This window comes from Streptomyces sp. NPDC055013, assembly GCF_053608645.1.
In genome coordinates this window covers 38316-142569 of record NZ_JBSGVW010000026.1, presented here as the reverse complement: position 1 = coordinate 142569, position 104254 = coordinate 38316, and the positions used below count along the sequence as shown (strand labels likewise).

The 104254-nt window shown below is 71.5% G+C and carries 85 protein-coding genes and 3 pseudogenes; 26 read left to right on the top strand and 62 right to left on the bottom strand.

Features of this window, described 5'->3' with window-relative positions:
- Positions 1–39: 39 nt before the first annotated feature.
- Together ACWGDB_RS28300 and ACWGDB_RS28295 are read right to left on the bottom strand one after the other, a co-directional pair.
- Positions 40–1092: a lactonase family protein gene (locus ACWGDB_RS28300; protein WP_453825003.1), complete on the bottom strand. Its 1053-nt coding sequence runs from the start codon at positions 1090–1092 to the stop codon at positions 40–42.
- Positions 1093–1512: 420 nt separating this feature from the next.
- Positions 1513–3003, bottom strand: coding sequence for an FUSC family protein (locus tag ACWGDB_RS28295; RefSeq protein ID WP_453825002.1), 1491 nt, complete (start codon positions 3001–3003; stop codon positions 1513–1515).
- A gap of 245 nt (positions 3004–3248) precedes the next feature.
- On the opposite strand from ACWGDB_RS28295, the gene ACWGDB_RS28290 reads away from it, so the two are divergent.
- From ACWGDB_RS28290 to ACWGDB_RS28275, 4 genes are all read left to right on the top strand, one after another.
- Entirely contained in the window at positions 3249–3728 is a 480-nt protein-coding gene (locus ACWGDB_RS28290) for an Lrp/AsnC family transcriptional regulator (RefSeq protein ID WP_328429426.1), read from the top strand.
- A 19-nt stretch (positions 3729–3747) separates the two neighbouring features.
- Positions 3748–4434, top strand: a complete 687-nt coding sequence (locus tag ACWGDB_RS28285) for an HAD family hydrolase (RefSeq protein WP_453825001.1) — start codon at positions 3748–3750, stop codon at positions 4432–4434.
- 170 nt (positions 4435–4604) lie between these two features.
- Positions 4605–7436, top strand: a complete 2832-nt coding sequence (locus tag ACWGDB_RS28280; RefSeq protein WP_453825000.1) for a beta-L-arabinofuranosidase domain-containing protein — start codon at positions 4605–4607, stop codon at positions 7434–7436.
- A gap of 71 nt (positions 7437–7507) precedes the next feature.
- Entirely contained in the window at positions 7508–7960 is a 453-nt protein-coding gene (locus ACWGDB_RS28275; RefSeq protein ID WP_453824999.1) for an SRPBCC family protein, read from the top strand.
- A 28-nt stretch (positions 7961–7988) separates the two neighbouring features.
- On the opposite strand, the gene ACWGDB_RS28270 is transcribed toward ACWGDB_RS28275, so the two are convergent.
- Positions 7989–8780: a LysR substrate-binding domain-containing protein gene (locus tag ACWGDB_RS28270; protein WP_453824998.1), complete on the bottom strand. Its 792-nt coding sequence runs from the start codon at positions 8778–8780 to the stop codon at positions 7989–7991.
- Positions 8781–8838: 58 nt separating this feature from the next.
- Here ACWGDB_RS28270 and ACWGDB_RS28265 point away from each other — a divergent pair, with 58 nt between their 5' ends.
- Positions 8839–9231 carry a DUF5997 family protein gene (locus ACWGDB_RS28265; protein ID WP_453824997.1) on the top strand — a complete coding sequence of 131 codons (393 nt, stop codon included), beginning with the start codon at positions 8839–8841 and terminating at the stop codon, positions 9229–9231.
- A gap of 114 nt (positions 9232–9345) precedes the next feature.
- Here the strand turns inward: ACWGDB_RS28265 and ACWGDB_RS28260 are convergent, their stop codons facing one another.
- Positions 9346–10299: a Dyp-type peroxidase gene (locus ACWGDB_RS28260; RefSeq protein WP_453824996.1), complete on the bottom strand. Its 954-nt coding sequence runs from the start codon at positions 10297–10299 to the stop codon at positions 9346–9348.
- Positions 10300–10467: 168 nt separating this feature from the next.
- Here ACWGDB_RS28260 and ACWGDB_RS28255 point away from each other — a divergent pair, with 168 nt between their 5' ends.
- Positions 10468–12633 (top strand): TerD family protein, encoded by a 2166-nt coding sequence (locus tag ACWGDB_RS28255; protein WP_453825007.1) that lies wholly within the window; start codon positions 10468–10470, stop codon positions 12631–12633.
- Positions 12634–12751: 118 nt separating this feature from the next.
- Here ACWGDB_RS28255 and paaE read toward each other — a convergent pair whose 3' ends face one another.
- The 25 genes from paaE to ACWGDB_RS28130 form a co-directional block, all read right to left on the bottom strand.
- Positions 12752–13867 carry a 1,2-phenylacetyl-CoA epoxidase subunit PaaE gene (gene paaE, locus ACWGDB_RS28250; protein ID WP_453824995.1) on the bottom strand — a complete coding sequence of 372 codons (1116 nt, stop codon included), beginning with the start codon at positions 13865–13867 and terminating at the stop codon, positions 12752–12754.
- On the bottom strand, positions 13868–14380 hold the full coding sequence (gene paaD, locus ACWGDB_RS28245) for a 1,2-phenylacetyl-CoA epoxidase subunit PaaD (protein WP_453824994.1): 513 nt from the start codon (positions 14378–14380) through the stop codon (positions 13868–13870).
- Positions 14374–15201 (bottom strand): 1,2-phenylacetyl-CoA epoxidase subunit PaaC, encoded by an 828-nt coding sequence (gene paaC / locus ACWGDB_RS28240; RefSeq protein WP_453824993.1) that lies wholly within the window; start codon positions 15199–15201, stop codon positions 14374–14376. The genes paaD and paaC overlap by 7 nt, the downstream gene beginning before the upstream one ends.
- A gap of 10 nt (positions 15202–15211) precedes the next feature.
- A complete protein-coding gene (paaB, locus tag ACWGDB_RS28235) occupies positions 15212–15505 on the bottom strand; it encodes a 1,2-phenylacetyl-CoA epoxidase subunit PaaB (RefSeq protein ID WP_328429416.1) in 294 nt (97 codons plus the stop codon).
- Entirely contained in the window at positions 15502–16479 is a 978-nt protein-coding gene (gene paaA / locus ACWGDB_RS28230) for a 1,2-phenylacetyl-CoA epoxidase subunit PaaA (RefSeq protein WP_453824992.1), read from the bottom strand. Before paaA ends, paaB begins: the two co-directional genes overlap by 4 nt.
- Before the next feature lie 144 nt (positions 16480–16623).
- Positions 16624–17508, bottom strand: a complete 885-nt coding sequence (locus ACWGDB_RS28225; protein WP_453824991.1) for a peptidoglycan-binding protein — start codon at positions 17506–17508, stop codon at positions 16624–16626.
- Positions 17508–19055, bottom strand: a complete 1548-nt coding sequence (locus ACWGDB_RS28220; protein WP_453824990.1) for a DUF6519 domain-containing protein — start codon at positions 19053–19055, stop codon at positions 17508–17510. Before ACWGDB_RS28220 ends, ACWGDB_RS28225 begins: the two co-directional genes overlap by 1 nt.
- A gap of 78 nt (positions 19056–19133) precedes the next feature.
- The gene (locus ACWGDB_RS28215; RefSeq protein ID WP_453824989.1) at positions 19134–21320 is read right to left on the bottom strand and encodes a hypothetical protein; all 2187 of its coding nucleotides are present in this window, start codon (positions 21318–21320) and stop codon (positions 19134–19136) included.
- Positions 21320–25165, bottom strand: coding sequence for a putative baseplate assembly protein (locus ACWGDB_RS28210; RefSeq protein ID WP_453824988.1), 3846 nt, complete (start codon positions 25163–25165; stop codon positions 21320–21322). Before ACWGDB_RS28210 ends, ACWGDB_RS28215 begins: the two co-directional genes overlap by 1 nt.
- Complete coding sequence (locus ACWGDB_RS28205; RefSeq protein ID WP_453824987.1) at positions 25162–28272, bottom strand: putative baseplate assembly protein; 3111 nt, start codon at positions 28270–28272, stop codon at positions 25162–25164. The genes ACWGDB_RS28210 and ACWGDB_RS28205 overlap by 4 nt, the downstream gene beginning before the upstream one ends.
- Positions 28269–28664 (bottom strand): GPW/gp25 family protein, encoded by a 396-nt coding sequence (locus tag ACWGDB_RS28200; RefSeq protein WP_383629918.1) that lies wholly within the window; start codon positions 28662–28664, stop codon positions 28269–28271. Before ACWGDB_RS28200 ends, ACWGDB_RS28205 begins: the two co-directional genes overlap by 4 nt.
- On the bottom strand, positions 28661–28996 hold the full coding sequence (locus tag ACWGDB_RS28195; protein WP_453824986.1) for a hypothetical protein: 336 nt from the start codon (positions 28994–28996) through the stop codon (positions 28661–28663). The genes ACWGDB_RS28200 and ACWGDB_RS28195 overlap by 4 nt, the downstream gene beginning before the upstream one ends.
- 50 nt (positions 28997–29046) lie before the next feature.
- Positions 29047–29583: a phage baseplate assembly protein V gene (locus ACWGDB_RS28190; protein WP_328429409.1), complete on the bottom strand. Its 537-nt coding sequence runs from the start codon at positions 29581–29583 to the stop codon at positions 29047–29049.
- Between the two features lie 74 nt (positions 29584–29657).
- The gene (locus ACWGDB_RS28185; RefSeq protein WP_453824985.1) at positions 29658–30797 is read right to left on the bottom strand and encodes a hypothetical protein; all 1140 of its coding nucleotides are present in this window, start codon (positions 30795–30797) and stop codon (positions 29658–29660) included.
- The gene (locus ACWGDB_RS28180; protein WP_369269476.1) at positions 30790–31173 is read right to left on the bottom strand and encodes a hypothetical protein; all 384 of its coding nucleotides are present in this window, start codon (positions 31171–31173) and stop codon (positions 30790–30792) included. The genes ACWGDB_RS28185 and ACWGDB_RS28180 overlap by 8 nt, the downstream gene beginning before the upstream one ends.
- A gap of 11 nt (positions 31174–31184) precedes the next feature.
- The gene (locus ACWGDB_RS28175; RefSeq protein WP_453824984.1) at positions 31185–31913 is read right to left on the bottom strand and encodes a hypothetical protein; all 729 of its coding nucleotides are present in this window, start codon (positions 31911–31913) and stop codon (positions 31185–31187) included.
- Positions 31910–32650, bottom strand: a complete 741-nt coding sequence (locus ACWGDB_RS28170; RefSeq protein ID WP_453824983.1) for a hypothetical protein — start codon at positions 32648–32650, stop codon at positions 31910–31912. Before ACWGDB_RS28170 ends, ACWGDB_RS28175 begins: the two co-directional genes overlap by 4 nt.
- A gap of 3 nt (positions 32651–32653) precedes the next feature.
- A complete protein-coding gene (locus ACWGDB_RS28165; protein WP_453824982.1) occupies positions 32654–39430 on the bottom strand; it encodes an eCIS core domain-containing protein in 6777 nt (2258 codons plus the stop codon).
- Positions 39427–39729, bottom strand: a complete 303-nt coding sequence (locus ACWGDB_RS28160; RefSeq protein WP_453824981.1) for a hypothetical protein — start codon at positions 39727–39729, stop codon at positions 39427–39429. The genes ACWGDB_RS28165 and ACWGDB_RS28160 overlap by 4 nt, the downstream gene beginning before the upstream one ends.
- A complete protein-coding gene (locus ACWGDB_RS28155; RefSeq protein WP_453824980.1) occupies positions 39720–41744 on the bottom strand; it encodes an ATP-binding protein in 2025 nt (674 codons plus the stop codon). The genes ACWGDB_RS28160 and ACWGDB_RS28155 overlap by 10 nt, the downstream gene beginning before the upstream one ends.
- 32 nt (positions 41745–41776) lie before the next feature.
- On the bottom strand, positions 41777–42625 hold the full coding sequence (locus ACWGDB_RS28150; protein WP_453824979.1) for a Pvc16 family protein: 849 nt from the start codon (positions 42623–42625) through the stop codon (positions 41777–41779).
- A 33-nt stretch (positions 42626–42658) separates the two neighbouring features.
- Positions 42659–43408: a hypothetical protein gene (locus ACWGDB_RS28145; RefSeq protein ID WP_453824978.1), complete on the bottom strand. Its 750-nt coding sequence runs from the start codon at positions 43406–43408 to the stop codon at positions 42659–42661.
- Positions 43401–44138 (bottom strand): T4 family baseplate hub assembly chaperone, encoded by a 738-nt coding sequence (locus ACWGDB_RS28140; RefSeq protein ID WP_453824977.1) that lies wholly within the window; start codon positions 44136–44138, stop codon positions 43401–43403. Before ACWGDB_RS28140 ends, ACWGDB_RS28145 begins: the two co-directional genes overlap by 8 nt.
- A gap of 27 nt (positions 44139–44165) precedes the next feature.
- Complete coding sequence (locus tag ACWGDB_RS28135; RefSeq protein WP_004003113.1) at positions 44166–44690, bottom strand: phage tail protein; 525 nt, start codon at positions 44688–44690, stop codon at positions 44166–44168.
- A 33-nt stretch (positions 44691–44723) separates the two neighbouring features.
- Positions 44724–46589, bottom strand: coding sequence for a phage tail sheath subtilisin-like domain-containing protein (locus tag ACWGDB_RS28130; protein ID WP_453824976.1), 1866 nt, complete (start codon positions 46587–46589; stop codon positions 44724–44726).
- 652 nt (positions 46590–47241) lie between these two features.
- On the opposite strand from ACWGDB_RS28130, the pseudogene ACWGDB_RS28125 reads away from it, so the two are divergent.
- The 4 genes and pseudogenes from ACWGDB_RS28125 (at position 47242) to ACWGDB_RS28110 (ending at position 52399) form a co-directional block, all read left to right on the top strand.
- Positions 47242–48149: pseudogene (locus tag ACWGDB_RS28125) on the top strand (5-dehydro-4-deoxyglucarate dehydratase).
- Positions 48146–49405 carry a glucarate dehydratase family protein gene (locus tag ACWGDB_RS28120; protein WP_453824975.1) on the top strand — a complete coding sequence of 420 codons (1260 nt, stop codon included), beginning with the start codon at positions 48146–48148 and terminating at the stop codon, positions 49403–49405. The pseudogene ACWGDB_RS28125 and the gene ACWGDB_RS28120 overlap by 4 nt, the downstream one beginning before the upstream one ends.
- 70 nt (positions 49406–49475) lie before the next feature.
- Positions 49476–50534 carry an NAD-dependent epimerase/dehydratase family protein gene (locus tag ACWGDB_RS28115; protein ID WP_453824974.1) on the top strand — a complete coding sequence of 353 codons (1059 nt, stop codon included), beginning with the start codon at positions 49476–49478 and terminating at the stop codon, positions 50532–50534.
- 410 nt (positions 50535–50944) lie between these two features.
- Positions 50945–52399, top strand: coding sequence for an NlpC/P60 family protein (locus ACWGDB_RS28110; protein WP_453824973.1), 1455 nt, complete (start codon positions 50945–50947; stop codon positions 52397–52399).
- 18 nt (positions 52400–52417) lie between these two features.
- Here ACWGDB_RS28110 and ACWGDB_RS28105 read toward each other — a convergent pair.
- A pseudogene (locus ACWGDB_RS28105) lies at positions 52418–52591 on the bottom strand (LacI family DNA-binding transcriptional regulator); the annotation flags it as partial.
- On the opposite strand from ACWGDB_RS28105, the pseudogene ACWGDB_RS28100 reads away from it, so the two are divergent.
- Positions 52586–53202: pseudogene (locus tag ACWGDB_RS28100) on the top strand (sugar phosphate isomerase/epimerase family protein); the annotation flags it as partial. The pseudogenes ACWGDB_RS28105 and ACWGDB_RS28100 sit on opposite strands and share 6 nt — an antisense overlap.
- Positions 53203–53272: 70 nt before the next feature.
- Here the strand turns inward: ACWGDB_RS28100 and tgmB are convergent.
- From tgmB to ACWGDB_RS28065, 7 genes are all read right to left on the bottom strand, one after another.
- The gene (tgmB, locus tag ACWGDB_RS28095; RefSeq protein WP_453824972.1) at positions 53273–54229 is read right to left on the bottom strand and encodes an ATP-grasp ribosomal peptide maturase; all 957 of its coding nucleotides are present in this window, start codon (positions 54227–54229) and stop codon (positions 53273–53275) included.
- Positions 54230–54242: 13 nt separating this feature from the next.
- Positions 54243–54434, bottom strand: a complete 192-nt coding sequence (tgmA, locus tag ACWGDB_RS28090) for a putative ATP-grasp-modified RiPP (RefSeq protein ID WP_328883330.1) — start codon at positions 54432–54434, stop codon at positions 54243–54245.
- Positions 54435–54569: 135 nt separating this feature from the next.
- Positions 54570–54998: a hypothetical protein gene (locus tag ACWGDB_RS28085; protein WP_453824971.1), complete on the bottom strand. Its 429-nt coding sequence runs from the start codon at positions 54996–54998 to the stop codon at positions 54570–54572.
- Positions 54999–55094: 96 nt separating this feature from the next.
- Positions 55095–56288 carry an esterase-like activity of phytase family protein gene (locus ACWGDB_RS28080; RefSeq protein WP_453824970.1) on the bottom strand — a complete coding sequence of 398 codons (1194 nt, stop codon included), beginning with the start codon at positions 56286–56288 and terminating at the stop codon, positions 55095–55097.
- Positions 56289–56346: 58 nt separating this feature from the next.
- Positions 56347–57825 carry an MFS transporter gene (locus ACWGDB_RS28075; RefSeq protein ID WP_453825006.1) on the bottom strand — a complete coding sequence of 493 codons (1479 nt, stop codon included), beginning with the start codon at positions 57823–57825 and terminating at the stop codon, positions 56347–56349.
- 681 nt (positions 57826–58506) lie between these two features.
- Positions 58507–59904: an FAD-binding oxidoreductase gene (locus ACWGDB_RS28070; RefSeq protein WP_453824969.1), complete on the bottom strand. Its 1398-nt coding sequence runs from the start codon at positions 59902–59904 to the stop codon at positions 58507–58509.
- 208 nt (positions 59905–60112) lie between these two features.
- Positions 60113–60838: an ankyrin repeat domain-containing protein gene (locus tag ACWGDB_RS28065; protein WP_453824968.1), complete on the bottom strand. Its 726-nt coding sequence runs from the start codon at positions 60836–60838 to the stop codon at positions 60113–60115.
- Positions 60839–61233: 395 nt separating this feature from the next.
- Here ACWGDB_RS28065 and ACWGDB_RS28060 point away from each other — a divergent pair, with 395 nt between their 5' ends.
- From ACWGDB_RS28060 to ACWGDB_RS28050, 3 genes are read left to right on the top strand one after another with little or no spacing between them, the layout of a single operon-like run.
- Complete coding sequence (locus ACWGDB_RS28060) at positions 61234–62262, top strand: FecCD family ABC transporter permease (RefSeq protein WP_453825005.1); 1029 nt, start codon at positions 61234–61236, stop codon at positions 62260–62262.
- Positions 62263–62264: 2 nt separating this feature from the next.
- A complete protein-coding gene (locus ACWGDB_RS28055; protein WP_453824967.1) occupies positions 62265–63050 on the top strand; it encodes an ABC transporter ATP-binding protein in 786 nt (261 codons plus the stop codon).
- 6 nt (positions 63051–63056) lie between these two features.
- On the top strand, positions 63057–64055 hold the full coding sequence (locus tag ACWGDB_RS28050; protein WP_453824966.1) for an ABC transporter substrate-binding protein: 999 nt from the start codon (positions 63057–63059) through the stop codon (positions 64053–64055).
- Here ACWGDB_RS28050 and ACWGDB_RS28045 read toward each other — a convergent pair.
- From ACWGDB_RS28045 to ACWGDB_RS27975, 15 genes are all read right to left on the bottom strand, one after another.
- Positions 64025–64996: an L-tyrosine/L-tryptophan isonitrile synthase family protein gene (locus tag ACWGDB_RS28045; protein ID WP_453824965.1), complete on the bottom strand. Its 972-nt coding sequence runs from the start codon at positions 64994–64996 to the stop codon at positions 64025–64027. The two genes, ACWGDB_RS28050 and ACWGDB_RS28045, sit on opposite strands and share 31 nt — an antisense overlap.
- A 95-nt stretch (positions 64997–65091) precedes the next feature.
- Positions 65092–66354 (bottom strand): cytochrome P450 family protein, encoded by a 1263-nt coding sequence (locus tag ACWGDB_RS28040; RefSeq protein WP_453824964.1) that lies wholly within the window; start codon positions 66352–66354, stop codon positions 65092–65094.
- Positions 66355–66366: 12 nt separating this feature from the next.
- Positions 66367–68193 carry an asparagine synthase (glutamine-hydrolyzing) gene (gene asnB, locus ACWGDB_RS28035; RefSeq protein WP_453824963.1) on the bottom strand — a complete coding sequence of 609 codons (1827 nt, stop codon included), beginning with the start codon at positions 68191–68193 and terminating at the stop codon, positions 66367–66369.
- A gap of 13 nt (positions 68194–68206) precedes the next feature.
- Complete coding sequence (locus tag ACWGDB_RS28030; RefSeq protein ID WP_453824962.1) at positions 68207–69559, bottom strand: MFS transporter; 1353 nt, start codon at positions 69557–69559, stop codon at positions 68207–68209.
- A gap of 112 nt (positions 69560–69671) precedes the next feature.
- A complete protein-coding gene (locus ACWGDB_RS28025) occupies positions 69672–69896 on the bottom strand; it encodes a hypothetical protein (RefSeq protein WP_453824961.1) in 225 nt (74 codons plus the stop codon).
- Positions 69897–69925: 29 nt separating this feature from the next.
- A complete protein-coding gene (locus ACWGDB_RS28020; protein WP_453824960.1) occupies positions 69926–70786 on the bottom strand; it encodes an ABC transporter ATP-binding protein in 861 nt (286 codons plus the stop codon).
- Complete coding sequence (locus ACWGDB_RS28015) at positions 70783–71850, bottom strand: FecCD family ABC transporter permease (RefSeq protein ID WP_453824959.1); 1068 nt, start codon at positions 71848–71850, stop codon at positions 70783–70785. The genes ACWGDB_RS28020 and ACWGDB_RS28015 overlap by 4 nt, the downstream gene beginning before the upstream one ends.
- Before the next feature lie 2 nt (positions 71851–71852).
- Positions 71853–72917 carry an ABC transporter substrate-binding protein gene (locus tag ACWGDB_RS28010; protein WP_453824958.1) on the bottom strand — a complete coding sequence of 355 codons (1065 nt, stop codon included), beginning with the start codon at positions 72915–72917 and terminating at the stop codon, positions 71853–71855.
- Positions 72918–73029: 112 nt separating this feature from the next.
- On the bottom strand, positions 73030–73686 hold the full coding sequence (locus ACWGDB_RS28005) for a sigma-70 family RNA polymerase sigma factor (protein ID WP_453824957.1): 657 nt from the start codon (positions 73684–73686) through the stop codon (positions 73030–73032).
- 192 nt (positions 73687–73878) lie between these two features.
- Complete coding sequence (locus ACWGDB_RS28000; RefSeq protein WP_453824956.1) at positions 73879–74607, bottom strand: hypothetical protein; 729 nt, start codon at positions 74605–74607, stop codon at positions 73879–73881.
- 184 nt (positions 74608–74791) lie between these two features.
- Positions 74792–75370 (bottom strand): copper chaperone PCu(A)C, encoded by a 579-nt coding sequence (locus tag ACWGDB_RS27995; protein ID WP_453824955.1) that lies wholly within the window; start codon positions 75368–75370, stop codon positions 74792–74794.
- Complete coding sequence (locus ACWGDB_RS27990; RefSeq protein WP_453824954.1) at positions 75367–77718, bottom strand: heavy metal translocating P-type ATPase; 2352 nt, start codon at positions 77716–77718, stop codon at positions 75367–75369. The genes ACWGDB_RS27995 and ACWGDB_RS27990 overlap by 4 nt, the downstream gene beginning before the upstream one ends.
- Entirely contained in the window at positions 77718–77933 is a 216-nt protein-coding gene (locus ACWGDB_RS27985) for a hypothetical protein (protein ID WP_453824953.1), read from the bottom strand. Before ACWGDB_RS27985 ends, ACWGDB_RS27990 begins: the two co-directional genes overlap by 1 nt.
- Before the next feature lie 106 nt (positions 77934–78039).
- Positions 78040–78777 carry a DUF1775 domain-containing protein gene (locus ACWGDB_RS27980; RefSeq protein ID WP_453824952.1) on the bottom strand — a complete coding sequence of 246 codons (738 nt, stop codon included), beginning with the start codon at positions 78775–78777 and terminating at the stop codon, positions 78040–78042.
- A 55-nt stretch (positions 78778–78832) separates the two neighbouring features.
- On the bottom strand, positions 78833–79432 hold the full coding sequence (locus ACWGDB_RS27975) for a DUF998 domain-containing protein (protein ID WP_453824951.1): 600 nt from the start codon (positions 79430–79432) through the stop codon (positions 78833–78835).
- A 214-nt stretch (positions 79433–79646) separates the two neighbouring features.
- Between ACWGDB_RS27975 and ACWGDB_RS27970 the strand changes: the two genes are divergently transcribed.
- Positions 79647–80135, top strand: coding sequence for a hypothetical protein (locus tag ACWGDB_RS27970; protein WP_453824950.1), 489 nt, complete (start codon positions 79647–79649; stop codon positions 80133–80135).
- On the opposite strand, the gene ACWGDB_RS27965 is transcribed toward ACWGDB_RS27970, so the two are convergent.
- Positions 80104–80514 carry a hypothetical protein gene (locus ACWGDB_RS27965; protein WP_453824949.1) on the bottom strand — a complete coding sequence of 137 codons (411 nt, stop codon included), beginning with the start codon at positions 80512–80514 and terminating at the stop codon, positions 80104–80106. The two genes, ACWGDB_RS27970 and ACWGDB_RS27965, sit on opposite strands and share 32 nt — an antisense overlap.
- A 245-nt stretch (positions 80515–80759) precedes the next feature.
- Between ACWGDB_RS27965 and ACWGDB_RS27960 the strand changes: the two genes are divergently transcribed.
- Entirely contained in the window at positions 80760–80915 is a 156-nt protein-coding gene (locus ACWGDB_RS27960) for a hypothetical protein (RefSeq protein WP_453824948.1), read from the top strand.
- Between the two features lie 12 nt (positions 80916–80927).
- On the opposite strand, the gene ACWGDB_RS27955 is transcribed toward ACWGDB_RS27960, so the two are convergent.
- Complete coding sequence (locus ACWGDB_RS27955; protein ID WP_453824947.1) at positions 80928–82148, bottom strand: PP2C family protein-serine/threonine phosphatase; 1221 nt, start codon at positions 82146–82148, stop codon at positions 80928–80930.
- Positions 82149–82495: 347 nt separating this feature from the next.
- On the opposite strand from ACWGDB_RS27955, the gene ACWGDB_RS27950 reads away from it, so the two are divergent.
- Together ACWGDB_RS27950 and ACWGDB_RS27945 are read left to right on the top strand one after the other, a co-directional pair.
- Positions 82496–83059 carry a hypothetical protein gene (locus ACWGDB_RS27950; RefSeq protein WP_453824946.1) on the top strand — a complete coding sequence of 188 codons (564 nt, stop codon included), beginning with the start codon at positions 82496–82498 and terminating at the stop codon, positions 83057–83059.
- A gap of 104 nt (positions 83060–83163) precedes the next feature.
- On the top strand, positions 83164–84351 hold the full coding sequence (locus ACWGDB_RS27945) for a cytochrome P450 (RefSeq protein ID WP_453824945.1): 1188 nt from the start codon (positions 83164–83166) through the stop codon (positions 84349–84351).
- 71 nt (positions 84352–84422) lie between these two features.
- Here ACWGDB_RS27945 and ACWGDB_RS27940 read toward each other — a convergent pair whose 3' ends face one another.
- The 3 genes from ACWGDB_RS27940 to ACWGDB_RS27930 form a co-directional block, all read right to left on the bottom strand.
- Positions 84423–85916 carry a DEAD/DEAH box helicase gene (locus tag ACWGDB_RS27940; protein WP_453824944.1) on the bottom strand — a complete coding sequence of 498 codons (1494 nt, stop codon included), beginning with the start codon at positions 85914–85916 and terminating at the stop codon, positions 84423–84425.
- 177 nt (positions 85917–86093) lie between these two features.
- A complete protein-coding gene (locus tag ACWGDB_RS27935; protein ID WP_020125862.1) occupies positions 86094–86297 on the bottom strand; it encodes a cold-shock protein in 204 nt (67 codons plus the stop codon).
- A 202-nt stretch (positions 86298–86499) separates the two neighbouring features.
- On the bottom strand, positions 86500–86922 hold the full coding sequence (locus ACWGDB_RS27930) for a secondary thiamine-phosphate synthase enzyme YjbQ (protein ID WP_453824943.1): 423 nt from the start codon (positions 86920–86922) through the stop codon (positions 86500–86502).
- A gap of 153 nt (positions 86923–87075) precedes the next feature.
- Here ACWGDB_RS27930 and ACWGDB_RS27925 point away from each other — a divergent pair, with 153 nt between their 5' ends.
- From ACWGDB_RS27925 to ACWGDB_RS27905, 5 genes are all read left to right on the top strand, one after another.
- A complete protein-coding gene (locus ACWGDB_RS27925) occupies positions 87076–87159 on the top strand; it encodes a putative leader peptide (protein WP_349817350.1) in 84 nt (27 codons plus the stop codon).
- A gap of 150 nt (positions 87160–87309) precedes the next feature.
- A complete protein-coding gene (locus ACWGDB_RS27920) occupies positions 87310–88200 on the top strand; it encodes an ABC transporter permease (protein WP_453824942.1) in 891 nt (296 codons plus the stop codon).
- Positions 88173–88967 (top strand): ABC transporter ATP-binding protein, encoded by a 795-nt coding sequence (locus ACWGDB_RS27915; RefSeq protein WP_453824941.1) that lies wholly within the window; start codon positions 88173–88175, stop codon positions 88965–88967. The genes ACWGDB_RS27920 and ACWGDB_RS27915 overlap by 28 nt, the downstream gene beginning before the upstream one ends.
- Before the next feature lie 34 nt (positions 88968–89001).
- Positions 89002–90024, top strand: coding sequence for an ABC transporter substrate-binding protein (locus ACWGDB_RS27910; RefSeq protein WP_453824940.1), 1023 nt, complete (start codon positions 89002–89004; stop codon positions 90022–90024).
- 93 nt (positions 90025–90117) lie between these two features.
- Positions 90118–91203, top strand: coding sequence for an NAD(P)-binding domain-containing protein (locus ACWGDB_RS27905; RefSeq protein ID WP_453824939.1), 1086 nt, complete (start codon positions 90118–90120; stop codon positions 91201–91203).
- A gap of 639 nt (positions 91204–91842) precedes the next feature.
- Here ACWGDB_RS27905 and mltG read toward each other — a convergent pair.
- Both mltG and ACWGDB_RS27895 read right to left on the bottom strand, forming a co-directional pair.
- Positions 91843–92703 carry an endolytic transglycosylase MltG gene (gene mltG, locus ACWGDB_RS27900; RefSeq protein WP_453824938.1) on the bottom strand — a complete coding sequence of 287 codons (861 nt, stop codon included), beginning with the start codon at positions 92701–92703 and terminating at the stop codon, positions 91843–91845.
- Positions 92704–92746: 43 nt separating this feature from the next.
- Positions 92747–94558: an ABC transporter ATP-binding protein gene (locus tag ACWGDB_RS27895; protein WP_453824937.1), complete on the bottom strand. Its 1812-nt coding sequence runs from the start codon at positions 94556–94558 to the stop codon at positions 92747–92749.
- Between the two features lie 93 nt (positions 94559–94651).
- Between ACWGDB_RS27895 and ACWGDB_RS27890 the strand changes: the two genes are divergently transcribed.
- Positions 94652–95101, top strand: coding sequence for a MarR family winged helix-turn-helix transcriptional regulator (locus ACWGDB_RS27890; RefSeq protein WP_453824936.1), 450 nt, complete (start codon positions 94652–94654; stop codon positions 95099–95101).
- 140 nt (positions 95102–95241) lie between these two features.
- Here ACWGDB_RS27890 and ACWGDB_RS27885 read toward each other — a convergent pair whose 3' ends face one another.
- From ACWGDB_RS27885 to ACWGDB_RS27875, 3 genes are all read right to left on the bottom strand, one after another.
- Positions 95242–96684, bottom strand: a complete 1443-nt coding sequence (locus ACWGDB_RS27885) for a cation:dicarboxylate symporter family transporter (RefSeq protein ID WP_453824935.1) — start codon at positions 96682–96684, stop codon at positions 95242–95244.
- Positions 96685–96882: 198 nt separating this feature from the next.
- Complete coding sequence (locus ACWGDB_RS27880) at positions 96883–98559, bottom strand: peptide-N4-asparagine amidase (RefSeq protein ID WP_453824934.1); 1677 nt, start codon at positions 98557–98559, stop codon at positions 96883–96885.
- A 51-nt stretch (positions 98560–98610) separates the two neighbouring features.
- Positions 98611–99360 (bottom strand): hypothetical protein, encoded by a 750-nt coding sequence (locus ACWGDB_RS27875; protein ID WP_453824933.1) that lies wholly within the window; start codon positions 99358–99360, stop codon positions 98611–98613.
- A gap of 733 nt (positions 99361–100093) precedes the next feature.
- Between ACWGDB_RS27875 and ACWGDB_RS27870 the strand changes: the two genes are divergently transcribed.
- Entirely contained in the window at positions 100094–101944 is a 1851-nt protein-coding gene (locus tag ACWGDB_RS27870; protein ID WP_453824932.1) for an ABC transporter transmembrane domain-containing protein, read from the top strand.
- Positions 101941–103734, top strand: coding sequence for an ABC transporter ATP-binding protein (locus ACWGDB_RS27865; RefSeq protein ID WP_453824931.1), 1794 nt, complete (start codon positions 101941–101943; stop codon positions 103732–103734). The genes ACWGDB_RS27870 and ACWGDB_RS27865 overlap by 4 nt, the downstream gene beginning before the upstream one ends.
- Positions 103735–104254 lie beyond the last annotated feature (520 nt).

Here is a 104254-nt window from a genome sequence, read left to right as displayed (position 1 = left end):
GGCCCGCTCCACGTCCGGAGCGGGCCCTTCGGCGTGCGGTCACACCGTGCCGGCGTCCGGGCCGATGACCACGCAGGACGCCGCGGGCACCTCGATCGAGCCCTCGTAGCGCGGGAGCCCGCTGTCGGGGTCCAGGGCGAACCAGGTGACGTCTCCGGAGCGCTCGTTCGCGACGTACAGGAACCCGTCCGCCTCGGTGAGCGCGCGCGGCCAGTGGCCGGCGCAGATCACCGTTCCGACGAGCCGAAGTTCCTCGCCCTCGACGGCGAACGTCGACAGCACGTCCTCGCCTCGGGTCGCGGTCCATACGAAGCGGCCGTCGGGCGAGGCGACGATGCCGGACGGATAGGCGTCACCGGCCGGGCCGCCCGGCAGTACCGGTGTCTCCGTCAGCGGCTTGAGCGTGCCGTCGTCGGCGTCCCAGTGGCAGACGGTGACGGTGGGGGTGAGTTCGTTGACGACGTACGCGTACGGGCCGTGCGGGTGGAACGCCAGGTGGCGAGGGCCCGAGCCCGGCCGCAGGGCGATCTCCCGGTGCACGTCGAGTGTGCCGCCGGCCAGCGTGCACACCCGCACCGAGTCGGTGCCGAGGTCCACACTGACGGCCCAGCGGCCACTCGGGTCGGGCTGCACATGATGGGCGTGCGGGCCCTGCTGGCGTGGCGTCTGCGGGCCCGATCCGGTGTGCTGGAGGACGGCGGACGGGGCGCCCGCGAGGCTGCCGTCGGCGCGCACGGGCACGGCGGTGACGCTGCCGGAGCCGTAGTTGGCGGTCAGCACGTGGTCGGCGAAGAGGCTGAGGTGGGTGGGCCCGCCGGCGCCGACCGGGACCGGCGATCCGATGAGCTCCGGCTTGTCCCCGGTCACGCGGTACGCGGCCACCGCGCCCTCGGCCGTCTCGCTGACCGCGTAGAGCGTGTCGCCGCCCGGCGACAGGGCCAGGTACGCGGGGTCGGGCACGTCGTCCGCGCCTCCCAGGACGGTCAGTGCGCCGCTGCCCGCGGCCACGGACGCCGTCACGATCCCGGGGCCGCCTGCCGCCGTGAACGACCCGATGTAGGCCCGCCGTGCCCGCCTGCCACCATCTGCCACCGAAGTCCCCTTCCGGTCGGGTGCCGTCCGGGCTGACGGTAGCAGCGGATCATCATCGGTCTAGACCAAGAGCCGTTCAAAACGTCGGCGCGTACGGTCCTCACTCGCCCCCGGCCCGGGCCCTGGCCTCGGGGTGATGCGGACGGGCGGGCTGCCGCTGCACCGACTCCTGGCTCCGGTGGCGGACGGGCGTGGCGCTGCCCCGACGGCAACCCCGTGGGCACACCCCGGAGACTCACCCGCGGGCCGCTCCCGCACGGCTCGCGGGCTCCTTGCGCCCGATGGCGCGGGGGTACCCGGAGGATCGCGTGATCCACCCTCCGGATGGCCGATAAAGCGACTTGGCGGTTCGGGCGGACCGGGAGCGGCCCGGGTGGCCGGCGTGCGGATCGCGGAGGGTATCCCGCGCGCCCCTCGTTCTCACGCTCCGACGAGTCGGGACCCGGACGGGGTGCGCAGGGGCTGGGACAGTTCGGACAGGGCGCGTTCCAGGCCGTGCAGATGGGTCAGTGCGGCATCCGACTCCGTCGGGCGCTTCTGGGGGGCGTCGACATCGGCACCGCCGGTCAGCGCCTCGACCGCGGCCTCGACGCGCCAGCACGCCGCGGCCAGGCGGGCGTCGTGCGAGGCCTCGGGGTCGGCGGCGACGGCGGCCAGGCCGCGGATCTCCCGGGCGCAGTCGTCGAGCAGGGCCAGGACGTGGCGCGCGCGCCGCTTGCGGGCCGTCATCGGGTTCAGCGGATGCACCAGCGGGGCGAGTGCCAGACGCACCCGGCCGAGCAGCTGCTCCAGCTCGGCGAGCCGCGAGGCCGGGTCGGCGGTCTCGTCCCCGCCCAGGCGTGCGGCGGCCGCGGCGGTGGCGGCGTGGACGCAGCGCAGGGCGCGCTGGATCCAGGCGTCGTTGACGGCATGCGTGGTCACGGGCAGGACGAACAGCACGGCCAGCGCGGCGCCGAGCGCCCCGACGCCGGTCTCGGCGACCCGCAGCGCCAGCAGGGCGGGATCAAGGACGCCCAGCACGCCGTAGAGGAGCTCGGCGAGCACCGTGACGCAGAGCATCATCCAGGTGTAGGAGACGGCGGCCGTGTAGAAGATGCCGAAGACGCAGACGGCGAGGAGCGCGGCCGTCGGGATCGTCTCGCCGGCCACCGGGACGGCGACGAGCAGGCCGAGGCCGATGCCGATCACCGTGCCCAGGACCCGGCGGAAGCCGCGGACCAGGGTCTCGCCGCGCGAGGTGGTGTTGACGAAGATCCACCAGGTGGCGCCGACGGCCCAGTACCAGCGGTGCCCGGACACCAGCTGGCCCACGACGAGCGCGAAGCCCGCACCTGCCGTGGCCTGGATCGCCTGCCGTGTGGTCACGCGGGCCAGTCCGGTGCCGCCCGGCGGTGCCGGTACCGACGCCGGGGGCAGACGGCGTTCGTAGCACCACAGCCCGAAGCGCACCGCTGACGCGGTGAGCAGGGACAGCAGTACGGCGGCGTAGAGCTCGGGCAGCCGGTCCGGGGTGGCCTGCAGGAACTGCGCCACGAAGAAGGTCATGAACGCGAACACACCGAGGCTGTGCCCCCGCGGCCCCCAGCGGCGCGCGTACACGCCCGCGCCGACGATGGCGAGGAAGGTGAGATCGCGGGCGACCGGCTGGTCGTGCAGTTCGGCCGCCGCCGCGAGGACGGGCAGGCCGACGATCGGCAGCAGAGCGGTGGTGACCGCCTGTCCCCGGACCGTGGCGTCGGTGACGGTGAACAGCGCGAGCAGCGCGGCGAGCCCACCGGTGACGGCACCGACGAGGGAGTGTCCGGCCAGTCCGCAGACGCCGACCGCGAGCCCGATGCCGAGCACGGCCCGCACGGCGAAGCGCAGCCGCGCCCGCCCCGGGTCCGGGGCCACGAACACCCTCTTCAGCACTACGTCCCGCCCCTTTGCTCCGGCATGAAAAAGGCGCCGCGGGATCCGCAGCGCCATCGACGGGCTCATTGCAGCATCAAGGAGCACCCTGGCTCAAGCGGCGCCTAGAATGCTGAGCCATTGGCACAGGTACAACGGTCCCCGTACGTCCACCGGCGAGCCAACGGACCATGACGGCCCAGGACGGCCCACGGCGGTCCATGGCGGACGCTGATGCGGACACGGGGCGAAGGAGGCCGGACGGCATGGCCGTGGACGAGCTCGACACCCGCATCCTGCGGCTGCTGCTGGAGCAGCCCCGCACCAGCGTGCGCGAGTACGCCCGCATCCTCGGCGTCGCGCGGGGCACGCTGCAGGCACGCCTCGACCGGCTGGAGCGGGACGGCGTGATCACCGGCACGGGGCCGGCCCTCTCGGCCGCCGCGCTCGGGCATCCGGTGCTGGCGTTCGTGCACATCGAGGTCACCCAGGGCCACCTGGACGACGTGGGCGACGAGCTCGCCGCCGTGCCGGAGATCGTCGAGGCGTTCTCGATCACGGGTGGGGGCGATCTCCTGACCCGGGTGGTGGCCCGCGACAACGCCCACCTGGAGGACGTGATCCAGAAGCTGATCAGCCTGCCCGGTGTGGTCCGCACCCGCAGCGAGGTGGCCCTGCGCGAGCGTGTCCCGCATCGGTTGCTGCCCCTGGTGGAGTCGATCGGGCGGGCGGCGGCCCGCAAATGACCTTTGACATCCTGGGGCCATGAGCGGTCTCGGCAGCACTTCGGTCATCTTCGATCTCGACGGAACACTCGTGGACAGCGAGCCCAACTATTACGAGGCGGGGCGCCAAGTCCTCGCCGAGCACGGCGTTCCCGACTTCACATGGTCGGATCACGAGCGGTACGTCGGCATCAGCACGCTGGAGACGGTCACGCTCTGGAAGCGGGAGTACGGCCTTCGGGCGTCCGTGGACGAACTGCTCGCCGCCAAGAACCGCCGCTACCTGGAGCTCGCCCGCGCCTCCACGCGCGCCTACTCCGAGATGCGCAAGTTCGTGGAGCTCCTGGCCACCGAGGGCGTCCGGCTGGCCGTCGCCTCGGGCTCGTCCCTGACCGCCATCGAGGCGATCCTGTCCGGCACGGGCCTGGACGCCCACCTGCACACCGTCGTCTCCGCCGACGAGGTCGAGCACGGCAAGCCCGCCCCCGACGTCTTCCTCGAAGCGGCCCGCCGGCTCGGCGCCGCACCGGCCGACTGCGTGGTCGTCGAGGACGCGGCCCCGGGCGCCGCCGCCGCACACGCGGCCGGCATGCGCTGCATCGCGGTCCCGTACGTGGCCGGCCAGGCGGACGCCCCGGAGTTCGCGGCGGCAGGTCTGCTGCTGCGGGGCGGACAGGAGGAGTTCACGGCGCGTACGGCGTACGACTGGCTGCGCCGGACGAGGTAGGGCCCGGCCGGTCGACGAGCCGAACGGCCGGAACTGCGACCGGAATTAAAACACTCCGGACCCGTTGACCCTCGCCCGCCTCCTACCTATCGTCTGGTCGATCATTCGTACGCCGTTCGCAATACCGAACATCAACACGCGTCGTCGCCACCCCTCGTGGAGGAGCACACATGGCCCCGCCCCTCTCCAGACGATCCCTTCTCCAGGCCGCCGCCCTCGCCGCGGCGGTTCCCGCGATCAGTCACTCGGCAACCGGCCGGGCCTCGGCCGCCACGGCCGCCGTTCAGGAGGCGCAGTCAGTGGCCGTCACACCTGCCACCTGGACCGTCCAGCCCTTCGCCCTCGACGACGTGGCCCTCGGGCACGGACTCTTCGCCGACAAGCGGCAGTTGATGCTGGACCACGCGCGCGGCTACGACGTGAACCGGCTGCTGCAGGTCTTCCGTGCCAACGCCGGACTCTCCACCGGCGGCGCGGTGGCGCCCGGGGGCTGGGAGGGGCTCGACGGCGAGGCGAACGGCAATCTGCGCGGGCACTACACCGGGCACTTCCTGACCATGCTGTCGCAGGCCTATGCCGGCACCGGCGAGCAGGTGTTCGTCGAGAAGATCCGCACCATGGTCGGGGCGCTGACCGACGTGCGCGCGGCACTGCGCAAGGACCCGGCGGTGCTGAGCGTGAGCGGGAGGTTCGGCACGGCCGCCGAGCACGTCCGCGGCTCCTACCAGTACGTCGATCTGCCCGCCGCCGTCCTCGGGGGTGCCTCCGCGATCACCCTGTCGGCCTGGGTGAAGCCCACCCACGACGCAAACTGGACGCGGGTCTTCGACTTCGGGAACGACAACACCCGTTACCTGTATCTGGCCGCCCGCAACGCCGCCGGTGTGCCGCGGTTCGCCATCACGACCAACGGGCCGGGCGGCGAACAGGGCATCGACGGCACCGCCGCGCTGCCCCTCAACCAGTGGAGCCACCTCGCGGTCACGATCGCGGGCGGCACCGGGACGCTGCACGTCAACGGCACCGCCGTGGCCAGCAACTCGGCGATGTCCCTCACCCCGGCCGCCCTTGGCTCCCTCACCAACAACTGGCTCGGCCGCTCCAACTTCGCCACCGACCCGGTCTTCGCGGGTGCCTACGACGAGTTCAACGTCTGGTCGCGCGCCCTCACCGCGGCGGAGATCACGCAGTTGCAGAGCAGCCGGGCCGCCGACGCCACCGCCGGACGCGGCAACCTGGCGTCCTACTCCTTCGACGAGACCTCCGGCGGGACTTTCGCCGATGCCTCCGGTCGCGGCCTCACCGCCACCCTGCGCCGCACCTGGGGCGGGCCCAGCCACCCCGGGTTCCTGGCGGCGTACCCGGAGACGCAGTTCATCGACCTGGAGTCGAGGACCAGCAGCGACTACACCAAGGTGTGGGCGCCGTACTACACCGCGCACAAGATCCTCAGGGGTGTGCTGGACGCCTACCTCACCACGGACGACGCCCGGGCCCTCGATCTCGCGTCCGGCATGTGCGACTGGATGTACTCCCGGCTGTCCGAGCTGCCCGAGGCCACCCTGCAGCGTATGTGGGGGCTGTTCTCCAGCGGCGAGTTCGGCGGCATCGTGGAAGCGATCTGCGACCTGCACGCCATCACCGGCAAGGCCGAACACCTCGCGCTGGCCCAGTTGTTCGACCTCGACCGACTCATCGACAACTCCGCCGCGAACACCGACATCCTCGACGGGCTGCACGCCAACCAGCACATACCGATCTTCACCGGGTACCTGCGGCTGTACGACGCCACCGGCGAGGTCCGCTATCTCGACGCCGCTCGCAACTTCTGGGGCATGGTCGTCCCCCACCGGATGTACGGCATCGGCGGCACCAGTACCGCGGAGTTCTGGAAGGCGCGTGACGTGATCGCGGGCACGATCAGCGACACGACCGCCGAGACGTGCTGTGCGTACAACATGCTGAAGCTGAGCCGGACGCTGTTCTTCCACGAGCAGCGGCCGACGTACATGGACTACTACGAGCGGGCGCTCTACAACCAGGTCCTCGGCTCCAAGCAGGACAAGGCGGACGCCGAGAAGCCGCTGGTCACGTACTTCATCGGGCTGACGCCGGGCCATGTGCGGGACTACACACCCAAGCAGGGCACGACCTGCTGCGAGGGCACCGGGATGGAGAGCGCCACCAAGTACCAGGACTCGGTGTATTTCAAGGCCGCTGACAGCAGCACGCTGTACGTCAACCTCTACAGTCCGTCCCGACTGACGTGGGCGGAAAAAGGCGTGACGGTCACGCAGGCGACCACGTTCCCGCGGGAGCAGGGCACCACCCTCACCATCGGCGGCGGCGGCGCGGCCTTCGCGCTGCGGCTGAGGGTGCCGTCGTGGGCGACCGCGGGCTTCCGGGTGACGGTCAACGGCAGTGGGGTGAGCGGCACTCCGACGCCGGGGAGCTACTTCACCGTGTCGCGGACGTGGCGCAGCGGCGACACCGTGCGGATCTCCATACCCTTCCGGCTGAGGGCGGAGAAGGCGATCGACGACCCTGCGCTGCAGACGCTGTTCTACGGCCCCGTCAATCTCGTCGGCCGCAATTCCTCCACGAGCCATCTGCAGTTGGGCCTGTACCGCAACGCCGGGCTGTCGGGCGACCTGCTGCCGTCGCTCACTCCAGTGTCCGGCAAGCCGCTCCACCACACCCTCGCCGGAACCGAGTTCGCCCCCTTCTTCGAGGGCACCGAGGACCCGACCCACGCCTACTTCCGGCGCTCGGAACCCCGGGTGATCTTCGGCAACTCCGACTCCGGCGTCGCCAACCCCGCGAAGTCCGACGGCACCACGCTGCTGGACGAGATCTGGGCCGGGGCTCCCTTCGGCAACAAGGGGGCGCTGGTCTCGCGCGTGCGGTCCACCGTGAACGCCTGGGTCACCGCCGGTCTGCTGAGCCAGGCCGACGGGCGGACGGTCGTCCGTACGGCGGAGCAGGCGACGTACGCTCCCTGACCCGGCGATCCGACCCCCGCGCAGCATCCCCGCGCCGAGCGCTCGACTCCCGGCGCGGGGATGCTGGAGCCATGACGATCGACGTGTCGGCGGAGCGGGTGATCCCCTTCCCTCCCGAGCAGGTTGCCGCCTATGCCATGGACTGGCGCCACGACCGCGACTGGACGCAGGGCATCCGCAGGGCGGAGCTGATCCGCGAGGCCGACGAGGGCGGCTTCGGGGTCGGCGCCGAGGTCAGGCGGACGGCGCACTTCCTGGGTCGGCACATCGGCTACGTGCTGCGCGTGGCGTCGTACGACTTCCCGCGACTGCTCGACATGGTGGCCGTGGCCGGCCCGGTGCCGATGCAGATCACCTACGCATTCGACCCGCACGCGGACGGCACCCTCGCGCGCATCCGCGTCCGGGGCGGCCCCGGCGGCGTCTACCGGCCGGCGGCCCCGATCATGGCCCGCCATGTCCGCCACAACATCGGCAAGGACCTGCGCGACCTGGAACGCAGGCTCACGGAACGCACCGGGTAGTCCGGCAGCCGGGCTCTTCGGCGGTCCGCTACGACCTGCGGCGAGGCTTGCCCCGCCGGGCGCCCTTGGCGCCCTTGGCGCCGCCGGAGCCGGAGCCCGAACCGGAGCGGGCGCTCCGGCCCCCGGCTCCGGACTGCCGCCGGGGGGCGCCGGCGGCTTCGGGGCGCTTGCGCTTCGGCTGTTCCGTCGCGGCCGAGGCTTGGGACGTCGTACGGCCCCGGGTGCTGTTGACCGTACGGCCGCGGACGACGCCGATGAAGTCCTCGACCAGGTCGGTGGTCGCGTCCTCCGGCCAGGACAGCGCGACGCTCGACTGGGGGGCGTCGACCAGCGTCCGGTAGGTGAGGTCCTTGCGGTGGTGGAGCCGGGCCAGCGACTGGGGCACGGCGAGCAGGCCGACGCCCGCCGCGACCAGCTCGACGGCGTCCGCGGTGGTGGCGGGGCGCTCGAGTGCGGGCCGGCCCGGCGGTCGCTCCCAGTCGAGGACGTCGTCGAGGGGGTGGAAGACGACCTCGTCGGCCAGGTCCTCGGCGGTCACCTCGTCGACCGCCGAGACGACGTGGTCCTTGGGGACGACTACGACCGTGGTCTCGGTGTAGAGAGGGATCGCGCTGAGGACCGTGCGGTCGACCGGCAGCCGTACGAAACCGGCGTCGGCGCCGCCGTCCCGGAGCACGTCGGGGGCCTCGGCGGCGGTCACCGAGTGGAGGGTGAGGGGTACGTCGGGGAAGCGCTCGTTCCAGGTCCGCACCCACTTGGCGGGGGTCACGCCCGGGACGTAGGCGAGCCGGAACGACGGGGGTACTTCCGAGCCTGTCACCAGGCCAGGTTACCGGCCGTGGTCGGCGGCGGTTCACCCAGTCGATACCCTGGGGACCATGACGTCGCACCAAAGCACCCAGACCATGAAGCCCGCGACCGCGGCCAAGAAGCTGGGTGTGTACCTCGAAGCCACCCCCGCCGAGTTCCGGGAGGGTGTGGTCACGCGCGCCGAGCTGAACCAGCTCCAGACGGAGCCGCCCGCGTGGCTGCAGGAGCTGCGGGCGAACGGGCCGCATCCCCGTCCGGTCGTCGCGCAGAAGCTGGGCGTCTCCATCGCGGGGCTGGCCCGCGGCGGCGTCACGGAGGCCCTCACCACCGAGCAGATCGAGGCCGTGAAGCAGGAGCAGCCCGAGTGGCTGGTCAAGGAGCGCGCGACTCAGGCCGAGGTCCGCAAGGAGACGGCCCGCCTCAAGCAGCGGGACGCGGAGCGGGCGGCGGAGCAGTCCTGACCTCTCCGGCACTGGTACCTCCCTGCGGCTGACGCCATCGCCGTCGCCGTCGCCGTCGCCGGGTGAGGCGAGCCGCACCGCGCACGCGTGCGGCCCGCTTCCGACCGGTCAGGGTCAGCCCGCTGCCGGCCGTTCCGGCAGTGACTCCAGGAACGTGGCCGACGGGACGAAGAAGAGGGTTCCGGTGACCGCCTCCGAGTAGTCGAGGATCGGGTCGGGGCCGGATTCCGGGCCGCCGAGATACATCTTCCGCAGCATGGTCTCCGGTATCTCGGGGGTACGCGCGTAGGCGACGAAGTACGTGCCGAACTCTCCGTGCCCCGGCCTGCCGAACGGCATCGCGCCCCGCAGTATCTCCAGCTCCGCCCCGTCCGGGCCGGTGATCGTGTTCACGTCCTTGTGGGAGCCGGGCATGTCGAGTTCGATGTTGGTCAGCTTGGAGCGGCCTATCACCTTCTCCTGGGCCTCGACCGCGAGGGCTTCCCAGGCGTCGACGTCGTGCACGTACTTCTGCACCATCGCGTAGCTCCCGCCGCGGAACGCGGGGTCCTCGTCTCCGACGACCGCCGCATCGGCCGCCGCCTGGCCGACCGGGTTCTCGGTACCGTCGACGAAGCCGAGGAGGTTGCGCGAGTCGAAGTAGGCGAAGGCCTGGACCTCGTCCTGGACGGTGACCGCGCCGCGCAGCCGCTTCATGATCTCGGCGGCCAGGGCGAAGCACACATCGGTGCGGGCGGCCCGGATGTGGAAGAGCAGGTCACCGGGGGTCGACACGGCGCGATGCCGCGTCCCCTCCAACTCCCTGAACGGATGCAGCTCCTGCGGACGCGGGTCCCCGAACAGCCGGTCCCACGCCACGGATCCCACTCCGGTGGCGCAGCACAGGCCGCTGTCGGGACTCGGGAACCCGACGGCCCGTATGAGCCCCGCGAGACCGGTGAGCAGATCGTGCACGGCGGGTTCGCCGCCCGGCTCGATCGTCACCACCAGGAAGACGGCGACGGGCGCCGGCGGACTGAGTACCGGTTGTGGCTGTGCATCGACCGACCGCATCGACGACGACGGCATGTTTCCCCTCTCTCACCCTCAAACCCCGCCAACTAACGATGCCCGGCCGAACCGGGAACGATACCCGCCAAATTTCCGCACTCCTGGCGCGTAGGAGGGGTGTGGATGCCCGCCTCGGAGACGAAAACCCGAGTGCGCCCGCTCGCCCCGCTCTGGGACGATCCCGGGATGGTCCACCGTCTCGAACCCCTGGTCATCCGGCACGTCCACCGTCTCCCTTCCCCCGCGGGCCCCGCCGGGGAAGGCGCCGTCGCGGCACGGCAGTTCGACGCAGCGCTCATGTCCGTGGGCTTCAAGCTGTCGGCGGAGCTGCTGGCGCGCTTGTCGGGGCTGTCCGAGGGCGCGGTCGTCGACACGGCCGTGCGGACACTGGGCACGGTCCGCGAGATGGTCGGCGACCATGTGCGGCACAACGTGTACTTCGTCGATTTCCCGGCCAACGTGCCGGACACGTACGACTTCTGGATGCGCTGCGTCGCCGAGGCGCTGGCCGACGACGACGCACGCGCAAGCGTTCTGGAGCAGCTGAGCGAGGGCCTCGTCAACCTCCTCACCCTGCCGTCGTACGGCCGTTACCAGCACACCTACACGGAGATGCTCGGCCACCACGAGGAACTGATCGCCGCGGCGGGCGACCGCATGACGGTGCTGCATCTCGGCGCCGACACGGACGCCGAAGTCGCCTCCCTGTACCTGGCGTTGGCGGGAAGCAGCACGCCGCTGGGCGAGGAGGACCTGGGCGATCTGCGGGTCCTCGCGGGGCACTGCGTGGACGCGCCGCAGCCCGGGACGATTCCCGTGCGGGAGAACCGTGCCGTCGTGAACGAGGCCCGGTTGAAGGCCGGTGCGGAGCTGCTGCTGGACACGGTCACCGATGTGCTGCGGCTGGCCTGCGCCCTGTCGGACGGCGACGTGACGCTGCAGGCGCCGACCACGTTTCGGGCGCTGTCCCGTCCGGTGCGCCGCGCGCTGCTCGCCGGCCTGGACACGGTTGTCGCCGCGTCCCCCGCCAAGCTGGCCGATGTGCATGCGCACCGCGAGGCGTGGAAGCGGCTCGGCGAGCGGCTGCACCCGCACGAGTACCCGCGGTGGCCGCACGCCGCCGACGTGTTCGCGGTCGCCCGGCGCGAGAAGGAGGCCCGCTCCTTCGACAGCCGGGTCGAGGAGCTGCTCGGCATGAACGACATCACGGGCGCGGCGCAGCTGCTGAAGTCCGCGCCGGGCAAGCTGTTCCGCTCCCTGGACCGGCTGCTGCGGCTGGCCCTGGACCAGGACGAGCGCCTCGCGGTGGCGTCCGCCGCCGAGGAGGTCGTGGGCGAGGTGTCCGGCCGGGTGGTGCTGTCGGTGCGTGAGCACCTCGCCAACCGCGCGCAGGACACCGGTGAGCGCCGGGTGTTCGTGAACCGGCTCGGCCGCGCCTGGGTGACCGAGGACGACCGTCCCCCCGTGCTGCCGCCCGAGCGTGAGCGCCTGATCGCCGTACTGGACGCCGAGATACGGCGTCGGCTGCCGGCTCCGGGCCATCTGCTGATCGACCCGGACGTGCTGGATGTGGCGCTGCCGCTCAGCGGCCGGGCGAGCGCGGCCGGGCTCGGCGTGCTGCCCCGGGGCTCGCTGTCTCCGGTGGACGGCGAGCTGCTGCGCTTCTTCGTGTACTGGAAGGAGGCCGACCGGCGCACCGACTACGACCTGTCGGCGTTGATGCTGGACGCCGAATTCGCGACGGTCTGCTGGCTGGCGTACACCAACCTCAAGGACCTGGAGGGCGAGCACTCCGGTGACATCACCGAAGCACCCGACGGCGCCTCGGAGTTCATCAATCTCCGTCTGGGTGCCGTGCGCGGCGACTTCATCGTGCCGCAGGTGAACATCTTCGCCGGGGAGGGCTTCGAGGAGGTCGAGGAGTCGTTCTTCGGGTTCATGCTGCGTGAGGGCGAGCAGCAGGGCCGCCCGTTCGAGCCGCGTACCGTGCGGATGAAGTCGGAGCTGCGCGGACCGGGCCGGGTCGCGCTGCCGCTGGCGTTCCTACGGGGGCCCGACGGGCGGTGGCGTGCCAAGTGGCTGCACCTGTACCTGAAGGGGACGCCTGCCGCCAACCGGGTCGAGGAGAACCGGGTGTCGGTCGCGACGCTGCTGCGCGGCATCGTGGAGCGCGAGCAGCTGACGGTGCGCTACCTGACGGGCCTGATGGACGCCACGACCACGACCCTGTGGGACGGCGCGAAGGTCCCCGACGGTCCGGTCACGTACATCGGTCTTCAGCGCCCCGACGGTCTGCACCCGGACTCCCGGATCCTGACGCCCGAAAATCTGCGCGACCTGATACCCACCTGACTGTTAGAGTCGGCCGTGGCGAGGCCATGAAGGGACTTCCTTCTCAACTCCTTCTTGAATTAGTCCTCTCGCTTTCCTCGCCACTCAACTCTTCCTGTCGGCTCGGCTCTTGCAGCCGTCAGCTGTCGTAGTCCACGGTCAGTGTCTCGGAGACCGGGTACGACTGGCAGGTCAGGACGTAGCCGGCGTCCACCTCGGCCGTCTCCAGCGCGAAGTTGCGGCGCATGTCCGCCTTACCGTCGGTGACGAGCGCACGGCAGGTGCCGCAGACGCCGCCCTTGCAGGCGAACGGCAGGTCGGGGCGGGTCCGTTGGGCGCCGTCGAGGATGGACCGCTCCCTCGACAGGGCGGCGCTGGTCGACCGGCCGTCGAGGGTGATCGTGACCTGGCTGACGGGCCCTTGCGGGCCGCTCTCCTCGTGGACCGCCTCCCGTACGGGCTCGTCGTCGGCGTAGAACAGCTCCTGATGCACCCGCTCGACCGGCACCCCGAGGCCCGCGAGGACCCCCTGCGCGTCCCGGACCATGCCGTGCGGGCCGCACAGCCACCAGTGATCGGCGGTTTGCACGTCGACCAGCGCGTCGACGAGGGTCGAGAGCCGTTCGGCGTCGATGCGTCCCGACAGCACCTCGGCCTCGCGCGGCTCCCGGGACAGCACATGGGCCAGCTGGAACCGGGCCGGATAGAGGTCCTTCAGGTCCGCGAGCTCGTCGGCGAACATCACCGTGTCGGTACGGCGGTTGCCGTAGAGGAGGGTGACCGTCGAGCGGGAATCCGCGGCCAGGACGGACTCCGCGATGGACATCATGGGCGTGATGCCGGAGCCCGCCGCGATCAGCACGTGATGGCCGTGCGTGGTGAGGTCGGGGGTGAAGGCGCCGGTGGGGGCCATCACCTCGACGGTGTCGCCGGGGCGGACGTCGTTGACGAGCCAGGACGAGAACAGGCCGCCGGGCACGACCCGGACGCCGATGCGCGGGATCGACCCGACCGGCGAGCAGATCGAGTAGGACCGCCGCTCGTCCCGCCCCTCGATCGCACGCCGCAGCGTCAGTGACTGCCCGGGCTCGAACGCGAACTCCTCGGCGAGCTCCGCCGGGATGTCGAACCCGACGGCGACCGCGTCCGCGCACAGGGGCGTCACGGCGGCGACGCGCAGGGCGTGGAAGGCCGGACGGCGGCGAATGCGCGGGCGTGCCGACGCAGCCGTCGATTCTTCCCTGAGGCCTTCCATTCAGATCTCCTTGACGTACTCGAACGGCTCGCGGCAGGCGCGGCAGCGCCACAGCGCCTTGCAGGACGTGGCGGCGAAGCGGGAGGTCTCCTCGGTGTTCGCCGAGCCGCAGCGCGGGCAGGTCACCGCGTGCCGGGTGGGTGACAGCACGAGCGCGACCGGACCTGCGCCGCGCGGGGCGGGGCCGGGCGGCGCGATGCCGTGTTCGGTGAGCTTGCGGCGGCCGGAGGGGGTGATCCAGTCGCTGGTCCAGGGCGGGTCGAGGACCGTGCGGATCTCCACGCGCTCGTACCCCGCCCCGTGCAGGCGCGCCGCGACGTCCGCCCGCATCTCGGCCATCGCCGGACACCCCGAATAGGTCGGGGTCAGGCTCGCGACCACCGTGCCGTCCTCGGTCAGCTCTACGTCCCGCAGGACGCCCAGGTCGGCCAGCGTGAGCATGGGCAGCTCGGGGTCGGGCACCTGGTCGGCGATGTGCCGGGCGCGCCGGGCGTCGAGCAGGGTCGTCACCATGTCGCCTCCGGGTGGGCACGGGCCACGCCCTGCAACTCGGCGAGCAGCGGGGCGAGATGCTCGGTGTGCTCGCCGTCGCGGCCGGATCCGGGCAGCGGCCGGTACACCGGCATGGGCAGTCCGGCGGCCTGGGTGACCTGGCGCAGGACGGTCACGACCTCGTCGCGGACGTCGTACGCCGTGAACAACTCGCCGAGGTAGGGGGCCACTTGCTCCTGGGCCCGGCGCATCCGGCGGTGCGACTCCTCCGTGCCGTCCCCGAGGCGCACCGCCCACTCCGCGGCGTACTGCCGGTGGTAGGCGAGCTCCTTGACGCCCTTCGTGGCGATCGCCGCCAGGACGGGGTCCGGGTGCGACGCCAGCCGCTCGAAGTGAGCGAGGCGCCAGCTGGAGAACATCAGCAGCCGGACGATCGAGAACGCGAAGTCGCCGTTGGGCAGTTCGGCCAGGCGTACGTTGTAAAAGTCGCCCGCGTCGCGGAAGTAGGCGTAGGCGTCCTCGTCGCGGCCGGTGCCGTCGGCCTGGCCGGCGCGGGAGTAGAGCAGGCGGGCCTGGCCGAGGAGGTCGAGGCCGATGTTGGCCAGCGCCACCTCCTCCTCCAGCTCGGGGGCGCGGGTGACCCACTCGCCCAGCCGTTGGGCCGCGATCAGGGCGTCGTCGGCCAACGCGACGCAGACGGCGGCGAGTTCACCGACGTCGACGCCCTCGGGCACGGTGGTGTCCACGCCGTGCAGCGGGTCCTCGAAGCCGGTGCCGTAGGCCCAGCGGGTGTCGTCGTCGTGTCCCTCGGCGAGGGTCATGTAGACGTGGTCGTCGCTCATGCCCTCTCCTTCAGATGTGCGGGACGTCGTCGGGGATGTCGTAGAACGTCGGGTGGCGGTAGACCTTGTCGGCGCTGGGCTCGAAGAACGGGTCCTTCTCGTCGCGGGTCGACGCGGTGATGTGCTCGGACCGGACCACCCAGATGCTGACGCCCTCGTTGCGTCGCGTGTACAGGTCGCGCGCGTGGGTGAGCGCCATCCGGTCGTCGGCGGCGTGCAGCGAACCCACGTGGACGTGGTTCAGCCCTCGCTTGCCGCGCACGAACACCTCGTACAGCGGCCAGCCCTGCTTGTCGGCGCTCATGCCACCGCTCCCTTTTCCGCACGGGCGGCCTGCTTGGCCGCGTGGACGGTGGCCGCCTCGCGGACCCAGGCGCCCTCGTCGTGGGCGCTTCTGCGCCGCTCCATACGCTGGTCGTTGCACGGCCCGTCGCCTTTGATGACCCGCATCAGCTCGTCCCAGTCGGGGGTGCCGAAGTCGTGGTGCCCGCGCTCGGCGTTCCAGCGCAGCTCCGGGTCCGGCAGGGTCACGCCGAGCTTCTCGGCCTGCGGGACGGTCATGTCGACGAAGCGCCGGCGCAGCTCGTCGTTGCTGTGCCGCTTGATCTTCCAGGCCATCGACTGCGCGGAGTTGGGCGAGGCGTCGTCGGGCGGGCCGAACATCATCAGTGACGGCCACCACCAGCGGTTCACGGCGTCCTGCACCATCTCGCGCTGGGCGTCGGTGCCGCGCATCATCGTCATCAGCAGCTCGTAGCCCTGCCGCTGGTGGAAGGACTCCTCCTTGCAGATCCGCACCATCGCGCGCGCATACGGCCCGTACGAGCTCCGGCACAGCGGCACCTGGTTGCAGATCGCCGCGCCGTCCACGAACCAGCCGATCACGCCGACGTCGGCGAAGCTCATGGTCGGGTAGTTGAAGATCGACGAGTACTTCTGGCGGCCCTCGATGAGCCGGTCGGTCAGGTCCGCGCGGTCGGCGCCCAGGGTCTCCGCCGCCGAGTACAGGTACAGCCCGTGCCCGGCCTCGTCCTGCACCTTGGCGAAGAGGATCGCCTTGCGGCGCAGCGACGGGGCGCGCGTGATCCACTCGCCCTCGGGCTGCATGCCGATGATCTCCGAGTGGGCGTGCTGCGCGATCTGCCGGATCAGCGTCTTCCGGTAGCCGTCCGGCATCCAGTCACGCGGCTCGATCCGCTGGTCGCGCGAGATCGTCGCGTCGAAGTGCTCCTGGAGCGGCTCTTCGGGGGGCGCCTCGGCGGAGTGTGAAGTCGTCATCGATTCCCGCTTCCCAACCGACCATTCGTTCGGTATCCAGTGTGACCTGTTTCCGCCGGGGGAGCAAGACCCTTCCGGCGCGCGAAAACGGCCCAGGACACCCCCGCGGGGTACCTGGGCCGTATCAGTGCCGGTCGCGGACCGTCACACGTTGGGCACCTTCAGCTTGTCCCAGCTGACCTTGCCGGGAATGCCGTCCGCGTCCTTGCCCTTGAAGCCGAGCTTCTGCTGCCAGGCGGCGTAGGAGCGGCGGTCGGCCTCGGTCCACTCGGGGCTCGGGCCCTCCTCGTAGCGGCCGCATCCCTCGGCGACCAGACGGCGGCCCATGGCCGTGATGATCGGGGACTTCCGGCCGACGTGGAAGAAGCCGCTGCCCGGGAAGGGCTCGAGCTTCGGCTTGGGCGCCGGCTTCGGGTCCGGGTCGGGCTTGGGGCCGCCGCCCTTCAGCCGCTCCGCGATGCGCTTGCGCATGCCGTCCATCGTGAAGCCGCGCGGGTCGGTCTTGCCGGGCTGCCACTCCTTGTGCCCGATGACCGAGCGTTCGCTCCAGCCGTGGTGCCGGCAGATCGCGGCCGAGACCTTCTCGATGGCCTCCTTCTGTGCCTCGGGCCAGGGATCCTTGCCGTCGCCGAGGTTGATGCACTCGAAGCCGTAGAAGTGCGCGTTGCCGTCGGTGTCGGCCTCGTTGTCGTGCGGCAGCTTCGACTCGTTGATCACGGCGCGCAGGACGTCGCTGTCGCCGAGACCGGCGTGGTTGGCGCGGCCGTTGCCGACGAGGTGGATCTCGCCCTTCTTGTCGATGACGCCGTGGCAGAGCGGGCCGGGCAGGCCGGAGTAGCCGTTGTAGCAGATGTTGACCGACGCCTCGGTGCCCTTGGTGACGGTGTGGTGGATCATCACGCCGTTCACCGGGCCCCAGGGGCCCTTGCTGTTGCGGTTATGGGTGCGCCAGCTGCGGACCTCGTGGACCTTGAGGCCCTCCGCCCGCAGTATCTCCACCATCTTGGACGCGCTCAGGGGCTTGGCCATTACTCGTCTCCTTCCGCCGCGGCCTCGGCTTCCGCCGTGGTCTGCGACCTCCCGCCCGAGGGGTCTTCCGCCCGCTGTTCCTCGCGGCGCGCCTGCTCCTCCGCGGCGAGCGTCGCCGCGTCGGCGGCCGGGATGCTGCCGGCCAGCGGGTTGAAGGCCAGGCGCAGATCGACGGTGCCGCCCTCGCCCTTGACCAGGGCCAGCGGCGCGAAGCCGCGGACGACGCCGGAAGGACCCCGGAGCAGCGGGCGCCGGGCGGCGTCCGTGGGCCATTCGACGCCGCCGGTGGCGGTGCGGGCGGGGATGATCCAGTGGTCACCGGTGCGGTAGCCGGCACCCTTGGCGAAGTACACCTCGACGCCGTCCTCCAACGGCAGCCACTCCCCCTCCGACACGGGGACCGCACCGCCCTTCAGGGCGGTCGTACGGCCCTTGCGCCTCGGCCCCCCGTGGTGGTCCCAGCGGCGCAGGAACGGGTTCAGGTGGGGAAGCCGTCCGACCGCCGGGTCGGGCTCGGCGGACAGCCGGACCCGGCGGCCCGGCAGGTCCAGCTCCTCGACCCGCAGCAGGGGCAGCGGTTCGAGGCGGGAGGCATACGCCGTGTCCGTGAGCTCCACGTGGTCGCCGACGTCGAGGTCCAGCTTGTCGTCGTGGCCCAGGGACGCCAACTGCACCCAGGTGCCGTCGAGTTCGTCGACGGGGAACACCACCGAGCCGTTCTCGCGCGACCACTTGAACGTGGCGTCCTTCGCCTCGCCGCCCGCGTGCACCTCGACGCGGTACAGCTGGTTCTCCTGGCCGCGGTAGCGGGCGTCCGGCTTGACCAGGCAGGGGTCCTCGTCGGCGTGGTCGAGCCGCTCACTGCGGGCGGCGAGGCGTGCGGTGGGTGCGGCCTGCTTCTGCGCCCACCTGTCGAAGGCGGCCCGTACGACCTCCTTGGACGGGTCGGTCTCCTCGATGTCCAGCGCGGCCAGCGACAGCGGCAGCACCTGCCAGACGACCTTCACGCGGGCCGCGGTGTCCGGCATCGCCGCGCCGAGGGCGACCTCGCGCAGGGCGGGGTCCTCGGCGGCGGAGACGGTGCGCTCCCAGACCTGCAGATAGACCAGGAACGGCGTCTGGGCCGGCGAGGGCAGCCGGTCGCCGGGCTTCTCCGGGTCGCGGAAGCCGTCGGGCTGGTCCCAGTAGGTCCAGTAGGCGGGCGGGGCGGCGGTGTCCTGCTCCTCGGCGTCGTCGTCCTGGACCGGCACGCCAGGCGCCGGGCGGGTCGCGTCCAGCAGGATGCCGTCGACGTAGTAGCGGCCGCCGTGGATATGGAGCGTGTCGATGTCGTGCTTGCCGCCCACGTAGTCGATCTTGAAGCCCGCGGCGTCGCGCGGCCCGCCGTGCCGGCCGATCAGGTCGGCGGCGAGGGTGCGGGCCTGGTGGAGCTGGATCGCGGTCTGCTCGTTGATGTCGGCGTCGAGCTGGACGCGGCCCTGCTGGGCGACGACCGCCGAGTAACGCCGCTCCGGGCGGAACGTGAGGCGGGAGAGGTCAGCGTGCATGAAGGGGGTCCCCCTGGTTCAGGAAAGTGCGGGTAGGGCTTGCGGCGGCGGCGCGCACGTCATGGTTCATGTCTCGCCTCACGTCACGAAGAAGATCCCGGCGTCCGTGCCCGCCGGGGTGTACTCCGCGAGCCGTGCCCTGAGGCCGTCCTCGCGCTGCGGCCGGTACAGGTCGTGGAAGGCGCCCATCTCGGCGCCGTCGTCCGAGCCACGCCGGATCTCCTGCGCGCACCGGTCGGCGAGCAGCCCGTACCAGGGCGTCCCGTAGCGCTCGGAGGTGAACAACGGCCGCACGCGCCCGGCCTGTTCGGGCCCGGCGAGGTCGGGCTGGCAGCGGTAGCGCCGCGGGGTGCGCGACCCGGTCGGCACGTACGAGTACCGCAGGCAGCCGATGCCGCGCCGGGCCACGTGGAGCCGGCCCGTGAAGATCGAGTTCTCGGCGATCTGCACGGCGTGCGTGAAGATCTCACCGATCACGGTGGTGCGGTGCAGGTGCAGCACCGCGTGGGCATGGCGGCAGTCCGGCGCGGAGAGGGCCTCGCGGCCGGGGCCGGTGGCGTCGAGGATGCTGTCGCGCAGGTGGATGTCGAGGGGTTCCTCGCTCACCTCGTCGCCGATGACCTCGATGGTGCCGAGGATGCTGTGCTCGATCTGGAGGCACGCGGTGGTGCGCTCCAGCACGATGCTGGGATCCTCCGGCGAGTGCGGATCGCACTCCGGCTCCAGCGACCAGCCCGGTACGAGCGTGCAGTGCCGTACGACGACCGCGCCCATGGGGCCGGTGACATTGATGCCGCGTCCGGCGATCAGCAGGCCGTCGAGGACGATGCGCGGACGCTCGTGCGGGGCGCATTCCTCGGACACCGCACGGATGTTGAGGGCGTCCGGGCGGTTGCTGTACCAGTCGAGGAGGCGTATCACCGGCCTGGTGCCCTCGGCCGCGCGGACCTCCAGGCGGTCGCCCGGGTCGAGGTCGAAGTCCAGCTGCTCCTGGTAGGCGCCGCTGTGCGTGATCTCGATGACACCGGCGGGGCCGGTCCGGTCCGCGCGCCGGTCGTGCTGCCAGGCCCGGTAGGCGTCCATGATCTGGCGGTACGGCTGCCCGGGGCCGACCCGGTAGACCTCGGCGTCGGGACGCGGCTCGCGGTCCGGGCGGTCGTACTCGCCGCCGCCCATGTCCGCGCCGAACGCGTGGTGGTAGTCCACCCATACGCCCTGCCGGGGCGCCGACCGCGACCCGAAGGCGATCCGCCCGAGCTCCGGGTCGACGGCGACCTGGCCCCGCTTGGGCCGGTAGCGCCAGTCGGACAGGTCGGCGACCACGATGTCGGACGGCGGTACCGGCTGGTCCTCGCCGTCGCGCCGGATGACGAGGCTCTTGCCGGGGCCGTAGTGGTCGGCGAGCCGGTCGTGGAACTGACGTCGGGTGATGAACGCCGGGACGTTGTCGACGGTCGCGATGTGCGTGGGCGACGGCTCCGGGAAGGGCTTGGTGACCAGCGGGGTGTCGTTGCCCAGGATCGAGAAGGTGTACAGGTTGCGGGCGCGGTCGATGCAGTACGCCGGGGACTGCGTCAGCGCGTGCGCCTTCAGCCGCCAGACGAAGAGGGCGACCCCGGCCGGAGTCCAACCCCCTTGCCGGTGGCGTGAGTCGGCGCGACGGACGTCGACCGTGCGCGCCGTCGCGCCGAAGGGGCCGCCTGCGAGATCGAGGGCCGAGTTGTCGCGCAGGTCGACGAGACGCCCGCGCTCGCCGCGGTGGACGCCCGTGTCGCCGTGGAGCTTCACGGGCTGCGTGTGGGAGACCTGCCGGGACAGCTCGACGGCGCGGGCGGGCCAGCCCGTGACGCGCTCGGAGAGTTCCTCCAGGAGGTGGAGGGTGCCCTTGCGGCGGCGGTTGGCCACCGTCGCGGCCACGTCGGCGCGCGGGGCGACGGCCTCGGCGAGAGCGGCGCGGCCACCGTCGTGCAGGCCGGTCGTGAGGACCCGTTCATAGCCGGGCAGGGTGCGATAGCCGACCAGGTCGCCGAGGTACGGCAGCACCCAGGGCGCCGCCGTCTCCACGAACAGGTCCTCGTAGCCCTGCTCGACGCCGTCGCGCACCCGGTCGAGCTGCTCGGCGATCACCGCCAGCAGCGCGCGCAGCGGCTCGCCCTCCTCGGCGTCGCGCAACAGGTGCCAGCGGGGCAGCAGGGCGGCGAGCCCGTCCGGCTCCCTGGACGTGGTCGCCGGGGTCGCCGTATCGAACTGGACGTCCGGGGACATCACTTGACCTCCGTCAGAATCAGGGTGTCCGCGGCCTTCGGCGACAGCAGCGCGAGCTGGGCCGGGCGGATACCGCGGAAGACGAACACCGAACGGCCCTTCGCCAGGCGCCGGGTGTCGGTGATGTCGGGGTTGAGGCGCAGGAGTTCGGCGAGCGGGACGGCGTACTGGGCGCAGATCTCCGACAGTGTCTCGCCGTTCTCGGCGCGGACGCTGTGGATCTTCTCGTCGTACGTCGCCGGGTACGCCGGGACCGATGCCTTGGGCGGTCCGGGCTCGGTGAGGATCCCGGAGAGTTCCTCGGGGGTGGCGGACGCGGGGACGCCGGTGAAGACGTCCACGTCCACGTAGTCGACGCCGGGCACCGAGTGGGCCGTGGCCAGGACGTCCGAGAGGCGGGCCGGTCGGCCCAACTCCCGTCCCTGATAGCCGAGTCGGCCGAGCAGTGCCTGGCGCAGGCGCGGCTCGACGACCTGCCAGGCGTGGTCCGGGGCCACCTTCACCTTGGCGGCGAGCAGCAGCAGGACCAGCTCGCGCGCGTCCACCCGGACCGGGAGGTTGCTGTCCCCGTACTCGGTCAGCGCGCCGCGCAGGGCCCTGAGCGTGTCCGAGTCGCCGTCGATCGGTACGTCGTCCGTGCCGGCGACCGTCACGTGCAGCACGCGCCGCCGCCCGTCGAAGAGTTCACGCGCCGACGCCCGGCCGATGCCGGCGCGGGAGCGGGCGAAGTCCTCGTAGTCGGACGCGGAGACCAGGCGGTCCAGCGCCGAGACGGCGAGCGGGACGGTACGGCGGGTCAGGCCGGGGCCGTCCGCGTCCGCGCCACCCTTAGCCGGACGCGGGTTGGTCACCTGGGTGACGCCGAGCGGCCGGGTGAGGGGCTGGCTGATGCGGTCGGCGGCGACGTTGGCGGCCTTGCCGGTGCCGAAGCGGTAGCGGGCCCGGATGTTCTCGTGCCCGGACGGCAGCCGGGCGCCGTTGACTCCGTCGCCGAAGGTCACCGTCGTACGGCCGTCGGCGGTGGAGCCGGTGATGTACACCCGCTCGCCCGGGCCGCGTCCCGCGAGGCTGTCGACCTCGTGCCACAGGACGCCGTCGACCCGGACCTCGAGCACCGGGGTGGCGCCGAGGGGATTGTCGTCGGCGAGCCAGGTCAGCGGGGACTGCCAGAGCGCGAACGTCTGGTTCACACGGTCGGAGTCACCGCTGCCGATGGCCTCCTCGCGGCTCTCGCCGTGGGTGGCCGCGACGACGTTGCCGAGGATCTTCACGGTCTCGCGGCGGTAGCGGTGAGCGAGGTCGGCGGTCAGGGTCAGCCGGGTGTGGACGTGGTCGCCGGGCAGTCGGGGATCGACCGCCGGGTCCGCGGAGGCGACGGTGACCACCTCGGTGGCCTGCACGCCCGCCGTGCCCGGGATGTCGCTGCGCTCGCCGCTCACGACGAGCGTACGTCCGGCCCTCAACCCGTCGTGCAGCTGGGCGAGTTCGATCTCGTTGCCGTGGACGTCCTCGCCCAGCGGTTCGTCCGCGAGGCGGAGCGGCTCGCCGCTCGCGTGCACGGTGGTGTCGCGGATGTGGGAGAGCAGGACGTCGAACTCGTCCAGCCACGGTTCGGCGAGCGTGAGCTCGGTGCCGCGGCCGGTGATGCCGTAGTTGGTGTACGCCGCCGTACGCGCCGCGACGACCTGGGTGGTGACGAACGCGAGCTCGGAGTCGCCGGGTACGCCGTCCTGGACGCCCTTGGCGGGGCGCTGGATCGCGACCCAGCTGCCGACCGTGATGCCGGTGTGGACCGTGTCCAGTTGGAGGACGCGGCGGTTGAGGGGCTCGGGCTTGCTGGCGATGACGACCTCGACGTTGGGCTCGGTGGTGCCCACCGTGTACTTCAGGCTGACCTCGTACTCGCCGTGGGTGAACTGCTCGTCGGTGTTCGGCCGCAGGGCGATCTGCTCCGACGTGCCGTTGTGGACGCCGACGTGGACCAGGCCCTCGTCGTCCGGGCGGGACACGAAGAGGGTGCGCTCGGGCAGGCCCGAGTGGAGAAGGGCCGTGACGCCGGGCTCCTGGGAGTCGGCGGGACGGCGGTTCAGCCAGGTGAGGTCGCGGTCCTGGCCGGAGCGCACGGACAGCTCGACCTGGCCGGTGCCGAGCGGGAACCTGACCGGCTGGACGACCGGCAGGTTCTCGGCGCGCTGGTCGGAGCTGCTGCCCTCGACATACTGGAACTCCGCCCGCACCGGTGTCCGGCCCGCCGTGTCGTACACGACCCGCATGCTCGCCAGCACGGCGCCCGTGAGCGGCCAGTCCGCGGTGCGGATGACCCGGCCGCGGTCGTCCTGGACGGGCTTGAGCGGGGCCGTGGCGCCGAAGGGGGCGGCCGTGACGCGCATGGCGAGCAGTTCGCGCAGGAGCTGCGGGGTGCCGGGGGCGGCGGCCGTCCGCCAGGCCGGGTAGAGGGTGCCGAGTCCGGGGTTCAGGACGGAGAGCAGGCGTGCGGTGTCGGTGCCGGGACGCTGGGTGCCGGTGCCGCCGCCCTGGGGGGCGGGGGTCGCTGCGCGCAGGGCGGGCAGGACGGCGCCCAGGGTGCGCAGGGCGGCCGCGCGCGGATCCGCCCCGCTCCTCACGGTCTGCGTCCGCTCACCCTCGGCGGGCCGGGCGGGCGCCAACTCCATGGCCCGCTCGGCCAGTTCCGCGAGCACCGCCTCCAGTTGCTCGAACCAGGCCGCCACGTCCTCGTAGGGCTCGGCCAGCACCTGCGCCTCACCCAGCCGTGCGACGGATTCGGCGAGGCGGGCCGCGAGCCGCTCGGGGGTCCTGATGCCGTCCAGGTCGTCCCGCAGAGGTGCGAGGACCTGGTCCTCGAAGTCCTCGATCAGCCGGCTGACCGGCCGCGGGTTGGGGACCTCGGGCGTCGGCGGCTCGTCGCCCGGCTCGCCCGGCGCCTGCGGGGCGGCGGTCCAGCGCCGTACCTCGTCGACGAGTTCCTTCAGGGTCGGCGGGGCCGACTTCGGCAGGGAGATCGCCGTGATCTCGTCCTCCCGGTCGACACGCGCCTTGGCGACCGGCAGCAACTTGCGCTCACCGCCCGCCTGTTCGCCGAACACGAAGAGCAACTGGTCACCGGTCTGCAGAGAGTTCGCCGTGCCCTCGACGAACAGCTCCGAGCGGCGCTCCAGGTCCTCGGGCGTGACGAGGGAGGGACGCCGGCGGCGCACCTTCAGCTCGTTCCAGTCCCAGCGGGCCGTCAGGTCCCGGCTCGTCTCGAAGGTGAGGGACTGCTCGTCGGCCGAGGCCGGCACGCTGTGGCTGCGGGCGCCGCGCGGGATCAGCACGGGCAGGGCCTCGGCGCGCGGGTCGCGTTCCAGGGTGTACGCCAGGTGCGTGGCGGCCGCGACGCCGGGACGCGGGCGGTGACCGACGAGGCGGCCGAGCAGGACGAGGGAGCGGTGCTCGTTGGCCGTGCGGATGTAGGCCTCGTCCGCGATGCGCTCGGAGTGGAACGTGAGCAGGTCGCCGAGTACGGCGGTGGCGTCGAGCAGGCCGATCGCCGGGTCGTCCGGGGTGCGCACGGTCAGGCCTCCCCCAGCCTCCGGCCGGGGGGACCCCCATTTCGCTCCGCTCAGGGCCGGGTACGCCGGTGAGGCGAGGCGGTCGAGCAGGGCGGCCAGGAAGGAGCCGTACTCGCCGACGCGGTAGTCGAGTGCGGTGCGGCCGGGCGGGTTGTGCACGGGGGCCGGGGCGAGGCGCTCGTCGTGGCCGCCGCGACAGGTTCCGCCGCAGGTGCACTCGTCGGTCGTCGTGCCGCGGCCGGTGATCGGGCCTTGGGTCATGGAGCCGTCGGTCATCGGGCACCTCCCAGGGAAATCGCCAGCCGGCCGTTCTCCGGCCGGTCCGGGTCGTTGTCGCAGGTGGCGATCTCCAGCGGGCCGAGCCGCAGCACGCCGTCCTCCTTCTCTCCTCGGTCCGGCTCGAACAGCCGTTGCAGCCGGGTGACCTGGACGCTCTCCACGCCGGGCACGGCCGCCGCGACGGCGACCAGGCGGCTGAGCCGCACCGGTTCGCCGAAGGTCAGCGCGTCCGGGTGGAAGAAGCCACGCACACCGCGGCCGAGCACGCGGTACAGCTCGGCCAGGATCTGCCCGTGCTGATGTCCCGGCTTCGCGCACACGGTCAGCTCGATGTCCAGCGGGACCGGACGCGCGGCACCGACGACGACGTCGTGGCCGATGCGCCGGTACGGCTCCAGGGCCTGGGCGACCGACGCGAGCAGCTCGGCCGACGGGGCGCCGGTGCCGTACGCGTCCACGGCGACATGCGCCTCCTGGACGCTGCCGGTCCAGCGCAGCTCCGCCGCGGCGCGCTGTACGCCGGGCAGGGCGGTGGCGAGGGCCGCGTAGTCCTCGGCGGTGACCGCGCGCAGCCGGGTGCGGCGCAGGTCGAGGGGGGCCAACTGGCGTACCTGCTCGACGGGTTCGGGTTCCGTGCCGCCGACGGCCGGCAGCGGGTTGCGCACCACGGCGGCGGGCGGCGGCTCGCAGTCGGCCTGGACGACGAGGTGGTTGATGGCCTCCGCGCCGACGTTGCCGGCCTTGCCGCCGCCGAGACGGTAGTGCAGGGCGAGCCGGGATCCGGGCGTCGGCCTCGCGCCGTGCCGTCCGTCGCCGAACCGCAGACCGAGGCGGCCGTCGTCCTCCAGCTCACCGACGAAGTGCCGGTCGCGGGGGCCACTGGCCAGCAGGTCGCGGCGCGGCTGCCACACGGTGTCCTCGTCGTCGCCCTGGTGGACGCGTACGGCGGGCAGGGCGTGCCGCGGATCCTGTGCGAGCGCGTCGGTCGCGGAGCCGCGCAGCACCGTCTCGTCGGGGTGCAGTCCGGTCGCGTAGGCGGGGCCCCAAGTGTGCGCGATCTCCCAGGCGATGTGCCCGTCGAGCACGGTGCCGGCGCGGGCACGTGCCGTGAGGACCTCGACCCGGCGCACCTTGGTGTCGAGCAACTGGTCGCTGCGGTGCAGGAGTTCACGCAGCGCACGGACGGGATGGCGGTGGAGTTCGATGTGCTCCAGGATCCTCAGGCCGAAGATCGCCGTGAGTTCGTCGATCTCCCGCTCGGAGAGTCCGTCCCGGTCACGGGCGCTGCGCCACAGCTCGACGAGGCGCTGCCGGACCCGTCCCGGGATCGCCGCGATCCGCTCGGCCTGGCCGGCCGCGACGGTGGCCGGTTCGGGGAACGGCACCGTCTGCGCGACGGGCGCGCGACCGAGGACGGGACGGAAGCGGGGCTGGATCCCCGGGTGGACGGACTGGGCGAGCAGGCTGCGCAGGGCTGTCGCCTGCGCGTACGCCGTGCCGGGCACGACGCGTTCGTGGCGCTGGCCGGCGCGTTCCAGGCCGAGTCCGGCGCGGTTGGTGGCCGGCTCGCCGACGACCTCGAAGAGCTCGCGGATGTCGTCGGGGGTGAGGGCGTCACCGGATTCCGTGCGGTCCGTGAGGGAGTTGATGAGCCGGGCGGGGGCGTTGCCCTCTTCACGGTCGTGGCACCCGAAGGCGCGCCGGTCGCAGGAGGCGACCTCGGCCGGGACCTGCGGGACGGTGAACGTCTCGGGGAGCCCCTGCAGCGTACGACCGTGGTCCACCAGGACGACGTTGCCGCGCGCGAGGGTCACGTCGTCGACGGGCAGACAGTCGCGGCCGCCACGGGTGGTGAGGCGGAGCGGGAAACGCAGGGCGTCCGCGGCGGCCCAGGTCACCTCCAGCACCGGCTGGTCCTCGATGCGGTCCACGGCCGGGGTGACGGACGTCAGCCGGACGGCGTGGCGATGGCTGGGGTCCGCGTCACCGGGGGTGCCGGTGCGCGGGCCCTTGACCTCTTCCAGGACGAGTACGTCGCCGGGCCTGAGGTCGAGTCGCCGTTCCCGGCAGGTTTCCGGGTCCACCCACGCGTCGCGCAGGGTCGCGGAGGTGGCGCCCTTGGACAGCGTGCACACCTCGCCGCCCCAGCTCCACAGGCGGATCGCGTTGTGGGCGACGCGCAGCTCCAGCGGGTCGGCGGTGACGACCGGTTCGAAGACCTCCACCGAGCCGCGCTCGTCGAGGTCGCCGAGGTCGGTCTCGTCGATGACCGTGCCCGGCTCGGGCCGGTCGTGCGGGTCGAGGGTGCGGACGTCGACGGAGGCGAAACGGTAGGTGCCCGGCGCGAGGGTGTGATCCCGGGCGGTCTCCACGGCGACGTACGCGCGCGCCGCGCACCCGTCGTGCATCGCGTAGTCGATCAGCCGCACGTGCCGCCGTACGGAGACGCGGCGGCGCGCGGTGTCGAGGTAGGCCTCGGTGGCGACTGCGTCCTGCTGGTAGCTGATCTGGTCGCCGGTGTACGCGAGCAGTTCGACGAGGGTCACGCCCAGGTCGGCGGGGTTGCGCTCGACCCAGTCGGGTGTGGTGAGCGCGAGCCGGTCCAGGAGCAGCTTGCGGATAGTGTCGTAGTCGCGGGCCGTGTAGTCGACGACGGGAGCGGAGGGGAAGCCCGAGGCGGGCTGCTCCTCCTCCTTGCAGTCGAAGGGAGTCGGGCAGTCCGGCCGGAAGGCGAAGGTCGCGCTGTGGTAGCGCTGGTCGAAGCCGCGGTACGGCTCTGTGCCGGGCCGTCCGTACGGGTCGGTCTCGACGAGGGAGAGCCGGTAGCGGGAGGTGTCGCCGGCCCGGTCCAGGGTGACGTAGAGGCGGTCGTCGAGCTCGGGGTCCTCCTCGCGCTCCACGCTGACGTCCACGGCGGTGATGCCGGTGATGCGGCGGCCGCCGTCGACGCGGACGTTCTCGGGGCCGAGGCCGTGCGGGGCCTTGCCGAGGAAGGTGACGGTGAGCAGCAGGCCGTCGTCGCCGACCTCGACGGCGTCGATGCCGCCCAGCTGGGCGGCGCGGACCTTGGACCGGCGGGAGGTGGTCGTGGTCGTCCCGGTCATGCCGTGGCCCTCCCTTCGAAGACGTCGTCGCGTCGGGCGCCGTCGGCGCGTATCACGTACGACAGGTACACGCGGACGACGTTGTCCTCACTGACCACGTCGAGGGCCTCCACGTCGATGAGGTCGCCGAGCCAGCGCTGGAGCGAGGCCTGGACGGAGAGTTCGAGAGTGCTGATGAGTTCCGGGCTGGTCGGGGCGAAGACCAGGTCGAGGAGCCCGCAGCCGAAGTCGGGACGCATGACGCGCTCGCCGGGGCTGGTGAACAGCAGTTGCTCGATGAGGTCGTGCACGTGCTCGCCGCGGGTGGCGTGCGCGGTACGGCCCCGGCGGTCGGCGCGGAAGGGGAAGGCGATGTCGGAACGGGGCCTCGTTCCCCGGCTGGTGGGGCTCATCGGACATTGACCTTTCGCTGCGCGACCTGGACGACGGGCGGTCCCTGCGGCACGAAGGCCGCCGAGAAGCACTGGGCCGCGGAGGTGTCGAGCAGCACGGGCGCACCGTCGACGGTGATCCCGGAGCCGTCGGCTGTCCAGCGGACCGTCACGCACGGCGAGGGCACGCGGTGCACGGTGTGCGGACAGCCGGTCACCACGTAGCTGTGCGCGGCGGTGGCAGCGGCGGCGCCCGCGAGGCGCACGCCGCCGGAGGATGTGGTGGCGGGCGCGACGCGGCCGCCGTGCGGACAGCCGATCACGGCACCGGCGTCGAGCAGAGTCCCGGGCATGGTTCGTGGTCCCCCGTATTCCTTCGTCGCTTTCATCGTTCTCGTCGCTGTCATCGCTTCGAGAGCACGGTCAACTGGCCTTCGTTGATGGTCACTTCGTTGCCGCGCAGCAGGATCTCGGCGCCCGCGCCGGTCGAGATGACCACGGCCTCCTTGGTGATGCGGATGTAGGCGCCGCCTTGGGCCTGGAGCAGAATCCCCTGCTCGGCGCCGGGCGTGTCATTCATGACGAGCTTGTGTGCCTGCGGCGTCTGCACGACCACGGGCTTGTTGGGCGAGCCGGCCTGGAGCTCGCGGCGCGCGTCGGGCGGGAGCTCGTCCGCGGCCCCGTACCAGCACCCGGTCCACACGGGGAAGCTGGGATCCCCCTGCTCGAACTCCACCCACACGCCCGCCCCGGGCGGCGGCACCACGAACTGTCCCGACTGGGGCCCGGTGAACGGCAGACAGGGCAGCGCCCACGTCGACGGCTCGTCACCGAGGACGTCCGGGACCTCGACGGTGATACGGCCGATGCGCAGCGGGTCGTCGTTGCTGACGACCCGGCCGCGGAACTTGCCGAGGTAGCGATTGCTGGGTGCCGCCATGGTGGAGGTGCTCCTGGTCGATGGGACTGGGGTGTACGGGCGTGCGGGTGTGTGGCTGTGTGCGTGTCCACCGCTTACGGCCGGACGTAGTCGCTGCGGGCTTCGAGTCCCTCTCTGGAGACGGTGAAGTTCTGCTGGTACGAGCCCGGACGCAGGTTGTGGGTGACGGACTTGACGTAGTAGTCGCCGTCGTACGCTCGTCCTGCGCCGCGTACACCGACGAGCTGGCGGGGCTGGAGGATGTAGCCGTGCCGGTTGACGTCGAGCGAGCCGGAGCCGGAGACGACGTCGGCGGACACGGCGGCGCGGGCGAGGAGTTCGGCCTCGGCCTGCTCGCGCTGCTGCTTGGCGGTGCCGGCGAGCGTCCTGCGCTTCAGGGCAGGGGTGGGCCGCTTGCCCAAGGGCGGGCGCAGCGGGCTGATCGACGGTTGCGGCAGCAGGGCGGACTGCCGGGTCTCGGGGTTCTGCCAGCGGGCCTGCGGCTCTTCCCGGGCCGTCCCGTCGTACGCGAACGTCATCTGGTCGACGGTCGAGTTGGCGTCCATGTTGACGTTGAGGGCGTGCTGACGGATGCCGAGGCGGACTTCCGGCCCCCAACGGGCGGATGACTGCCCGGGGTTGGGACCGGGCTCCAGGTAGAAGGTGTACCCGTTCGCGCGGGCGAGCTCGGTGACGTACTGGAGGTCGGTGCCGGTCTGGTAGTGCACGCGGAGATCCTGGTGCGGGGGTTGGGCGACCTTCTCGGTGTAGACGTCGGGCCGGATGCCGTAGTCGGAGTAGCGGCGCAGGATGTTGAGCACGCGCTCGGACGGCGGGAGATTGGGATAGCGGGCGGTGCGCTCCTCGAGATCCATGAGCAGCGTCAGGTCCTCGCCGGTGACGGTGAGGGTGGAGTGGCCGGGCTGGTTGCTGGCGCCGACCTCGTGGCGGACGACGAGGCCGTCGAAGAGGACGTCCGGGGTGCCCTTGACGCTGACGGTGACGATGATCCGGGTCTTGGGGTCGAAGAACCCCTCGGGCAGCAGCCGTCGGCTGATGATCCCGTTCTTGGTGAGGTCGAAGGCGATCTGAAAACCGCTGCGCTCCCCCGCCGTGGCGGTGATCTGCGCGGACAGCAGGGCCTCGGTCACCTCGGCCGGGACGGGCCGGGCGAGCTTCGGCCCCATGAGGAGCGTGATGTGAACGGGGCCCTGCCCCACGGGCAGATCAAACACGCCGGTCTCCCCTGCCGCCGGGGAACCCGCCGGCCAGCGGGATGTCGATGACGCGCCCGGCCTCGTCGGTCAACTCGCGTGGATCCAGTACGGGATTGGCGTCGGCGATCTGCCACCACTGGCCGACGTCGCCGAAGTAGCGCTGCGCGAGCAGGTCGGGACGCTCGCCGGCGCCGACGGTGTGGGGCTGGGTGAGGTCGCCGTCGGGGGTCGGGTCGAGCGGGGGCAGCAAGCGGCGCTTGGTGTACCGGACTTCGCTGCCGTCGGGACGGCGGTGGATGCCGATCTCGGCGTCGTGGTAGCGGCTGGTACGTGGATAGGGATGTGCGCCCGGAATGGCGTCCAGGGCGTTCTCGTACGGCTCGATCTCAGCCATGGTTGTCCTCCTCAGCCCCTTCCGAACGCGATGTTGGTTCCGGCTCCGGTGCCGAATACGCCTCCGGCACCGCCCCCGCCTCCGCCGAGCCCGAGCGAGCCGAGGCTGCCGCCGCGCGCGGCTGCGGCGAGCCGCTCCTTCTGCGCGAGGTGGGCCATGTACAGGTCGGCGCCCCGATGACCGGCAGGCAGGTCACTGACCGTGAGGATCTTCATCCCGATGCTGAGGGAGGCGCGGATCGGGTTGAGGTTCACGTCAAAAGCGGACTCGTTGACGGACAACTCGGTGAGCCGCACGGGCATCACCCGCTTGCTCCCCCAGGTGAACAGCGTGAGCGGCATCTCGATCGGGCTGATCTCGATGGCACCCTTCTGGGACAGCTTCATCGCTGCGCGCAGCTGGGCCGTGGTCGGTTGCACCAGCATTTCGAGCGTGGCGAGCTGCGGGTGGATGCCGTCGGGCGCCGCGATCTCGAACTGGTCGGTGGCGTCGATCTCCGCGGTGAACTTCCAGGTCTCCTGGGCTGGGCCCTTCAGCCTGAGCGCTTCGTTTCGGTCACCACTCCCGGTGCCACCACTCCCGCTGTCGCCGCTGTCGCCGGCGGACTGGGGGGAGACGCTGCGCTCCAGGGTGTCCGGGTTGAACTGCAGGACGATGATCCGCTGGGGGGTGCCGGTGTCGGGGTTGACCACGACTATTCCGGAGCGGATGGGTTTGGGGATGTCGGCGTAGCGGGTCACAGGCGTTCCTCCAGACGTTCGCGCAGCTCCGTGTAGTCGTGCTGCGGGAACAAGTCGGGAAAGCGACGCAGCATGGCCTTGGCGCTCTCGGCGACGTGATACAGGTCGTCGTTCAGCAAGGACAGATCAGTGAAGAGGTACTGCCATCCATGCGTGCCTTTGGTGACTGCGAGCGCTTCGAGATAGCCGAGATAGTCCAGGTCCATCCGCTGGGCACCCAGGCGTGCGTCCCACACCCAGATCTCCAACGGTGCGGTGTTCTGCTGCAGCCGGACCAGCCCGAAGAGCCCGGTACCGGAGCGGGGGTGGCCGTCGATCTGCCGGAACTGCGCGAGGAGTTCCCGCTCGTCCGGTGGCGAGCCCTCCCAGGCCAGCGGCGGTGCGGGTTCGAAGATCGCGCGATAGAACTGCGGAATCCTGAATTCTCCCGTGAGTTCCTTCGCTGCCTCATTGCCACGCCAGTGGCAGGCGACCCTGCGGAAGCGAGGAGCCTGCTCGGCGATCGCGGGGTCGACTATGACGTGCTCCAGTTCCGGGAGCAGGGCCGCCGCCTCCATGGCTTCCCCCGCAAGTTGCTCAGCTGATGCGCCGTTCGGCCCCTCGGCCTCGCTCTCCACTGCCAACTCCTGGTGCGCCACTCCGATCTCCGGGCAGTCGCCGAGTTCTTCCAGAGCTGCCAGGAGCAACTGTTCGTAGCGGGTCGGGGATTCGATGGTCCGTCCCTCGGAGGGCGTCATGACTCATACCTCTTCTTCCAGGGTGATGCGACCCTCTTTGATGCCGTTGAAGATGTTCGCCAGACGGCGTTCCTTGCCGGGGAGCCGCCCGCCCCTCTTCTTGTTCTTCTCGTGCCTCACGACGGCCCGTGCGATGTCCAGCCGACTGTGGAACGGACGCGCCTTGACCAGGACGTCGACGAATTCGTCCGTCTCGCGGAGCATGCGCCGGATCTTGTCGGGAGAGGCGCTGTTGAGGTGGAGCCTACGTTCCTTCGACGGCGGATCCGGGTCCTTGCTGAAGGGCTGCGTCCGCGGACTCTCGTCCTTCTCCCAAGTCCGCTTTTTCCGGTTCTCCCAATAGGTGCCCCACGCCGATTCAATGAAGTTCGGGAAGCCCTGAGGCACGGGCGGACCGTGATAGGCGACTCGCGATCGGTACCAGATCATCTGTTCCTGGCCCGTATGGACGAGATGGAGCGCGTCCTTGGCGTACTGCTCGACTCCGTGCAGGAAGGGGATGTTCACGCCCGGACCGCTGGCAGGTACGAGGTTCTTGCCCCTGGCCGGCCCGCCGATGGCGTCGGGCAGCAAGTGCATCTTCACCCAGTAGTCGCTGGAGTCGTCGTTCAGGTCGTTGTCCTGGATGTACTGCCAGCCAACGGGCTGGTCGTCCGGTGCGGCGTTGGCCGGTGTGCCCTTGCTCCTCTTGTTCAAGTACTCGGCGGTGAAGGGATCAGCAGGACTGGACGCGTTCGGGAAGGGCGGGATCTGCGGATCCGGCAGAGGTACCGGATGGGGTCGCAGCCTCAGGTGACCGGCCAGGACGTCCAGTTCCTTGCGCAGCGCGGCGTACGTCGGCTGCCACTTGCTGCGCAGCCTCGCCTGTTCCTCCCGCATCACCTTGGCCGGCAACTTGTCCTGGAGTGCCTCCGCTCGCTGGTAGCTGGCTTCAGCCGCCCTGATCGCGGACTGCTGCGCCGCCCGGTCCGCGGAGTCCTGGACCTTGGCGAGCTCCCGCTCCCACTCGCCAAGGAAACCGGGCACCCCGATGGGCGTGCTGTGCACGTGCAGGTCCGCCCGTGGCCCCTTGCCGTGAAACATCAGGGTGTGGACGTCGTCGGTGTCGTCCCGGAACCGTGCCTTGGGCAACGTGAGATCGCGCATCGACCGCTCGTCGCGGCGCTCCCTGTCGTTGCTCTCCCGCCTGCGGGAACGGTCGTCGCGCAGGCGGTCCCGACGACGGCGCCACAGGTTCCGCAGGCGGCGCATGCGGTCGTTCAGTCTGCCGCCGAGCCTGCGACGAGCCTTGCCGTACAGCTTGCGTCCCGCCCGACGCGCCCTGTTCATTGCCGACTTGACGGTCTGGCGAGCACGCCGGACCCTGCCGGGGCGACGCTCATGGGTTCGCCGGGAAATTTCGTCGTCCCCGCGCTTGTCGTCACGCCTGTCGTCGTCCCGGCGGCGCCCGTCCTTGCGGAGGTCCATCGGGTCACGGTCATCCGTCCGGTCCGCACCACGACGGCGCCGGTCAGGTCTCAGCGTGTCACGGGCCGGTCCCCTGCGCTGGGAGCGTGTTGTCCGCTCGCGCTTGTCGTCGTCGCGTGCGCTGCGCTCCGCGTCCCGTGCGCGCTTCCTGGCCGCGTTCACCTCACGGCCCTCCTCGCGACGTTCATCGTCGTCGCGGCGCTTCTTGGGCCTGGTGGTGTGTGAGGGGCGCGGCTTCTTCTCCGGAGAGGAGCGCTTGCCGGGGCGGGGCCTGGACTGAGGGCGGGACGCCTTGTCCGTCGAGGGCTTGCGCGGGACCGGGCGGCCGACCGGCCCGTCCTTGTCCTCGTCGTCCTTCGGCTTGTCGTCCTTTGGTTTGTTCGGGGCGGCCGGCTGGCCCGGGGCGTCCGCCTGCGCCGGCTTGTCCTTCTTCGTGCGGATCTTCTTCAGCATGTCGCCGAGCCGGTCCGCGACCTTGCCCATGAACCGGCCTACGCCCTCGATCAGGAACGTGTAGACCAGCTCCAGCAGCGCCACGACACCCGCCGCGACCGCCTTCGCGAACGGCAGCGCGCCGTTGCCGCTCTTGACGGACTTGAGGAAGTCCATGAAGAGGCCGAACGCGGCGAGGATCTCGCTCAGGGCGCCCCACGCCGTTTGGATGGCGTCGATGATCGCCATGACCCAGCCGGCGCCGGGGATGAGCTTGGCGACGACCTTCTCGACGACCATCACTCCGATGATGACGGGGAGTTGGGGCAGCGCCTCGTCCCACGCCATCTGGGCCATCTGGTCCACCGTGACGCCGCCGTCGAGCAGCGCCTGGAAGTCCTCCATCGGGATGCCGATGATCTCCTGGACCTTCTGGTTGAACCAGGCTCTGACCGCGGTCTTGATCTCGTTGAAGAGGTGTTCCTTGGCACCGGTCTCGGCGGCGGCGCCCGCCTTGCTGATCCAGTCGCCCGGGTCGGAGACGATGTCGTTGAAGATGGCCGCCCATTCGCCGAGAGCCGCGACGGCGGCGGCGCCGAACTCCAGCGCGCCGACGGTGACGGACTCGGCGACGTCGACGGCCGCCAGCAGCCCGGTCTCCAGCATGTCCAGGCCGGCGAGCAACGCCCCGCACAGCCCGTCGAGCAGCTTCCCGGCGACCTCCTTGAGGGCGTCGGCGAACTCGTTGACCTTCTGTACGGCCCAGTCACGCGCACCGTCGATGGTCCGGCGCCACTTGTCGCGCATCGCCGGGTAGTCGGCGAGGAGTTCGTCGCCGAGGGCGATCAAGGCGTCGGCGAAGGTGTTGATCTGATCGATGACCCAGTTGCGGGCGTCGTCGATGAGCTTGAAGACCTGCTGCTTGAACTTGTCGATGAGGTCGGTGACGATCTGCCGGGCCTTCTCGAAGATGCCCTTGATCGCGTTCTTGAGCCCCTCGAAGAACTCCTTCAGCTTCTCGATGGCCTCTTCGAGCCAGTTGTCGGCGTCGTCCTTGCCCTCGTTCTGCTTCTTCTCCGCGTCCTGCTCGGCGTTGGTCTGTTCCGTCTCGATCTTCTTGTTGTCGTCCTCGGTGCGCTTGTCGACGTCCTTGTCTGTGTCCTCTTCCTTCTTCGTGATGTCCTTGCGGACCTGGTCGTACTTCTTGCCCTTCTTGCCGTCGATCTCCGAGACCTTGTCGTCCTGCTCCTTGCGCCACTGGTCGCGGGAGTCGGAGATGTCGGAGCGGCCCTTGTCGCGGGCGTCGGCCTGCTTCTTGCCGCTGGCGTCGACCTCGCGCTTGAGGTCCTCGTCGTACTGCTTGCGGTCGTCGGTGGACTTCTTGTCCTTGGCCTGGCGTTCCTGGCCCATCTGCTGCCGGCCCTGGGCGAAGCCTGCCTGGATCTGGGGTCCGCGGTCGTGTTCGGCCACGGCGGAGGCGGACTCGATGGGCACGCCGCCGGACACCGAGCGCGGGCCGCCCGCCTTCGCGCCGCCCTTCCCGCCGGCGACCTTGCCGGTCAGGGTCTCCTTGGGAACGTCCGGGTAGAGCTGGTCCTCGCCCATCGGCAGCCCGGCGTCGGTGCGGCCCGACCGGTGCAGCTCGTTCTTCCGCTCGTCGAGCTTCTGGCCCTGTTCGTCCGTGCGCTGCGGATCGGAGTCGTTCTCCAGAGGCAGCCGCGGGGCGTCGCCCACGCGGGTGTTCTGGAGGCCCTCGTCCTTGGTCGGAAGCCCGAGGATGGAGTCGATCAGATCGTCGAGCGGCAGGATCTCCTTGAGCAGCTTGCCGAACAGTTGGGCGCCGATGGTGAGGGCGATGTCCCACCAGCTCGGCTCCGGCACGTTCGCCCCAGGCACCTCGCCTTCCGGCTTCTGGTCGCCGGTGATCTCGGGCGTCTTGCCCGCCGCGGCCTCCGTGCGGGCGACCTTCGCGTTGGTGTAGATGCCGGGGGTCGCGGGGGTCGGACCGCCGGGGACGGTGCGCGGTGAACCGGACGGCCGTTGCGTGGTCGGCGGCGCCTTGCGCAGCGCGGTGCGCTCCTTGTCGACGGAACGGCCGACGGCGGAGTCGACGCCCTTGAGGGTCTCCAGGGCCTGATGCGGCTTGAGGGACCCGGCGGTGGCCAGGCCCGACTCGGGTGTGGCGTTGGAGACGTCCGGGGCCGGGGCCTCCTTCTTCGCCTTCGCACCACCGGCGGGTGCGGTACGGCCGCCGGCACCACGGCCACCGGACCGAACGGGTGCGGGTGCGGAAGCCGTACTGCCGCGGCTCCCGCCGCTCTTGCGGGCGGTCTTTGCGGCTTGTCGCGCCGCCTGCCGCTTGCTCCCTGCGGGCTTGGGGCGCGAGCCCGTCGAGCCTCCCGTGGCCCCGCCGGATCCCCGTGCTTCGGTGGTCTTCGGGGCGTTGGTCCTCGCCTGCGGTCCCGCGGCCATGGGGGAAGGACCGTTGCCCGGAGCCAGTTTCGGCGCGGCGACGGGTCCCGGCGTGGAGACCTTGTCGGGGCCGGTGACAGGGCCGGGGGACGTGGCGTTGCCGTTGCCTTCGGTCACATCCTCGTTGCCGGGACCGGGCGTGTTCGGTGCGGGCTCCGTACCGCCCTTTCCTTCATCTGCGCCGCTCCCGGTTGGGCCCGGGCCGCTCTCGGCCTGTCCCGCTCCCTTGCCCGCCTTCTGCTGCGTACCGTTCCCGGAGCCTGAGTCGGCTCGCGTCCCGCTCCTGTCCGATGCGCCCCCCGCCGTAGAAGCCCCTCCTCCTTCGCCGCCGCTCCCCCCATCGGACGCACCCTGGGCGTTACCCGACGGCGTACCGGCCGTCTGAGCGCGAGCGTCCTCACCCGCCTTGTCCAGTTGCCCGGGGTCAGCTGTCTCCCCGGTCCGTGGAGCCGTTTCGCCTCCGGCTTCATCAGCGCCGCGCGCCGCCTCATCGCGGCGTCGGGCCTCGGCGTCCTCGCGTTGGTCCTCGTCGCCCTTCTTGTCCCACTCCCGTCCGGACAGATCCGTCGCGGGCGTTCCTGCGGACTCACGGCCCGGCAAACCCGTGACGCCGCTCCCGCCGTCCTCCCCGGGGCCGAGGTCCTGCTCGGCCGTCGCGGTACTCAGCAGATCCTGAAGCGCCTGGTCCTCGGAGTCGTCGCCGTCTTTACGCGCCTCCGTGTCCAGCGAGGCACCGGATTCGGTCGCCGCCCCGGCCGTGTCCGGGATCGGTTCGACACCGGACGTCTTCGGGCCGACGAGTGGCTGCGCGCCCTTCCTCCTCCGCCTCTCGAAGGGAGCCAGGTTCTTCGGGTCGTCCGACGGCGCGGCACGATCGATGTCGGCATCAGGGGCGCTGCGACGCCCCTCCTCACCGGATTCCGGTTCCTCGGTCGAGGCATCGTCCGCGGGCTCCGGTTCCAGACCCAGCGGTTCGTCGTCGGCGCCTTCCTCGTTCTCCGGGTCTCCGATGCGGCGGGTCGGCTGGGCCTCCCCGCCGGTCCTGGCCTTCTCGCCCGGCTCCGCCCCACTCCGATCGACGGACGACGTCTTGACGGCCTGTCCACCGGCAACCTCGGCCTGCCGTTCCTCCTGCTCCCCACCCTGCTTCTCCGGCTCCGGCGCGGCCTCCTCCCGAGCCCCGTCCGTTTCCTCCTGCGCCTGTTCCTCGTCGCGCTGGTCCTGCTGCTTCTGCTCCTTCTGGTTGTCCGCCGCGTCCTCGCGTTCGTCGTCGGCGTCCTTCTGCGCGCCCTGGCCGGCGGTGTTCCGCTCCTCCTGGCGATCCTGGGAACGTTCCTGCTGCCGCCCGGCCGACTGCTCCCGGTCCCCGGCAGCGCCTTGCTCGTCGGCCTCCGCGCCGTCCGCGTCCTGGTCCTGCCGGTCGCCGGACGCTTCGTCGTCCTCGTTCCGCCGACCGCCGGGAACCGGCCGGCCGTCGTCCTCCTGGCGGTCGTGCCCCGCCCCGGGAGTGTCCGCGCGCCGGTCTTCCTCCTGCCGCTCCTCGGCCGAAGCCCGTTCGCGCTCCTCCTCGGCCTCCGCAACGGCATCGGGCAAGGCCAACGGGGCCGCGGCGGCATCCGACGGCAGTGGTCCGGCCTGCTCCGTCTCCTCAACAGCCTCCACCAGCCGGTCGATCACCGGCGTGGGCAGCCGCAGCTCCAGCCGGTCGAGCACGATGTCCTGCACCTGGGGCGCCATCCGCGCCAACTGCAGCCGGACCCGCCCGGACCGGTCCTCAGGGTCACCGCGCAGGGAGCGCAGCAGAGTGTTGGCCATGCGGTCGACGACAGTCGCCGGATCCAGTTGCTCCATACGGCGCTGGTCGGCGTCGACCGTTGCGTACCTCAGCCAACCGGGCGTGGCCTGCCCCTGCTCGACGTCCATCTGCTCGGCAGCCGTCGGCTCCGGCTGCTCCACGAGGTCCCGCGCCGCCTCCTCCGCCTCCCGCTCGATCGCCTGCTGCGGCACACTCACCGCGCCCAACTCCCGCCCGGCGCGCAGCGCCCCGAGACCGTGCGGGTTCTGGACGGTGTGCAAGAGCTCGTGGGCGAGGAGGCGGCGTCCCTCGTCCGTGCCCGGCTTGAAGGCGCCCTCGCGGAAGAAGATGTCCTGGCCCACGGCCACCGCGTCGGCGCCGAGCAGCTCGGTCAGCTGCCCGGCGTCACGGCCGGTGTGCAGCCGGACGCGGCTCAGGTCGTGCCCGAGCCGCTCCTCCAACTCCCGCCGTACGCCGGGGTCGAGAGGCTGCCCGGCGCCGCTGACGATGTCCTTCGGCTCGGGTGTACGGGACTTGGCGGCACGCTCCTTGCGCTTGCGGCGGCGCTGTTCGGCGGCCTGCTCGGAGTGGGCGTCCTGGGCCTGGGAACTCATCGGGTCACCTCCCCGTGGCCGCTGAGCCCTTCGTGCACGGCCCGGGCCAGTTCCTGGCCGAGGCGGCGGGCCGACAGACCGGCGGGCAGGGGCGGCAGGCCGGACAGCGCTTCGAGGGCCAGTGCGCCGCCCGTGGCCAGCGGGACGCCGTGGGCGTGGACCAGTCGGGTCAGTTCGCGTTCGAAGGCGTCCGACACCCGCTCCGGGTCCACGCGGAAGCCGTGGAGGGCGAGTTCGCCGATCTCGACCCTGATCTCACGAGGTTCCCGGACCTCACGGGTCTCCCCGTTCACACCCATCCCCGCACCTCCCCCGGAGTCAGCGAGCGCTCCAGCTTCTGGTACTCCGTGCGAGCCGCCGCCAGCATGTGCCGCATCTGCAGGCGGTCGCCCTCCTCGGCCGCGAGGAAGGCGCCGGACAGCGCGATGTTGCGGATCGAGCCGCCCGCGACGGTGAGTTGGGCGAGGAGCCCGGGGTCGATGTCCTTGACCGGGGCCCTGGACGGGAGCACGCGGCGCCAGATCTCGGCGCGCTCGTGCTCGGCGGGGAAGGGGAAGTCGACGACGAAGCGGATGCGGCGCAGGAAGGCCGTGTCGAGGGCCTTCTTCATGTTGGTGGTGAGGATGGCGAGGCCGCGGTAGGCCTCCATCCGCATCAGCAGGTAGCTGACCTCCAGGTTGGCGTACCGGTCGTGGCTGTCCTTGACCTCGCTGCGCTTGCCGAACAGGGCGTCGGCCTCGTCGAACAGCAGCAGCGCGCCGCCGCGTTCGGCGGCATCGAAGACCCGGCGGAGGTTCTTCTCGGTCTCGCCGATGTACTTGCTGACCACCTGGGAGAGGTCGACGATGAACAGGTCGAGGCCGAGTTCCTTCGCCATCACCTCCGCGGCCAGCGTCTTGCCCGTGCCGGAGCCGCCCGCGAACATCGCGGTGACGCCGAGGCCGCGGCGCAGGGTGCCCGCGAAGCCCCACTCCTGGTGGACGGTGGGCCGCTGCCGTACATGCGCGACGATCTCGCGCAGCACGCCCGTCTGCCGATCGTGCAGGACCAGGTCGTCCCAGCCCGCCCCCGGTTCGATCCGGCGGCCCAGCTCGTCCATGCCGATCCGGGCCTCCTCCATGCCCGCCCGCCAGGCCAGTTCGGCGGCGTCGAGGGAGTCCTCGTACGGCAGTCGGCGGCGTACGGTCGCGGCGGCGGACCGGATGACGTGCGGGGGCAGCTGGAACTGGGCCACCAGGGACCGCAGTTCGCCGTCGTCGAGATCGGCGACGGGGTGGAAGGCCTGGGCCCAGAGTTCGGTCTGCTCGTCGTCGTCGAGGCGGGGTACCGCCACGCGTGCGCCGTGCGGGCGGTCCGTGCGCAGCGGGTCCTCGCTGGAGACGACGACCGGTACGGCGGCGCCGGCCAGGAACGCCTCGGTCGCCGCCCGCTGGTCGCGGTCCAGCTCGCCGACCTCGACGAGGAGCGCGGCGGGCAGCAGGATCGCCTCGCGCTGCCAGAGCCGGGCGAGCCCGTCGCGTTCGGCGGGGTCGGCCGGGATGTCCTCGGCACCCATCGCGTACAGCCCGAGCCCTGACCGGGCTGCCGCCGCGGCGGCGATGTCGGCACGGCTGCGCAGGTCACCGCCGGTCACTTCGACGAGCAGTGGCGCGTCGGGGTTCGCCCCCGTCGTCCAGCCCTCGGCGACCCGGCTCGCGGCGCCGTCGTACGACGGCGGCAGCTGGTCCGGCGTCGGGGTGCGGCGCAGGCGGCCGTGCAGACGGGCGTCGAGGTAGGGCGAGCCCAGCAGGAAGTGCAGGATGCGCTCGTCGAGGCGTAGTCGGGAGGTCGTCAGCCGGGACTCGTCGTCGAGCTCGACGATCCGCCAGCGCCGTAGCGGCGCGACGGGGGTGAGTGCGCTCCAGTGCGGCTCGGCGAGCGCGGCCAGGGCCAGCGAGAAGGTCGGGTACGCCCGCTGCGGATCGCCGCAGGCCGCGGCACAGCGGGCGGCGGTCGTGGGGTCCAGTTCGTCGGCGGCGGCGAGGAGGATCAGGTCGCGTTCGAAGGGGGTGAGGCCGAAGCAGGTGAGGAGGGCGTCGAGGGGGGCGGTGCCGGGGGCGGCCAGGGGGGCCGGGCTCGTCGCAGGGCTGGCTTCCGCGTCCGGTGCCTCTCCGGCGCCGGCGGCATGGGCATCGATCCGGGACAGGACACGCCTGATTTCCTCGATCAGCTTCGCGCCCACGTCGGGACCGCCTCCCGTACCCGAAGTGCCATAGGTACCAGAAGTGCCAGAAGCGCCAGAAGTGGCCGCCGTGCCCGCCTCGTTCGTCCCCATGTGCCCACCTGCCCCCGTCGTCCCCATCTCTTTCAGCCCTCCGTGCCCTTGCGGGGCTCCGGCTGCGGCGGCTTGCTCGCCCGGGCGGTCTTGCGGGTCCGCGCCGGAGCCTTGGCGACGGTCTTGGCCGGGGCCTTCGTTGTCTTCTTGGCAGCGGCGCTCACGGGCAGCCCGGTTTCCGCCGACGTCACCTCGTCAACAGGTGCCTGCTCTCCCACAGTTGACGGAGCCTCAGTCCTCGACTCCACCACCGGAGGGACCGGCGCCCCTGGCGCCCCGAGCGGCAGCACCCGTACGTCCGTCCGCTCCACCGGCTTCGCCGGCACCGGCGTCTGACGCCCGTCGATGAAGACCAGGGCCGCCTGGTAGACCACCGACAGCGAGTACGGCGTCTGGTGGAGCATCCCCCACAGCTTCGACGTCTCGTCGACGTCCATCGCGGTGGGCGTGAACCGCACCCGCTGGGCCGCCTCGGCGAGGTCGCTGCCCACCAGGTGCGGGAGGTGACCGGTCTCTTCGATGACGTCCTTCGGCAGGATCGGTATCTCGTGCAGGGTCCGCACCACGGAACCGATCAGCCGCTGCCCGACCAGGGTCGTCTCGTCGCCGTACGCGCTGATGAGGTAGTGCAGGTCCAGCGCGGCGGCCGGCCGCTTCACCAGCGTGCCGTCGGACGCCCGGGTCGGCAGGTCGTTGTTGCGCATCGACGTGTTGGGGCTGACCTGGTAGAGGAACACGTTGATGGTCGGGTGGTCCGGCGCCTCCGCCGGCGGCTTGCGCGGCTCCACCTTCACGGCCTCGTCGAACTCCGAGCCCACGTTGGACGCGAGCAGCAGGGACAGGGCCTGGGTGACATGGGCGATGGCGAGTGCGTTGCTCATGAAGTCGGTTCCTCGGTTCCTCGGTCCGTCATGTCACTCCCGCCCCCGCGCCAGGTAGTCGGCCAGGCTCAGGGTCGCCCCCCGCCGCTCCGCCGATGACGGCGTGCGCTGCCGTGTGCCCCCGGGGGCCGAGGGTCCGGCCGTCACTTCCAGCCGCCCGATCTGCACCTGCACCACCTGCTCGGGCGCTCGCGCGGGGCGCCGTGCGGCGGCCTGCCGTACGGCGTCCCGTGCTGCCGCCGTGTCCGCGGCGCTGGGCCGCAGGGCCGCGGACCCGGCGGCGGGGGATGCGGCGTCCGTGCCCGGGGGGATGGGCACGGACGCCGCGGTCCGGGATGCGCCCCGCTCCGTGCGCCCACGGCCCGCCGCCCGCTGCACGGCGTCCGGCGCGGGCCGGGGACCGGGCGCGAGCGGCGCTGCGGGACGCAGCAGCGGCGCGTCGGGCAGGGCCCGGGGTGCGGGTCGCGGTGCCGGGTCGGCCGGGGCGCGTTCGGTGCGTACGACCGTCCGCTCCCGTTCCGTGCGCAGTCGCCCGGCGGGCGTCGCCGGGGCCGGTGTGCCGCCGGGCGGTACGGCGGACGGCGTGGTGGCGGGCCACAGCAGGCCGGAGCCGTCGTCCGGTTCCGGTGCCGTGGCCCGTACCGCCTCGACCCGCTCGAACGGGCCGGGCAGCCGGGGACGTACCCGCACCACATCCGGGCGCGGACCGACGGCTGCCGGGGCGTGCCGGGCGATCAGCCGGTCGAGGAAGTCGGGTACCGGCGCCCCGTCCGCGTCAGACATCCGCACACAGCTCCAGGTAGTAGCGGCGCCGCAGCGGACTGAGCGCCATGATCTCCGGCTCGCTCCAGCCGTACGACGTGGCGAGCAGATGGACGTCGAGCAGCAGGTCCCTCGCCCAGCTGTCCAGTTCGGTCCACAGGTAGGAGGCGATGTCCAGCTCGGCCCGGGTGGCCTCCCCGCACTCGGGGCAGGCGATGTTGAGCGTGACGTCGGCGCCGGGGTCGGCTGCCTCGACGGCCTCGGCGATCCGGCGCTGGACCGGGACGGGCAGGTCCTCGGCGGGTACGGCCGTCCCGGCGCGCGCCGCCGAGACGAGGCACCGCGCGAGGAGGGCGGCGCGCGGGTCCGCCGCCCGGGCCGCCGCCGTCAGGTCGGCGGCCCCGGGCAGCCGGAACTCCACGTCCCAGCCGTCCTGTTGGACACGCACCACGGAGTCACCGGGCCCGTCCCGACCGTTCAGCGAGCGCGCGAACTCCCCGGCGTCCAGGTCGAACTCCATGTCCTCCCCGCACGCCGCGCAGCCCAGCCGCACCTGCATCCGCTCCCCGAACAGGGCGCGGCGCAACGCGAACAGGTCGGCCTCGCGCTCCCCCACCGGCAGCACCGGCAGGGTCGCGGCGTCGACGTCCGGGCGCGCCGTGCGGTGCAGCAGCAGGGCGCGCCCCGTGGGCGCCTCGGCGAGGCCCGCCTCCCAGGTGGCCAGCAGTTCGGCCGCCCCCGTGATCGCCATCTCTCTCCCCCCTCACCTACCCACTGGTCAAGCGGGGTTGAGGAACGAGGGCTCCTCCGGCTCGGGCACCTCGTAGTCCCGCTCCCAGCCCTCGCACTCGAGCTTCAGCGACTGGATGGCCACCGCGTTGGCGTTGGCGTCCAGCTCACCGAGGACCTGGTACTCGCTCGGCCAGGTCCGGTACAGCTTGTGCGAGACGGCGACCTGACCGGCCTCGTTGAGGACCTGGATGACTATGTCCTTGCGGAAGTCGGCGAGGGAGACCTCGGAGCCGAGGCCCGCGCCGACCTGCCAGACCTTGTTGGCCCAGCGGTCGAACTCGGGGTCGTGGGTCACCCCGCGCTCCAGGGTGATGCCCTCGAACTCGGAGCGGCCCGGCGACTTGCGGGGGGACGACGGGTCGCCTCCGTGCCGGTGCTTGACTACTTCCGTCGTCCGCTTCAGCGGACTGATCTTGCTGATGCCGGCGACCGTCCGGCCGTCCCACAGGACGAGAAACTTGAAGTTCTTGTAGGGGTCGAAGCGATGCGCGTTGACCGTGAACTCAGCCATCGGATTCCTTCAGTTCTCCACGATTCCCCGCGCCTAGAGCGCGAACTGCCCGGACGTCTGCTGGATTTTGACGATCACGAACTCCGCCGGCCGGACCGGTGCGATGCCGACGAGGACGTTCACGACGCCGTTCTCGATGTCCTCGGCGGTCGTCGTGTCGCTGTCGCACTTGACGAAGTACGCCTCGCGCGGCGTGCCGCCCTTGAAGGCGCCCTGGCGGAAGAGCGTGTGCAGGTACGAGGAGGCGGCGAGCCGGATCTGCTGCCACAGGTTCTCGTCGTTGGGTTCGAACACCACCCACTGCAGGCCGCGCTGGAGGCTCTCCTCCACATGGAGGGCGAGCCGGCGCACCGGCACGTACTTCCACTCGCTTTCGAGGGCGTCGGAGCCCTCCAGCGTGCGTGCGCCCCAGACGACCGGGCCGGTCACCGGGAAGGTGCGCAGGCAGTTGACGCCGAGCGGGTTGAGCAGCCCGGTCTCGCGGTCGGTCAGGTTGACGGTGAGCGAGTGCACGCCCGCGAGCCGCGCCTCGGTACCGGCCGGGGCCTTCCACACGCCACGCTCGGAGTCGGTGCGGGCGATGACGCCGGCGACCGCGCCGGACGGCGGGAAGGAGCGCAGCCGGCCCGTGAGCGGGTCGGTGAGCTGCAGGTGCGGGAAGTACAGGCCCGCGTGGTTGCCGCGCACGGCGTCGAAGGCGGCGAGCCCGGCGCGTGCGGTGTCGACGCTGACCCAGGTGCTCGGCGCGTCGACCAGCAGGAAGATCCGCCGCTCCGCGCACAGCCGCTGGGCGGCCGAGATGAGGGTGAGGGCGTCCTCGGTCTTCTCGTACGCCGCGAGTTCCGGCAGCGCCAGCAGGTTGACGTCCGCGACGCCGCGCAGCGCCTGGATGCCGCTCTTGTCGCCCTCGGAGCCGATGAGGTCGCGCGGGCCGGGTGCCTCGCCGTCCTCGCCGCCCTCCAGCGGGAAGACCGGCGGGTTGACGGAGGCTTCCAGACCCAGGTCGTTGGCGCACTCGCCGAGGAAGCGGACGACGTCCTCGGGGTCGGTGGAACCGGCGACGACCTGGACACGGCGGCCGAAGGCGGTGACCTCGGCGCCCGCGAAGGCGTGCTTGCCGGGCGCGTCGGGCAGGGCGCGCAGCTTGCGTTCGAGTAGCAACGCCAACTCGGCGACACTGCAGGGTGCTTCGCCGTCGCAGCCGGGGTCGTAGAGCGTGAACTCGCGCTCGACCTCGCCGATCTTGACCGTCAGGTCGACCGCGAGGTTAGGCAGCTCGTGGCCGAACGGCTTGGAGACGGTGCCGGAGGGGTCGGGGCGGCCCTCGCCGACGACCTCGACTCGGATCAGCTTCGAGCCCGCGTTGATCACGGTCTGCGCGTAGCGGCCGTGCGAGGTGTCCATGGACAGGCCGGTGAAGCTCTCACGGGCCTCGCCCTTGGCGTCGTAGACGCGCAGGTTGAAGGTCTCGTCGGGGCACGGCGTGTCGTGGTCGACGGCGACCCGCAGGCCGTTGCCCCAGACGCCGGGCTCCTTGGCGTGCACCTCGAGGACCGGGCCCTCGCTGTGGCCCTCGGTGGACTTGAGGGTGACGCAGGCGGCCTTGCCGCTGCCGGCCTTGGCGACACGGACGATCACCGCGACGGTGCCGCCGTTGCCGAAGAACTGGTGGACCGCGTAGCCGACTGCGCTCTGGGCGCTCAGGCCGCCGAAGCGGCGCTCGAACTCCGTGAAGCTGGTGACGCGTACCGGCTCGTTGAGCGGGCCGCGCCGGGTGTGGCCCACGAAGGCGGTCACGGACGTGGTCAGGGTCGAGATCGTGCGGGTGCTGCTGGGAAGCTCTTCGACGTAGACGCCGGGATACGTCGGCCTGGCGGCGCTCACCGCGCTCATCGGCATTCCCCCTCCTACTCCCTGTCTTGGGCACCGGACAAATGCACCAAGAGATGGCGGAGGGAGACATTCCCTTTTTGGCACGCGAAGACGCCCCCCACACGAGCGACGCTACGACGCACACCGCATTCAGTTCCCCCGTCTGCACCCCGGGCTTGTCGGTCGCCGGGGCCAAGCAATGCGCTTGTGACTCCTGATGCTCAAGTGCTCAATCCACCTTGGTGCGTGGGAAGTTGACGGAGCAAGGTGCCTTCAGGCCAGCCCGGCAGGGGGTTTGGTGAAGACCCCCTCCCGGCATCCGCACATCGCACCTGCGCGCCCCGGCCAGGTGGTTCACGGAATCTGCACAGCGGTGTCGCCGCGAAGCGCCCTGAGGGCTCCCGTCGGGCCGGAATCCGTTCACCGAGCCCGTTCGACTGGTCGCACGCACGTACGACCTCCCCGAGTCGCACACAACACGTCTTGGCCGGTTTTCCGGGGGTGACGCGAACTCGATCCATCACCCACCCCGCGGGGCCGGGTGAAATCCGCCAGCCATGTCTTGACATGCGACGGAAACGATTCTTAGCTGAACCGAGCATTTAGATGTGTGAAATGTGTTCATACATGCGAACGCACAGGATGAACCAGCCGAGCCGACCCCACCTTCGAGGGAGACATGAAGTTCCAAGGAGTGCTGTTCTTTCCGGTCACGCCGTTCGGCGCGGACGGATCGCTGGACGAGGAACGGCTCGCCCAGCACATCGAGTCCGGGGTCACCGCGGGCGCGGGCGGTGTGTTCGTCGCCTGCGGCACCGGCGAGTTCCATGCGCTGACGCCGGATGAGATCGAACAGGCCACGCGGGTCGCCGTGCAGACGACCGCCGGACGTGTCCCCGTCCTGGCCGCGGCGGGGGCCCGCTCCCGGTGGCGCGCGACCAGGCCGCCCGTATCGAACGCGCCGGCGCCGACGGCATCCTGTTGCTGCCCCCCTACCTGGTGACGGCGCCGCAACGAGGCCTGGTGCGCTACGTCGAGGAGGTCATCGGGGCGACCGGACTGCCGGTGATCTTCTACCAGCGCGGCACCGCCCGCGTCACCGCGGAGACGGCGGCCGAGATCGCCGCCCTGCCGCAGGTCGTCGGCCTCAAGGACGGCATCGGCGACATCGAGCGCATGCACCGCATCGTCCGGGCCGTACGCGCCCTGCCCGGCGGCGCGGACTTCCAGTTCTTCAACGGCCTGCCCACGGCGGAGATGACCGCGCCCGCCTACCGCGGCATCGGCGTCGAGCTGTACTCCTCGGCCGTGTTCGCCTTCGCTCCGGAGATCGCACTGGCCTTCCACCAGGCCCTGGCGCGCGACGACCGGGAGTTGGTCACCACGCTCCTCGACGAGTTCTACGGCCCCCTCGTCGAACTCCGCGACGAGGTCCCGGGATATGCCGTTGCGCTCGTCAAGGCCGGAGTGAACCTCCGGGGCCCGGACGTCGGCGGCGTCCGGGCGCCGCTGCTCGACCCGGCGCCGGAGCATCTCGCCCGGCTCGCGAAACTCATCGACCTCGGCCTGGAGGCGGTCCGCGCATGAGCACCGGCGTCGGCACCCGGATCCGCGAGCTGATCGTCACCCCGATCGCCTTCCGCGATCCGCCCCTGCTCAACTCCAACGGCGTCCACGAGCCGCTCGCCCTGCGCGTCGTCCTCCAACTCGTCCTGGAGGACGGCACGGTGGGCCTCGGCGAGTCCCCGGGTGGCGTCGCCCGCCTCGAGCGGCTTCAGGCGGCGGCGAACGCCGTCGTCGGCATGGACGTCTTCGACACGACTGCCGTCACGGTCGCGATCGACGCCGCCCTGCTGCCGACCGTGCCCAGCTCACACGAGCGCGGCTGGACCACCTCGGCGGTGGAGGTCGCCTGCCTCGACGCGCAGGGCAGGCTCCTCGGCCGCCCGGTCAGCGACCTGCTCGGCGGCAAGGTCCGCGACGCCGTGCCCTTCGCGGCCTACCTCTTCTACAAGTGGGCCGAGCACCCGGCTCTCGACGGCCGCCCGGCGGTCGGCGACGACTGGGGCGAGGCGCTGGATCCCGCCGGCATCGTCGAGCAGGCGCGGCTGATGCAGCAGCGTTACGGCTTCAGCTCGTTCAAGCTCAAGGGCGGGGTGTTCCCACCCGACGAGGAGATCGCGGCGATGAAGGCCCTGGCCGAGGCCTTCCCCGGACAGCCGTTGCGGCTGGACCCCAACACGGCCTGGACAGTGGAGACTTCACGGCACGTCGCCCGTGAACTGGACGGCGTACTGGAGTACCTGGAGGATCCCGCCGCGACCATCGCCGGCATGGCGGAGGTGGCGAAGGACTCGCCGCTCCCTCTCGCCACCAACATGTGCGTGATCGCCTGGGAGCATCTGAGGCCGGCGATCGAGCAGCACGCGATCCAGGTGCTCCTCACCGACCACCACTACTGGGGCGGACTGCGTCGCACCCGTGAACTGGCCGCGGTCTGCGAGGTGTTCGGCATCGCCCTGTCGATGCACTCCAACTCGCACCTGGGCATCAGCCTCGCCGCGATGACCCACGTGGCGGCGGCCATCCCCAACCTCGACCACTCCTGCGACACGCACTACCCGTGGAACTCGGCCGACGACGTGATCGTGCCCGGCGCTCTGGAGCTGCGCGACGGCGCGGTCGCGGTCCCCACCGGCCCGGGTCTCGGCGTCGACCTCGACCACGACGCCCTGGACCGGCTGCACCGGCTTTACGTGGATTCCGGGATGCGCTCCCGCGACGACACCGGCTACATGAGACGGATCCGGCCGGAGTACGAGAGCCGGCTGCCCCGTTGGTGAAGTAGTGCTCACTCCCGTGCGAACGCCGCTAGCGTGATCGACCGGCTTCCGCGCGGGAGGAGGAGTGACGGTGGGCGCAGACAGGTCGACGGCCGTGTTGGTCACCGGAGGCAGCGGGTTCGTCGGCAGTCATCTGGTCAAACGGCTGCTGGAGCGCGGGTATCGGGTCCACGCCACGGTACGCAGCACGGCCGCCACGGCGAAGGTACGTCCCCTGCTGGAGATGCAGGAGGCACATCCGGGCCACCTCCACCTGTTCGAGGCGGACCTGTTGGCCGAGGGCTCCTTCGACGAGGCGATGACCGGATGCGCGGTGGTGTTCCATGTGGCGTCGCCGTTCCTCATGCCGGAGAAGATCAAGGACGGCCGCAGGGACGTCGTCGACCCGGCCCTGCTCGGCACCCGCAATGTACTGGCGGCCGTCGAGCGGACACCCACAGTCGAAAGACTCGTCCTCACCTCGACCGTGGGTGCGATCTTCGGCGACTACGCCGACGTACCGGCCATGGACGACGCGGTGCTGTCGGAGCGCCACTTCAACACCACCAGCACGGTGGAGAACAACCCGTACCACTACGCGAAGACGGTCGCCGAACGCGCGGCGTGGGACGCGGAGGCAGCCCAGGGCCGCTGGCGGATGGTGTCGGTCAACCCCGGCCTGATCCTGGGCCCCTCCCTCACCCCCACCTCCGAGTCCGGCAGCCTCTTCCTGCTGGAGGAGCTGTTCAAGGGTTACTTCTTCTACGGCGCACCCGACTTCAGCTTCACCACGGTGGACGTGCGCGAGGTGGCCGACGCGCACATCGCGGCGGCCCGGAACCCGGACGCGAAGGGCCGCTACATCCTCGCCGCCCGGACCATGACGTCCTTCCAGGAGATGTCCCGCATGATCCGGGCCCGCCACCCCCGCGACCTGCGCCTCCCGCGCACCGCGCTGCCGCACTGGCCGGTTCGCGTCCTGGGCCCGGCGTTCGGGCTGAGCCAGGACTACATCCGCAAGCACCTCGGCATCCGGTTCCAGGTGGACAACAGCCGCAGCGTGAACGAGCTGGGCATCACCTACCGTCCGATCGAGCAGACGGTCCTCGATCATTACGAAGCGTGGCGAAATCAGCGCGCCGCGAAGTGAATCCGGTCTCTTTCTCACGCAGAGCGTCGAAGGTCACAAAAACGTATCGGACATTTCACATGTCAATCTTCACGCGGGGCTCACAAGTTGGTTAGGTTACGCATCGGACCGCACGACGACCTCCGGCGAACCCCGCCGGGACGCGCGGCCTCCGCCGAGTCCGGTGCGTGCCCGCAAGGGTCCACTGGAGCCGGGGACCCAACCGAAAATGGGGTGAATCGGCCCAACCGCCCTTCGGGGCGTGGGCCGTAGGGCACACCTTCCGGAGACGACCGCCCGAACCCTCCCCCAGTGCCTGAACGGCCTGGGCGGGACCCCCACCGCTAACCCGGTAGGCGGAGTACGGAAGGAGTACGTCACCCATGGCGCCGGAACGCACCGCGCGTCCGGGGGCTCTGAGCCTCCCTGGCATGCGCAATTCCGCACTCGCGTCGGCAGCCCTGACCTCTGTGGCGCTGCTCGCCCAGACGGCCAACGCTGCTCCTTCTGCCGCGGACGAGGCGCCGAGCCGCGAGGAGGTCAGCCGGCGGGTCAGCTCCCTCTACGACCAGGCCGAGTCGGACACGGGGACCTTCAACGCCACCCGCGCGGCGGCGACGGGGGCGGGGGCGCGCACCGACCGGCCGACGGACACCGCACGCCGGGCCGCCCCCGCCGCCGTCCCCCGTGACGGCGAGAGCAGGCGCAGCGACCCCGCGCTCGACAGCGTCGCGCGACAGTGGTTCGACGCCGCCCGGGCGAAGGTGGGTCCGATCGTTCCGGCACTGCTGCCGACCGACCGGATTCCCGAGGGCCCCGCCGGGACGCGGTCCCAGCGCCCGGCGAACGGCCCCGATCAGGCGCGGGAGCCGTCGGGCCGCAGCGCCCTGGAGCTGCCCGCCGCGCCGGTCACCGAGCTGACGTCCGGTACGGCCACCCGGACGGCTGCCGTGGCCGAGCTGACCGCCGGGCCCGTTGCCGCACTTCCCGCCGCTTCGGAGGCACATCAGCAGACGACCGCCGGGAGCGCCCTCGCCCTGCCCGTCCCGGCCGCCGAACCCACGGCCGAGCCGCAGGAGCGGTCCGCGCTGCGCACGACCAAGGAGCAGAACCAGCGCAAGCTCGACCAGGCACGCGCCTTGCTGTCCGCGTACAGCGCGCGGCAGAGCGCGCCGCTCGCGGCGATCGAGGCGGCGCCGGTAACCGACACCTGGGGTGGCACGCCGCCCCAGGTCCAGCCGTCGGCCGACGCACAGTGGCAGGCACTGCGGGCGCAGGGGCCGGCCGACCTCACCACGGTCCCGGCCGGCACGACGGCCTGGGCCGCGCCGACGCCCTGGACCGGCACACCGGATCCGCTCACCGACCCGCTCCCGGCGGTCATCGCGAACCAGGCCATCGCCACGGGCCCGACCGCAACCACGAGTGCGGCAACCGCTGCTGCTGCCGACCCGGTACTCGAGACGAATCCGGTGCTCGACACGAACCCGTCCCTCGACACGAGCGCCGCCCTCACGTCAACGGGCCCGCAGGACACCCGGGCCCTGCGCGCCCTGGACTTCGCCCGCGCCCAGATAGGCAAGCCCTGTGTCTGGGGCACGACGGGCCCGGAGGCCTACGACGGAGCAGGCCTCACCCAGGCCGCCTGGAAGGCCGCGGGCATCGCCCTCCCCCGCACCGCACCGGAACAGGCGACCGCCGGCCGTGGCATCGCCGTCACCTACGCCGAGCCCGGTGACCTGATCCTGTTCCATGCAGGCCACGTCGGCATCTGCTCCGGAACCGGCACGATGATCCACGCCCCCGGCCCGGGAACCTCCATACGCGAGGAGTCGATCTACTACGCAGGAGAGTCGGCGATCCACAGCGTGATCCGGCCCGCCTGAGCCGCCTGTCGGCCGCCGTTACGGGACGCGCGGGGCCGGCCCGCTCCTGCCCCGCACCACGAGCTTGGGATCCAACACGGCCTCGCGCGGCTCCAGATCCGGCTTCTCCAGACGCTCCACGGCGAACCGCACCGCGTACCCGGCCATCAGCACCGCGTCCTGACGGACCGTCGTCAGACCGATCGGCATCAGTGGTCCTCGCCCGACGAGACCGAGCGGCAGGCCGCCGTCCGCTACTGGAAGCGGATGATCGAGATCACCGTGGAGCTCGAATGTCCGCTCATGAACTCGGAGTTCAACGGCCGTCCCGAGCAGGCCGCGGAGAGCGAGGCGGCCTTCTGGCGCTCGCTGGAGGAGCTGCTCCCGCGCACCCGGACGACTTCTCCGAGGAGAACATCCCTGCCGTCGACCTGGTGCGCGCGATCAACGAGCCGTGGGTGAACTACCTGTACTGCGCCCCGCACTCCTTCCACCTCTGCGGGCACTCGGAGGCCGGCGCCGACATCGCGGCGATGATGCGCTACGCCGGCGACAAGTTCCGGCACGTGCACATCGCGGACTCCTTCAACCACAAGGGTTCGTCCGGTCTGCGCTACATCCTCAACCCGCCCGGCACTCCCGCCCGTATCCACCAGCACCTGGACATCGGTCAGGGCGAGGTCGACTGGGACGCCTTCTTCGGCACGCTGCGCGAACCGAACTTCGACGGCGTGGCCACGGCCTGTGTCTTCGCGTGGGAGGAGCAGGCCGAGGAGTCGTCGGCGTTCATGCTGGACCGCATCCGCAAGGAGTTGGGGAAGTAGGAGTGGACGGGCGTCGCGGGGCCCGCCCCCTCCGTGGCGCCGGCCGCCCCCTCGACGGCCGGCGCCCGATTCACCCACGGCCTTCGGACGCCCTGCGGTCCGGCCCGCGCTGCGCCAGCCACAGGGCCACCTCCTCCGCGATCGGCTGCCCGGTCTCCAGCTCGACGAAGCCGAACTGGCCGCTCTGGTTGCACTCCAGGAACCACCAGATGCCGTCCTCGTCCTCGGCGAAGTCGAAGGCCGCGTACGCCAGTCCGGCGAGGGTGACGTACTCGTGCACCGCCTTGCCGATGCGGTCGGGGACCGGGACCGGCTCCCAGGCGTGCCCGGTGTCGCCGTACCGTCCGTCGATCTGGCCGGGTTCGGCGATCTTCCGCGCGGCGAACATCCGGCTGCCGACGGCGGTCAGCCGGATGTCGGCCCGCTTGGAGACGTACCGCTGGAGCAGCGCGGGACCGGCCGCCACGGTGGTGAAGTCCGCGTCGGGACCGACGAGGGTGGTGGGCAGGGTCAGCGCGGGGTTACCGGGCGGCGGTCCCGAGGCGGACTTCACCACCACGTCCCGGTACTCCTCGGCGAACTCCCGGGCCAGCCGGGGTGACGTGGTGAACACCGTCGGCGGCACGGCGAAGCCGCTGAGGTGGGCGACCCTCAACTGCCAGGGTTTCAGGCGGGCCTGGTCGGCGTTGCGCGGATGGTTCATCCATCGTGCGGTGGCGGAGTGGAGCATCCCGTACAGCGCCTGCCGGGTCTCGGCGGTCAGCCATTCCGACGGGTGGGCGGCGTGTGCGGCCGGTTCGCCGGGCCTGCGCACCCAAATGGAGCGCAGGCCCCCCATGCTGAGCACATGTCCGTTGACGGACAGGTGGCCGTCGAAGTCGCCGTGGGCGTAGTCGGCGGACAGCACGGCCTTGCCCGGCAGGTCGGCGGGGTCCAGTCGCATCACGGGCGTCCCCGTCGCGTGCAGCCTGGCCACCACCATGTCGGCGGTCACGTCCTCCTCGGACGTCAGGATCAGTACGGTCATGCTCGCACGGTCGTCAGTCGTCGAAGTGGGTCGCGGAGCCCGCGGTCGACGTCGTCGTGCCGACCGCGAGCAGGAGGTCCGGGTCGCTGACGGCCGGGCGTCCGTCGGGCAGCACGTTCAGCTGCCGCGCCGGGTCGAAGTGATACGGCGTCACCGCGAGGGAGATCCCCTTCGGAAAGGCGTACTTGAGGGTGAACGGTTGCACTTTAAACCTCCATGGCGTGTTGTTTTGAATTACCGTCACTTACGCGCGGCTTGCGTAAGGAATTCATCACTTTCCGCCACATCGGCGTGAACGTAATCACACCCTTCACAGGAAACCCAAAGGCTTCTCGACCCGTCAGGCCTTCGGCGTCCGCGCCCGCAGTTCGCGCAGCAACCGCGGTGCCGCCTCGACGAGTTGATCCAGCTGGTGGTCGATCAGCGGGATGAACTCGTCGAGCGAGTCGGCGAGGGACTCCGGGATCTCCAGCAGGTAGCGGTAGCCGTTCTCGGCGTCCGGATCGTCGACGCCGATGTCCGACTCGACGGAGAACGCCTCCGGCGACATCCCCACCACCAGGCTGCACAACATCTCGCGGCCGTCCTCGAGAGTGAGCGTCACAGCCAGGACCTGCGTCCCCGGAATGGCGCCGTACCTCGCGAACTCCCGCCAGGTGATGTCGGGTTGGTGCTCCAGGAACAGTTCGTACGCCAGTTTCCTGAGCCGCTTCGCGGCACTCCACTGGGCGATGGGCAGACGCTGGGCGTCGCGATCGGCTGTGTCCACGGGCCGATCATAGGAGCCGGCAACTCCGGCACGCCCTGGCAGAGCGCCCGCGGCCGGACCGGTCCCCCGCTCGACCGGCCGGCGGCGGTGCAGCCGTCAGCGGAAGGCGCGCCCGTCCGCGTGGAGCGGGGCCGAGAGGCGGATGGTGATGAACTCGTTGTCGTCGGCCCTGCCCGCCGTACGGCCGGACGAGAAGGGGAAGTTGTTGTCGTTGAGGACCGCCAGTGTGCGGTCGTCGACGAGGTTCACGTCCTCGATCGTCTGGAACGGGAAGCGGAAGGTCTTCCCGAAGCCGCCGAGCCCCTTGGGGTCGGCGATGTCCAGCAGGTCGGCGACGAGGGTCTTGTCCATCAGGCCGTCGCCGTCCCGGTCACGGGTGTCGGCCAGGTAGATGCGCTTGAACCGGGCGGTGTCGCCCTGTCCCCCGTCGCGCTCGATGACCAGGAAGCGGTGCCGGTCCACGGCGATGGCGTCGCCGATGGCGTTCGCGGTCGACTCCAGGCGGTAGACGAACCTCTTGCCGGTGTAGCCGCGCTTACGCAGGTCGAACTCGCTGAAACGCAGGTCGCCAGGCGTGTCGCCGGTAACCGTGCCTTCGAGGAGCGGGTAGAGGCGCCGGCCGTCCACGGAGCGGATCATGCCCTCGAAGCCCTTGCTGCTCGCTATGTTCGGCTGGGCGCCGTTCAGGTAGGGGTTCTCCGGCGCCTTCACCCCGTCGAGCGCGACGGGGGCCTCCAGGAGGCGGCCACGGGCGGAGAAGTGCAGCAGCCAGGGGCCGAACTCGTCGCCCATCCAGTACGTCCCGTCCGGCATCCGCACGATCGACTCGACGTCGAAGTCGGCGCCGGTGAGCACCCGGTCGGCCCGCGTGAGCGCGAACGGCACGTTGCGGTCGGGGTCGCTCAGGTTGAACCCGCCGAGCACCTTGACCTTCCCGGTCCGCGTGTCCGGCTTGATGCGGTGGACGCGGAGAAGGAAGTCGGCGCTGTTGGCCTTGTTGCCGTACCCGTTGTCCGAGAGCGCGTCGAAGGTGCCGTCACGCCGGTTCACGACACCGCTGAATCCCTGCACCGGCTGGTGTGCGAACGGCGCCGCGATCCCGTTGAAGGGGCCGGCCCCGATCGCCGAGCCGGACGGCTCGCTGCCCGGCACGAACGTCTCGGCCGGCAGTGACGCGAAGCCGGTCAGTGTGGCCCGGCCGAAGTCCCGTCCGCCCGGATCGGCGACGGCGGGAGCTGCGAGGGAGACGGTCAGCGCCGCGGCACTGACCATGATCGAAGTTCTTCTCATGGCGCGCACGGTAAGTGCATCGGGTGACGGATGTGCCAACGACAGACGTCCTGCCGGTTCAGGGCGTCGGCATCCCACCGCCCTGGAGCCGCTCCAGGTCGGAGGGGCGGACCTGGATGACTAGGAGGGCGATCACCGCGGCGATGGCCGTGAAGATCGCGGCCACGATGAAGGCGGCCGAGACCCCCGAGGTCAGGATCTCGTCGGCGTACTGCGACGGCAGCTGACCGGTGCGTTCGAAGCGCAGCCGCTCCAACGGGGTCGCCTGGGACAGGAACGCGGGGATCTGCTTCTCGGCCTCGTTGTTGCTGGCCGTACCGAACGTCGTGACCAGGATGGACAGTCCGAGGGAGCCGCCGACCTGCTGGGTGGCGTTGAGGAGTCCGGAGGCGGCACCCGTCTCCTGGGTGGTCACGTTGGACAGCGCCATCAGGGTCAGGGACACGAACTCCATGCCCATGCCGAGACTGAAGACGAGCATCGGGCCGAGAATGCTGCCCGCGTAGGTGGAGTGGACGTCGGTCAGGGTCAGCCAGCCCAGGCCCGCGGCGGCCAGGATCGCGCCCGTCACCATGAACGGCTTGGGACCGTACTTCGGCAGGAGCTGCGAGGCGATCCCCGCGCCCACCGCGATGACCGCACTCACCGGCAGGAAGGCCAGTCCGGCCTCGAGCGGGCTGAAGTTCAGCACGTCCTGCACGAAGAGCGTGAGGAAGAAGAACATGCCGAAGATCGCGGCGGCCAGGCTCAGCATCATGCCGTACGTGCCCGCCCGGTTGCGGTCGGCGAACATGTGCAGCGGGGTGATGGGCTGTCTGGAGCGCTGCTCGACCAGCACGAACAACAGCAGGAAGACGACGGCCGCCCCGAACGCGGCCAGGGTGAACGCGTCCCGCCAGCCGTCCTGCGCGGCCCGGATGAACCCGTACACCAGCAGCACCATGCCGATGGTGGAGGTCAGCGCGCCGGCGATGTCGAAGTGCCCGGCGTGGCGTTCGGACTCCCGGATCCAGCGCGGGGTGGCGAGCACGATCAGCAGCCCGATGGGCACGTTGACGAACAGCACCCAGCGCCAGTTGAGCCACTCGACCAGCATGCCGCCTGCCAGCAGCCCGATCGCGCCGCCGCCCGCCGAGACCGCGGCGAAGACACCGAACGCCCTGTTGCGTTCGGGCCCTTCACGGAAGGTGGTGCTGATCAGGGCGAGGGAGGTCGGGGACGCGATGGCGCCGCCGACACCCTGCAGGGCGCGGGCGGCGAGGAGTTGCCAGGAGTTCTGGGACAGTCCGCCGAGCAGCGAGGCGAGGACGAAGAGCAGCACTCCGAAGACGAACACGCGCCGTCTGCCGAGGATGTCGCCCATCCTGCCGCCGAGCAGGAGCAGCCCACCGAAGGTGAGGGTGTAGGCGTTGACCACCCAGGACAGGCTCGTCGTGGAGAAGTCGAGCGAGCGCTGGATCTCCGGCAGGGCGATGTTCACGATGGTGATGTCGAGCACCACCATCAGCTGGCACGAGGCGATGACCAGCAGCGCCATACCGCTGCCACGGCCCTCGCCCCGCTCCGTCTCCTGCGGGGTGGTCCGTGCTTCGGGTGTCGGCTCGGGGTTGCTCATGGCATCGCGCCGTGGCGGGGGTTCGGTGGCTGGTTCCCGCCACCATTCGACCGTACGCCGCTGCCGGACGGGCCTCCAGTCGATCACGGGGCCGCTCCGGGGCACCACGGCATCCGCAGGTCGGCGGGCGCCGCGGATCAGGCCCGTCCGACAGCGGCACAGCTACGAGCGGCGAGTGCAGGGCGCGCATGAACGGTGAGGAGCGCCAAGTCGGTTGGTCGGCCGGCAGGGCGAGGTCCAGAGGGGAGAACCGCAGCCGCTCCAGGGCGGGCTCCGCGTCCGGGCCCGCGTCGAGGATCCGCCACATGTCCATGAGGGCGTCGTCGCCCTGGGAACCGGGGAAGCCGAGCAGATGGGTGGCCACCATCAGCGGCAGAGGCAGCGGCCGGGAGAACTGCGCGGACAGGTCCGCCCCACACTCGTGCCGCTGCCCTGCCCTGCCCTGCCCGACCAAGGTGATCAGGTCGTCGGTCCCACCTGGGATTCCATCGTCCTGCCACCCTCCGGCACTCCTCGCAACGGCGCACTGCCGTGCAGTAGCCGACAAGGCTCGGGTCCCTGTCCCAGCTCTCCCGCGCGGGTGCACGACGGGTGCGGCGGACGTCAGCCACCCGTCGGCGGGATGTTCTGGTTGGCGCGGAAGAAGTTGTCCGGGTCGTAGGTGTGCTTGGTCGCGGCAAGGCGGTCGAAGTGGCCGCGGTAGGTGGCCCGGACGCGGTCCGTGCTCTCGGCCTCGCCGATGAAGTTGACGTAGGAGCCACCCATGGAGTGCGGGTGCAGGTCGGTCCAGTAGTCGACGCTCCACTGCCGGATCAGGTCGGCGTTGGCGGGGTCCGGGTCGATGCCGGCGATCACTCCGGACCAGACGGCGTCCCGGTAGGCCCAGGCCGTGTCGTCGGGGCCGACCTGGTGGGCCGCCGCGTCCACGGGGTACAGGTGCATCAGCGACAGCTCGGTCGGGATGTTCTCGCCGTACTTGTGGTGCACTTCGATCGCGGCGTCGGAGATCGAGTCGAAGAAGTCGCCGCGCCAGTACCACTGGTAGCCCTTGGGGATCAGCTCGTCGAACATGCCCTGCAGGCCGGGGTAGGGCATGGGCGTGGTGAAGTGGAAGGCGGGCGGCGCCGGTTCGTTCACCGCGGTCAGTGCCTGCTCCAGGCGGTCGCCCTGCAGGTCACCGGTGTAGCACCAGACGACGCCGCACATCTTCTGCCCGTGGATCGGCTCGGGGAACGGCGGCCCGGGCGGGATGACGAAGACGCTGAAGAAGCCGTACAGGTCCTGCGGCGCCGCGGGCATGAACTCGCGGTACCAGCGCAGCACTTCGGGTGTGCGATCGACCGGCCACACCGTCACCGCGACCCCGACCGTGTCCACCGGGTGCAGCCGGAAATTGAACGACGTGACGACGCCGAAGTTCCCGCCGCCGCCCCGCAGCGCCCAGAACAGGTCCGGGTGCTCCTCCTCCGAGGCGGTGACGAACGTTCCGTCGGCGAGGACGACATCGGCGGACTGGAGGCTGTCGATGGTCAGGCCGTACTTGCGGGTCAGGTAGCCATGGCCGCCGCCGAGGGTGAGCCCGCCCACGCCCGTCATCGAGATGATGCCGGCCGGCACGCCCAGGCCGAAGGTGTGGGCGGCATGGTCCAGGTCGCCCAGCTGCGCGCCGCCGGCGACCTGTGCGGTCATCGCGGCGGGGTCGACGCGCACCCCGCGCATGGTCGACAGGTCGAGGACGAGCGCGTCGTCGACCAGGCACAGCCCCGGTCCGCTGTGGCCGCCGCCCTTCACCGCGAGCTCGACTCCGGTCTCCCGGGCGAAGGAGAGCACGGCCCGCACGTCCGCCGCGTCCACGCACTGCGCGAACGCCGCGGGGCGCCGGTCGATCATGGCGTTGTAGATGCTGCGGGCCGCGTCGTAGCCCGGGTCCTGCTCCGTGATGACGGGCCCCCGCACCGCCTCACGTAGACCTTCGAGTGCCGTTCCGTTGATGCCGCCCATGACCGGACCCCTCTGTGTGGCTACGGTGAGCCGCGGACGGATGACGGCGCTCGACGTCCGGGCGGGCAGCGGGGGCGTGGTGCGCGGGTCCGTTCGCACCTCGTGCAGATGTCGGCAGAGCGCACCGGCCCCGCCACATCTCAGTCTTCACCCAGCCATGGACGGCCGCACGTCGGCGGCAGCGGTAGGTTTCCTCGTCCGCCCGGTGTCAGACCAACTCCTCGGCGGACCTCGCCCCTTGATCGCGGAGCCACCCGGCCAGCGTGGCGTGGCCCGAGCGCTCGGCGGCGTCCAGCGCGGTCAGCCGGTCGTAGCCGATCCAGTTGACGTCACCGCCGCGTCGCAGCAGGTAGTCGGCCATCTCCTGCTGCCCACCATGACAGGCGCACCACAAGGCGGCGGTGATGTCCTGCGCGGCGGGCGGCTCGGACTCGGACGTGAAGCACGCGGCCACCCGGTCGGCTTCGCCGAGGGCGGCGGCCTGCCACAGGTTGGCCCGGGCGCCGCGTGCGACCAGCCGCCGTGCGCTCTGCCACTGCCCGAAGGCCACCGCGTCCGCCAGCGGCGTACCGTCACCGATCACCCCGCCGTCCGCCTCTATGTCCGCGCCCAGGTCGAGGAGGGTGTCGAGGACGGGCACGTCGTCGCTGCTGGCCGCCCAGTGCAGCGGGGTCTCGCGGTGTGCGCCGGTGAACCGGGCGTTGACGTCCGCCCCCGCCTCTACCAGCGCCGTCACCGTGCCGGGACCGTTGGGCACGTGGCCGGGCCAGTCGGTTGCCACGTGCAGCAGGGTCCGCGTGCTCTTCATGTTGCCCACTCGCGCCGTCGCCAGTCCCGGATGCGCGGTGAGCAGGTCCCGCAACGCCGCCACGTCGCCGGTCCGGATCGCTTCGACGCAGGCACGGGCCAGCGGAGCGGTCGTATCGATCAACATCGGGTCACCTCCCTGGTCCCCACCTGCATAACACGGCCCACTGACAACACCTCCGGCGGCAGCGCACGGCGGCCCCTGCCCCGCAGCCCCCGAGCACCCCTCTGTTACGCTCCCCGGGCCTCCCGCGGGGGAAGTCCGGTGGGAGTCCGGCGCTGACCCGCAACGGTGTGCGTGGGGACCTGTGCGGTCCGTCGCGTGAGCCCGATTGCCCGTGGTGGGTGCGACCCGTTGACTGCTCGCCGCGGACTGCGAGAGGGGACCGCGCGGCCGGCACGGTCGCACGGGCTGCCTCCTGCTCGACGTTCACAGGCGGCCCCCAGGCGAAGGACCGCCCGCACGTGCACCGAAGTCCGCTCCGGACACCGACACCGATACCGAGATCCGGTCCGTCACGGCTGTCCGTGGTGTCCCTCGTCCCCGGCCTGACCCTGCTCCTGCTCGTCTCGCTCCTGTGCGGCGTGGGGCTCGGAGCCGCCGGGATCGGATGGGGCGAGGTCCTGCGACTGCTCGGGGCCGGGCTGACCGGCGGGACGATCGCCGGCCAGGACGTCGCCGCGTACACGATCGTCTGGGAGATCCGGCTGCCGCGGGTCGTGCTCGGCGCGGTCGTCGGGGCCGGGCTCGCGGCCGTCGGCGTGGCCGTGCAGGCGATGGTGCGCAACGCGCTCGCCGACCCGTTCGTGCTGGGCATCTCCTCCGGCGCCGCGGTGGGCGCCAACGCCGTGATCCTGCTCGGCGCGTTCGCGGGGCTCGGGGTCTGGGCGCTGTCCCTGTCCGCCTTCGCGTCGGCGCTCGCGGCGATGGCGCTGGTGTACGCAGTGGCCCGGTCGCCGCACGGGCTCACCCCGCTGCGGCTGATCCTGACCGGGACGGCACTGGCGTACGGCTTCGAAGCCGTCACCACCGTCATGGTGTTCGGCGCGGCCCGCGGCGAGGCGGCCCGCTCGGCGATGATGTGGCTGCTGGGTAGCCTCGGCGGCGCGACCTGGGCCCAGGTGCCGCTGGCCGCGGTGACCGTGGCGGCGGGATGGGCGTGGCTGCGCCTGCGGGCCGAGGCGCTCAACGCCCTGGCGATGGGGGACGAGACGTCCGCCGCGCTGGGCGTCCGGCCGGGGCGGCTGCGCAGGGAGCTGTTCCTCGTCACCGCGGCCGTGACCGGCACGGTGGTCGCGGTCAGCGGCGCCATCGGATTCGTCGGGCTGATGGTGCCGCATGTCGTACGGATGCTGGTCGGCGCCGATCACCGGCGGGTGCTGGCCGTGGCGCCGCTCGCCGGAGCCGTGCTGCTGGTGTGGGCGGACCTGCTGTCACGGCTGCTGCTCGCCCCCGCCGAACTGCCCGTCGGCGTGATCACCGCGATGGTCGGAGTCCCCGCCTTCCTGCTGCTGATGCGGCGGGGCGGCTACGCATTCGGAGGCCGGTGACGATGCGGCTCGACATCGAGGACCTGACGGTCGAGGCGGCCGGGGCCAGGATCGTCGAGGACGTCCGGCTCGCCGCGGACAGCGGTGCGTTCGTCGGGCTCGTCGGCCCCAACGGCAGCGGCAAGTCGACACTGCTGCGCTGCGTGTACCGGGCGTTGCGCCCGGCCCGGGGAGTCGTCCGCCTCGACGGGGCCGACCTGCACGCCATGGATCCGCGGGCCACCGCCCGGGAACTGGCGGCGTTGCCGCAGGAGTCGTCCGCCGAGTTCGACTTCACCGTCGCCGAAGTGGTGGCGATGGGACGCCTGCCGCACCGGAACCGCACGGCCGCGCAGGACCGCGACACGTGCGACGAGGCCATGACCCGCACGGGCGTGACGCATCTCGCCGACCGGGGGTTCCTCACCCTGTCCGGCGGCGAGAAGCAGCGCGTCCTGATCGCCCGGGCACTCGCCCAGCAGCCCCGGGTGCTGGTCCTCGACGAACCCACCAACCACCTGGACATCGCCCACCAGTTGGACGTCCTGGCACTGGTGCGCGGTAGCGGCCTCACCGTCCTCGCCGCGCTGCACGACCTCAACCTGGCCGCCGCGCACTGCGACGTCCTCTACGTCGTCGACGGCGGCCGGATCGTGGCCTGCGGGCCTCCGCACGACGTGCTCCGGCCTGCCCTGCTCGCCGACGTGTTCGGGGTGCGCGCCCATCAGGTGCGGCACCCGGAGACGGGCGCGCTGCAGCTCCTTTTCGATCTCCTCCAGCCGTCAAGTGACCCTGTGAATCCCAGTTAGGACCCCATGCGCAAGTTGCTCGCCGCGACCCTCTGCCTCGCGGCCGCCGCCACCGGCTGCGGTGCGAACGTCGAGTCGTCCACGGACGCGAAGTCCACCGCCGTCACTCTCACCAACTGCGGCCGCAAGGTCACCTTCGACAAGGTCCCCGAGCGTGTCGTCACCAACGACGTCGGCATCACCGAGCTGATGTTCGCCCTCGGCCTGGAGGACCGCATGGCCGGGTTCGCCATGCCCGACGACAAGGGCGATCTGAGCTCCGTGCCGTGGAAGGACGGCTACGACAAGGTCAAGTGGCTCTCCAAGGACCAGCTCACCAAGGAGAACGTCGTCGACGCCCGCGCCGACCTCGTCTTCGCCGGCTGGAACTACGGCTTCCGTGAGGACGGCGGCTTCACCCCCGACGCCCTGAAGAAGCTCGGCATCCCGTCGTACGTCCTCACGGAGTCCTGCCACAACGGCCGTACGGAGACCGCGCGCGGCATCATGCCGCCCCTGGAGGCCCTGTACGCCGACCTGACCAACCTCGGGAAGCTGTTCGGCGTCGAGAAGCGGGCCGCCACGCTGATCGCCGACTTCAAGAAGCGGATCGCCGGCGTGCGGGCGAAGGCACCCGAGCCCGCCGACCGGCCGAAGGTCTTCCTGTACGACAGCGGGCAGGACCAGCCGTTCACCTCCGGCCGCTACGCCGCCCCGGAGCAGATCATCAGCGAGGCCGGCGGCGTCAACGTCATGCACGACCTCGAGGACTCCTGGACCACCGTGGGCTGGGAGACCGTAGTGGAACGCGACCCGGACGTCATCGTGATCTGCGACTACGGAGACGTCAGCGCCGAGCAGAAGAAGAAGTTCCTGCTGTCCTACGCGCCGCTGCGCGACGTCTCCGCCGTCAAGCACAAGAGGATCTTCGTCCTCGACTACGTCGACCTGGTCGAGAGCCCCCGCAATCCGTCGGCCATCGACCGGCTCGGCACCTATCTGCGCAAGGTGGCCGAGGAGCGCTGACCGTCGTCCCGTGACCCTTCGAAGTGGCTCGGTCTCCCGTCGCGGTGGACCAGGCGGCCGAGCCGCTGGGCACGGGCCCGCGGCATGAGGGTCCAGGTGCCGTCGCGCTCGCGCAGCGCGGCGGAGTGCCAGGGGGTGGTCCAGGCGTCCGGGGCGTCGAGGAGGCGGATGCCGAACTTGGGGGCGCCGACCGGCTGGGGGTGGATCGACAGGCGTACGGCGTGCGCGTGGTGCTCGGCGATCAGCTCTCCCCAGGCCCGGCTGCGCTGGATGACGCCGTACGCCCGCCGCCGGCACTCCCGCTGGAGAGCGGACCGGGTGCCGGTGAAGTCGGCGGTGTCGTCGACGAGGAAACGGGTGATGCCGCGGTAGAGCGCGAGGGTGGGGGCGTCGGCGCGGACCTCGGCGCGCAGGGCCTCCAGGGTGGGGGCGTAGCGGTCGTGGACGTGGGCGCGCTTGGCGTCGTGGGGGAGGTCGCCGAGGACGTCGCGCAGGTCGAAGACGGACAGGCGTGTCAGGTTCAACTGGCCGATGAGCGCGCTCAGTTCGTCGGAGTACGCGTCGATCCGGTCATCGGGCACGCGGATCAGGTCGCCGAAGACATGGCCGTCGGAGCAGATGACGACACGGGCGCCGGGCGGGTGGATCTTCTCGATCTCGCCGCACAGCGAGTCGAGGAAGGTGAGGGAGAGCCGCTCGCCCATGTCCGGGAGGTGGCCCAGGGTCTTGGCGGGGTTGGGCGACTTGCACGGGAAGCCGGGCAGGGTGAGGACGATGGGGGCGCCCTCCCGCACGAAGTCGGTGATGCGGTGCAGTTGATGCGGGAAGGCCTCGGCCGAGACGCGGTTCGGGTCGGTCGTGCGGTGGTGCGGCAGGAGCAGGTTCAGGATCGCGGCGCCGATGGTCGTGGGCGCTGTGTCCGGAGCGGTCATCAGCGGCATGTCGTTCCTCCGGGGGGCGTGCGGGCATGGCGGCATTGCGCCTCGGCGAGTGAGGCGCTGTCGGTGGGTGGGCTCGGCTCAGCCGGAGTTCGGCTTCACAGCCGTCGGTCGTAGCCGACCGGCAGGCGGCTGGTGCCGCGACCCAGGACGGCCGGGGTCCATTCGATGTCCTCGTCGCCGATGGCGAGGTGCAGGCCGGGCAGGCGTCGGAGCAGGGTGCCCAGGGCGATCTGGAGTTCGGCGCGGGCGAGGGCGGCGCCGGGGCAGAAGTGGATGCCGTGGCCGAAGGCGAGGTGGGGGTTGGGTGAGCGGTCCAGGTCGAGTGCGTCGGGGTCGTCGAAGCGGCGCGGATCGCGGTTGGCCGCGCACAGGGAGACGATCACGGAGTCGCCGGCCGGGATCCCAGTGCCGTGCAGGTCGCTGTCCTGGTCGAAGAAGCGCCAGGTGGTCAGCTCGAAGGCGCTGTCGTGGCGCAGGAGTTCCTCGACCGCGCGAGGCATGAGCGCGGAGTCGTCGCGCAGCCGGGCGAGCTGGTCGGGGTGGCGGAACAGGGCGATCAGGGCCGTGGTGATCTGGTTCGTGACCGGTTCCTGTCCGGCGACGAGTAGCTGGAAGATCATCGAGTCCAGCTCTTCCTGGGACAGTTCTTGCTGGTCGCGGGCCACGACGAGGCGGCTGAGCAGGTCGTCGTCCGGATGTTCCCGCTTGTGGGTGACGACCTCGGCGATGTAGCTCTGCAGCCCCTTCAGCCGGGCTTCGTATTGCGGGCGCCCCGGGTCCGTCGGCCCCACCGGCTGGACGACCTTGCCCCAGTCGCGGTCGAAGCGCGCGGCCAGCTTTCCCGGCAGGCCGATGACTTCGGCGAGGACCCGGAAGGGGAAGTGGGCGGCGAAGCCGGCCACGAGGTCGGCGGGCCCGGCCTCCGGGAGTGCGTCAACGAGCGCGTCGGCCAACTCCTGAAACCGGGGCCGCAGTTGCTCGATCCGGCGCGGTGTGAAGGCGTCCGTCACGAAGCGCCGCATGTGCGTGTGCTTCGGCGGGTCCTGGTGGAGGAGGTGGACCTGGAGCTGCGAGTGCTGCGGCTCGGGCATGATCGAGGCGCGGGCCCGCCAGCGGTCGTTGCCCCGGTCGTGGTTCTTGCCGAGCCGGTCGTCGTTCAGCGCGGCGTGCGCGGCGTCGTATCCGGTGACGAGCCAGGCCTGTACGCCGCTGGGGAAGAGGACCCGGTGGACCGGCCCGGCCTCGCGCATCCGCTCGTACAACGGATAGGGGTTGGCCTTGTACGGGCACCCCGTCAGCGGGACCGGGTCGGCGAGCGGCTGCGTGTCCACGGCCGCAAACGGCTCCTGGTTGGTCATGGATGAGGCTCCTCAGAGGGCGAGTTCGGGCTGGTGGTGGTCCAGCCACAGGGCGAGGTCGACGACGCGTTCGAGGCGCAGGCGGTGGCCCCACTCCAGGTGCTCGGGCGGCGCGTCGAGACAGGGCTTGAGGCGGGTCTCGTCGGCCAGCGCCCGGACCTGCTCCACGGACAGGGCGTCGCGGGCCAGGTCCTGCAGTCCGCGGTTGTAGTCGGGGTGGTGCGTGGCCGGGTAGTGGTTCTTGGGTCGCTGCAGCACCGAGTCGGGCGCCAGCCCCGCTCCGGCGGCGCGCAGCAGGCTCTTCTCCCGGCCGTCGAAGCTCTTCAGCGCCCAGGGCGCGTCGAAGGCGTACTGGACGAGCCGGTGGTCGCAGTAGGGCACTCGGACCTCCAGTCCCTGGGCCATGCTCAACCGGTCCTTGCGGTGCAGGAGTTGGCGCAGCCAGCGGGTCAGGGACAGGTGCTGCATCTCGCGTTGCCGGTGTTCGGCGGGGGTTTCGCCGTCGAGGTGCTGGACGGCGGCCAGGGCGTCGCGATAGGTGTCGTCGCGGAACTCGCCGATGCGCAGGCCGAGTTCGGGATTGAGCGGCATGGCGGCCTCGTCGCCGGTGACCAGCAGCCAGGGGAAGGTGGCGGCGGCGAGCGCCTTGGGGTTGTGGAACCAGGGGTAGCCGCCGAAGACCTCGTCGGCGGCCTCGCCGGACAGGGCGACGGTGGAGTGCCGCCGGATCTCCCCGAACAGCAGGTACAGCGAGGTGTCCATGTCGCCGACGCCGATCGGCGAGTCGCGGGCGGCGACCACGGCCTTGCGGTGCTCGGGGTCGAGCAGCGCACGCGGGTCGAGTACGACCGTGCTGTGGTCGGTGCCGATGAACGCGCCGGCCTCGGTGGCGTACGGGGTGTCGTGGCCGGTGCGCAGGACGTCGCCGGTGAACTGCTCGGCCTGGTCGCTGTAGTCGACGGCGTAGGAGCGGATGCGGGCGTCGGGTCCCTCTCGCAGGCGGAGTTCGTCGGCGAGCAGGGCGGTGAGCACGGTGGAGTCGATGCCGCCGGAGAGCAGGCTGCACAGCGGGACGTCGGCCTCCAACTGGCTGCGGGCGGCGGCTCCGACGAGGCTGCTGATCCGGTCCACGGTGACGTCCTGGTCGTCCTCGTGGGCACCGGCCTCCAGCTGCCAGTAGCGGCGTTCACGGATGCCGTCCCGGTCCAGGACCAGCAGCCCGCCCGGCTCGACCTCCCGCACGCCGGACCACACCGTCGGCCCGGTGTTGAACAGGAGGCTGTACGCCTCCCGCAGCCCGTCCGCGTCCACCCGGGGCCGTATCTCGGGGTGCCGGAAGAGCGCCTTGGGCTCGGAGGCGAAGGCCAGGCCTCCGTCGACGGCCGCCCAGTACAGCGGTTTCACGCCGAGCCGGTCGCGGACGAGGAGCAGCCGCTCGGCGCGCTCGTCCCAGACGGCGAACGCGAACATGCCGTCCAGGTGGCCGGCCACGGCCTCGCCCCACTCGGCGTAGGCGCGCAGCACGACCTCGGTGTCGCTGCGGGTGCGGAACACATGTCCGCGGCCTCGGAGTTCGGCGCGCAGGGCGTGGTGGTTGTAGATCTCGCCGCTGTAACTCAGCACGGTCGTCGGCTCGTTCGGCCGGTCGGTCATCGGCTGTACGCCGCCTTCGAGGTCGATGACCGCCAGGCGGCGGTGGCCGATCGCGGCACGCTCGCCCAGCCATACGCCCCCGGCGTCGGGGCCGCGCCGGGTGAGCTCGGCGGTCATGGCCTCGATGACCGGGGCCTGGCTGCGGACGTCCTGGTGAAAGGACGCCCAGCCGGTGATTCCGCACATGGGGACTCCTGGATCAGGTCGAGACGGTGTCGGTGGTGCGCCCGGGCACGGCGGCGTCCCGTCGGCCGGGGAGGGAGAGGAGGGGTACGGCGAGACAGGCGGCCACGGCGGCGAGGGCCAGCCCGGCCCGCGCCCCGTCGGCGGAGCCGGCGAGGGCCCAGGCGACGGTGGCCAGGGCGGGGCCGAGGGTGAAGCCGAGGCTGCGGGCGACCTGCACCGTGGAGCCGACGGTCGCGGTGCGCTCCGCCGGGGCGGCGCCCATGACCAGGGCCTGGGTCGGGCCGCCGCTGAGGCCCATGCCGACGCCGGCCAGCGCCAGCCGCCAGGCCACGTCGGGCGGGGACCAGCCGTCGCCGAGCGGGATCAGCAGGAGGAGCCCGGCCGCGGTGAGACAGGCACCGGTGACCGCCATCCGTCGCAGGCCGTACCGGTCGGCGAGACGTCCGCCCAGCGGCCCGGCCAGCGCCATGCCGAGCGGGAAGGCGAGCACGGTCAGTCCGGTGGCGGTGGCGCTGACGCCGTCGTCCCGCTGGAGGTGCAGGGCGACGACGTAGTGCATGGCGGCGAACCCGGCTGCCAGCGCCAGCACGGCGCCGTGCGCCCGGAACAGCCCCGCCGCCCGCAGGACGCCCGTCACCGGACGACCGCCCGGCCCGCGCAGCCACCACCACAGTGGCGGTACGGCGATGGCCGCGAGCAGGAACCACATCGGCTTCTCGGACCCCAGTGTCAGGGCGAGCAGCAGCGCGGCCAACCCACCGGCCACCGCGAGCGCGTCGGCCAGCGCCCGCCGATCGGGTACGCGCAGTACCCCGTCCTTCGGCATCGCCTTCCAAGCCACGATCAACGCCAGCAGACAGAACGGGATCTTCACCAGGAAGACCCAGCGCCAGCCCAGGTGGTCCAGCAGCAGCCCGCCCACCGCAGGGCCGGTCACGGCGCCGAGCGGGCCGAGGGTCGCGGGCACGCTCATGGCACGGGCGCGCGCTTCGGGCCGTACGGCACGGATCGCCAGGACCGGCATCAGCACGAACAGCACCGCTCCGCAGGCGCCCTGGCCGATCCGTGCCGCGATCAGCCAGGCCGCCCAGGGAGACAGCGCGGCCAGGGCGCTGCACAGCGCGAACCCGACGGTGGCCGCCAGCAGCGCGGGCCGCGTGCCCGCGCCGTCCAGCCACCGGCCGGCCGGCAACAGCAGGGCGACGACCGGGAGTTGGTAGCCCAGCGCCGCCCACTGTGCCGTGGCTGCCGGGACGTGCAGGCCCTCGGCGATGTCGGCCAGCGCCACGTTGACGATGTTCATGTCGAGCATCGCCACGAACGACAGCGCGCCCGCCACGGCCACGAGAACCCAGCGGTCCTTCACTCTCGCGCCCCTCCCCCTCACGGTCGACTGCGGTCAGCAGCCTCGTTCCAGAGGTCGGGAGCGCCCGGCGCCGAGTTCCCGAACATGGCCGGAAATACGATGAAATGCGGAATCAGGTCGTGGCGAGGCCGTCCAGCTTGCCGGACTTGGCCTCCGCGACCAGCGACGAGAACTGGTCCGCGCTCATCTGCACCCGCTGCCCGAAGTCGTCCGTGAGGATCAGCCGGCGCTCGGCCGGGGCCGCGGGGTCGACGAAGAGTTGCGGGCAGCCGCAGTCGCAGTCGCCGCAGAAGGTGGCCACCGGGTCCAGGCCGGCAATGCCTTGGAAGTCGCTCATAGTTCGTGACCTTTCGCGATCGTGGGCGCTCACCGGTGTGACCGCCCGGGACCAGCCCCCGAGACGCCGCTCGGGGCCGACACGGGGACATCCCTGTTGTGGTGCCCGTCCGACGCCTCCGCGGGAGCCCGGTGGTCGAAGGCGATCAGCGGATCGCCCGTCAGTGGGTGGTCCACGACGGTCGCCCGTACGCCGAACACCTCCGCCAGCAGGGCGGGTTGCAGCACCTCGCGGGGCGGGCCGGACGCGACGACCTGGCCGTCGTGCAGCACGTGCAGCCGGTCGCAGACGGAGGCGGCGGCGTTGAGGTCGTGCAGCGAGACCAGGGTCGTACGGCGTCCGGCGCGCAGCAGGGCGAGCAGTTCCACCTGGTGGCGGATGTCGAGGTGGTTGGTGGGCTCGTCCAGGACCAGGACGTCCGGTTGCTGGGCGAACGCCCGGGCCAGCAGGACGCGTTGGCGCTCCCCGCCGGACAGTTCGGTGAACCGACGCCCGGTGTGGTGCTCCATGCCGACGTCCGCAAGAGCGCGGGCGACGACGTCCCGATCGGTGGTGTCCTCCCCGGCGAAGGCCCGCTTGTAGGGCGTACGGCCCATGGCGACGACCTCGCGTACGGTCAGCTCGAAGTCGCCGCCCCGCTCCTGCGGGAGAGCCGCGACATGGCGGGCCGTCTCGGCGGGGGTCAGCCGGCGCAGGTCGGTGCCGGACAGCAGGACCCGGCCCGCGGCCGGCTTCAGATGCCGGTAGACGGTGCGCAGGAGCGTGGACTTGCCGCTGCCGTTCGGTCCGACGAGGCCGGTGATCTCGCCCTCCGCCGCGATGAGTCGGGCACCGGCGACGACTGTCCGGCCGGCGTACGCGACGTGCAGGTCCTCGATGTCGATCCTCAACTGCCGCTCCCCAGGCGCCGGTCCAGCAGATACAGCAGTGCCGGAGCACCGATCAGCGAGGTGACGACACCGACCGGCAACTCCTGGGTGTCCATGGCCGTACGGCAGACGATGTCGACCACGACCAGGAGCAGTGCCCCGAACAGTGCCGAGACGGGCAGCAGACGGCGGTGGTCCCCGCCGACGACGAGGCGGCAGACGTGCGGCACCATCAGCGCGACGAAGGCGATCGCGCCCGAGACGGCCACCAGGACACCGGTGAGCACGCTGGTCACCGTGAACAGTTCGCGTCGCAGCCGGGTGACGTCGATACCGAGGCCGGCCGCGGTCTCGTCGCCCATCAGGAGGGCGTTCAGGCCCCGGGCGCGCGCCTGGAGGCACAGCCACCCGGCCGGCACCGCGACCGCCGGTACGACGAGCAGATCCCAGTTCGCTCCGCTGAGGCTGCCCATGAGCCAGAACAGCACGCTGTGGGTCTGCTGCTCGTCGCCGGCCTGGAGCACGAGATAGCTGGTGAACCCGGACAGGAACTGCCCGATCGCCACCCCTGCCAGCACCAGCCGCAGCGGCGCGAACCCTCCGCCCCTGCGAGCCACGGCCCACACGAGAGCGAAGGTGGCCAGGGCTCCCGCGAAGGCCGCCCCGGACAGCCCGAGTCCCAGCGCGCCACCGGCCCCGAGGCCGAGCACGATCGCGGCGACCGCACCGAGGGAGGCACCGTTGGAGATGCCCAGGAGGTACGGATCGGCCAGCGGGTTGCGCACCAGCGCCTGCACTGCCGTACCGACGAGACCGAGCCCTGCGCCGACCAGGGCCGCCAACAGGGCGCGTGGTACACGGAGTTGCCAGACGATCAGGTCGTTCGTGCCCGGGCGCGCGGCCTCGCCGGACAGTCGGCGCCACACCACGCTCCACACCTCTGACGGCGGGACGGACGTCGAACCCCAGGCCACAGCGGCCGTCAGCGCGGCCAGGAGCACGACGCAGAGCACCGACGCCAGCGGCCCGACGGGTACCGTCCGGGTCTGCGGAGCCGTCTCGTGCCGCGACAGCAAGGACGTCACGGTCAGCCGACCTTGCCCGGGTACAAGGTCTTCGCGATCTCCTCGACGGTGTCGGCGTTCTCGACCCCGGCGATGGTGGTCTGCTCGGAGCCGATGGGCAGGAAGTGCCCCTCCTTGACGGCGTTCAGGCCCTTGGTGGCGGAGTTCGACTCCAGCCATTTGCGTGCCTCGTCGAAGGCCTTCTTGTTCGCGGCCTCACTCCCCCGGTTGCGCACGCCGAGCTGGATCCAGTCCGGGTTCTTGGCGATCACGTCCTCCCAGCCGACCTGCTTGTAGTCGCCGTCGCAGTCGGCGAAGACGTTGCGGGCCCCGGCGAGGGTGATGACCGCGTTGGCGACCTGACGGTTGCAGACGGCCATGGGCTGCTTGGTGCCGGCGTCGTAGTCGAAGAAGAAGTAGGTCGGCCGCTCGCCCTCGGGTGTGCCGCCCACCGCCTTACGGACGGCGTCCACCTTCTGCTTCATCCCGTCGACGAGTTCCCGGGCCTTCGCGCGCGTCCCCGTGACGGCGCCGAGGGAGGTGATGTCGTCCTCGACGGCGGACAGGTCGGTGACCGGGCTCTTGCTCATGGCGGCGCACGCCGTGGACTTCAGGAAGGTGTGCTTGATGCCGGCCGCCTCGAACTCCTCCTCGGTGGGCGCGTCCCCCATACCTCCTCCCATGTTCATCGAGGCGAAGGTGTCGATGTACAGGTCGGCGCCGGAGCCGAGGAGTTTCTCCTTGGGGATGACGGTGTCGCTGAGCACCTTCACCTGCTGCGCCTGCGCGTCCAGTTCGCCGGGCAACGTGCCCTTGCCGGGCGGGAAGCCGGTGCCGATCACCTTGTCCCCGGCGCCCAGCCGCAGCAGCAGTTCCAGGCTGGAGGCGTTGCTGGTGACGATGTTCTTCGGGGCCGAACCGAAGGTGGTCTCGGCGCCCGCGCAGTCGGTGACGGTGACCGGGTAGCCCGCGGAGTCGTCCTTCCCGGCGGCAGAGTTCGCCGAGTCACCGCTCCCGCCGCCACAGCCCGCCGCCAGTAGGCCGCCGACCACCGCGGCCGTCGTAGCCCGCCCCACACGAGAACGCATCGAAACTCCCCAGATCCACTAGTTGCACGGGCGGAACTCCGCCGCCCGTTCCAGTAGTCGGGGCGAACCCGGTGTCAGTTCCCGGCAGGGGGAACCGACACCGGGAAGCCGGTCACGCGGCCACGACGGCCGGTTCGGTTTCCTCCCCGTCCTCGGCCTCGGTCAACTGCTCGACGAGAGTGGCCCGGGCGCGGGCCACGCGTGAGCGGACCGTGCCGACGGGGCAGTCGCTCATCTCGGCCGCCTCCGCATAGGGCAGGCCCACCATCTGGGTCAGGACGAACGCCTCGCGGCGCTCGTCGGGCAGCCCGTCCAGCAGGTCGAGCAGCGCGATGCCGTCGTCGAAGCCCGGCAGGCCGGTCGGCTGGGCGCGTTCCGCCACCAGCGTCCAGTCGTCGGTGTCGCACAGCCGCGGCCTGGCGGCGGCGTACCGGTGGCTGTCGATGACCGCGCGACGCGCGATGGACAGCAGCCATGCGCGCGCCGAGGACCGGCCCTCGAACCGGTGCAGACTGCCGAGCGCGCGCAGGAACGTGTCCTGGGCCAGGTCGTCGGCGGCCTGCGGATCGGCGGACAGATGCGCCACGTAGCGCACGACGTCACGGTGCAGCGAGCGTACGAAACGGTCGGTGGCATCCGGGTCACCGCCACGGGCGGCCAGCGCCCACGCGGTCGTCGACTCGTCGCAGGACACCGTTCTGGAGCCTTTGGCTGCCTTCGTCTGGCTCACGCGGGTCGCGCGTGAGGAGGGCAGGGCAGGAGTGATCACCTGAGTCCTTCTCGGTATTCCGGACTCCGGCACGGCGGCCGACACGACGACGGCAAGCGCTACGGCGTCGCCGCCGGAGGAGTCCGGGGATGCAGGGGACACGGCCGTACGCAGGTACGGCCGAGGCCCGAGGCACGGGCGGCGTCGACGCGTCGACGTCCGTGTCCGTACGGCCTCGGGGAACCGGCTGTCTCAGACGACAGCGATCCCCGCCGGAGGACCCCGAGAGGTGATCGTGTGGACGAGCGGAAGCAGCCGCGGCGCCCGCTCGGAACGACCGCGCCGCGGACGCAGACGCGGACGGTGCGGCGGCACGGGCAGAGCGAACGACAGCCGCAGCGGGGCGGCCAGCCATCCGGCGACGGCCCGCAGGATGCGGAACGCGGCACGCTCCCCGTGCCCCAGCCACAGGCCGCACAGCAGCGCGGCGAGGGTGTGGGCGGCGAACATGCCGAGCGAGGAGGTGCCGGCCATGTCGTGGCCCATCCCCATGTGGCCGGGGTCCATATGGCTCATGCCCATGTGGCCGCTGCCCATATGGGCGGTGGCCGTGTGGTCGGACGTGGAGCCCATGGATCCCGTCGACATGTGGTCCATGGCGCCGGTGTGCCCGGACGTGGAGCCGGCCATGGAGCCCATGGCACCCATGCCTTGCCCGACGCGGACGGAGGACTGCGCGAACTCGAAGGCCGCGTGCAACCCGCCCTGGGCGACGACCACGACGGACACGACCAGCGGGAGTCCCCGCTCCCGGCCCGCCAGGCACCAGCCCGCGCCGCCCGTGACGGCGGCACCGGCGACCAGGGTCCACCACGGAACCGCGGCGCCCGACATGAGTACGTGGCCGAGGGCAGCGAGCAGCACACAGACGGACGCGAACACCGCGGCCCGAATCGCGCGCACACACCACCCAGCAGTCATGACGGCCCTCATCCTCGCATCCGGGGCCCACTCGTCACGGGTGGGTACGCACAACACCCCCATCCCGCACTCAAGCCCAGAAGAGTGATACAGGACACGTCACGAAGAGGGAACTGGGCGCGCTCTCCGACCGACAGTTGGGAGTGCGGCGGCTCTGGGGGCGTCCGGAGTCGTGGAGCTGCCCTCACCGCTGCTCGCCGGGGCGGATCACCACCGCCTGCACCTCGATCCGGCCGGCGTGCTCGAAGTGGAGCGTGAACGGCACGTAAGTGCCCGTCTGCCACCCCGAGTCGGCGCGCAGCGTCACGTCCAGGCCGTACGGCGACATGGCGAGGCCACCGCCCGCCCGCACCCGGGCCGAGTCGACCGTCTCCGCGTACGCCATCCGGCCGCTGGTCATGCGGTGCCGGCTGAGGGTGAGGTCACCGTCGACGGCGGAGGACGTCACCTTCAGCAGCCGGTCGTCGGCGCCGCCGGAGTTGGTGATCCGGAAGAACGCGGCGGTGTCGCGGACGTCGCCGTACGGCAGGAAGAGCCGTCCGTCGGTGACCGCGATCCGCGCCGGGCTGCCCGCGTTGCCGGAGCCCACCCAGGTGGTCAGGCCGGCGAGGGCGACACCGCACGCCGCGACGGGAGCGAGCGTTGCGAGCAGGGCGTCGGTGATACGGCGACGGGTCGGGCGCCAGGCTCGGGGGTCGGTCGTTCCCCCCGTCGTCGGCTCGGTCGTCGGTTCGGCCGTTCGTCGGGCCGTGGGCACGCTCATCGGGTACGACCTCCAGTGCTGGCGGGCTTGCGGTCCCGGTCCCGGTACTGGCCCTGCGCACCGGCTCGGGCCGGCGTCGGAGCCGGCGGCTGCCAGGCCCGTAGCCGCAGGCTGTTGCCCACCACGAGCAGTGAGCTCACCGACATGGCCACCGCGGCGAGCATCGGGTTGAGCAGACCGACCATGGCGAGCGGCACGGTCACCAGGTTGTAGCCGAAGGCCCACAGCAGGTTGGCGCGGATCGTGCCCAGGGTGCGCCGGGCGAGCCGGACCGCGTCCCCGAGGGCCTCGATGTCGCCGCGCACCAGGGTCACGTCGGCGGCCCCGATCGCGACGTCCGTGCCCGTGCCCATCGCGATGCCGAGGTCGGCGCCGGCCAGCGCCGCCGCGTCGTTGACGCCGTCGCCGACGACCGCGACCCGGCTGCCCTGCGCCCGCAACTCCCGTACGAGGTCTGCCTTGTCCTCGGGTGTGCGGCGCGCGTGCACCTCCTCGATGCCGAGCGCGGACGCGACCGCCCTCGCCGGTGCCTCGCGGTCGCCGGTGGCGAGGACCGGGTGGACGCCGAGCCGCCGCAGCCGGTCCACGGCGCGGTAGCTGCCGGGGCGTACGACATCCCCGATCTCGATCAGCGCCTCCGTCGCCCCGTCGACGCGGACGAACACGGGCGTGTGCGCGGCTGCCTCCGCCGCCGGGAGCGCCTGAGCCAGTGCCGCGGGCATCTCGTCGTCCGGCGCGAGGACTTCGACCAGCCGGCCCTCGACCCGGCCGCGCACGCCCCGGCCCGCCTCCGCGCGGAAGTCGCGCACCTCGGGCAACGGCCCCTGCTCGGTCGGGGTCCTGCGCGCGTACGCGACGATCGCGCGGCCCAGCGGGTGTTCCGAGCCCTGCTCCACCGCTCCGGCCAGCCGCAGCACGGCTTCTTTGCCGAGCCCGTCGGGCACGGTCGTGACGCGGGTGACGCTCATGTGCCCGGAGGTCAGGGTGCCGGTCTTGTCGAGGACGACGGTGTCGATGTGCTGAAGCCCTTCCAGGGCCTGCGGGCCACGGACCAGGACGCCGAGCTGCGCGCCACGTCCGGTGGCGGCCATCAGCGCGGTCGGGGTCGCCAGGCCCAGCGCGCAGGGGCAGGCCACGACCAGAACGGCCACGCACGCGGTGATGGCCGCCTGCGGATCGGCCCCGGCGCCGAGCCAGAACCCGAGCACGGTGGCGGCCAGCGCCAGCACCATGGGCACGAACACTCCGGCCACGGCGTCGGCCAGTCGCTGCGCCCGGGCCTTGCCCGCCTGCGCCTCGGTCACCAGCCGGGTGATGCGGGCGAGTTGAGTGTCGGCGCCCACAGCACCGGCCCGAACCAGCAGCAGACCGCCCGCGTTGACAGCACCGCCCACCACCGTCGAGCCGGGCCCTACCTCGACGGGCTCGCTCTCCCCGGTGACGAGCGACAGGTCCACGGCGGAGTTGCCCTCCACCACCTCCCCGTCGGTGGCGACCCGCTCGCCGGGACGTACGACGAAGACCTGCCCGAGCGTCAACTCCTCGATGGTGATGAGGCGTTCGGCGCCGTCGTCCTCGCGTACCGACACCTCCTTGGCGGCGAGCCGGGCGAGTGAGCGCAGTGCCGCGCCGGTGCCGTGGCGCGCCCGCGCCTCCAGGAACCGGCCGGCCAGCACGAACAGCGGGACGCCCACGGCCGCTTCGAGGTACACGTGCGCGATGCCGTCCGAGGCGGAGGGCAGCAGGCTGAACGGCATCCGCATCCCCGGCGCGCCCGCCCCACCGAGGAACAGGGCGTACGCCGACCAGGAGAAGGACGCCACGACTCCCAGGGACACCAGCGTGTCCATGGTCGCCGTCGAGTGCCGCAGGCCGCGCAGTGCCCGCACATGGAACGGCCAGGCGCTCCACACGGCGACCGGCGCGGACAGGACGAAGCACAGCCACTGCCAGTTGCGGAACTGCCAGGCGGGAACCATCGACAGAACGAGCACCGGCACGGCGAGCAGCGCGGTGACCAGCAGCCGATCACGCTCCTGCCGGACGTCCTCGGCATCCCGGGGCTTGTGCTCGCCCCGCCGCCCCTCCGCGTCCCGAGGCTCCCGGCTCTTCGGTGGTTCGGGCAACGCGGCCGTGTATCCGGCCTGTTCGACGGTCGCCACGAGTTCCGCGGGACGGACGTGCGGCGGATGGCTCACGCGTGCGCGCCCGGTGGCCAGATTGACCGTGGCGGTCACGCCCTCCAGCTTGGCGAGCTTCTTCTCCACCCGTCGCACGCAGGCCGCGCAGGTCATCCCGCCCACGGTGAGGTCAGTGGTGGTCATCGGGGGTGCCGGTTCGGTGGCCATCAGCCGCCGCTCCCGTGCCGCATGTCCATGTCTCCCATGTCCATGTCCCCGGAGTCCGTGCCACCACCGTCGCCGCTCGTCCCGGAGCGGTGCATGCCGGGTGCGACGGGTCCGGTGGCGGCTCCGACGGCGTACGACACCGTGAAGATCAGGGCGAGCAGCAGCAGAAACCCGCAGAGGGCGGGTGGTGGCACAAGCTTGCGTGGTTCTTTCATCACCGGCCTCCTGAGGTGCGTTCCGCTTCAGGAGTCGGGCCCGGAGGGCAGGGAGTTCCCGGCCCTCCGGTGGTTCACCTCATACGGCTGTCCCTGCGGCCCCGGTTCAGGAAGCTCCGCCCCGCCGGCTCCTGAACCACCACGCCCCGGCGCCGAGCGCGACGACAACCGCGCCGATGCCGATCGGGAGGGCCACCGGCATGCCGTCGTCGCCTTCCGTGTCGTCGGCCGCGGCCTGCGCCGACGGGGACGAAGGTGCGGTCGAGGGCGTGGGCGTCGCCGGCTCCTCGGTCGCCGGCTCACTGGGTGTGGGGCTGACGACCTTCGCGCCGGGTGCGGCGGCCTTGAGTTCCAGGTGGGGCGCGGGGTGGCCGTGCCCGTGGCCGTCGCCGCCGCTCTCCTCCTCCAGTTCGATCCAGCGGTCCACCTTGCCGTCGCTGTAGCTCTGCAGGGTCTTGAAGACCAGCGACTCGGCGTCGGGCAACTGCCGTACGGTGACGACGTACTCGGCGTCCTCGCCGACCCCGAGTTCGGCCCCGGAGACGGTGTAGCCCCGGCTGGTGGGGGCGAACTTCCAGCCCTTGGGGCCCTCCTTGAAGGTGATGTCGGCCGGGGCGATGCCCTCGGGAAGGATCACTTCGAGCTTGCTGATCCCGGCGGAGGCGGACTCCGACTCCGCGGTGAAGGTCAGGGCGACGTTCTGGTCGAGCGCCCGGGCGCCCTCAGCCTCCACCTCGGTGTGCGCCGCGGCCGGTCCCGCGAAGGTTACGGAGACCGCGAACGCGACCGCGGTCAGGGCGCCGGTGCGGCGCAGGCGGCGGGTCAGCAGGGTGGGGCGGGGCACGTGCGACTCCCTCGTACCGGAGATGTGGTCGCTGCATTCAAGCGCAGGGGACGGCTCAGCGCGAGGGGCCCACGTCGGGAGGGTGGCGGAGGCAGGAGGCGACGACCACGAAGGGCCACAGGGACTGAAGGGCCGTCACGAGGCGCTCGGCGACACCTGCGGGGCCGTCCTGATACATCTCGATCATGAACCACGCCGCGCTGACGAGCATCAGCGCGGTCGCCGTGAGAGCGGGCACCGGCCGCAGTGCCCACGGTGCGGCGGTGTGGTGATCGGCGGCCAGTACGGGCCACAGCGCCAGGAGGGCGAAGCCGACCCCGACGGCCGCACCGTGGCGCAGTGATCCCCCACTGCTCGGCGGCGGGATCATCGCCACCACCACCGCCGCCAGGCCACCGGCGCCCAGCGCAACCCGCCCGGGCAGCGCGGCCGGCCGCAGTCCCCAGGCGGTGACGAAATGGCAGACGCCCAGGGCGGCCAGGGCTCCGGTCATCACCCAGAACCCCGCGGCGCCGTAGGCCGCCAGGACGCTGATGGTCTGGGTGGCGGGGTCGTAACGGGGCCCTTCGAGCAGCGCCGCGATCGTCCAGCCCGCGATCAGCACGACCGGCGCGCACCCCGATGACAGCAGGGCCCATCTCGGGACAAGTCGCATCAGAACACCGTAGAACGCCCCCGCGATTCGGTCGCCGCGCACACGCAGAAGACGGACACCACACGACCTCGGAAGCGAACTGACCTGCGATGTTCGAACGAAACGACCGCAAACGCCAGCCCGCGCCACCCCTTCCGGCGCATAGAAATATCCACCAGCATGAGGGGCCCTGCCCGGGTCGGCAGGGTCGGCGAGTGGTGGGGGTTGGACAGACATGCAGCGCACCATGGGGAAGCAGGCCGTCGAGTGGCTGGCCGCGGCCGCCGCGGATCCTCGGGCGTGCAAGCAGCAGTGGGACGACGGTGCGGATGCGGTGCTGCTGGAGGCCGGACGGCTCTGGGACGTGCTGAGCGTCCCCGAACACCTCGGACTGAGCGCCCTGGATCTGCTCGGACGGGCGCAGCCCCGGGCGTCCGGCCCCGTGCTGGTGAACTCCGGGGCGCGCAGGGTCGGCTTCTTCCTCCCGCCAGATCCGGCAGCCGAGTGGGTCGGGCCGGGCGTGCGCCATGTCGGCAAGGGGTCATGGGTCGCCGTACCGCCGCCGTATCTGCGCGCCGGATGGCGCCTGGAGTGGCTCCTGCCGCCCGATGGGACCGGCACCCTCTACGACCCCGACGTCATGGAGCCGGCGCTGCGCGAGGCCGGCCGGGCAGGCGACGGCCCGGCGCGCGTCAGTCGTCCGTACGCGGGGCGGCCACGCTGACGCGCCCGTTGCTCCCGCTCCACTCCCACAGCCTCACCGGTCCGGGCAGGCCCCGGGGAACGACGACGGCCGGTACGCGGTCGGCCGCCTCGACGTCGACGTGCCGCTCACTCGCCGGTTCCGCGCCGACTGCCCGGGCCAGGCCGGTGAACCGGCCCACCGTCCAGGAGGTGACGGCCTGCTCCTGGCCGTAGGCCGTGGCCAGGGAGTCCCACCGTGGGGCATGACGCCGGGGCACGGCTCGACCGTTGGCCTGCCACTCCGCGACCAGCGCCGCGTAGATCGACGGCTGGCCCCGGACGCCGGTGACCGGTACGACGTACGCCACGGGTGCGGCGTCGCCTCCGAGGAAACGCCGGGCCGCCTCAGTGCTGTCCATGCCGGGGCCAACGCCGAGGCGTGCGCCGGTGGTACGCCTGCCGCGCCCGCTACCACCCAGTCGAGTGAGGGCCCGTCCCCCGGATGGAGCCATGGCTTCGCGGCATACGCCGCCCCCACACCGTCCGACGCCGCCCCGACAGTCCGCCGCCAACCCCTACCGTCCGCCATCCTCCACCCTCCGCCGCCCCAGACCCTCCGGCAGCGCCGGACACCGTTCGCCTCGATCGAGACAGGAGCCGCTCCATGGACCGGAACGACAGCGACGACCCCTCCGACTGCCCGTGGTGCGCCGCACTGCACGAGGCGGGCCTGCCGACGGCGGCACAGCCGTCCGGATCGGTGGCGCGACGGCATGACCCGTACGTCTCGGGCGCCCAGTACGACGGCGACGACTGGTGAGGGCGGGACGGCTCAGCCCTGGGCCTCGCCGGGGAGCGGGGAGCGCTCGTGCAGCTGGGCGGCGAGTACGGCGACGTCGTCCTCGGCATTCGCCGCGTCGAGGCGGGCGAGCACGGTGTCGAGGACGTCCTCGACACCGACGGCGGACTCGAAGGCGACGCCGGCCAGCCGGTCCAGGGAGTGGTCGATGTCCTCGCCGCGATGTTCGACGAGCCCGTCGGTGAACAGCAGCAGGGTCTGGGCCGGGGAGAGCTTGTAGGTGGCAGGCTCGTAGCCGCCGAGGCCCGTGCCCAGGGGCGGGCCGACCGGCACCGGCAGCAGTGAGGTGCGCCCCTCCCCGTCGATCACGGCCGGGGGCAGATGGCCGGCGCTGGCCAGGGTCACCTGGCCCCGGTTGGGGTCGAGGCGTGCGATCAGACACGTGGCCGGCCGGCGTTCCGGCTCCGCGGAGGCGATGTCGTCGAGCTGGCGCAGCACGCGGTGCGGCGGCAGGTCGGCGGAGGCGATGTAGCGAAGGGCGGAGCGGTAGGCGGTCATGTCCACGGCCGCCTCCAGGCCGTGCCCCATGACGTCGCCGACGACGAGCAGCGTCCGGCCGAAGTGCAGGCGGACGGTCTCGCACCAGTCCCCGCCGACCAGGGTGCTCTGCCCGACCGGCATGTACCGGATGGCGACGTCCAGGTTCGGGTGCGGCCGGCCGGGTTCGGCGAGCAGGGCCCGCTGGAGCTTGCCGACGATGCCCTTGACCCGCTCGTGCTCCCGGGCTTGCCGGATGTGGGAGGCGGCGCGTTCGGTGAGGAGGGCGAGGAACTCCGCCTCTGTCCGGGTGAACGGTGTCCGGTCGCGGGCGCAGACCAGCACGCCGTAACGGACCCCGTCGGCGACCAGGGGGACGAAGAGCACGGGACGGGCACCGTCGGACGACGACAGGGATGCCGCCGAGGCGTCGCCCGCGCCGGTCGCCTCCCTCACCGCCGCCATGGCCCACCGGATGTCGGGCAGCACGGCCGGGTCGCCGTGGACGGCCGCGTACCCCCCACCGGCTTCGCTCCCGCGCCGTAGGACCGCCGCCGTACCGCCCGTCTGTGCGGCCGCCTCACGGGTCAGCTCGGCGTACGTGACGTCCTCTTCCAGCGTGGTGCCGATCCGCTCCACAGTCGTGCGCAGCTCGGTCAGCCGGGACGGTATGCCGAGGTCCTGCTCGGGTACGCCGGGGGACGCGACGGGCTCCACCGTCGCCGGTCTGTGAAATGTCTGGAACCAGCGCACCACACCAAACACTCTAAAAGAGTGACAAACCTACACAGGTGACGCACAGGTTGCCGAGCGCTCACCACTCGCCCGACAGGGATTCGCCCTGCGTAACGGGGGCACAGGCGGCGCACGGGTGGTGACCCGGCGGCGACTGGTGGCAACTGGCGGACACAGGGGCGCACGCACCGCATATATCTGCCTGTTTGATGCGCGGGCGCTCGCCCCATACGGGGAATTGAGCCCCCGGCGTATGGCCGCGACCCCGGGCACCCGGTGCACTGAGGCCTCCACCTCTCGGTCGTCTGCGCACCTCAAGGAGGCTTTACATGGCACTCACGGAGTGGACGAGGTCAATGGAGTGGCTGGCTGCGGCATCGGAGGACCCCGGCGCCTGCAAACAGGAGTGGCAGAACGGCAGCACCGGCGTCACGCTCCTGGCCGCCGGACGGTTCTGGGACGTGCTGATCGTGCCGGAGGACCTCGGGCTGCGCGTCGCCGACCTCCTGGACGAGCTGCCCCTGCTCGACCGCGGTCCCTGCCTGCTGGACACCCGACGACGTCACGTGGGCTTCCTGCTGCCCCCGGAGCCGCAGACCGTCTGGATCGGCACCGGCGTGCGCCTCATCGGCGCGGGCACCTGGATCACCGCTCCCGCCCCGCACTGCCGCTGGGGCTCGCTGCGCTGGCTCGTCCCGCCGGACGGCACCGGCACCCTGAACATGCCGGAGATCCTGGAGGTGGCCCTGCAGCGCTGCGCGGCCGAGCTGTCCCGCAGACAGGGGCTCTGTACGCCCGCCTCCGCACACGGCGAGACCGCACCGGCCGCCGCGGAGGAGAACAGGCCGCAGCTGGTGCGCCAGCGCGCGACAGGGGCACGCCTACGCGCGTGAGCGGCACCCTTGGGCAGTCCCGGACCCGCGGCCGGGGACGCATACTCTCTGAGTGGGCTCCGGGGAGGCCGGAATTCCAGGAGAGGGAACAGAGGGCAGCTTCCATGGTGACAGCGCGCCGGTTTCCGCTCGGCTCCGCGACCACGCTCACGGAGCTGGAGGACCACCCTCACCCCCGGCTGGCCCTGTTGCGGGCCCACGAGCCGGTTTCGTGGGTTCCCGTGCTGGGCGGCTGGCTGGTGACCCGGCGTGATCTCGCACTGCGCGTGATGCGCGACGCGGCGACCTTCACGGTCGATGACCCCCGCTTCTCCACCGCCCAGGTGGTCGGCCCGAGCATGCTCTCCCTGGAGGGCGCCGAGCACAAACGGCACCGCGCCCCCTTCACCGACCCGTTCCGCGCGCAGGACGTGCATGACCGGTTCACCGCGTTCGTGGAGCAGGAGGCCGCCCGGCTGGTGGAGAGGATCAGGCCGCGTGGCAGCGCCGAACTGCGCCGGGAGTTGGCCGGGCCCCTGGCCGTCGCCGTCGTCGCCGAGTCGCTGGGCTTGGTCGACGCGGACGCCGGGGCGGTGCTGTCCTGGTACGACGCCATCGTGAGCGCGGTCTCCGACATCACCGCCGGGGTGTCGGCGGGCCCCGCGGGGGCGGTGGCGTTCGACCAGTTGCGGAGCAGCGTCGAGGCGACGGTCGTGGCAGGAAGCGGTGCTTCGCTGCTCGTCGCGGCGGCCGGGAGCGAGCGCCTGACACTGCCGGAGGTGGTCGCCAACGCCGCGGTGCTGATGTTCGGCGGTATCGAGACGACCGAGGGCATGATCGCCAACGTCGTACTGCACTTGTTGGCACACCCTGATCAACTCGCCCTGGTGCGCGCCGATCCGGACCTGGTCGACGCGGCGATCGAGGAATCGCTCCGCCTGGAACCCGCGGCGGCGGTCGTGGACCGCTACGCCACCGCCGACGTGACGATCGGCGGGGCCGACGTGCGGCGAGGTGATCTGGTGGTCGTCTCGCTCGCCGGCGCGAACCGCGACCCGGAGGTGTTCCAGGACCCCGACCGTTTCGACCTGCGGCGGGACAACTCCCGCTTGCAGCTGGCCTTCGCGCACGGCCCGCACTTCTGCTTGGGCGCCCACCTCGCCCGTCTGGAGACCCGCACCTGCCTCCTCGCGCTGCTCGACCGCCTTCCCGGTCTGCGGCTCGATCCTGCCTCGTCCACCGCAGCCAAGGGCCTGGTCTTCCGGAAGCCGCCGGCGCTGCGCGTCCGCTGGGAGGTGCCCGCGCAGCGCTGACTCGGCGCCGGGGCCTTCGTCGGCCTACGTGGCGATCAGTACGTGCGGTTGCACGAGGCGCCGTTGCTCACCTATGCGCCACGGCGGACCCGGGCGGCCTTGCGGGCTTCGGCAACCTGGCGGGCCTCGGCAGACCGGCGGGACTCGCCACCGCCGGCCCGCCCCGGACGGGTTCCCATACCGCGGAAGGGGGCACCGCCGCGCTTCGGCCGCTCCCCGCCCGGCCCGCTGCCGGCGACGGGGACATCGGAGGGAGCCTGGGCACCGGTGATGCGACTCAGCTCGGCCTCGCCGGAGCGGACCTGCGTGATCTGCGGCCTGATGCCCGCGTCGGACATGAGACGGGCCATGTCACGGCGCTGGTTGGGCAGGACAAGTGTGACGACCCTGCCGGACTCACCCGCCCGAGCGGTACGGCCGCCGCGGTGCAGGTAGTCCTTGTGGTCGCCGGGCGGATCGACGTTGACGACGAGATCGAGGTCGTCGACGTGGATGCCCCGGGCCGCGACGTTGGTGGCCACCAGCGTCGTGACGTCACCGGTCTTGAACTGCGCCAGGGTGCGGGTGCGCTGGGGCTGCGACTTGCCGCCGTGCAGGGCCGCGGCCCTCACGCCGCTGTTCAACAGGTGCTTGGTGAACTGGTCGACGGCGTGCTTGGTGTCCAGGAACATGATCACGCGCCCGTCGCGGGCGGCGATCTCGGTGGCGGTGGCGTACTTGTCGGCGCCGTGCACCTGGAGCACGTGGTGCTCCATCGTGGTGACCGCGCCGGCCGACGGGTCGACCGAGTGGACCACCGGGTCGTGGAGGTAACGACGGACCAGGAGGTCGATGTTGCGGTCCAGCGTGGCCGAGAACAGCATGCGCTGGCCGTCGGGACGTACCTGGTCCAGCAGTGCGGTGACCTGCGGCATGAATCCCATGTCCGCCATCTGGTCGGCCTCGTCCAGGACGGTGATGTCCACTCGGTCCAGGCGGCAGTCCTTGCGCTCGATGAGATCCGCGAGGCGGCCAGGAGTCGCGACGACCACCTCGGCCCCGGCCCGCAGTGCGCCGGCCTGCCTGCCGATCGACATGCCGCCGACCACCGTGGCCAGCCGCAGCTTCAGCAACCGGGCGTACGGATCGAGCTCATCGGTGACCTGCTGGGCCAGCTCGCGCGTAGGGGCGAGGATCAGTGCAAGCGGCTTGCGCGACTCGGCACGCCGGCCGGCCGTGCGCACGAGAAGGGCCAGGCCGAAGGCGAGCGTCTTGCCCGACCCCGTGCGCGCGCGACCCAGCACATCGCGACCCGCGAGGGAGTTCGGCAGCGTGGTGGCCTGGATCGGGAACGGCTCGTTCAGGCCACGGCCGCTGAGCATCTCCAGCAGCTCGACGGGCATGTCCAGTTCGCCGAACGTCGCTGCGGCGGGGAGGGCCGGGGTGACGGTGACCGGCAGCGCGAACTCCCCCTGTGGCGTGGAGGAACGGCGCCCGGTGCCGCCTGTGCTGCCGCCTGTGCTGCCGCCGGGGCGGCGCTGACCCCGTGGCCGGAAACGGTCGTTCGTGCTGGCTGAACGGCTCAAGGAGAACCTTCCTGGAAAGGGCGCGCACCGAGAAATACCCGAAAGGAAATGAGCCGGATAAATTGCAAGAACGAGCCGGATGCACATCTGAAGAAAAGAATTCCGGCGGAATGCCGGAAAAATGAAGCTGAGGCCGCACCGCAAGGCGTGGCCTCAGCCCTCTCACACGTTTCGACGTCAGGCGGGAGTGATGTTCTCCGCCTGCGGGCCCTTCTGGCCCTGCGTGACGTCGAAGTTCACCTTCTGGCCCTCCTGGAGCTCGCGGAAGCCCTGGGTGGCGATGTTCGAGTAGTGGGCGAAGACGTCCGGGCCGCCGCCATCCTGCTCGATGAAGCCGAAGCCCTTTTCCGAATTGAACCACTTGACGGTGCCGGTAGCCATTTCATTTCTCCTTTGGGGGCAGTACCCGGGGACTACGCCGTGCGAACCCCTGCGGTGCCGAATAAGCCCCGTCCGGATAAGCACCTGAAGTTTCGGGAACTACAACTGCAACTCTCCTCAAGTTTAGCACGGCACGCGCACCCGGCATTACCCGAGGAAAGCAAATCGCACCCCTGGAATCCCCCGGCGCCGGGCCGGGCACCTAGCCGAGGAAGCTCAGTCGCACCTGCCGGTTCGGGTTGTCCCGGTTGGTGTCCACGAGGCACACCGACTGCCAGGTCCCGAGCTCCAGCTGCCCGTCAAGCACCGGCAGCGTCGCATGCGGCGGGACGATGGCCGGGAGGACGTGGTCGCGGCCGTGGCCGGGACTGCCGTGGCGGTGCTGCCAGCGGTCGTCGGCGGGGAGCAGGGTGTGCAGGACGGTCAAGAGGTCGTCGTCGCTGCCGGCGCCCGTCTCGATGATCGCGATGCCGGCCGTGGCGTGCGGCACGAAGACGTTCAGCAGGCCGTCGCGGCCCGCGGCCACCTCCCGCAGGAAGGCCTCGCATTCGCGGGTGACATCCACGACCCGCTCCGAGGAGCCGGAGGCGACGTTCAGAACTCGGGTGGTGAAGGCGTCTGACATGGTCTCCATCCTCGCCCATCCACCGGAGTTCACGCGCGAGGACACGTGCCGGCGGCTGAGTGCCGGCCGAGGGACGACTGAGCCGTGACACACGAGGTCCACTTCGCGAGACAGCGTTGACCGTCGCAGCGCCATCTGGCTAATTTCGGCGGCATGTTGCGTTCAGCCCTGCTCACCACGCGCGGTCACATCGACCTGCTGCGGGTGGCCTCCGCCGCGTGTCGCCGCGGCTGCTGACGCCCTTTCCTCCCTCCCCCGCGCTCTTCCCCCGCACTCCTCGCGTCTGCACACCCCTGCCCGCACGCCTGATGCCCTGATCGACGATCCGGCGCGGCGGGCCCGCGACGCGCGTCTCATCACCTGCCGCTCTCCTCCTGTGGAGCATTCATGAGCATCAGTCATGCCCCGCCCGACTCGCTGAAATCCGATATTTCGGATATCGCCGATCCATCCGGCTCCACTGAGGGCCCCTCCCCCGACCTCATCCCCCTCGTCCCCACCTCCTCCCCCCGCACCCGCGTGCCCCGCTGGCTGCGTCGCACCACCGGACCGCTGCTGCTGCTCGCCCTGTGGCAACTCCTCAGCAGCACCGGTGTGCTGACTGCGGACGTGCTCGCCTCGCCCGGTCGTATCGCGCAGGTCGGGGGTGAGCTGATCGCCGACGGCTCGCTGCCCTCCGCCATGGGCACCTCACTGCAGCGCGTCGCGCTCGGGCTGCTCCTCGGCACGGTCGTCGGCACCGGACTCGCCCTGTTGTCCGGGCTGTTCCGGATCGGTGAGGACCTCGTCGACGCGCCCGTGCAGATGCTGCGGACCGTGCCCTTCGTCGGGCTCATCCCGCTGTTCATCATCTGGTTCGGCATCGGCGAGGCGCCGAAGGTCGCCATCATCACGCTCGGCGTGACGTTCCCGCTCTACCTCAATGTGTACGCCGGAATCCGCGGCGTGGACGCCCAGTTGATCGAGGCCGGGGAGTCCCTCGGGCTCTCCAGGTGGGGGCTCGTACGGCACGTCGTACTGCCCGGCGCGCTGCCGGGCGCCCTGACCGGCCTGCGCTACTCGCTCGGCATCGCCTGGCTCGCCCTCGTCTTCGCCGAGCAGGTCAACGCCGACTCCGGCATCGGGTTCCTCATGGTGCAGGCACGGGACTTCCTACGGACCGACGTGATCGTGGTCTGCCTGATCGTCTACGCCTTCCTCGGCCTGATCGCCGACTTCATCGTCCGCTCCCTCGAAAGGCTGCTGCTGCAATGGCGACCGACGTTCACCGGCCGGTGAGCCCCAAGGCCACCGGGGCCGTGCCGACCACTCAGGCCGTGCAGGCGGCCACGCCGGCCACCCAGGCCGTGCACGTCGAGGGGCTGACCCGTTCCTTCGACGGGCGTGCCGTCATCGACCGACTCCAACTGGACGTCCGCCCGGGCGAGTTCGTCGCGCTCCTCGGTCGCAGCGGCTGCGGAAAGTCCACCCTGCTGCGCATCCTCGCCGGCCTCGACCGCGACATCGAGGGCACCGTCCTGGTCCCGCGCCGCAAGGCCGTCGCCTTCCAGGCGCCGCGGCTGATGCCCTGGAAGAAGGTGTGGCGCAACGTACTGCTCGGCCTGCCGGGCAAGCCCGGTCGTGCCGTCGCCGAGCAGGCCCTGAAGGAGGTCGGCCTGGACCACCGTACGGGCGCCTGGCCCAAGACCCTCTCCGGGGGCGAGGCCCAACGGGCCTCCCTCGCACGGGCGTTGGTCCGCGAGCCGGATCTGTTGCTGCTCGACGAGCCGTTCGGGGCGCTCGACGCGCTCACCCGGATCAAGGCCCAGCGCCTGGTCGGTGAGTTGTGGCAGCGGCGCGGCTGCGCGGTGCTGCTCGTCACGCACGACGTGGAGGAGGCCGTGCTCCTCGCCGACCGCGTCCTCGTGATGGACGACGGGGTGATCGCGCACGAACAGCGCATCGACCTCGACCGGCCCCGCGACATCACCGACCCCCGGTTCGCGGAACTGCGCGCCGGACTCCTGGAGAGGCTCGGCGTCGACACCGCCGCCGAAGCCGCCTGAACCAACCACCAGAACCACCGAGAACGGAACCATCATGCGACGACGTCTCGTCCCCGCCGCGCTTCTCCTCCCCCTCGCGCTCCTGCTCACGGCATGCGGCGGGGCCTCGTCCGCCAGCACGGGGACCGACACCGACGGCCAGGGCTCGCTCACCCTCGACGTCGGTGACCAGAAGGGTGGTTCGGAGGCGATCCTGCGCGCCGCCGGAGAGCTGGAGAACCTCGACTACAAGATCAAGTGGTCCACCTTCAGCTCCGGTCCGCCGCTCCTGGAGGCCGTCAACGCGGGGGCCGTCGACGTAGGCGGTGTCGGGAACACGCCGCCGGTCTTCGCGGCGGGCGCGGGCTCGAGGATCAAGGTGGTGGCCGCCTGGCACGGCACGTCCAAGGGCGACACCATCCTCGTCCCGAACGACTCGAAGCTGTCCGGCACCGCGCAGCTCAAGGGCAGGTCCGTCGCCGTGGCCCAGGGTTCCTCCGCCCACTACCAGCTGGTCGCCTCCCTCAAGAAGGTCGGGCTGAGCCTGAGCGACGTGAAGGTCAAGTACCTCCAGCCCGCCGACGCGCTGGCCGCGTTCACCTCCGGCAAGGTCGACGCGTGGGCGGTGTGGGACCCGTACACCTCGCAGGTGCTCAAGGCGAAGCAGGGCCGTGTCCTGACCACCGGCGACGGCATCACCAACGGGCTGACCTTCCAGGTGGCGGCGCCGAGCGCGCTGCAGGACACGAAGAAGGCCGCCGCCGTCAAGGACTATCTGGAGCGACTGCGGCGCGCCCAGCAGTGGGTGTACTCGCACGAGGACGACTGGGCGAAGGTCTGGGCGAAGGACACCGGGCTGCCCGAGGACGTGGCGCTGGCCGCGGTGAAGCGGACGTACACCACCCGGATCGCGGTGGCCGTCGACAAGCCGCTCATCGCCTCCGAGCAGGAGATCGTCGACACGTTCGCCGATCTGAAGCTCATCCCGAACAAGGTCGACTTTGGCGGCTTCACCGACACGAGGTTCAACGGAGACCTCCCGCCGTCGATTGCCGCGCCTCGTCCCTCGGAAGGCTAGGGATCCAAGCCTCCGGGGGTCCTTCCGGGACCGTCCGGGACCGCCGTCCGGAGCCTCGGGAAGATCCACGGCCTCGATGCGGTTGGTAGAGGCGTGAATGATGCCGAGGCGGTCAACTTCGTCGACGTGGTCGTCATAGGCGCTGGTCAGGCGGGTCTGTCCAGCGCCTATCACCTGCGGCGCACCGGCTTCGCGCCGGACCGCGACTTCGTCGTGCTCGACCACTCCCCAGGCCCGGGCGGTGCCTGGCAGTTCCGGTGGGCGTCGTTGACGTACGGCAAGGTCCACGGGATGCACGCCTTGCCCGGCATGGAGCTGACCGACGCCGACCCCGAGCGGCCGTCGTCCGAGGTCATCGCCGAGTACTTCGACCGCTACGAGCGGACCTTCGACCTGCGCGTCCGGCGGCCCGTCGACGTACGTGCCGTACGCGAGGGCGCGGACGGGCGGCTGCTCGTCGAGACCTCGGCGGGGACCTGGTCGACGCGGGCGCTGATCAACGCGACCGGCACCTGGGACCGGCCCTTCTGGCCGCGCTATCCCGGCCAGGAGACGTTCCGGGGACGGCAATTGCACACCGCCCACTACCCCGGGCCGCAGGAGTTCGCCGGGAAACGGGTCGTCGTGGTGGGCGGCGGCGCCTCCGGAACCCAGCACCTCCTGGAGATCGCCCGGTACGCGGCCGCCACGACGTGGGTCACGCGGCGCCCGCCCGTGTTCCGCGAGGGACCCTTCACGGAGGAGTTCGGCCGCGCGGCCGTCGCGCTCGTCGAGGAGCGGGTCCGGCAGGGACTACCGCCGAAGAGCGTCGTCTCGGTCACGGGGCTGCCCCTCAACGACGCCATCCGGCAGGGGCTCGCGGACGGAACCCTGGACCGGCAGCCCATGTTCGACCGGATCACGCCGGACGGCGTGGAGTGGGACGACGGGCGCCGCGTGGACGCCGACGTCATCCTGTGGGCCACCGGTTTCCGGGCCGCCATCGACCATCTTTCCCCCCTCCGCCTGCGCGAGCCGGGCGGCGGCATCCGCGTGGAGGGCACACGCGCAGTCGCCGATCCCCGTATCCACCTGGTCGGCTACGGCCCCTCCGCCAGCACAATCGGCGCCAACCGAGCCGGCCGCGCGGCCGTACGGGACATCAGGCGGTTGCTGGCGGAGGAATCGGTGGCGGCGTGACGGGGTGGGGCGGGCGTATCGGGGTCCACCTCGCGGCATCCCACCAGGGAAACCTCCGACAGGCGTGCCTTGCTCCGGCCCGGGGTACTGACGCTGCTGGGCGGTCGAGCCGTCCGCCCCGCGATGATGCGGCGTCGCTCCCGTCGGGGCCACGTTCCAGCACGTATGCCCCCACCCGAGGGACCGACGGGAGCCGGACGGGCCGGCACTCGCCCTTGCCGAAGCGAGCGCTCCGGCCCACTGCGTGACGCCCTTCAGGGCAACCCTCCGACGGGCGTGCGCACGCCTGAAGCGTTGAACGGAGCCGGCTGTCGAGCCAACGGCCCAGATGATGGGGCGGGCCGGTCCGCCGCATGGCGCCCCGCCAGGGCAAGCGTCGGGCCAGTACACGTCCGCCCGAGGCGTCGGAGTCGGGCGGGCAGGCCGTCGCCCTCAGGGAACGCGAACGGGCCGAGCCGCACCTCGTATATCGCCCCGCGCTGCACTGGCTGCCTCGCCACCCCTGGCCCGCAGGACGATCGTCGGCCTGCCCTCTCCCGGCCGGCGCCCTGTCGATGTCTACGTCTGCCGCCCGCGCACGCGCGCCCGCCGCATGGCCACGCCACCCCGCGCAGGGTGACCACAACACATCCCGCCGACTCAATTCGTCGGCTTCGGGCTCGCCTTCTTCTTCTGCTGCTGCTCGGCGTTGAACTCCGCCACGTTGCGCTGGTGTTCCGAGTAGTCGGCCGAGAAGCGGGTGTCGCCGGGCTTGACGGTGACGAAGTAGAGCCAGTCGCCCGCGGCCGGATTGATCGCGGCGCGCATCGCCTCCTCGCCCGGGTTGGCGATCGGCGTGGGCGGCAGGCCCATGCGCTGGTACGAGTTGTAGGGGCTCTCGATCCGCGTGTCGGCCTCGGTGGTCCTGACCGTGGAGCGTTTCAGCGCGTAGTTGATGGTGGAGTCCATCTGCAGGGGCATCCCGCGTTCGAGCCGGTTGTAGACGACCCTGGCGACCTTGCCCATGTCGGGCTTGGTGGCGGCCTCGGCCTGGATGATGCTCGCGATGGTGACCGTTTGATAGACGTTCATCGAGTTGCGCTGCGCGCCGGCGGCGATCGGCGCGCCGCCGAACCGCTTGTTGGCGGTGTCGACCATCGCCGAGAGCAGGGAGTCCGGCGTGGCCTTCTTCCCGTCGCGCTCCAGTGGATACGTCGCCGGGAAGAGGTAGCCCTCGGGGTTGCCGTCGGCGTCGTTCGGCAGTTTGAGGTCGAGCTTCGCGAGGGACTTCTTCGTGGTCCCGGCCGGCAGGGTGAGGGCCCTGTCGACGGCGGCGTAGACGTGGCTCGCGCGCCAGCCCTCCGGGATGACCAGCGTGGTGGGCTTCGCCTCCTGCTCGTCCACGCTCAGCAGCGGCACCGCCACGGCGGTGCCGGCCACGACGGCGCCCGCGGCGATGAGGGCGATACGGCCCCGGCGCGTCAGTCGAATCGTGCTCCGTGACGGAGTGTTCATGTGCATGCGGGCACGGTAACCCCCGCATGCTTACAAACCCGGCATAACGTCACCCCGTCGGCTCCAGTTGGGCGTCTCGGCGGACCAGCCCCGCATACCGCCCGTCCCGCTCCAGCAGCTCCTCATGGGTGCCCCTTTCGGCCACGTGCCCCGCATCGAGCACCACGATCTGGTCGGCGCCCCGAATGGTGGACAGGCGGTGCGCGATCGTCACCGTGGTGCGGTTGGCGGACAGGGCGTCGATGGCCTCCTGCACGGCATGTTCGGTGCGGGTGTCCAGGGCGCTCGTCGCCTCGTCGAGAATCAGGACCGGCGGGTCACGCAGGATGGTTCGGGCGATGGCCAGGCGCTGCTTCTCACCGCCGGAGAAGCGGTGGCCGCGCTCGCCGACGACGGTGTCGTAGCCGTCGGGCAGGGCCGCGATGTGGTCGTGGATCTGGGCCGCCTTCGCCGCCGCGTGCAGCTCCTCGTCGGTGGCGTCCGGCTTGGCGAAGCGCAGGTTGTCGGCGACCGAGGCGTGGAAGAGGTACGTCTCCTGCGACACGACGCCGACCGCGCGGGCGAGTGTGTCGAAGTCGAGGTCGCGTACATCGACCCCGTCGAGGGTGACCCGGCCGCCCGTCACGTCGTACAGCCGCGGCACGAGGTGGCCGAACGTCGACTTCCCGGCGCCGGTCGGGCCGACGACCGCGAGGCTTCCGCCCGCCGGGACGGTGAGGTCGATGCCGTCCAGGATCGGGCCGCTCTTGCCGTCGTACCGGAACTCGACGTTCTCGAAGCGGACCTCGCCCTTGACGCTGTCGAGGCGGGCGGGGTTCTCCCGCTCGGTGATGTCGATGGGCAGGTCGAGGTACTCGAAGATGCGCTGGAACAGCGCGAGCGAGGTCTGGATCTGGACGCCGGTGGACAGCAGACTGACCGCCGGGCGGAACAGGCCCTGCTGGAGCGAGACGAACGCGACGATCGTGCCGATCGAGGCCTGCGGGCCGCCGAGCTGGAGCGCCATCCCCGCGGTCCAGTAGATGAAGGCGGGCATGGCGGCCATGACGATGGTGATGACGGCCATGCGCCACCGGCCGGCCATGTTCGACCTCACCTCGAGGTCGACGAGTTGTTCGGACTCATCGGCGAAGGCCTTGGTCAGCGAGTCGGAGCGGCCCATCGTGCGGCCGAGCAGGATGCCGCTGACCGAGAGCGACTCGGTGACCGTGGCCGCCATCGCGGCCATCTGCTTCTGGCGCTGGGTGGTGATCTTCTTGCGTTCGTTGCCGACGCGGCGGCTGATCCAGACGAAGGCCGGCAGCAGGAGCAGCGAGACGACGGTCAGGCGCCAGTCGAGGGCGATCATCGCGACGATCGTGGCGACCACGCTGGTCAGGTTGGAGACCAGGGAGGTCGCGGTGGAGGTGACGGTGGCCTGCATGCCGCCGATGTCGTTGGCGATGCGGGACTGGACCTCGCCGGTGCGGGTGCGGGTGAAGAAGGCGAGGGACATGCGCTGGAGGCGGCCGTAGACCGCGGTGCGCAGGTCGTGCATGACGCGCTGGCCGACCGTCGTGGAGATCAGGGTCTGCAGCACACCGAAGACGCTGGTCAGGACCGCGCTGAGGATCATGCCGAGCGCGAGCAGGCTGAGCAGGCCGGTGCGGCCCTGGGGGATGGCGACGTCGAGGATCGCCTTGAGGAGGAACGGCGTGGCCACGCCGACCAGCGATGACGCGCCGACCAGGAGGCCCACGACGGCGAGGCGGCCGCGGTAGGGACGGAAGAGCTTCAGGATGCGGCGCACCTGCCGGGGCTGTACCGGCTGCTCCGGCTGCTCGGCGGGTGGCGTCCGGGTGGGTTCGTTCTCGGGGTGCATGGGCTCCTACGGAGGTGTGGTGATGCGGACTGACGGAGCTTAGCTCATTGTTACCTATGCTCACAATGAATGTAGTCCTGATATTGTTCCCGCATGACCACCCCCGATCCCGACGGCCCGCTCGCCGAGCAGCTCCTGCGCCTCACCCGCCGGGTGCACCGGATCCAGAAACGCCACCTGCACGAGTGCGGCCTGGGCGTCACCCCGGCCCAGTCCCGACTGCTGCGCACGCTCGCGCACTACGACTCGCCACCCCGGATGGCCGATCTCGCCGAGCGTCTGGAGGTGGTCCCGCGCGCGGTGACGACGCTGGTCGACGGGCTGGAGGCGAGCGGGAAGGTACGGCGGGTGCCGGATCCGACCAACCGGCGGGTGATCCGGATCGAGCTCACCGACGACGGGCGCACGGCCCTGCGGGAACTGCACGGTGCGCGCCGGTCGGCCGCGGAGGAGATCCTGGCGCCGCTGACGGACGAACAGCGCGAGGTGCTGGGCGAGTTGCTGGACACGCTGATCGACGGGACTGCCGACCGGCGGTGTTGAGCGGCCTTTCGGCAAGAGGGCACGCGAAGCGGCCTTGCCGAGAGGGCACGTGAAATGGCCGCGACCACCGCTCCATGCTGCTGGAGCGGTGGCCGCGGCCGTTGCGTTGGGTGGGGCGGTGGATGGGGCGGTGGATGAGCTCAGCCGGCCCCGGAAGCCGGCTCCTTTGCGCCCTGGGCCGGTACGGCAACGGGGGCTTCGGGCACCGGAGCCTCAGTCCCGGGCGTCGCGGGCGCCCCGGGCTTCTTGAGCTGCGGCGACTTCTCCGACTCCTCGTCGTCCAGTTCGACCACGATCTCGCCGTCCAGCACCTTCTTCGCCCGCTCCTTGTCGAGAGCCCCCTCCCAGCGGGAGACCGCGAAGACGGCCACGCAGTTGCCGAGCAGGTTGGTGACGACGCGCATCGAGTCCATGATGCGGTCCACGCCGAGAAGCAGAGCGACGGCTCCGGCCGGGATGGCGCCCAGCGAGGAGGCGGTCGCGGACAGGGCGAGGAAGGCCGAGCCGGGGATGCCCGCCATACCCTTGCTGGTCAGCATCAGCACCAGGACCACGGTGATCTGCTGACTGAGGCTGAGGTCCACGCCCACGGCCTGGGCGATGAACAGCGTGCCGATGGACAGGTACAGCGAGGCGCCGTCGAGGTTGAAGGAGTAGCCCGTCGGTAGCACCAGGCCCACGGCGTCGTCGCGGGCGCCCGCCTTGCGCAGCTTCTGCATCACACGCGGCAGGACGGACTCGGTGGATGCGGTGCCGAGCGCGAGCAGCATCTCCTCACGGATGTAGCGCAGGAACTTCCAGAGGCTGAGCCCGGTGACCACCTTCAGGGCGACGGCGAGCAGCGCGATGAACAGCGCCGCGGCTGCGTAGCACAGGACGATCAGCTTGCCGTACGTCTCGATGACGCCGAGCCCGTAGTTTCCGATGAGGACGGCCATTGCGCCGAACACCGCGATCGGGGCCAGCCGCATGACGAAGCCGACGATCGCGAAGATGATCTCCTGTGCCTGTTCGATGGCCGGCAGCACCTGCGGCACCTTGGTGTGACCGAGATGCAGCAGCGCGGCACCCACCAGGCAGGCCAGGACGAGCACTTGGAGCAGAGAGTTCTCCGCGAAGGCCCCGACGAACGAGGTCGGGATCGCCTCCAGCGCGAACTCCGTTGTCGAGGGCAGATGCCCGCCGCCCGTCTTCGCGTCGACCGCCGAGGCGTCGAGCGTGGACGGATCGACGTTCATCCCGGCACCGGGCTGAACCACGTTGGCGGCGAGAAGGCCGATGACCAGCGCGAGCGTGCTCGCGACCTCGAACCAGATCAGCGCCTTCAGCCCGATCCGGCCGAACGCCTTCAAATCACCGGCCTTGGCGATGCCGACGACAACCACGCAGAACACCAGCGGCGAGATGATCGTCTTGATGAGCCGGATGAAACCGTCGCCGAGCGGCTGGAGGTCCGCGGCGAATCCGGGCCACAGCTTCCCGACGACGATTCCGAGTACGAGCGCGCAGGCGACCTGCGCGAAGAGAGAGGTACGCAGTGTGCGTGCGACGCGTCGCGGAAGGGACGGTACGGACGGCGGCACGGGAACTCCTTGGGGACGGCGGCACACAGAAGCCCCAAGGGACGGCGGGGACTTCTGCCATACGGAAAGCGCATTCCGTGCCGATCACTTTGGGGGTGATGTTGTTCCCGCACAAGACCCCCGCGTTGCATCCGTGTAAATCACGTCCCGCGTGGCGCATCGCACACAACTCGCCTCAACAGTCCCTGCGGACCCGCCTCAACAGCGCCGGCGATCCTCGGTGAGCACCCCTTGGACGCTGGTGACGGATCGGTCGTAACAGCCGCCCGAGCCGCGTGAGCCACCTGGGCCGCCCGAGCCGTACAGCCGATACCGCTCGCTCGTCGTGCCGACCGCGTGGCGCTGGTCGCGTGGCACGTTCAACGTCCATGCGGCGTCGCCCTCGACGGTGTCGTCGAGCCACGACCACGAGGTCCGCCGTCCTTCTTCGGTCGTCACGACCGCGGCGCGGTCACCGAGGGTCAGCACGGTGCGGAGCCGGTCGTTCGCCCCGATCGAAATCGAGCCGTCCATGGTGTACGTCCGCTGAATGCGCGTCGTCCGGGCAGACCCGCGTCCGTCAACGGTCACCGACTGGTCGTCCGTCCAGGTGGCGTCGAGGGCATCCAGGTTCTCGCCATCGGTCCAGCGGTGCGCGGAGCTGTTCGCGAGCGACCGGCGCACGGTGGTCGCCACCCGGCCGTGCGAGGTGTCGACGTATCCGGCGACGGTCAGACGGTGACCACCCTCCGTGTTCACCCGGTGCTCCGAACCAGGCTTGTAGGTCGAGGAGTTGGTGAGGTCGCCGACCTTGTGCGCGGTGAGCTTGCCGGTGACGTGTGCGCTCTTCGCGTCCTGCCGGACGAGGACGTTCACGGGCGCGCTCCAGCCGCTCTGGCCCTCCGGAACTCCGACGACGGAGACCTCGACGCGGTGCGGGCGCCCGTCGTTGAGGAGACCCGCGAACGGTGTCAGGTCGTATTCGATCGGCTTGACGTCGAAGGCCCGCGGCCCCGGAGTGACGTACCAGAGGAAGGGGTTGGACCAGCCGCCCGTCCAGACGTGCGGGAACGGCGCGGCGATCCCGGCGAGTTGACCGTCGACCTTGATCTGCACCTCACGGTAGGGGCCGCCGTCGGCCTTGCAGGAGTACGGGGCCGGCTCGGGCGCCGACAGGTACCAGAACTCCTCGCAACCGCCGCCGGAGCCGGTCGCGTACACCTCGGCGACGATACGTTCGCTGTTGCGCGGGGTGGTCAGCGCGCCGTCCCTGAGGGTGAGGACGCGGTCGGGGGTGCCGGCGGCAGGGCGGCCGGCGTAGAACGTCAGCGTGACCTTGACGTCGATGACGCCGGTGTACGTGTCGTCGACGACGTTCCCGATGAGCATCTCGACGTCCTGACTGCGGCGGAACGTGTCGCTGTACCGCGTGACGTCCTTCTCGACGGACCACTCGATCCCGTCCGGTGACGGCTCGGGGGTCGACGTACGGAAAACCTCCACCCCGCCGACCTGCAGATGACCGAGCCGGTCGTACTGGCGCCCCTTGACCTTGCCGTCCATCCGCAGCACGACCTTGCTCCAGCGGTCACCGCAGCCTTCGGGCGGTGTGTAGGTGCCCTTGTACGGGGTGAAGTCGCGGAACTGTGCCTCGGCGACAGTGACTTGGCAGGACTTGCCGGAGGGTTGGGTGACGGGCGGGGCGGCGGTGAGGGGGTCGTGCCAGTCGGTGCCGAATTCGGCGGGGATGTTGGTGGGGACGTCGGTGGGGGCGTCGGCGCCGGCGGGTTGGGCCGCGGGGAAGGATTGGGCCGCGGAGGCTGGGCTCGCGCCGAGGAGGGTGCTCGCCAGGAGGGTCGCTCCCGTGAGCATGGACATGGCGATCCGTCTCTTCATGGCCGGTGTTCTACGGCGAGTCGGGCATCCTCCGCAATGACGCCTACCGCGTCAGTGCGGTCGCTTCAGTTCGGCCCTGTCCCCCATCACCACCACGGGATGCCGATCGGGGTCGAGCGTGCGCAGCAGGTACTCCATCGCCGATCCGGACAGACTGACGCAGGCCGACGTGCCGCTGCCGTGGTCCATGTGCAGCCAGATACTGCCGCCCTTGCCCTGACCCTCGGGGCGGGTGGGGTCGTTGGGCGGGGTGCCCGTGACGCGGTTGTAGTCGATGGCGATGACGTAGTCGAAGTCGTGCCAGTACGACTTCGCCCACCAGCGCGGCGCTGCGAAGGCAGCTGACCGCGTGTACGGCAACTTGGACCCGGGGTTCTCCAGCACGCCGCCCGCGTCGCTGAGCGTGAACACCCCCACGGGACTGCGGTTGTCGCCCTCGTGGTGGTCGGTGGTCCAGCCCTTCTTGCCGTTGTGCGCGGGCCAGCTGCGGATGCGGTCCCAGGTGGAGCCGCGCTTGGCGTAGAGCGCGACCGTGGCGTCCGGGGAGTTCTTGCCCTCGCCGTAGACCGCCACCACCTGGCGCGATTCGGCGGGGATATGACGCTGCCATCGGTCGCCGACGCCCGGGACGCGCGTCGGGTCCACGGTGGTGGCCGATCGTGTGGGCACGGCCTTGCCGCCACCCGAACCGGCGCCGTGCTGCGGGCCGCCGCAGGCGGTCAGGGTCGTGAGCGCCGTCAGGAGGGAGCAGCCGAGGGCCGCCGCCGCGACCGTGGCTCGCCGTAGTCCGCCATTCCGCATCGGTCCATGGTCGCACCGGGGTCGGGGTGTCGGCGGGAGCGACGGCGGAGCGGCGGCCTGGGGTGGCTGACGACCGGGAGCGTGGGCAGGCAGCCAACCGGAGGGCCGGGGCAGCCAGCGGTGGCGTGGCCGATGAGGGCGCGGGCTAGCCAGCGGGGCGCATGGGGGGCCAACGGGGCCGTGGACCAACAGGGGCGCGGGACCGCCAACGGGGCCCCGGGCAGCTAACCGACGAGGAGATCGGCTGCCCTGGCGGCAGCATGGGCGGCGGCGGCGGCCGGACCGGTAGCGGAGCGGGGCGGGGCGGGGCGGGGCGGGGCGGGGCGGGGCGGCAGCGAGTGTGCACCGGCCTCAGGTGCCTGAGCACCGACGGGGGCGGCCATCTCCTCTTAGCGGCCGACCGGCTGCGGAAGCCACAACCGCTGTCGGGGCCTGAGCGGCAGCGAAAGCCGCAACCGCTTGCCCGGCCGGACCGGCAGCCGAATCCACAACGGCCTCTCGGCCCCGGGCCGGCAGCCCGAGCCACAACGCTTCTCGGGCCCGGCCCGGCAGCCGGATCTGTGCGGCGGCCGGGAAAACCGCTTGCGTCCGGCCACGCTGCGACGCGAATCTGTCACGGTTTGCTGCTCCGCGGCGCCGATCCGCCGAGTGCTGCCCGCTCCCCGCATCGGCACCCGAACCACACTCCATCCCCATCCCTGATCCCCCCACTGACACGAGCCACTGGGACGTCATGCAGATTCAAGACCTTCCGTATCCCGATCCAGGTGTGCCGGACGCACGCTCGGGTCCCCGATTCCTGTGGTGGCTCTTCCGGAACCAGCTGGACGGACAGCTGAAGGCGCTGGCCTGGGGGCTGCTGCACTTCCTGTCCGTCTCCGCGCTGCCGTTCTGTGTGGGCATCGCCGTGCAGGCCGTCGTCGACCGCTCCGGCACCCAACTCGCCCTCGCGGGCGGTCTGTTGGCACTGTGCTGCGTCGGGAACGCGCTCGGCGACACCTTCCTGCACCGCACCGCCGTCACCAACTGGATCACTGCCGCCGCCCGCGTCCAGCAAGTGCTGGCCCGCAAGGCGGCCCAGCTGGGCTCGGCGTTGACCCGGCGCGTCGCGGCCGGCGAGGTCGTGGCCGTCTCCACCGGTGACGTCGAGAAGATCGGCTGGTTCGTCGAGGCCTGGTCACGGTTCACGGCGGCGGCGGTCACTCTCGTGCTGGTCTGCGTCGGCCTGGTGGTCTACCAGCCCGCGCTCGGTGCGGTGATCGCCGTGGGGCTGCCCCTGCTGGCGGTCGCCGTGCTGCCGCTGCTGCCCCGGGCGACCCGGCGGGCCGACTTCCAGCGCGAGAAGGCGGGCCGCGCCACCGAGCTGGCCTCCGACACCGTCGCCGGCCTGCGCGTCCTGCGCGGCATCGGCGGCGAGGAGCTCTTCCTCGACCGCTACCGCCGTGCCTCCCAGGAGGTACGCCACGCGGCCGTGCGCAGCGCCCGGATGTGGTCCCTGATCTCGGCGATCCAGGTGCTGTTGCCGGGCCTGCTGCTGATCGCGGTGGTCTGGTACGGCGTCCACCTCGCCCGCCAGGGCCGGGTCACCGTCGGCGAACTGGTCACCGTCTACAGCTCGGTCATGATCCTCACCTATCCGCTCCGGCACTTCGAAGAGATCGCAATGGCCTACTCCTTCTCCCGGCCCTCGGCCCGGCGGGCCGCGCGTGTGCTGGCGCTGGAGCGCGTCACCGACACCGACGGGACCCGCGACGGTTCCGAGATGCCCTCCGGGGATCTGTACGACCCGGCCACCGGACTGCTCGCCCCCGCCGGCCGCCTCACCGCCGTGGTGTGCGGCGACCCGGACGCGGCGGGACGGCTGGCCGAACGGCTGGGCGGACACCCCTCGGAGGAAGGCGCCTCGGTACTCCTGGGCGGCGTACCGCTCGACGAGTTGCCGCTCGACAACGCCCGTACGGCCGTCCTCGTACAGGACAAGGACCCCGTACTGCTCTCCGGCACACTGCGCGCACTGTTCGACGTACCCAGGTCCGGCGACGTCGGCGCCGGGGAAGCTCTGGCGGCGGCGCAGTGCGAGGACGTGCTCGCCGCACTGGTCCAGGGATCGCTCGGCACCGAGGACCCGATGGAGGCCCGCATCACCGAGCGCGGCCGATCCCTGTCCGGCGGACAGCGCCAGCGCATCGCGCTCGCCCGGTCACTGGTCACGGACCCGGAGGTGCTCGTCCTGGACGAGCCGACCTCAGCCGTCGACTCGCACACCGAGGCCCGGATCGCCGAGGGCGTGCGGAACCTGCGAGCGGGCCGCACGACCGTGGTGTTCACCTCGTCGCCGCTGCTCCTGGACCGCGCCGACCGAGTCGTACTCGTCCACGAGGGCGAGGTCGCCGCGGTCGGCATGCACCGCGAACTGGTCCACGCCGAGCCTCGGTACCGGGCCGTAGTGACCCGGGAGACCGACGAGGAGGCGGCCCGCGACGAGGCACTGCCCGAAAGGGCCGCCCGCCAGAGCGGATTGCGCGAAGGGTCCGCCCTCAGCGACGTCCTGAAGGAACTGGAAGAGATCGAGGAGTCGGCATGATCGGCGTTGCGCCACCGGCGTACGACCCGGCGGCCCCGACGACGGCGAACACGCTGCCGGTCGGCGCCCCGGCGACCGTACGCGCCTATGTCGTCGAGTTGTTCCGTCGGCACCGCCGTGCCTTCGTGCTCCTCGTCGTCGTCAACACGGTCGCCGTGGTGGCCTCGATGGCGGGGCCATGGCTGCTGGGCGGGCTGGTGGAGCGGGTGTCGGACGACCCCGGTTCCGGCACCCGTGAGCTCCATCTGGAGCTCACCATCGGCCTGTTCGCGGTCGCCCTGCTCATCCAGGCCGTGTTCGTCCGGCAGGTGCGGCTGCGCGGCGCGATGCTCGGCGAACGGATGCTGGCCGACCTGCGCGAGGACTTCCTCGTACGGTCGGTCGGACTGCCGCCCGGTGTCCTGGAGCGGGCCGGGACCGGCGATCTGCTGTCGCGGATCACGACGGACATCGACCGGCTGGCCAACGCGATGCGCGAGGCCGTGCCCCAGCTGGCGATCGGCGTCGTGTGGGCCGTCCTGCTGCTGGGCGGTCTCGTCGTCACCGCGCCGCCGCTCGCCGCCGCCGTACTGCTCGCGGTGCCGTTGCTGGTGGTCGGCTGCCGCTGGTACTTCAGGCGTGCGCCCGCCGCCTACCGCTCGGAGGCCGCCGGATACGCCTCCGTGGCCGCCGCGCTCGCCGAGACCGTGGACGCCGGGCGCACCGTCGAGGCCCACCGCCTCGGCGGACGCCGGGTCGAACTGTCGGAACTGCGGATCAAGCAATGGACGGCGTGGGAGCGCTACACACTCTGGCTGCGGTCGGTGCTCTTTCCGGTCATCAACGTCACGCATGTGACCGTGCTCGCCTCCGTTCTGATCATCGGCGGGGTGTTCGTCCTGCAGGGCTGGATCGGGGTCGGTCAACTGACGACGGGTGCGCTGATCGCCCAGATGCTGGTCGACCCCGTCGGGCTGATCCTGCGCTGGTACGACGAGCTGCAGGTGGCCCAGGTGTCGCTGGCCCGGCTGGTCGGGGTCCGGGACATCGAGCCGGACGCCGGGGACGCCAGGCTGGCGCCCGAGGGTCGCGACGTGCACGCCGACCGGGTGCACTTCGGCTACCTGGAGGGCGTGGACGTGCTGCGCAAGGTCTCCCTGGAGGTCGCGCCCGGCACCAGGCTGGCGCTGGTCGGCCCCTCGGGTGCCGGCAAGTCGACCCTGGGCCGGCTGCTCGCGGGCATCTACGCACCCCGCGACGGCCGGATCACCCTCGGCGGCGCCGAACTGTCCCGGATGACCGCCGAGCGGGTCCGCTCCCACGTGGCCCTGGTCAACCAGGAGCACCACGTGTTCGTGGGCTCCCTGCGCGACAACCTGCTGCTGGCCCGCACCGACGCGACCGACGCCGAGCTGTGGGCGGCGCTGGGCGCGGTGGACGCGGACGCGTGGGCCCGTGCCCTCGACGACGGCCTGGACACCGAGGTCGGCTCGGGCGGGTTCGCCCTCACTCCGGCCCAGGCCCAGCAGATCGCGCTGGCCCGTCTGGTGCTGGCCGACCCTCACACGCTGGTCCTGGACGAGGCGACCTCGCTCCTCGACCCCCGCGCGGCCCGCCACCTGGAACGCTCCCTCGCCCGTGTCCTCGACGGCCGCACCGTCGTCGCCATCGCCCACCGCCTCCACACCGCCCACGACGCGGACGTCATCGCCGTCGTCGAGAACGGCCGGATCAGCGAGCTGGGCAGCCACGACGAGCTGGTCAGGGCGGACGGGGCGTATGCGGCGCTCTGGCGGTCGTGGCATGGGTGAGCAGTGGGGACGGGAGGAGGCCGACCCGGCCGGGGCACGGGGGCGGGAAGGCTGAGGCCGGGCACGCCGGGCGGTGGGCGAGGGCCCTGGGCTGCCGGGCGGTCGGGTGGACCCGGCAGGCCGTGAGGCCGGGTGGGCCGTGAGGCCGGGTGGGCCGTGAGGCCTGCTGGACCGTGAGGCCTGCTGGACCGTGAGGCCTGCTGGACCGTGAGACCAGGGCTCTGTGCCATCGGGGCTGAGAGCGCGCAGGGCTGAGCCGGGTGACTTGGGCGGCCGGGGGGAAGCGCGATTCGGGGGCGCCAGGTGTCTGAAGCCGGGGGCGCAGTGCGCCGGGGGCAGGGATCGTGGACAGCCGGGGCCGACAGGGACACAGGGACACAGGGACACAGGGCCACAGGGCCACAGGGCCACAGGGACACAGGGCCACAGGGCCACAGGGCCACAGGGCCACAGGGCCACAGGGCCACAGGGCCACAGGGCCACAGGGCCACAGGGCCACAGGGCCACAGGGCCACAGGGC

What these genes read in the sequence shown, in the direction of transcription:
- ACWGDB_RS28160 (WP_453824981.1), bottom strand. Translation starts at nt 39,729, where the DNA reads ATGGGTGTGAACGGGGAGACCCGTGAGGTCCGGGAACCTCGTGAGATC.
- ACWGDB_RS28065 (WP_453824968.1), bottom strand. Translation starts at nt 60,838, where the DNA reads ATGTTGATCGATACGACCGCTCCGCTGGCCCGTGCCTGCGTCGAAGCG.
- ACWGDB_RS28205 (WP_453824987.1), bottom strand. Translation starts at nt 28,272, where the DNA reads ATGACCGGGACGACCACGACCACCTCCCGCCGGTCCAAGGTCCGCGCC.
- ACWGDB_RS28215 (WP_453824989.1), bottom strand. Translation starts at nt 21,320, where the DNA reads ATGTCCCCGGACGTCCAGTTCGATACGGCGACCCCGGCGACCACGTCC.
- ACWGDB_RS28120 (WP_453824975.1), top strand. Translation starts at nt 48,146, where the DNA reads ATGAGCACCGGCGTCGGCACCCGGATCCGCGAGCTGATCGTCACCCCG.
- ACWGDB_RS28255 (WP_453825007.1), top strand. Translation starts at nt 10,468, where the DNA reads ATGGTCCACCGTCTCGAACCCCTGGTCATCCGGCACGTCCACCGTCTC.
- ACWGDB_RS28055 (WP_453824967.1), top strand. Translation starts at nt 62,265, where the DNA reads ATGCGGCTCGACATCGAGGACCTGACGGTCGAGGCGGCCGGGGCCAGG.
- ACWGDB_RS28140 (WP_453824977.1), bottom strand. Translation starts at nt 44,138, where the DNA reads ATGGCGATCACGGGGGCGGCCGAACTGCTGGCCACCTGGGAGGCGGGC.
- ACWGDB_RS28220 (WP_453824990.1), bottom strand. Translation starts at nt 19,055, where the DNA reads ATGCACGCTGACCTCTCCCGCCTCACGTTCCGCCCGGAGCGGCGTTAC.
- ACWGDB_RS27910 (WP_453824940.1), top strand. Translation starts at nt 89,002, where the DNA reads ATGCGACGACGTCTCGTCCCCGCCGCGCTTCTCCTCCCCCTCGCGCTC.
- ACWGDB_RS28225 (WP_453824991.1), bottom strand. Translation starts at nt 17,508, where the DNA reads ATGGCCAAGCCCCTGAGCGCGTCCAAGATGGTGGAGATACTGCGGGCG.
- ACWGDB_RS28075 (WP_453825006.1), bottom strand. Translation starts at nt 57,825, where the DNA reads ATGGCGCTGCTGGTCATCGCCTCGTGCCAGCTGATGGTGGTGCTCGAC.
- ACWGDB_RS28280 (WP_453825000.1), top strand. Translation starts at nt 4,605, where the DNA reads ATGGCCCCGCCCCTCTCCAGACGATCCCTTCTCCAGGCCGCCGCCCTC.
- paaB (WP_328429416.1), bottom strand. Translation starts at nt 15,505, where the DNA reads ATGAGCGCCGACAAGCAGGGCTGGCCGCTGTACGAGGTGTTCGTGCGC.
- ACWGDB_RS28290 (WP_328429426.1), top strand. Translation starts at nt 3,249, where the DNA reads ATGGCCGTGGACGAGCTCGACACCCGCATCCTGCGGCTGCTGCTGGAG.
- ACWGDB_RS27865 (WP_453824931.1), top strand. Translation starts at nt 101,941, where the DNA reads ATGATCGGCGTTGCGCCACCGGCGTACGACCCGGCGGCCCCGACGACG.
- ACWGDB_RS28045 (WP_453824965.1), bottom strand. Translation starts at nt 64,996, where the DNA reads ATGCCGCTGATGACCGCTCCGGACACAGCGCCCACGACCATCGGCGCC.
- ACWGDB_RS28145 (WP_453824978.1), bottom strand. Translation starts at nt 43,408, where the DNA reads ATGTCTGACGCGGACGGGGCGCCGGTACCCGACTTCCTCGACCGGCTG.
- ACWGDB_RS27945 (WP_453824945.1), top strand. Translation starts at nt 83,164, where the DNA reads ATGGTGACAGCGCGCCGGTTTCCGCTCGGCTCCGCGACCACGCTCACG.
- ACWGDB_RS28110 (WP_453824973.1), top strand. Translation starts at nt 50,945, where the DNA reads ATGCGCAATTCCGCACTCGCGTCGGCAGCCCTGACCTCTGTGGCGCTG.
- ACWGDB_RS28025 (WP_453824961.1), bottom strand. Translation starts at nt 69,896, where the DNA reads ATGAGCGACTTCCAAGGCATTGCCGGCCTGGACCCGGTGGCCACCTTC.
- ACWGDB_RS27890 (WP_453824936.1), top strand. Translation starts at nt 94,652, where the DNA reads ATGACCACCCCCGATCCCGACGGCCCGCTCGCCGAGCAGCTCCTGCGC.
- ACWGDB_RS27935 (WP_020125862.1), bottom strand. Translation starts at nt 86,297, where the DNA reads ATGGCTACCGGCACCGTCAAGTGGTTCAATTCGGAAAAGGGCTTCGGC.
- tgmB (WP_453824972.1), bottom strand. Translation starts at nt 54,229, where the DNA reads ATGACCGTACTGATCCTGACGTCCGAGGAGGACGTGACCGCCGACATG.
- paaD (WP_453824994.1), bottom strand. Translation starts at nt 14,380, where the DNA reads ATGGTGACGACCCTGCTCGACGCCCGGCGCGCCCGGCACATCGCCGAC.
- ACWGDB_RS28070 (WP_453824969.1), bottom strand. Translation starts at nt 59,904, where the DNA reads ATGGGCGGCATCAACGGAACGGCACTCGAAGGTCTACGTGAGGCGGTG.
- ACWGDB_RS27870 (WP_453824932.1), top strand. Translation starts at nt 100,094, where the DNA reads ATGCAGATTCAAGACCTTCCGTATCCCGATCCAGGTGTGCCGGACGCA.
- ACWGDB_RS27920 (WP_453824942.1), top strand. Translation starts at nt 87,310, where the DNA reads ATGAGCATCAGTCATGCCCCGCCCGACTCGCTGAAATCCGATATTTCG.
- ACWGDB_RS28130 (WP_453824976.1), bottom strand. Translation starts at nt 46,589, where the DNA reads ATGCCGATGAGCGCGGTGAGCGCCGCCAGGCCGACGTATCCCGGCGTC.
- ACWGDB_RS28195 (WP_453824986.1), bottom strand. Translation starts at nt 28,996, where the DNA reads ATGCCCGGGACTCTGCTCGACGCCGGTGCCGTGATCGGCTGTCCGCAC.
- ACWGDB_RS27985 (WP_453824953.1), bottom strand. Translation starts at nt 77,933, where the DNA reads ATGAAAGAACCACGCAAGCTTGTGCCACCACCCGCCCTCTGCGGGTTT.
- ACWGDB_RS28210 (WP_453824988.1), bottom strand. Translation starts at nt 25,165, where the DNA reads ATGACCGACGGCTCCATGACCCAAGGCCCGATCACCGGCCGCGGCACG.
- ACWGDB_RS27990 (WP_453824954.1), bottom strand. Translation starts at nt 77,718, where the DNA reads ATGGCCACCGAACCGGCACCCCCGATGACCACCACTGACCTCACCGTG.
- ACWGDB_RS27975 (WP_453824951.1), bottom strand. Translation starts at nt 79,432, where the DNA reads ATGCGACTTGTCCCGAGATGGGCCCTGCTGTCATCGGGGTGCGCGCCG.
- ACWGDB_RS28010 (WP_453824958.1), bottom strand. Translation starts at nt 72,917, where the DNA reads ATGCGTTCTCGTGTGGGGCGGGCTACGACGGCCGCGGTGGTCGGCGGC.
- ACWGDB_RS27925 (WP_349817350.1), top strand. Translation starts at nt 87,076, where the DNA reads ATGTTGCGTTCAGCCCTGCTCACCACGCGCGGTCACATCGACCTGCTG.
- ACWGDB_RS28135 (WP_004003113.1), bottom strand. Translation starts at nt 44,690, where the DNA reads ATGGCTGAGTTCACGGTCAACGCGCATCGCTTCGACCCCTACAAGAAC.
- ACWGDB_RS28180 (WP_369269476.1), bottom strand. Translation starts at nt 31,173, where the DNA reads ATGGCTGAGATCGAGCCGTACGAGAACGCCCTGGACGCCATTCCGGGC.
- ACWGDB_RS27960 (WP_453824948.1), top strand. Translation starts at nt 80,760, where the DNA reads ATGGACCGGAACGACAGCGACGACCCCTCCGACTGCCCGTGGTGCGCC.
- ACWGDB_RS27970 (WP_453824950.1), top strand. Translation starts at nt 79,647, where the DNA reads ATGCAGCGCACCATGGGGAAGCAGGCCGTCGAGTGGCTGGCCGCGGCC.
- ACWGDB_RS28275 (WP_453824999.1), top strand. Translation starts at nt 7,508, where the DNA reads ATGACGATCGACGTGTCGGCGGAGCGGGTGATCCCCTTCCCTCCCGAG.
- ACWGDB_RS28165 (WP_453824982.1), bottom strand. Translation starts at nt 39,430, where the DNA reads ATGAGTTCCCAGGCCCAGGACGCCCACTCCGAGCAGGCCGCCGAACAG.
- mltG (WP_453824938.1), bottom strand. Translation starts at nt 92,703, where the DNA reads ATGCACATGAACACTCCGTCACGGAGCACGATTCGACTGACGCGCCGG.
- ACWGDB_RS28040 (WP_453824964.1), bottom strand. Translation starts at nt 66,354, where the DNA reads ATGACCAACCAGGAGCCGTTTGCGGCCGTGGACACGCAGCCGCTCGCC.
- ACWGDB_RS28080 (WP_453824970.1), bottom strand. Translation starts at nt 56,288, where the DNA reads ATGAGAAGAACTTCGATCATGGTCAGTGCCGCGGCGCTGACCGTCTCC.
- paaC (WP_453824993.1), bottom strand. Translation starts at nt 15,201, where the DNA reads ATGAGCGACGACCACGTCTACATGACCCTCGCCGAGGGACACGACGAC.
- ACWGDB_RS27895 (WP_453824937.1), bottom strand. Translation starts at nt 94,558, where the DNA reads ATGCACCCCGAGAACGAACCCACCCGGACGCCACCCGCCGAGCAGCCG.
- ACWGDB_RS28050 (WP_453824966.1), top strand. Translation starts at nt 63,057, where the DNA reads ATGCGCAAGTTGCTCGCCGCGACCCTCTGCCTCGCGGCCGCCGCCACC.
- ACWGDB_RS28000 (WP_453824956.1), bottom strand. Translation starts at nt 74,607, where the DNA reads ATGACTGCTGGGTGGTGTGTGCGCGCGATTCGGGCCGCGGTGTTCGCG.
- ACWGDB_RS27880 (WP_453824934.1), bottom strand. Translation starts at nt 98,559, where the DNA reads ATGAAGAGACGGATCGCCATGTCCATGCTCACGGGAGCGACCCTCCTG.
- ACWGDB_RS27995 (WP_453824955.1), bottom strand. Translation starts at nt 75,370, where the DNA reads ATGAGCGTGCCCACGGCCCGACGAACGGCCGAACCGACGACCGAGCCG.
- paaA (WP_453824992.1), bottom strand. Translation starts at nt 16,479, where the DNA reads ATGACGACTTCACACTCCGCCGAGGCGCCCCCCGAAGAGCCGCTCCAG.
- ACWGDB_RS28170 (WP_453824983.1), bottom strand. Translation starts at nt 32,650, where the DNA reads ATGACGCCCTCCGAGGGACGGACCATCGAATCCCCGACCCGCTACGAA.
- ACWGDB_RS28265 (WP_453824997.1), top strand. Translation starts at nt 8,839, where the DNA reads ATGACGTCGCACCAAAGCACCCAGACCATGAAGCCCGCGACCGCGGCC.
- ACWGDB_RS27950 (WP_453824946.1), top strand. Translation starts at nt 82,496, where the DNA reads ATGGCACTCACGGAGTGGACGAGGTCAATGGAGTGGCTGGCTGCGGCA.
- asnB (WP_453824963.1), bottom strand. Translation starts at nt 68,193, where the DNA reads ATGTGCGGAATCACCGGCTGGGCGTCCTTTCACCAGGACGTCCGCAGC.
- ACWGDB_RS28285 (WP_453825001.1), top strand. Translation starts at nt 3,748, where the DNA reads ATGAGCGGTCTCGGCAGCACTTCGGTCATCTTCGATCTCGACGGAACA.
- ACWGDB_RS28155 (WP_453824980.1), bottom strand. Translation starts at nt 41,744, where the DNA reads ATGGGGACGAACGAGGCGGGCACGGCGGCCACTTCTGGCGCTTCTGGC.
- ACWGDB_RS27915 (WP_453824941.1), top strand. Translation starts at nt 88,173, where the DNA reads ATGGCGACCGACGTTCACCGGCCGGTGAGCCCCAAGGCCACCGGGGCC.
- ACWGDB_RS28190 (WP_328429409.1), bottom strand. Translation starts at nt 29,583, where the DNA reads ATGGCGGCACCCAGCAATCGCTACCTCGGCAAGTTCCGCGGCCGGGTC.
- ACWGDB_RS27965 (WP_453824949.1), bottom strand. Translation starts at nt 80,514, where the DNA reads ATGGACAGCACTGAGGCGGCCCGGCGTTTCCTCGGAGGCGACGCCGCA.
- ACWGDB_RS27875 (WP_453824933.1), bottom strand. Translation starts at nt 99,360, where the DNA reads ATGCGGAATGGCGGACTACGGCGAGCCACGGTCGCGGCGGCGGCCCTC.
- ACWGDB_RS28200 (WP_383629918.1), bottom strand. Translation starts at nt 28,664, where the DNA reads ATGAGCCCCACCAGCCGGGGAACGAGGCCCCGTTCCGACATCGCCTTC.
- ACWGDB_RS27930 (WP_453824943.1), bottom strand. Translation starts at nt 86,922, where the DNA reads ATGTCAGACGCCTTCACCACCCGAGTTCTGAACGTCGCCTCCGGCTCC.
- ACWGDB_RS28150 (WP_453824979.1), bottom strand. Translation starts at nt 42,625, where the DNA reads ATGAGCAACGCACTCGCCATCGCCCATGTCACCCAGGCCCTGTCCCTG.
- paaE (WP_453824995.1), bottom strand. Translation starts at nt 13,867, where the DNA reads ATGGAAGGCCTCAGGGAAGAATCGACGGCTGCGTCGGCACGCCCGCGC.
- ACWGDB_RS28260 (WP_453824996.1), bottom strand. Translation starts at nt 10,299, where the DNA reads ATGCCGTCGTCGTCGATGCGGTCGGTCGATGCACAGCCACAACCGGTA.